Source organism: Sphingomonas gei, assembly GCF_004792685.1.
Classification (GTDB): Bacteria; Pseudomonadota; Alphaproteobacteria; order Sphingomonadales; family Sphingomonadaceae; genus Sphingomonas; species Sphingomonas gei.
In genome coordinates this window covers 340,223-444,366 of record NZ_SRXT01000005.1, presented here as the reverse complement: position 1 = coordinate 444,366, position 104,144 = coordinate 340,223, and the positions used below count along the sequence as shown (strand labels likewise).

The 104,144-nt window shown below is 66.4% G+C and carries 101 protein-coding genes, 3 tRNA genes and 3 pseudogenes (1 of these 107 cut by a window edge); 39 read left to right on the top strand and 68 right to left on the bottom strand.

Features of this window, described 5'->3' with window-relative positions; translation table 11 throughout:
• From E5A73_RS14870 to E5A73_RS14860, 3 genes and pseudogenes are all read right to left on the bottom strand, one after another.
• Positions 1–926: pseudogene (locus tag E5A73_RS14870) on the bottom strand (proline-rich domain-containing protein); the annotation flags it as partial.
• A gap of 90 nt (positions 927–1,016) precedes the next feature.
• The gene (locus E5A73_RS14865; protein WP_135964605.1) at positions 1,017–1,403 is read right to left on the bottom strand and encodes a response regulator transcription factor; all 387 of its coding nucleotides are present in this window, start codon (positions 1,401–1,403) and stop codon (positions 1,017–1,019) included.
• Positions 1,403–1,774, bottom strand: a complete 372-nt coding sequence (locus E5A73_RS14860; RefSeq protein ID WP_135964604.1) for a response regulator transcription factor — start codon at positions 1,772–1,774, stop codon at positions 1,403–1,405. Before E5A73_RS14860 ends, E5A73_RS14865 begins: the two co-directional genes overlap by 1 nt.
• A gap of 171 nt (positions 1,775–1,945) precedes the next feature.
• Between E5A73_RS14860 and E5A73_RS14855 the strand changes: the two genes are divergently transcribed.
• On the top strand, positions 1,946–4,498 hold the full coding sequence (locus E5A73_RS14855) for an ATP-binding protein (RefSeq protein WP_168355943.1): 2,553 nt from the start codon (positions 1,946–1,948) through the stop codon (positions 4,496–4,498).
• Positions 4,499–4,558: 60 nt separating this feature from the next.
• Here the strand turns inward: E5A73_RS14855 and E5A73_RS14850 are convergent, their stop codons facing one another.
• Complete coding sequence (locus tag E5A73_RS14850; protein WP_135964602.1) at positions 4,559–4,927, bottom strand: cupin domain-containing protein; 369 nt, start codon at positions 4,925–4,927, stop codon at positions 4,559–4,561.
• A gap of 165 nt (positions 4,928–5,092) precedes the next feature.
• Complete coding sequence (locus tag E5A73_RS14845; RefSeq protein WP_135964601.1) at positions 5,093–6,196, bottom strand: aldo/keto reductase; 1,104 nt, start codon at positions 6,194–6,196, stop codon at positions 5,093–5,095.
• 80 nt (positions 6,197–6,276) lie between these two features.
• Between E5A73_RS14845 and E5A73_RS14840 the strand changes: the two genes are divergently transcribed.
• Positions 6,277–6,888 (top strand): TetR/AcrR family transcriptional regulator, encoded by a 612-nt coding sequence (locus tag E5A73_RS14840; protein WP_206366504.1) that lies wholly within the window; start codon positions 6,277–6,279, stop codon positions 6,886–6,888.
• A 15-nt stretch (positions 6,889–6,903) separates the two neighbouring features.
• On the opposite strand, the gene E5A73_RS14835 is transcribed toward E5A73_RS14840, so the two are convergent.
• Positions 6,904–8,475, bottom strand: a complete 1,572-nt coding sequence (locus E5A73_RS14835; protein WP_240700206.1) for a DNA methyltransferase — start codon at positions 8,473–8,475, stop codon at positions 6,904–6,906.
• 209 nt (positions 8,476–8,684) lie between these two features.
• Positions 8,685–9,845, bottom strand: coding sequence for an HNH endonuclease (locus tag E5A73_RS14830; protein ID WP_240700205.1), 1,161 nt, complete (start codon positions 9,843–9,845; stop codon positions 8,685–8,687).
• Positions 9,846–10,026: 181 nt separating this feature from the next.
• Between E5A73_RS14830 and uvrA the strand changes: the two genes are divergently transcribed.
• Complete coding sequence (uvrA, locus tag E5A73_RS14825) at positions 10,027–12,957, top strand: excinuclease ABC subunit UvrA (protein ID WP_135964599.1); 2,931 nt, start codon at positions 10,027–10,029, stop codon at positions 12,955–12,957.
• Positions 12,954–13,970, top strand: a complete 1,017-nt coding sequence (locus E5A73_RS14820) for a HEPN domain-containing protein (protein WP_135964598.1) — start codon at positions 12,954–12,956, stop codon at positions 13,968–13,970. Before uvrA ends, E5A73_RS14820 begins: the two co-directional genes overlap by 4 nt.
• A 47-nt stretch (positions 13,971–14,017) precedes the next feature.
• Here the strand turns inward: E5A73_RS14820 and E5A73_RS14815 are convergent, their stop codons facing one another.
• Positions 14,018–14,626, bottom strand: coding sequence for a BRCT domain-containing protein (locus E5A73_RS14815; protein ID WP_135964597.1), 609 nt, complete (start codon positions 14,624–14,626; stop codon positions 14,018–14,020).
• A 118-nt stretch (positions 14,627–14,744) separates the two neighbouring features.
• Positions 14,745–14,936: a hypothetical protein gene (locus E5A73_RS14810; RefSeq protein WP_135964596.1), complete on the bottom strand. Its 192-nt coding sequence runs from the start codon at positions 14,934–14,936 to the stop codon at positions 14,745–14,747.
• A 119-nt stretch (positions 14,937–15,055) separates the two neighbouring features.
• On the opposite strand from E5A73_RS14810, the gene relB reads away from it, so the two are divergent.
• The 6 genes from relB (at position 15,056) to E5A73_RS21430 (ending at position 18,120) form a co-directional block, all read left to right on the top strand.
• A complete protein-coding gene (gene relB, locus E5A73_RS14805) occupies positions 15,056–15,235 on the top strand; it encodes a type II toxin-antitoxin system RelB family antitoxin (protein WP_135964595.1) in 180 nt (59 codons plus the stop codon).
• Positions 15,232–15,504: a type II toxin-antitoxin system RelE/ParE family toxin gene (locus tag E5A73_RS14800; protein WP_135964594.1), complete on the top strand. Its 273-nt coding sequence runs from the start codon at positions 15,232–15,234 to the stop codon at positions 15,502–15,504. The genes relB and E5A73_RS14800 overlap by 4 nt, the downstream gene beginning before the upstream one ends.
• A gap of 96 nt (positions 15,505–15,600) precedes the next feature.
• Positions 15,601–16,002, top strand: a complete 402-nt coding sequence (locus tag E5A73_RS14795) for a DUF3597 domain-containing protein (RefSeq protein ID WP_135964593.1) — start codon at positions 15,601–15,603, stop codon at positions 16,000–16,002.
• A 324-nt stretch (positions 16,003–16,326) separates the two neighbouring features.
• Complete coding sequence (locus E5A73_RS14790; protein WP_135964592.1) at positions 16,327–17,430, top strand: hypothetical protein; 1,104 nt, start codon at positions 16,327–16,329, stop codon at positions 17,428–17,430.
• A 187-nt stretch (positions 17,431–17,617) separates the two neighbouring features.
• Positions 17,618–17,770 carry a hypothetical protein gene (locus tag E5A73_RS21435; RefSeq protein ID WP_168355942.1) on the top strand — a complete coding sequence of 51 codons (153 nt, stop codon included), beginning with the start codon at positions 17,618–17,620 and terminating at the stop codon, positions 17,768–17,770.
• 188 nt (positions 17,771–17,958) lie between these two features.
• Positions 17,959–18,120 (top strand): hypothetical protein, encoded by a 162-nt coding sequence (locus E5A73_RS21430; protein ID WP_168355941.1) that lies wholly within the window; start codon positions 17,959–17,961, stop codon positions 18,118–18,120.
• Here the strand turns inward: E5A73_RS21430 and E5A73_RS14785 are convergent.
• The 3 genes from E5A73_RS14785 to cpdR all read right to left on the bottom strand — a co-directional run bounded on the left by E5A73_RS14785 (position 18,107) and on the right by cpdR (position 19,612).
• Positions 18,107–19,042 carry a methyltransferase gene (locus E5A73_RS14785; protein ID WP_240700204.1) on the bottom strand — a complete coding sequence of 312 codons (936 nt, stop codon included), beginning with the start codon at positions 19,040–19,042 and terminating at the stop codon, positions 18,107–18,109. The genes E5A73_RS21430 and E5A73_RS14785 overlap by 14 nt on opposite strands.
• A 60-nt stretch (positions 19,043–19,102) precedes the next feature.
• Positions 19,103–19,177, bottom strand: a tRNA-Val gene (locus tag E5A73_RS14780).
• 60 nt (positions 19,178–19,237) lie between these two features.
• Positions 19,238–19,612 carry a cell cycle two-component system response regulator CpdR gene (gene cpdR, locus E5A73_RS14775; RefSeq protein WP_135964590.1) on the bottom strand — a complete coding sequence of 125 codons (375 nt, stop codon included), beginning with the start codon at positions 19,610–19,612 and terminating at the stop codon, positions 19,238–19,240.
• 121 nt (positions 19,613–19,733) lie between these two features.
• On the opposite strand from cpdR, the gene E5A73_RS14770 reads away from it, so the two are divergent.
• Positions 19,734–20,570: an N-formylglutamate amidohydrolase gene (locus tag E5A73_RS14770; RefSeq protein ID WP_135964642.1), complete on the top strand. Its 837-nt coding sequence runs from the start codon at positions 19,734–19,736 to the stop codon at positions 20,568–20,570.
• Positions 20,571–20,788: 218 nt separating this feature from the next.
• On the opposite strand, the gene E5A73_RS14765 is transcribed toward E5A73_RS14770, so the two are convergent.
• The 13 genes from E5A73_RS14765 to E5A73_RS14705 all read right to left on the bottom strand — a co-directional run bounded on the left by E5A73_RS14765 (position 20,789) and on the right by E5A73_RS14705 (position 34,613).
• Positions 20,789–21,475 carry a response regulator transcription factor gene (locus E5A73_RS14765; RefSeq protein ID WP_135964589.1) on the bottom strand — a complete coding sequence of 229 codons (687 nt, stop codon included), beginning with the start codon at positions 21,473–21,475 and terminating at the stop codon, positions 20,789–20,791.
• Entirely contained in the window at positions 21,472–24,147 is a 2,676-nt protein-coding gene (locus E5A73_RS14760; RefSeq protein WP_240700203.1) for a sensor histidine kinase, read from the bottom strand. Before E5A73_RS14760 ends, E5A73_RS14765 begins: the two co-directional genes overlap by 4 nt.
• Entirely contained in the window at positions 24,144–24,740 is a 597-nt protein-coding gene (gene kdpC, locus E5A73_RS14755) for a potassium-transporting ATPase subunit KdpC (protein ID WP_135964588.1), read from the bottom strand. Before kdpC ends, E5A73_RS14760 begins: the two co-directional genes overlap by 4 nt.
• A gap of 10 nt (positions 24,741–24,750) precedes the next feature.
• Complete coding sequence (gene kdpB / locus E5A73_RS14750; RefSeq protein WP_206366503.1) at positions 24,751–26,766, bottom strand: potassium-transporting ATPase subunit KdpB; 2,016 nt, start codon at positions 26,764–26,766, stop codon at positions 24,751–24,753.
• Between the two features lie 11 nt (positions 26,767–26,777).
• A complete protein-coding gene (gene kdpA, locus E5A73_RS14745; RefSeq protein WP_135964587.1) occupies positions 26,778–28,481 on the bottom strand; it encodes a potassium-transporting ATPase subunit KdpA in 1,704 nt (567 codons plus the stop codon).
• Between the two features lie 10 nt (positions 28,482–28,491).
• Complete coding sequence (locus E5A73_RS14740) at positions 28,492–28,581, bottom strand: potassium-transporting ATPase subunit F (RefSeq protein ID WP_135964586.1); 90 nt, start codon at positions 28,579–28,581, stop codon at positions 28,492–28,494.
• 106 nt (positions 28,582–28,687) lie between these two features.
• Positions 28,688–28,972 carry a hypothetical protein gene (locus E5A73_RS14735; protein WP_135964585.1) on the bottom strand — a complete coding sequence of 95 codons (285 nt, stop codon included), beginning with the start codon at positions 28,970–28,972 and terminating at the stop codon, positions 28,688–28,690.
• Positions 28,973–29,084: 112 nt separating this feature from the next.
• Positions 29,085–30,239: a YybH family protein gene (locus E5A73_RS14730; protein WP_135964584.1), complete on the bottom strand. Its 1,155-nt coding sequence runs from the start codon at positions 30,237–30,239 to the stop codon at positions 29,085–29,087.
• On the bottom strand, positions 30,158–31,000 hold the full coding sequence (locus E5A73_RS14725; RefSeq protein WP_135964583.1) for an alpha/beta hydrolase: 843 nt from the start codon (positions 30,998–31,000) through the stop codon (positions 30,158–30,160). The genes E5A73_RS14730 and E5A73_RS14725 overlap by 82 nt, the downstream gene beginning before the upstream one ends.
• Before the next feature lie 97 nt (positions 31,001–31,097).
• Entirely contained in the window at positions 31,098–31,838 is a 741-nt protein-coding gene (locus E5A73_RS14720) for a LytR/AlgR family response regulator transcription factor (RefSeq protein ID WP_135964582.1), read from the bottom strand.
• Entirely contained in the window at positions 31,835–32,890 is a 1,056-nt protein-coding gene (locus E5A73_RS14715) for a sensor histidine kinase (protein ID WP_135964581.1), read from the bottom strand. The genes E5A73_RS14720 and E5A73_RS14715 overlap by 4 nt, the downstream gene beginning before the upstream one ends.
• Positions 32,891–32,959: 69 nt before the next feature.
• Positions 32,960–33,035, bottom strand: a tRNA-Ala gene (locus tag E5A73_RS14710).
• 180 nt (positions 33,036–33,215) lie between these two features.
• Entirely contained in the window at positions 33,216–34,613 is a 1,398-nt protein-coding gene (locus E5A73_RS14705) for a UDP-N-acetylmuramate--L-alanine ligase (protein ID WP_135964580.1), read from the bottom strand.
• 78 nt (positions 34,614–34,691) lie between these two features.
• Here E5A73_RS14705 and E5A73_RS14700 point away from each other — a divergent pair, with 78 nt between their 5' ends.
• Positions 34,692–35,510 (top strand): LD-carboxypeptidase, encoded by an 819-nt coding sequence (locus E5A73_RS14700; protein ID WP_135964579.1) that lies wholly within the window; start codon positions 34,692–34,694, stop codon positions 35,508–35,510.
• Positions 35,511–35,769: 259 nt separating this feature from the next.
• Here E5A73_RS14700 and E5A73_RS14695 read toward each other — a convergent pair.
• Positions 35,770–36,798 (bottom strand): annotated as a pseudogene (locus E5A73_RS14695) (glycoside hydrolase family 43 protein); the annotation flags it as partial.
• Positions 36,799–36,957: 159 nt separating this feature from the next.
• Here E5A73_RS14695 and thrS point away from each other — a divergent pair.
• The gene (thrS, locus tag E5A73_RS14690) at positions 36,958–38,955 is read left to right on the top strand and encodes a threonine--tRNA ligase (RefSeq protein ID WP_206366509.1); all 1,998 of its coding nucleotides are present in this window, start codon (positions 36,958–36,960) and stop codon (positions 38,953–38,955) included.
• 145 nt (positions 38,956–39,100) lie between these two features.
• Here the strand turns inward: thrS and E5A73_RS14685 are convergent, their stop codons facing one another.
• The gene (locus E5A73_RS14685; protein ID WP_135964576.1) at positions 39,101–39,916 is read right to left on the bottom strand and encodes a TorF family putative porin; all 816 of its coding nucleotides are present in this window, start codon (positions 39,914–39,916) and stop codon (positions 39,101–39,103) included.
• A 323-nt stretch (positions 39,917–40,239) separates the two neighbouring features.
• Between E5A73_RS14685 and infC the strand changes: the two genes are divergently transcribed.
• Both infC and E5A73_RS14675 read left to right on the top strand, forming a co-directional pair.
• On the top strand, positions 40,240–40,773 hold the full coding sequence (gene infC / locus E5A73_RS14680; RefSeq protein WP_135964575.1) for a translation initiation factor IF-3: 534 nt from the start codon (positions 40,240–40,242) through the stop codon (positions 40,771–40,773).
• The gene (locus tag E5A73_RS14675) at positions 40,770–41,639 is read left to right on the top strand and encodes a glycoside hydrolase family 16 protein (RefSeq protein ID WP_240700202.1); all 870 of its coding nucleotides are present in this window, start codon (positions 40,770–40,772) and stop codon (positions 41,637–41,639) included. The genes infC and E5A73_RS14675 overlap by 4 nt, the downstream gene beginning before the upstream one ends.
• A 15-nt stretch (positions 41,640–41,654) precedes the next feature.
• On the opposite strand, the gene E5A73_RS14670 is transcribed toward E5A73_RS14675, so the two are convergent.
• On the bottom strand, positions 41,655–42,560 hold the full coding sequence (locus tag E5A73_RS14670; protein WP_168355940.1) for an AraC family transcriptional regulator: 906 nt from the start codon (positions 42,558–42,560) through the stop codon (positions 41,655–41,657).
• Positions 42,561–42,669: 109 nt separating this feature from the next.
• On the opposite strand from E5A73_RS14670, the gene E5A73_RS14665 reads away from it, so the two are divergent.
• Positions 42,670–43,335 (top strand): hypothetical protein, encoded by a 666-nt coding sequence (locus E5A73_RS14665; protein ID WP_135964573.1) that lies wholly within the window; start codon positions 42,670–42,672, stop codon positions 43,333–43,335.
• Positions 43,336–43,340: 5 nt separating this feature from the next.
• Here the strand turns inward: E5A73_RS14665 and E5A73_RS14660 are convergent, their stop codons facing one another.
• From E5A73_RS14660 to E5A73_RS14635, 6 genes are all read right to left on the bottom strand, one after another.
• Positions 43,341–43,724: a VOC family protein gene (locus E5A73_RS14660; RefSeq protein WP_135964572.1), complete on the bottom strand. Its 384-nt coding sequence runs from the start codon at positions 43,722–43,724 to the stop codon at positions 43,341–43,343.
• 15 nt (positions 43,725–43,739) lie between these two features.
• Positions 43,740–46,487: a [protein-PII] uridylyltransferase gene (locus tag E5A73_RS14655; RefSeq protein ID WP_135964571.1), complete on the bottom strand. Its 2,748-nt coding sequence runs from the start codon at positions 46,485–46,487 to the stop codon at positions 43,740–43,742.
• A gap of 170 nt (positions 46,488–46,657) precedes the next feature.
• Entirely contained in the window at positions 46,658–47,467 is an 810-nt protein-coding gene (locus E5A73_RS14650; protein WP_420822580.1) for a ferredoxin--NADP reductase, read from the bottom strand.
• A 230-nt stretch (positions 47,468–47,697) separates the two neighbouring features.
• The gene (grpE, locus tag E5A73_RS14645; RefSeq protein ID WP_240700201.1) at positions 47,698–48,264 is read right to left on the bottom strand and encodes a nucleotide exchange factor GrpE; all 567 of its coding nucleotides are present in this window, start codon (positions 48,262–48,264) and stop codon (positions 47,698–47,700) included.
• 13 nt (positions 48,265–48,277) lie between these two features.
• Positions 48,278–49,321 carry a heat-inducible transcriptional repressor HrcA gene (gene hrcA / locus E5A73_RS14640; protein ID WP_135964569.1) on the bottom strand — a complete coding sequence of 348 codons (1,044 nt, stop codon included), beginning with the start codon at positions 49,319–49,321 and terminating at the stop codon, positions 48,278–48,280.
• A 167-nt stretch (positions 49,322–49,488) separates the two neighbouring features.
• A complete protein-coding gene (locus E5A73_RS14635; protein ID WP_240700200.1) occupies positions 49,489–49,959 on the bottom strand; it encodes a DUF6438 domain-containing protein in 471 nt (156 codons plus the stop codon).
• 115 nt (positions 49,960–50,074) lie between these two features.
• Here E5A73_RS14635 and rph point away from each other — a divergent pair, with 115 nt between their 5' ends.
• Positions 50,075–50,785: a ribonuclease PH gene (gene rph / locus E5A73_RS14630; protein ID WP_135964567.1), complete on the top strand. Its 711-nt coding sequence runs from the start codon at positions 50,075–50,077 to the stop codon at positions 50,783–50,785.
• A complete protein-coding gene (gene rdgB, locus E5A73_RS14625; protein ID WP_135964566.1) occupies positions 50,782–51,411 on the top strand; it encodes an RdgB/HAM1 family non-canonical purine NTP pyrophosphatase in 630 nt (209 codons plus the stop codon). Before rph ends, rdgB begins: the two co-directional genes overlap by 4 nt.
• A 142-nt stretch (positions 51,412–51,553) precedes the next feature.
• Here rdgB and E5A73_RS14620 read toward each other — a convergent pair whose 3' ends face one another.
• From E5A73_RS14620 to E5A73_RS14610, 3 genes are all read right to left on the bottom strand, one after another.
• Positions 51,554–54,268, bottom strand: a complete 2,715-nt coding sequence (locus E5A73_RS14620) for an exo-rhamnogalacturonan lyase family protein (RefSeq protein ID WP_135964565.1) — start codon at positions 54,266–54,268, stop codon at positions 51,554–51,556.
• Between the two features lie 12 nt (positions 54,269–54,280).
• Positions 54,281–54,958: a DUF6250 domain-containing protein gene (locus E5A73_RS14615; protein ID WP_135964564.1), complete on the bottom strand. Its 678-nt coding sequence runs from the start codon at positions 54,956–54,958 to the stop codon at positions 54,281–54,283.
• 93 nt (positions 54,959–55,051) lie between these two features.
• Positions 55,052–56,170 carry a YihY/virulence factor BrkB family protein gene (locus tag E5A73_RS14610; RefSeq protein WP_240700199.1) on the bottom strand — a complete coding sequence of 373 codons (1,119 nt, stop codon included), beginning with the start codon at positions 56,168–56,170 and terminating at the stop codon, positions 55,052–55,054.
• Between the two features lie 276 nt (positions 56,171–56,446).
• Between E5A73_RS14610 and E5A73_RS14605 the strand changes: the two genes are divergently transcribed.
• A complete protein-coding gene (locus E5A73_RS14605) occupies positions 56,447–57,052 on the top strand; it encodes an outer membrane protein (protein WP_135964562.1) in 606 nt (201 codons plus the stop codon).
• Between the two features lie 164 nt (positions 57,053–57,216).
• Here E5A73_RS14605 and E5A73_RS14600 read toward each other — a convergent pair.
• Positions 57,217–57,303, bottom strand: a tRNA-Tyr gene (locus tag E5A73_RS14600).
• 120 nt (positions 57,304–57,423) lie between these two features.
• Between E5A73_RS14600 and E5A73_RS14595 the strand changes: the two genes are divergently transcribed.
• Together E5A73_RS14595 and rlmB are read left to right on the top strand one after the other, a co-directional pair.
• On the top strand, positions 57,424–59,037 hold the full coding sequence (locus tag E5A73_RS14595) for a M20/M25/M40 family metallo-hydrolase (RefSeq protein ID WP_135964561.1): 1,614 nt from the start codon (positions 57,424–57,426) through the stop codon (positions 59,035–59,037).
• Positions 59,037–59,789 carry a 23S rRNA (guanosine(2251)-2'-O)-methyltransferase RlmB gene (gene rlmB, locus E5A73_RS14590; RefSeq protein WP_135964560.1) on the top strand — a complete coding sequence of 251 codons (753 nt, stop codon included), beginning with the start codon at positions 59,037–59,039 and terminating at the stop codon, positions 59,787–59,789. The genes E5A73_RS14595 and rlmB overlap by 1 nt, the downstream gene beginning before the upstream one ends.
• 147 nt (positions 59,790–59,936) lie before the next feature.
• Here the strand turns inward: rlmB and E5A73_RS14585 are convergent, their stop codons facing one another.
• The gene (locus E5A73_RS14585) at positions 59,937–60,254 is read right to left on the bottom strand and encodes a 2Fe-2S iron-sulfur cluster-binding protein (RefSeq protein ID WP_135964559.1); all 318 of its coding nucleotides are present in this window, start codon (positions 60,252–60,254) and stop codon (positions 59,937–59,939) included.
• 63 nt (positions 60,255–60,317) lie between these two features.
• On the opposite strand from E5A73_RS14585, the gene E5A73_RS14580 reads away from it, so the two are divergent.
• The gene (locus E5A73_RS14580) at positions 60,318–60,941 is read left to right on the top strand and encodes a DNA-3-methyladenine glycosylase family protein (protein WP_135964558.1); all 624 of its coding nucleotides are present in this window, start codon (positions 60,318–60,320) and stop codon (positions 60,939–60,941) included.
• A gap of 34 nt (positions 60,942–60,975) precedes the next feature.
• On the opposite strand, the gene E5A73_RS14575 is transcribed toward E5A73_RS14580, so the two are convergent.
• A complete protein-coding gene (locus tag E5A73_RS14575) occupies positions 60,976–61,353 on the bottom strand; it encodes a hypothetical protein (RefSeq protein ID WP_135964557.1) in 378 nt (125 codons plus the stop codon).
• 116 nt (positions 61,354–61,469) lie between these two features.
• Complete coding sequence (locus E5A73_RS14570) at positions 61,470–62,363, bottom strand: ROK family protein (RefSeq protein WP_206366502.1); 894 nt, start codon at positions 62,361–62,363, stop codon at positions 61,470–61,472.
• Between the two features lie 399 nt (positions 62,364–62,762).
• Between E5A73_RS14570 and E5A73_RS21795 the strand changes: the two genes are divergently transcribed.
• Entirely contained in the window at positions 62,763–62,975 is a 213-nt protein-coding gene (locus E5A73_RS21795) for an aldo/keto reductase (protein ID WP_240700198.1), read from the top strand.
• Positions 62,976–62,984: 9 nt separating this feature from the next.
• On the opposite strand, the gene E5A73_RS14560 is transcribed toward E5A73_RS21795, so the two are convergent.
• The 4 genes from E5A73_RS14560 to E5A73_RS14545 form a co-directional block, all read right to left on the bottom strand.
• Positions 62,985–64,220, bottom strand: a complete 1,236-nt coding sequence (locus tag E5A73_RS14560) for a cytochrome P450 (RefSeq protein WP_135964556.1) — start codon at positions 64,218–64,220, stop codon at positions 62,985–62,987.
• A complete protein-coding gene (locus E5A73_RS14555) occupies positions 64,217–65,836 on the bottom strand; it encodes a Dyp-type peroxidase (protein ID WP_135964555.1) in 1,620 nt (539 codons plus the stop codon). Before E5A73_RS14555 ends, E5A73_RS14560 begins: the two co-directional genes overlap by 4 nt.
• Positions 65,818–67,443: a hypothetical protein gene (locus E5A73_RS14550; protein WP_135964554.1), complete on the bottom strand. Its 1,626-nt coding sequence runs from the start codon at positions 67,441–67,443 to the stop codon at positions 65,818–65,820. The genes E5A73_RS14555 and E5A73_RS14550 overlap by 19 nt, the downstream gene beginning before the upstream one ends.
• Before the next feature lie 281 nt (positions 67,444–67,724).
• Complete coding sequence (locus E5A73_RS14545; protein ID WP_240700197.1) at positions 67,725–68,513, bottom strand: ZIP family metal transporter; 789 nt, start codon at positions 68,511–68,513, stop codon at positions 67,725–67,727.
• 430 nt (positions 68,514–68,943) lie between these two features.
• Here E5A73_RS14545 and E5A73_RS14540 point away from each other — a divergent pair, with 430 nt between their 5' ends.
• Positions 68,944–70,491 carry an MFS transporter gene (locus E5A73_RS14540; protein WP_240700196.1) on the top strand — a complete coding sequence of 516 codons (1,548 nt, stop codon included), beginning with the start codon at positions 68,944–68,946 and terminating at the stop codon, positions 70,489–70,491.
• Positions 70,488–71,495: a serine hydrolase domain-containing protein gene (locus tag E5A73_RS14535; protein WP_135964553.1), complete on the top strand. Its 1,008-nt coding sequence runs from the start codon at positions 70,488–70,490 to the stop codon at positions 71,493–71,495. Before E5A73_RS14540 ends, E5A73_RS14535 begins: the two co-directional genes overlap by 4 nt.
• On the opposite strand, the gene dacB is transcribed toward E5A73_RS14535, so the two are convergent.
• Positions 71,492–72,925, bottom strand: coding sequence for a D-alanyl-D-alanine carboxypeptidase/D-alanyl-D-alanine endopeptidase (gene dacB, locus E5A73_RS14530; protein ID WP_135964552.1), 1,434 nt, complete (start codon positions 72,923–72,925; stop codon positions 71,492–71,494). The two genes, E5A73_RS14535 and dacB, sit on opposite strands and share 4 nt — an antisense overlap.
• A 113-nt stretch (positions 72,926–73,038) precedes the next feature.
• On the opposite strand from dacB, the gene E5A73_RS14525 reads away from it, so the two are divergent.
• A complete protein-coding gene (locus E5A73_RS14525; protein WP_135964551.1) occupies positions 73,039–74,637 on the top strand; it encodes a class I SAM-dependent methyltransferase in 1,599 nt (532 codons plus the stop codon).
• Here the strand turns inward: E5A73_RS14525 and E5A73_RS14520 are convergent.
• The 4 genes from E5A73_RS14520 to dgcN form a co-directional block, all read right to left on the bottom strand.
• Entirely contained in the window at positions 74,634–75,878 is a 1,245-nt protein-coding gene (locus tag E5A73_RS14520) for a dicarboxylate/amino acid:cation symporter (protein WP_135964550.1), read from the bottom strand. The two genes, E5A73_RS14525 and E5A73_RS14520, sit on opposite strands and share 4 nt — an antisense overlap.
• A gap of 163 nt (positions 75,879–76,041) precedes the next feature.
• Positions 76,042–77,601, bottom strand: coding sequence for an N-acyl-D-amino-acid deacylase family protein (locus tag E5A73_RS14515; RefSeq protein WP_135964549.1), 1,560 nt, complete (start codon positions 77,599–77,601; stop codon positions 76,042–76,044).
• Entirely contained in the window at positions 77,598–78,587 is a 990-nt protein-coding gene (dgcA, locus tag E5A73_RS14510; protein ID WP_135964548.1) for an N-acetyl-D-Glu racemase DgcA, read from the bottom strand. The genes E5A73_RS14515 and dgcA overlap by 4 nt, the downstream gene beginning before the upstream one ends.
• Positions 78,545–79,579, bottom strand: a complete 1,035-nt coding sequence (gene dgcN, locus E5A73_RS14505; protein ID WP_206366501.1) for an N-acetyltransferase DgcN — start codon at positions 79,577–79,579, stop codon at positions 78,545–78,547. Before dgcN ends, dgcA begins: the two co-directional genes overlap by 43 nt.
• A gap of 73 nt (positions 79,580–79,652) precedes the next feature.
• Between dgcN and E5A73_RS22025 the strand changes: the two genes are divergently transcribed.
• Positions 79,653–80,315: an I78 family peptidase inhibitor gene (locus E5A73_RS22025; RefSeq protein WP_135964546.1), complete on the top strand. Its 663-nt coding sequence runs from the start codon at positions 79,653–79,655 to the stop codon at positions 80,313–80,315.
• Positions 80,316–80,382: 67 nt separating this feature from the next.
• On the opposite strand, the gene E5A73_RS14495 is transcribed toward E5A73_RS22025, so the two are convergent.
• Entirely contained in the window at positions 80,383–81,267 is an 885-nt protein-coding gene (locus E5A73_RS14495) for a LysR family transcriptional regulator (protein WP_135964545.1), read from the bottom strand.
• Positions 81,268–81,473: 206 nt separating this feature from the next.
• Here E5A73_RS14495 and E5A73_RS14490 point away from each other — a divergent pair, with 206 nt between their 5' ends.
• The 5 genes and pseudogenes from E5A73_RS14490 (at position 81,474) to E5A73_RS21785 (ending at position 85,094) form a co-directional block, all read left to right on the top strand.
• Entirely contained in the window at positions 81,474–82,244 is a 771-nt protein-coding gene (locus E5A73_RS14490; RefSeq protein WP_168355938.1) for a S8 family peptidase, read from the top strand.
• Between the two features lie 46 nt (positions 82,245–82,290).
• Complete coding sequence (locus E5A73_RS14485; RefSeq protein WP_135964543.1) at positions 82,291–83,061, top strand: 3-keto-disaccharide hydrolase; 771 nt, start codon at positions 82,291–82,293, stop codon at positions 83,059–83,061.
• Between the two features lie 62 nt (positions 83,062–83,123).
• Positions 83,124–83,549 (top strand): thiol-disulfide oxidoreductase DCC family protein, encoded by a 426-nt coding sequence (locus E5A73_RS14480; protein WP_135964542.1) that lies wholly within the window; start codon positions 83,124–83,126, stop codon positions 83,547–83,549.
• A gap of 19 nt (positions 83,550–83,568) precedes the next feature.
• Positions 83,569–83,928: pseudogene (locus tag E5A73_RS21790) on the top strand (saccharopine dehydrogenase NADP-binding domain-containing protein); the annotation flags it as partial.
• Positions 83,929–84,359: 431 nt separating this feature from the next.
• Complete coding sequence (locus E5A73_RS21785) at positions 84,360–85,094, top strand: DUF4166 domain-containing protein (RefSeq protein WP_338112869.1); 735 nt, start codon at positions 84,360–84,362, stop codon at positions 85,092–85,094.
• Positions 85,095–85,106: 12 nt separating this feature from the next.
• Here the strand turns inward: E5A73_RS21785 and E5A73_RS14470 are convergent, their stop codons facing one another.
• From E5A73_RS14470 to E5A73_RS14460, 3 genes are all read right to left on the bottom strand, one after another.
• Positions 85,107–85,970, bottom strand: coding sequence for a phytanoyl-CoA dioxygenase family protein (locus E5A73_RS14470; RefSeq protein WP_168355937.1), 864 nt, complete (start codon positions 85,968–85,970; stop codon positions 85,107–85,109).
• An 88-nt stretch (positions 85,971–86,058) separates the two neighbouring features.
• Entirely contained in the window at positions 86,059–86,466 is a 408-nt protein-coding gene (locus E5A73_RS14465) for a low affinity iron permease family protein (protein WP_135964540.1), read from the bottom strand.
• A 992-nt stretch (positions 86,467–87,458) separates the two neighbouring features.
• Entirely contained in the window at positions 87,459–87,884 is a 426-nt protein-coding gene (locus tag E5A73_RS14460) for a cupin domain-containing protein (RefSeq protein WP_135964539.1), read from the bottom strand.
• Positions 87,885–88,003: 119 nt separating this feature from the next.
• Here E5A73_RS14460 and E5A73_RS14455 point away from each other — a divergent pair, with 119 nt between their 5' ends.
• The 3 genes from E5A73_RS14455 to E5A73_RS14445 all read left to right on the top strand — a co-directional run bounded on the left by E5A73_RS14455 (position 88,004) and on the right by E5A73_RS14445 (position 90,270).
• Positions 88,004–88,348, top strand: coding sequence for a glycine zipper 2TM domain-containing protein (locus E5A73_RS14455; RefSeq protein ID WP_135964538.1), 345 nt, complete (start codon positions 88,004–88,006; stop codon positions 88,346–88,348).
• Positions 88,349–88,401: 53 nt separating this feature from the next.
• Positions 88,402–89,610 (top strand): glycosyltransferase, encoded by a 1,209-nt coding sequence (locus tag E5A73_RS14450; protein WP_135964537.1) that lies wholly within the window; start codon positions 88,402–88,404, stop codon positions 89,608–89,610.
• An 87-nt stretch (positions 89,611–89,697) separates the two neighbouring features.
• Entirely contained in the window at positions 89,698–90,270 is a 573-nt protein-coding gene (locus tag E5A73_RS14445) for a hypothetical protein (protein WP_206366499.1), read from the top strand.
• 353 nt (positions 90,271–90,623) lie between these two features.
• Here the strand turns inward: E5A73_RS14445 and E5A73_RS14435 are convergent, their stop codons facing one another.
• From E5A73_RS14435 to E5A73_RS14420, 5 genes are all read right to left on the bottom strand, one after another.
• Positions 90,624–91,085: a hypothetical protein gene (locus tag E5A73_RS14435; protein ID WP_135964536.1), complete on the bottom strand. Its 462-nt coding sequence runs from the start codon at positions 91,083–91,085 to the stop codon at positions 90,624–90,626.
• A 21-nt stretch (positions 91,086–91,106) separates the two neighbouring features.
• Positions 91,107–91,499 carry a DUF3089 domain-containing protein gene (locus E5A73_RS14430; protein ID WP_240700194.1) on the bottom strand — a complete coding sequence of 131 codons (393 nt, stop codon included), beginning with the start codon at positions 91,497–91,499 and terminating at the stop codon, positions 91,107–91,109.
• Entirely contained in the window at positions 91,499–91,747 is a 249-nt protein-coding gene (locus tag E5A73_RS21780; protein WP_240700193.1) for a hypothetical protein, read from the bottom strand. Before E5A73_RS21780 ends, E5A73_RS14430 begins: the two co-directional genes overlap by 1 nt.
• 130 nt (positions 91,748–91,877) lie before the next feature.
• The gene (locus E5A73_RS14425) at positions 91,878–92,660 is read right to left on the bottom strand and encodes a SapC family protein (RefSeq protein WP_135964534.1); all 783 of its coding nucleotides are present in this window, start codon (positions 92,658–92,660) and stop codon (positions 91,878–91,880) included.
• Positions 92,661–92,711: 51 nt separating this feature from the next.
• A complete protein-coding gene (locus E5A73_RS14420; protein ID WP_135964533.1) occupies positions 92,712–94,157 on the bottom strand; it encodes an FAD-binding oxidoreductase in 1,446 nt (481 codons plus the stop codon).
• 74 nt (positions 94,158–94,231) lie between these two features.
• Here E5A73_RS14420 and E5A73_RS14415 point away from each other — a divergent pair, with 74 nt between their 5' ends.
• The 4 genes from E5A73_RS14415 (at position 94,232) to E5A73_RS14400 (ending at position 97,028) form a co-directional block, all read left to right on the top strand.
• Positions 94,232–94,690: a hypothetical protein gene (locus tag E5A73_RS14415; protein ID WP_135964532.1), complete on the top strand. Its 459-nt coding sequence runs from the start codon at positions 94,232–94,234 to the stop codon at positions 94,688–94,690.
• 92 nt (positions 94,691–94,782) lie between these two features.
• Positions 94,783–96,246: a DEAD/DEAH box helicase gene (locus tag E5A73_RS14410; RefSeq protein WP_135964531.1), complete on the top strand. Its 1,464-nt coding sequence runs from the start codon at positions 94,783–94,785 to the stop codon at positions 96,244–96,246.
• Positions 96,243–96,437, top strand: a complete 195-nt coding sequence (locus E5A73_RS14405) for a DUF1289 domain-containing protein (protein WP_135964530.1) — start codon at positions 96,243–96,245, stop codon at positions 96,435–96,437. The genes E5A73_RS14410 and E5A73_RS14405 overlap by 4 nt, the downstream gene beginning before the upstream one ends.
• Before the next feature lie 162 nt (positions 96,438–96,599).
• Positions 96,600–97,028 (top strand): NIPSNAP family protein, encoded by a 429-nt coding sequence (locus E5A73_RS14400; protein ID WP_135964529.1) that lies wholly within the window; start codon positions 96,600–96,602, stop codon positions 97,026–97,028.
• Between the two features lie 129 nt (positions 97,029–97,157).
• Here the strand turns inward: E5A73_RS14400 and E5A73_RS21420 are convergent, their stop codons facing one another.
• From E5A73_RS21420 to E5A73_RS14360, 9 genes are all read right to left on the bottom strand, one after another.
• Positions 97,158–97,313 (bottom strand): hypothetical protein, encoded by a 156-nt coding sequence (locus E5A73_RS21420; RefSeq protein WP_168355935.1) that lies wholly within the window; start codon positions 97,311–97,313, stop codon positions 97,158–97,160.
• Positions 97,314–97,466: 153 nt separating this feature from the next.
• Entirely contained in the window at positions 97,467–97,664 is a 198-nt protein-coding gene (locus tag E5A73_RS21775; protein WP_240700192.1) for a hypothetical protein, read from the bottom strand.
• A 184-nt stretch (positions 97,665–97,848) separates the two neighbouring features.
• Positions 97,849–98,475: a glutathione S-transferase family protein gene (locus E5A73_RS14390; RefSeq protein WP_135964528.1), complete on the bottom strand. Its 627-nt coding sequence runs from the start codon at positions 98,473–98,475 to the stop codon at positions 97,849–97,851.
• Positions 98,476–98,525: 50 nt separating this feature from the next.
• Positions 98,526–99,386, bottom strand: coding sequence for a dienelactone hydrolase family protein (locus E5A73_RS14385; protein ID WP_135964527.1), 861 nt, complete (start codon positions 99,384–99,386; stop codon positions 98,526–98,528).
• 56 nt (positions 99,387–99,442) lie between these two features.
• Positions 99,443–100,126 (bottom strand): DUF1013 domain-containing protein, encoded by a 684-nt coding sequence (locus E5A73_RS14380; RefSeq protein WP_135964526.1) that lies wholly within the window; start codon positions 100,124–100,126, stop codon positions 99,443–99,445.
• Positions 100,127–100,242: 116 nt separating this feature from the next.
• A complete protein-coding gene (locus E5A73_RS14375) occupies positions 100,243–101,265 on the bottom strand; it encodes a glycosyltransferase family 4 protein (protein ID WP_135964632.1) in 1,023 nt (340 codons plus the stop codon).
• A gap of 23 nt (positions 101,266–101,288) precedes the next feature.
• Entirely contained in the window at positions 101,289–102,164 is an 876-nt protein-coding gene (locus E5A73_RS14370; RefSeq protein ID WP_135964525.1) for a UDP-2,3-diacylglucosamine diphosphatase, read from the bottom strand.
• A gap of 70 nt (positions 102,165–102,234) precedes the next feature.
• Positions 102,235–102,852 (bottom strand): glutathione S-transferase family protein, encoded by a 618-nt coding sequence (locus E5A73_RS14365; RefSeq protein WP_135964524.1) that lies wholly within the window; start codon positions 102,850–102,852, stop codon positions 102,235–102,237.
• Between the two features lie 109 nt (positions 102,853–102,961).
• Positions 102,962–104,144, bottom strand: the 3' portion of a protein-coding gene (locus E5A73_RS14360; RefSeq protein WP_240700191.1) for a flotillin family protein. Its footprint extends 473 nt past the window's final position; only the last 1,183 of its 1,656 coding nucleotides appear in the window; its start codon lies beyond the right edge, outside the window; its stop codon occupies positions 102,962–102,964.

Here is a 104,144-nt window from a genome sequence, read left to right as displayed (position 1 = left end):
GGTCGCCAGCCGCCGCGCCACGGCCGCGATCCCGGCTGTCCGGCATCGGGCTGGCGCGGACGGCCCGGCTGCGCGCCCGGCGGCCGGCCATGTTGTCCCGGCTGGTGCGGCCGATCGGTTCCGGGCCGCCCGTTCGGACCATCGGGCCGGCCTGGCCGCCCGATCCCCGGTCCGTGCCCGTCGCCGGGCCGGTGGAAGCGCCCCGGCGGCGGCCCCTGGAAGCCGCCTTCGCGCCAGCGGCGGAACTGCTCGGCCAGCGCCTGGCGGCGCAGCCGTTCGGCAGTCAGCCGGTGGCGCCAGCCGGCGTCGCGCACCGAATCGCGGTGATGGCCCCAGCCGGGATGGCGCTGCCAGCCAAAGTCCCACAGCGCCACGCTGCCCCAGATGATCGGACCGGTGTCGATCCACGCCTGGCTGTCGACTTCGCGGCGCTGGCTCTGCAGCATCGCGCGCAGCAGCGCCCGTCCGCGCGCATAGAGTTCGGCGCCTTCGCCGAGATGCGCGGCGCCGGCTTCGCGCGGCAGCGCGCCGCCGTCGGGGCCATAGACCACCGCCACGGTCTCGCCCTCGAAGCCGAAGCTCATTCCCGGGCGCACCGCGAGGAACGGCCCCCGGTCTTCGGGGGAGAAATAATAGCTCTGGATGCCGTCCTGGGTTTCCTCGACGACGATGCGCTGCCCGTCCTGCAACTCCCAGGCCCAGGGCTCGGCGCCGTCAAAGGCAAAGGCATAATCGGGCGGCGCGTCGCCGATCGCTTCCCACAGCGAGTCCGCGCGGTCGATGAACGCGTAGAGGTCGGGGCTTTCCATGTCGCTATACGCCGGCGGGGGTGCCGGCTCGTAGCCGCCGTCATACGGCATCATGCAGGCCGAAAGCGCCAGCGCGCCGCTTATCGTGCCCAGCCGCGCCGCAACTGCCCAGTTCATCCCTGCCTCCCGGTTGTTTTGTTTCGGCGCCAGCATCTGTCCGGGGCACTGAACAAAGCATGACTGTCGCGTGCAACCAATTGAAAGCTATTATTCGGCCCGGCGGAACATGTTGTTCTTGAGCACCTGCTCGACCCGGCGGACCAGTTCCTCGGGCTCGAACGGCTTGACCAGATAGTCGTTGGCGCCAGCCCCCATCGCCTCGTCGATATTGTCCTCGCCGCCCTTGGCCGTCAGCATCAGTACCGGCGTGAGGTACAGCCCCGGCAGCCGGCGCAGCGCAGTGAGGATATCGACGCCGTTCATTCCCGGCAGCCCGCGATCGAGGATGACGAGGTCGGGCTTCTTGAACGCGATCGTCTCGAACGCGAGCGTACCGTGATTGATCACGCCGACGATATGCCCGGCGGCCGTGAGGACTTGCTGGACCAGTTCGCCGACCAGCTCGTCGTCCTCGACATAGATGATGCGTGCCATCAGCGTTTCGCCGCGAGCAATTCTTCGACGCGGAAGACGAGCTCGTCCGGATCGAAGGGCTTCTTCATATAGTCGTTGGCGCCGGCGAAGCGCGCCAGCTCCTCGTCGCGCTCGCTGCGCCTTCCGGTCAGCATCATCACCGGCAGGTTGGCATATTCGGTCGTCTTGCGCAGCTCCTGGACCAGCAGCACGCCCGAAATCCCGGGCATGTTGCAGTCGAGGATGACCAGATCGGGGCGTCGCGCCTTGATGATCTTGAGCGCATCGTCGCCGTTGCTGACCAGCCCGGCGCCGTGTCCCGCCGCGATCAGCGCGTCGCGCGCCATCTCGCCCACCAGTTCGTCGTCGTCCGCGATGATGATCCGCGCCATTCCGTCCCTCGATGCTCGCGCGCGCCGCGGCGCCACAGTCGGGGGATAACGCGCAGGAACCCGGCGAAGTCGCAACTCAGGACAAATCGCGAGGGCGCCGGTCATCACCGCGGCCCGAAAGTTAGGGATTGCATTCTATAGGTAAGGTTGGGAGTTTCAGGAAACGCGATGATGACGGATACCAATCCCCGCCGATCGCGGACGATGATCGTGGCGGTGTTCCTGCTGCTGATCTGCTGTACCGGTTCGGGCGTCTGGCTCGCCTGGCAGAAGCAGAATGCCGAAAATTGGGTTCGCCATACCTTCGAACTCGGCGACCGGCTGTCGAAGGTCCGTATCCTCATCCTGCGCGCCGAATCGGCGCGCCGCGGCTTTCTGCTCACCGGCGAGGCCGAGGATCGCGCGATCTTCGTCGAAGTGCGCGGCAAACTCCCGCAGGAAGTCGACGCGCTGCGCCGCGGCACGTCCGACAATCCGAACCAGGGCATTCGCGTCGCGCGGCTGGCGGCGCTCGTCGGCGAACGGCTGGCCCGCAGCGAGCGCTCGATGTGGCTGCACGGCATCGACCGCGACGTCGAGGCGCTCGAGCTTCTGCGCGGGACCACCGCGCGCGAGATTCGCGGACGGCTGCTGCAGGTCATCGGCGAGATCGAGGCCGAGGAGGAGCGCCTGCTCGCCCAGCGTCTCCGCCGCGCCAATGCCTATCAGAAGCCTGTCCAGATCGCATTCGTGGGCAGCGCCTTCCTCGTCCTCCTGCTCGCCTTGCTCGTGCTGCGCGACCGCCGCGCGCGGATGCTGGCGCTGCATGCCGCCAACGACCGGCTCGAGCAGGACATGGCCCGCCGCGAGATCGCCGAAGCCCAGCTCGCCTTGCTCGCGCAGAATGCCACCGACGCCGTGTTCCGGATCGGCCTCGACGGCATCATCACTTATGCCTCGCCGTCGACCGAGCCGGTGCTCGGCGCCCAGCCCGAGCTCGCCGTCGGCGCCTCGATGGCGACGCTCGTCCATGACGAGGACCGCGCCGCGCTGTTCGATTTCTATTCTCGGCTCGTCCGCGGCGAGATCGAGCGCGGCGTCATCGCCAATCGCATCCGCAAGCGCGCCACGCCCGATGTGGATACCTGGATCGAAGCCAATTGCGGCCTCGTCCGCGATCCCGAAACGGGCGCGCCGGTCGAAGTCATCGCCTCGCTGCGCGACGTCACCCAGCGCAAGCAGCTCGAGCAGGAGCTCGAATCCGCGCTGGCCCGCGCCGAGGCCGCCGCCAGCGCCAAGTCGAGCTTCCTCGCCAATATGAGCCACGAGATCCGCACTCCGATGAACGGCGTGCTCGGTTTCGCCGATCTCCTGCTCCACAGCGATCTCACGCCGCAGCAGGAGCGCCACGCCCAGTTGATCGTCGATTCGGGCAAGGCGATGATGCGCCTGCTCAACGACATTCTCGACATTTCGAAGATCGAGGCGGGGCAGATGCAGATCGCCCCCGAACGCGTCGATTTCCGCCACGCGCTGCGCAACTGCGTCAAATTGATCGAGCCCGCCGCCGCCCAAAAGGGCCTGCGCGTGTGGTTCGACGTCGAGCCCGAGCTGCCGATGTTCGTGCTGATCGACGGGCTGCGGCTGCGCCAGATCGTGCTCAACCTGCTCGGCAACGCCGTCAAGTTCACCGAGGCCGGCAGCGTCTCGATCGAGGCGCGCCGCGGCTGGCACGATCGCCGCGCCAATATCGAGATCACCGTCGCCGACACCGGCATCGGCATCCCCGAGGACCGCCAGGCGGCGATCTTCGAGCAGTTCGTCCAGGCCGAGCAGTCGACCGCACGCCGCTTCGGCGGCACCGGGCTCGGCCTCGCGATCAGCAGCCAGCTCGCCACCTTGATGGGCGGCTCGCTCACCTTGACCAGCGAACCGGGCGTCGGCACGCGCTTCACCCTGCGCGTGCCGCTGCGCCTCGCCGACGCGGCCGATGCGCATGCCGCGCCGGTCGAATCGCGCGAGGAACAGCCCGAACGCCACCTCCGCGTCCTCCTTGCCGAGGACCACGACGTCAATCAGGCGCTGATGGAAGCGATGCTCGCGCAATTGGGCCATGCCAGCGTCACCGTGCCCGACGGCGCGCAGGCGCTCGAAGCCGCCACCCTTGCGCGGCGCACCGGCGTTCCGTTCGATCTGGTGCTGATGGACATGCAGATGCCGGTGATGGACGGCCTCGAAGCCACCCGCGCGATCCGCGCCGCCGGGCTCGGCCCCGAGACGCTGCCGATCCTCGCGCTCACCGCCAATGCCTATGCCGACGATGTCGCGGCATGCATCGTCGCGGGGATGCAGGCGCACATCGCCAAGCCGGTCCAACTCGCCGATCTGTCGAAGATCATGCGCCGCTGGACGCGCCCGGCATCGGCCCTGCCAGCGCCCGAAGCCGTGCCCGCGCCGACTCCCAAACTCGCCATCTCCCCCGCGCTGCGCGCCCGCTACGATGCGCGCAAGGCCGGACTGCTCGCCTGCGCAGAGAGCATCGCCGCGGCAGAGCGCTTCGACGACGAATCGATCGCCGAACTGCGCGGCCTGCTCCACAAACTCGCCGGCTCTGCCGGCATGTTCAAGGAAGCCGCGCTGGGCAGCCGCGCCGCCGACCTCGAAGACGCGCTGGAGACCTGCCCGCCCGAATCGCGTCGCGGCCATGTCCGCGAGGCGATCGAGGCGCTCGCCCAGCCAGCCTGAATCCGTTCCCCGGCACAGGCCGGGGAACGGGCGGCTCCACCGCGCTGGATCAGGCCCGGCTTATTCCTCGGCCGCTTCCATGTCCGCCTTGGTCTTGTGCGCCACGCCCGGATCCTCGGCCGGCGGCGCATAGATCGAGAACAGCTTCAGCGGCTCTTCGCCCTTGTTGATGATGTTGTGCTTGGCGCCCTTGGGGATGACGATCACGCGATTGGCGACCACCTTGGTGCGGCTGCCGTCGACCACCGCCTGGCCCTCGCCCGAGACGAAGAAGGTCACCTGATCGGCGGGATGCGTCTCCTCGCCGATATCGTCGCCCGGCTCGATGTGCATCATCACGATCTGCACCTTCTTGTCGAGATAGACTTCCTTCTGGAAGAACTTGTTCTTCGTCGCGGCTTCGATCAGGTCTTTGTTGAAGACGGCCATTGCGGTTGCTCCCTATGGTTCGCAGCGCTCAACCGGCGCGGGGCGCGGGGGTTCCGGATTGGATGCGCACAAACGGCGTGCCACCCCTTTGGCATCGCTCCGTTTTTTTCCAGGCGCTCCCGCCGGCCGCGCGCGCCTCGGCGCGGCAGGTGCGCATCTCGCCCTCTACCGCGCCCGCACTGCGCTCCCGCCGAACACGATCTGCTGCCGGGCGGCATCGCTGAACAGGCCATAGAGGAACGGCGTCGGCGGAACGCTCGCCGCTGCCAGCGTCGCGAGATGCTCGGCCGGAATCGCCAGATCGGTCGCGGCAATATTGTCGTGCACCTGGCGCACCCGGCTCACCCCCATCAGCGCGGTATCGACTCCCGGCTGCGCCAGCACCCAGGCCAGCGCCACCCGCGCCGGACTCTCGCCCATCGCCTCGGCCACGCCGCGCAGCGCCTCGACGATTTCCCAATTGCGCTCGGTAAACAGCGAATCGCCAAACGGATTGGCACCATCCAGTCTTTTGTCACCCTCGGCCCGCGCCTCGCCGTTGCCCGCATCGCTCGGCAGCCCGCCGGCGCGCGGCGCCCCGGCCTCGACCGTCGCACGGTCATATTTGCCGGTCAGCAGGCCATAAGCCAGCGGACTCCACGGCATGATCCCGATCCCCATGTCCTGCGCCAGCGGGACATGCTCGATCTCGATATCGCGGCTGACCAGCGAATAGAAATATTGCAGCGCGATCGGCCCGGGCAGCCCGCGCACCGCCGCCAGCGTCGCGATCCGCGCGACATACCAGGCCGGCGCGTTCGAGATTCCCCAATAACGAATCTTGCCGGCGCGGACGAGGCTGGCCATCGTCTCGAGCAACTCCTCGGCCGGCGTCACCGAATCCCACACATGCACCCAATAGAGATCGACATAATCGGTTCCCATCCGGCGCAGCGACCCTTCCAGCGCGGCACGGACATGCTTGGCGCCGTTGCCGCCGGCATGCGGCCCCTGCCCCGCCGCGAAGCCCGATTTGGTCGCCAGCACCAGGCTGTCACGCAAACCCCGCTCGGCGATGATCGCGCCCAGCATCTCCTCGCCGCGCCCGCTGGCATAGACGTCGGCGGTGTCGACCAGATTGCCGCCGGCCTCGACATAGGCGTCGAACACCGCCGCCGCCTCGGCCCGCTCCATTCCCCAGCGCGCCATGCCAAAGGTCATCGTCCCCAACGCCAGCGGGCTGACCGCGAGCCCCGAGCGACCCAAAGTGCGATAATCGGTAAGCGCCATGCTACAACTTCCATAGTGATCGTTAGCAAACCCCTTGCCGCCCATTGCCGCGCGCAGTCAACCATTATATAGCGATCGCTATGAAACTAGCCGAAGCCCCCGCGCGCCGCACCGGCCGGCCCTTGTCGTTCGATCGCGACGCCGCGCTCGATGCGGCGATGCGGCTGTTCTGGCAGTATGGCTATGAAGCGACTTCGGTCGCCGAACTGACTCAGGCGATGCGCATCACCCCGCCGAGCCTCTACACGGCGTTCGGCGACAAAGGCGGCCTGTTCCGCGCGGCGGTCGACCGCTATCTCCAGGGCGGCAAGGCCGTCCCCGAGATCATCGACAGCGCCCCCACCGCACGCGACGCTGCCGCCAATCTGCTCCGCGCCGCCGCATTGGGCGACACCGGCGACGACACCCCCGCGGGCTGCCTGCTCGCCAGTTCCCTGGTCATCGCCTCTCCCGCCGCCGCCGATATCCGCGAGGAGCTCGCCACGATCCGCCGCGACATCGAAGCGCGGCTGCGATTGCGGATCGAATCCGACGTCGCCACCGGCGCACTCCCGCCGGCCACCGACGCGGACGCGCTCGCCGGCCACGTCCTCGCCGTGATCCAGGGCATGTCGACGCTCGCCAAGGACGGCGCGGGGCGGGACAAATTGCTGCGGATCGTGGACATGGCGATGGCCTGCTGGCCGGCGTAGCGTCGGCTTGCGCCGCTACAACAGGCTCCCCTGCGCCCCGGCCTGGTGCGAGGTGCGCATCTCGACTCGCGATGCTTTCTTCACCGGACTGATCAGCGGCGGCAGGTTCGGCTTCCGGCCCATGAACAATTCGGCCAGCGTCACGAATTGGAGCGCCGGGAACCGGCCGAACTCGGTCTCGATCACCGGCTGCGACGCCGCCTCGTCGCGCATGCCCTTGGTCGGCATACCCTTGAGCACGAACAGGCCGAAGCGATGCCGGTCGCGCTCCATCACTCGGCCGAGGTCGCGCACCATGTTGGGATTGACGTTCCCTCCGGCCTTGACGCTGATCACTCCGGTCTCGATCCGCCCCTTGGCGGCGAGATAATTGAACCAGCCATCGACCCCCTTGTCGCCGCCCTTCTTCTCGCGCGGATAGCCGCCGACCTGCCACGACACCCATTGCTGGAACTGATGCGGATCCTCCTCCGCCAGCCGCTCGGCGCTCGCCAGATCCTTGGGCACGCCGATCGTCTCGAACTGGATGCCGGGATAGCCATGCCGCATCCGGTCTTCGATCATGCCGATCGCGATATGGGTTACGTCGATCCCGATCCATCGGCGCCCGAGCTTTTGCGCGGCATCGACTGCGGTGCCGCAGCCGCAAAACGGGTCGAGCACCACATCGCCGGGGTTGGACGAAGCCGCGATGATCCGCTCGAGCAAGGCGCGGGGCTTTTGGGTGGGGTAGCCGAGCCTTTCCTGGGCATTTGCCGACAATGGCGGGATATCGGTCCACAGCGATTGCAAGCGAGCACCCTGACTTTCGTCCTCGTACATTTTGAGGCGGAGAGCGCCGCCTACCTTCGTCGGAAAGTGCAGTCGGTCTTCCTGATCATAGCGTTTCATGCGCTCGATGTTGCACGACCATCCGTTGGGGTGGGGCTGATAGGTCACCCCGTTCCGCGCAGCGTAGGGATAATGGAGATTGGGGCGGATGCTCGGATTTCGCAGCGTCACCGACTGCCAGCGTCGTCCGTCGGAGTCCGACTGCGTATAGACCTTGTCCGCCCTCTCAGCCGGCATCCGGGTGTAGAGCTGATTCCAGACGAAGCCTTTCGTCTTCGAGTAGAAGTAGATCGTGTCGGTGACGTCGCCATAGCCGCGCGAGACGTTGCCGTGCGCGAAGGTGCGCTTCCAGATAATCTCGTTCCGGTAATTGTCCGCGCCGAACACGGCATCCAGCACCAGCTTGAGAGCGTGGCTCGCGGTCGAGTCGCAGTGGAGATAGAGCGAGCCGGTCGGCTTGAGTACGCGGTGCAGTTCGACCAGCCGCACCGCCATCATCGCCAGATACGCCATCCGTGGCGAGTCGCCGAGCGCGTCGTGCATCGCGCGCGCCATCACTTGCAGCGAGCGGTTGGTGCCGCAATCGATGTCCAGCAACGCGCTCTTCGATGCCTCGCCCCAGGTCCAGCTATCGTCAAAGGCTTGGATGCTGGCATCGGCACTCTCGCCTTTCGCCGGCTTGAAAACCAAGTTGTAGCTGGTTTCGGAGTTGAACGGCGGATCCAGATAGACGAGATCGACGCTCTCATCGCGCACATGCGCGCGAAGAACATCAAGATTGTCGCCGTAATATAATCTGTTGCCCAACCAGCGCCCCCTCGCCAAGGGGAAAACTGCTAAAGGGAGGGCAGCTGTGTTCTAGATGGACACGCATCCGTTTTCGAACGGAACACGATCTGTTGCATCCAGAACGGAGTATCGACTGAAATGTCGATCGTCGACCGGCGCGCCGATTTATGCGCGATCTAGCCGTGAAAGCATGATGATCTATGCCAGTTCAGATAACGCGGGTGCGGCCGATGCGCCGCCGCTTTGGGCAACCGCGCCTTGCGATCCGGAAAGATAAGGCGCTCGACACTTTCGAGGTCGTTGATCTTCCGCGACAGCAGAATGTCGCCGGCGTCGCTCAGCGAAATCAGCCCGCGATCGAACATCCAGTGGATCGTGCCGGATAGCGCGATGCCGTTGTCGACGGCATCCGGACCACCTGCATCCACGCTCATGATATGGGCGGCCTCCGTCTCGGCCCTCCCTCCCCCATTGAGCAGCTTCATGCCGGTCAGCGCACAGCGCGAGCCGTATGCCTCGAGCACGCGCTTGCGGAATTGGCGGTCACGCACCGTCCGATTGACGAGCATCGTCGTGCGATCGATCGGACCTTGCCAAGGGGTGACGTCCTCCGCCACCCGGGGCGCGAGAGTCATTTCCTCGCTCGCGTCGGTTCGCGGCAACAACGCTTCCTCCTTCACCAGGCCAAACTCCAGGATCCGGTCGAGGTCGGCGCGTGAAAGCGTGCGGACGGGTTGCACGGCGCGATCGTCGTCCAGTCGGCCGTCGATCGTCATCAGGCCGCGCTCGACGATCGCGCCGTCGAGTTCGAACGGCACGGGACGGCCGAATTCCAGATACGTGCCGCGGGCGATCCGCGCGAGGAACGCCCCGTCGCGATCCGGGTCGGAATCGATCCGCTCCACCCGTGCAGCCGCATGATAGTCCCCGCCGGGCGCTGGTCCCGACGCCTGATAGACGATCCACTGGTCGGTCATGCGTGTGGCGCTCTGCAACCACCGCTCCTGAAAACGATAGCAGAGTTCCGGCAATTCGCCGGATTCCGGATGCGGCGCGAGCTGGAAGACTCCGTTGACGGGGGTAACCACCTCCTGCTGCGGCATGGCGCCGAGCCAGCGATATGTGCCTCGTTCCAGGAATTCGATCAGGCCTCCATCGCGAAGCTGTTGCAGCTCGCGCCCCAAAGTCTGAGTCGGCGTGAGACCCGATGTCCGCGTTTCGGCTTCGATCGTGCCGAGTTGCGACGCGATGAACGCCTTGCGGGTGAACACGGGCGAACCGGTTCTGGCGATGTGACGCTGGATCGCTTTCCTCACCGCTTCACTCCAGATCGGCATGCCTCAGCCCCCCCCAGTTTCGGGATCGATACCGCGGGATCAGTTCGGCCGAAAGCGTCTCCCGCCTGCCGAAGGTCTCGGGCAGATCTGATTTATGCAACGCGCCAGACTTGAGATAGCGCACCCGCCCGCCCATCTCTCAGGGCTAGTGATTCCAGCGGAACGGATATAGAACACCCCCATGTCCCTTACCCACATCTCCGTCCGCGGCGCGCGCGAGCACAATCTCAAGAACGTCGATATCGACATCCCCCGCGACACGCTCACCGTGATCACCGGCCTGTCGGGCAGCGGCAAGTCGAGCCTCGCCTTCGACACCATCTATGCCGAGGGCCAGCGCCGTTACGTCGAGTCGCTGTCGGCCTATGCGCGCCAGTTCCTCGAGCTGATGCAGAAGCCCGATGTCGATCATATCGAAGGGCTCAGCCCGGCGATCTCGATCGAGCAGAAGACCACCAGCCGCAATCCGCGCTCGACGGTCGCGACGGTCACCGAGATCTACGATTATATGCGCCTGCTCTGGGCGCGCGTCGGCATTCCGTACAGCCCGGCCACCGGCCTGCCGATCGCCGCGCAGACCGTCAGCCAGATGGTCGACCGCGTCCTCGCGCTCCCCGAGAGCAGCCGCCTGCTCCTCCTCGCCCCCGTCGTCCGCGGCCGCAAGGGCGAGTATCGCAAGGAGCTCGCCGAGTGGCAGAAGGCCGGCTTCCAGCGCGTCCGCATCGACGGCGAGACCTATCTGATCGAGGACGCGCCCGCGCTGGACAAGAAGTACAAGCACGACATCGAGGTGGTGGTCGATCGCCTGGTGGCAGGCGGCGACATCGCCACGCGGCTGGCCGAGAGTTTCGAGACTGCGCTCAAGCTCGCCGAGGGGCTGGCCTATGTCGACCTGGTCGACGCCGTCGCCCCCGGCCGCGAGAACGACACCCAGGACGCCGGCGCGATGAAGAATGCCGGCATCCCCGCCAATCGCATCGTCTTCTCCGAGAAGTTCGCCTGCCCGGTCAGCGGCTTCACCATCGCCGAGATCGAGCCGCGGCTATTCTCGTTCAACGCCCCGCAAGGTGCCTGCCCGGCGTGCGACGGCCTTGGCGAGAAGCTCGAATTCGACGAGGATCTCGTCGTCCCCAATCACGATCTGACGATCAAGAAGGGCGCGATCGTCCCCTGGGCCAAGTCCAACCCGCCCTCGCCTTATTACATGCAGGTGCTCGGCAGCCTCGCGCGCGAACTCGGCTTCAGCATCGACGCGCCCTGGGCCGAGCTCCCGCCCGAGATCCATTACGCCATCCTCCACGGCACCCGCGGCAAGCCGGTCACGCTCACCTTCGTCGACGGCCGCAAGAGCTACGACGTCAAGAAGCCGTTCGAAGGCGTGATCGGCAACCTCAACCGCCGCATGCTCCAGACCGAATCCGCCTGGATGCGCGAGGAGCTCAGCAAGTACCAGGCTTCGCACCCCTGCGAGGTCTGCGAAGGCGCCCGCCTCAAGCCCGAAGCGCTCGCGGTCAAGATCGGATCACGCGACATCTCCAGCGTCACCCGCCTGTCGGTGGTCGACGCGCTCGCTTTCTTCGCCACCCTCCCCGACCAGCTCACCCCGCAGAGCAAGGAGATCGCCCGCGCGATCCTCAAGGAGATCGACGAGCGGCTCGGCTTCCTCAACAATGTCGGGCTCGATTATCTCAACCTGAACCGCACCAGCGGCACCCTCTCCGGCGGCGAATCGCAGCGCATCCGCCTCGCCTCGCAGATCGGCAGCGGCCTCTCCGGCGTGCTCTACGTCCTCGACGAGCCGAGCATCGGCCTCCACCAGCGCGACAACGACATGCTCCTCAAGACGCTGCGCCGGCTGCGCGATCTCGGCAACACCGTGATCGTCGTCGAGCATGACGAGGACGCGATCCGCACCGCCGACTACGTCATCGACATGGGCCCCGGCGCCGGCGTCCATGGCGGCGCGATCGTCGCGCACGGCAGCCTGGAGGACGTCCTCGCCAACGAGGACAGCATCACCGCCGACTATCTCACCGGCCGCCGCGAAGTCCCGTTGCCGGCCAAGCGCCGCAAGGGCAACGGCAAGAAGCTGACGGTGCACAACGCCACCGCCAACAATCTCACCGGCGTCACCGCCAGCATCCCGCTGGGCACCTTCACTTGCATCACCGGCGTCTCGGGCTCGGGCAAGTCGAGCTTCACGATCGACACGCTCTACGCCGCCGCCGCGCGCCAGCTCAACGGCGCGCGCATCCTGGCGGGCAAGCACGACAGGATCACCGGGCTCGAATATCTCGACAAGGTGATCGACATCGACCAGTCGCCGATCGGCCGCACCCCGCGCAGCAACCCCGCCACCTATACCGGCGCCTTCACTCAGATCCGCGACTGGTTCGCCGGCCTGCCCGAGAGCCAGGCGCGCGGCTACAAGCCCGGCCGCTTCAGCTTCAACGTCAAGGGCGGCCGCTGCGAGGCGTGCACCGGCGACGGGCTGCTCAAGATCGAGATGCACTTCCTCCCCGACGTCTACGTCACCTGCGACGTCTGCCACGGCCAGCGCTACAACCGCGAAACCCTGGAAGTGAAGTTCAAGGGCCGCAGCATCGCCGACGTGCTCGACATGACCGTCGAGGACGCGTTCGAGTTCTTCAAGGCGGTCCCGCCGATCCGCGACAAGATGGCGATGCTCGCCGAAGTCGGGCTCGGCTATGTCAAGGTCGGCCAGCAGGCGACGACGCTCAGCGGCGGCGAGGCGCAGCGCGTCAAGCTCGCCAAGGAACTCGCCCGCCGCGCCACCGGCCAGACGCTCTATATTCTCGATGAACCTACCACCGGCCTCCATTTCGAGGACGTCCGCAAACTCCTCGAAGTCCTCCACGCGCTGGTCGAGCAGGGCAACACCGTGGTGGTGATCGAGCATAATCTCGACGTCATCAAGACCGCCGACTGGATCCTCGACCTGGGGCCGGAGGGCGGCGTCAAGGGCGGCGAGATCGTCGCGCAGGGCACGCCGGAAGTGGTGGCGAAGGAGCCGCGGAGTTTTACCGGGCGGTATCTGGCGCCGCTGCTGGAGCGGGGGAAGGGCGCGAAACAAGCGGTGGCGGCGGAGTGAGGGCTGCTGATGCCTCTTTCTCCGTTCAGTTTTGGCGTCACCATTTTCTGAACGTAGATTGGCTGCATCAACTTGAAGACGCAGCTAGTCACGACCTTAACGGTCGTGAAATTTTAGTAAGAGAATATTTACCCGAAAGCTTTCTCGATAAGGTTTCAATCACCGTTAGGCCAATTACCGATGAAGAGTCACGCCTTAATGGACGCTCCCTTGCGTCCAAAACCCATCGCGCCGTAGAATTTAGTTTGTTTGGTTATGACATAGGACGGCTAAAAGATATCTATGATTCCATGGATGAAAATTATCCTCTCACTTTCCATGAGTTTTCTGGATACACTATTACATCTGAACTAGAACGATTTTGTCACATCGTACTGTTTCTTGCCAGCGTTTGCTACGCATCGGCCGTGCATTACGACCTACCTATTTGCCGGTTTAATGATGATGATTTCGGAACTAGCTCATTCGAGATTTTAAGCATCCACCGGACTCCGGACGCTTTTGACTTTCTCTCTGCGCCAATCACCTCTCCGGTTAACTTAGATACCATTCTTCTTTGGAGCAAAAAGTGCTCCGGTATTTGGTCAGGATCTGCAAGGACCCGTGTAGAGAAAGCAATGAGCTTTTTCTCTCACACGACATCACCCTCATCCGGAGGCAACGATGTCACTCGTCTGATTTGGGCTACCGCAGCTCTTGAAGCGCTAGTTTGCGACAATAATAATAGTATTTCCAATCAATTAAAGAAGAGATTGCCACTTCTTTCTAGTGAAATAAAATTCACAAATTTGAATAAGCAAATTCGAAATGCCTACGGATTTAGATCTCGCTTACTTCACGGAGATTTACCAGTTCCTAATGCATTTTTAGATGGTTCGGACAGTTCGTTTGAGTCTGATGAGGTTTGGATACATGGCCACTTTCTACAAATCTTGCTGATTTCTTGTCTATGGACTGCCGTCATACATGATGCCATCGATTTTGACTTCAATGAACAACTGAGGCTAGGCTAACCTGTGGGGTGTTAGGTCTGTCCGGCGGTTCTAAGCCGCGCTCCGAGTCACAGGTGCCGCGCCCAATGCTCTTCCGCCACAATCGAAATGGGCAAACCGACGTCTCGCCACTCGCATGCCTGTAAGATCTTGTTGCCGAACGACGAATGCTTCCACGATGATGTGGCATAGGCGCCGATTACCAGCACGTTCGTGCTCTTCCGCAGCCCACCGCAGCTTCCACCACGCGCCTCGACGGCCTGCTCGCAATATTTGCGCTGGCCGTAGTTGAAGGTGCCGGTGAAACAGTAGCTTGTACCCGTGAACGTCAGCACTGGCGCGGGGTCGCACAGCGGCAACCCAGTCGGCTTCAGGACTTCACCTAGTTCAAAATCGCGGTTTGCAAAGCGATTGAGCGTGTCGAGCAGCTCACTGCATTCCTCCGCATCGGCTACACCGTCGCGAAGGATCGCATTAACGCGATCATACAGGGTCCTCACGACCGGCTGGTCGCTGATGTCTACATTGGCTGCCAGCCACTTTTGCAGGAACTCGACTTCGGTTTGGTTAAGTTGCCCGTCGGCCGCAACCCCACGAGCGATGCCAATCAGTTCATCGATCTGACGAGAGGTAATTCGGTCTCCGCCTAGCTTGTTATGCAGTGCCTCATTGGACATCTTAGGCCCTCCCCAACTTGTATGCTGCTACCAATTTCGAGTTACATCAATACAGACCCCTCCATGTCCCCGGCAAAAGCGCTGTCGCACGAGAACGGTCGAGAGCAGCTATCACCCCTCACCCATGATACTCCCGATACAGCGCCCGCAGCGTCGCCTCGGCCTGTTTCAGCCCGAGCAAAGGCGAGAACATCCGGTTGACGTTGTCGGGCGGCACGATCACGTGCCAGCCGCACGCGCGGCAGCGTATGTCCGCGTGCTGGCGCTTGCTCTTGAAGTCGAGGATGACGCGCACGGTGGTATCGGCCATCCGCATCCGAGAGCATAAAGCGAACGATTCCCGAAGCCTCTGCCCCCGGTCATCCCCGGGATTCACAGCCTCCGCGCCCATCCCTTCCCGCAGTCACCCTCCCGCGCTATATTCCACGCATGACCAAGCTCTCGCCCATCGAGTCGGAATTCGCGACGACCGAAGAGGCCGAAGCCTATGATGCATGGTTCCGCGCGAAGGTAGAGGCGCGCATGGCGTCCAAGGCGCCCGGCATCCCGCATGACGAAGTCATGGCCCGGATGCAGGCCATTATCGATCGCCGCGCAGACGGCGGATGATCCCGCCGGTCTGGCACCCCGGGGCGCTGGAGGATCTCGAGGCGATCGTCGACTTCATCGAAGTGCGTAATCCGCTTGCTGCCCGCACGATCGGCGAGGCAATTCGCCGCACCGCCGATCGCCTGCCGGAACATCCCTATATGTATCGTCGCGGCCGCGTGCCAGGCACCCGCGAAGCGCTCGTCCATCCGAACTACATCCTGGTGTACCGCGTCACGGAGATCATCGAAGTGATCGCCGTCCTCCACGCCCGCCAGCAATACCCCTGACCACACCACCGCTCGCCGCACGCCCGCACCCTCCCCGCCGCTCGCGCGTTCTCCTGCCACGCCCGCGCATCCCGCGCCCGTACAGGAGCAGTCCCCATGAGCATCTTCGGCAGCATCAAGGACGCCATTTTCGGCCACAAGGCCGCCGCCAAGCCCGCCGCGCCCGCGCAGGCCGCCCCCCAGGCACCCCAGACCCCGGCAATGCCGCAGATGCAGCAATCCGCCGCCCCCGCCGGCCCGGTCGATGTCGAGAACGTGCTGATGGTGTTCGAGACCGAGCGCGGCACCTCGGACCTCAACTGGCGCACCTCGATCGTCGACCTGATGAAGCTGGTCGGTCTCGATTCGAGTCTCGACAACCGCAAGGCGCTCGCCACCGAGCTCGGCTATACCGGCGCTACCGACGGCTCGGCCGAAATGAACATCTGGCTGCACAAGGCAGTGATGCGCGAGCTCGAAAAGAGCGGCGGCACAGTCCCGGCCAGCCTCAAGGACTGAGACCCGGCTCGCACGCCTTAAAGAAGAAGCGGTTCACGCAAAGGCGCGAAGGCGCCAAGGGCCCGCCGCCAGCCCGCAGCGCCGCGTCAGCGGCAGATAATCGGCACGATCGGCTATCTGCCGCGCCGCGGCGCTTTCCCGGCCCTCTTCGCGTCCTCGCGTCTTCGCGTGAACAATCCTTCTTCAACCCCTCATAGCTGCGCATACGCGTCAGATTGACACCTCCCAAAACAAGAACAAACCGCGAACTTTTCGCTTTCCTACAACCCCCGTTCCGGCATATCTGGCGAGTCCTCCGAGTCGAAACCGCATGAGGACACGCCCATGAACGCCCAGACCGCGATCCTGCCCGCCGACGATACCGACGACATCGGCTTCGAAGCCCCCCGCCCCATCGATTACGCCGCGTTCCACGGCTTCAGCCCCGGCGGCGCGGCGCGCTACGAGGGCTGGACGCCCGACAAGCAGCGAACCTTCCTCGAGGCGCTGTCCGAGGGCCACACCGTCGTCCAGGCTGCGGCGATCGTCGGGCTCTCCAAGCAATCGGCCTATGCGCTGCGCCAGAGCCCGCGCGGGCAGAGCTTCGCGCTCGGCTGGCAGGCGGCGGTGCTGCTCGCGCGCAATGCGCTGGCCGACGAGTTGATGGAGCGCGCGTTCAAGGGGACGCGCGAAACCCTCACCCGCAACGACGGCAGCATCGTCACCCGCCACCGCCACGACAATCGCCTCGCGATGGCGATGCTCAACCGCCTCGACCGGATGGCGAGCCAGGCCGAGCCCGCCGCCGCCGCGGCGCGGCTGATCGCCACCGACTTCGCCCAATATCTCGAGCTGATCGGCCGCGACGCGGGGCCGGCGCGCGCCGGCGTCTTCCTCGGCGCCCGCGTCGAGCCCGCCGGCAACGACGATCTCGCGCCGATCCGCGCGCTCGCCCGCGCCGACAAATGGCTGCGCACCCACACCGACATCGCCGAGCCGGTCGTCACCGCCGATCTCGACCCCGCCGAGCGCGCCACCTGGAACGGCGAGCAATGGAACCGCGCCGAGGCCGCCGGGCTGGTCAAGCTCGCCCCCGAAAACCCCGTTTCGAGTCAAGCGAGTCAACCGCCGATCACCGACCGCAGTCTCCCGGTATGGTGGGACGAGATCGCCGACGAATGGCGCACCTGCTTTCCGCCGCCCGAGGATTTCGACCGCGAGGAGGACGGCGAATATGGCGATGGCGACTATGCTCGCGCGCTGAGCCGCGACGAGGAGGCCGCGCTGGTGGCGGTCGACGACAGGGTGATCGCGCGGCAGCGCCGGGTCGAATGGGCCAGACGCGACGCCTGGCTCGCCGCGCTCGCGCAGGAAGCCGCCGCTCTCGACGCCGAGGACGCGGCCGAGTCGGCGGCGCCGGATCCCGATATTCCGGCGCCCGACTTGTAAGATCCGGTGCTTCTTCCCATAATAGGGAAAGCGCCCGCCGCATCGCGGCTGTTCCGATGGAACTCCGGCGCCCTTCGTTCCTTGTCCGAGCGTACGAACGTGCATCGCCCTTCACCGGCGCGTGCGTCGTGCAACCGGCCGGCATTTGCCGCGCGGGACGATCTTCAGAACCCCAATTGGAATCAGAATGAACTTTTTCACGCATATCGAAGATACCCAGATCACCCGCGGCGCGCGCACTGCGTTCGACGCCTTCGTACCCGTTCACCGCCGCCTCTTCCCGATCGAGCCGTGCCCGCGCGAAATCGCCCGCGCCGCCGTTCGCGAAGTGCTCGGCTGAGCTGCTCCGGGGCGCGGCTGCTGCCGTGCCCTGCTTGGCTTTTCGCGCGCCCCAGGTGGCGCGCGCGATTGGCAAAATCCGCGGCGTCATGCTATGCCGCGACTCACCACCGGCACGCTGTTTCGTAAGCGCCGGGTGGCTGAGAGACAGGACCCGTGCTCCCGCTTACTGATGTTCAGGAGCTTGCAATGGACCTAGATTATTTGAATCGGCGCCATGCCGACGAAGTCGCCCGCGCGGCCGCCGCGGCGAGTGCGCCGGCCCGGATCGCCCACCAGAAACTGGCGCGGAGCTATGCCGCCCGCATCGCCGCCAAGATGCGCGTCGCCACCCCGGCTAGCGCTTCGTGAAGATCGCCGCGACCAGCGCGATGCGGTCGACTTCGGCATAAGCCGGCTGGTCGAGCTCCTCCCCGAAGATGTCGGGGTCGAGCTCGCGGTAGCGCAGATCGCATCCCTCCGCGTGCGCGAGCGCTGCCAGCGCCGCGCCGAGCGGATCCTCGCCGCGGACGATCGCGCTGCCGGTATAGAGGATGAGCCTACCGCCGGATGCCAGCCGCCGCGCTGCCATGGCGGCCATGTCGACCGACACCTGCCCGCCGAGCATCCCGCCGCCGTCGCGGTAGGTCCGGGCGCCATGGTCGATGATATAGGGCGGATTGGCCAGCGCCAGGTCGATCGGCTCGGCGATCGCATCGAGCGTGGGGCTTTCGACGGCGCGAACCGGGACACCCGCCGCCGCCGCGTTGATTGCCGCCAGCCGCAGCGCCGCCGGGTTGACGTCGGTCATCCACACCCCCGCGCCAGGGCACAGCTTCGCCGCGACCAGTGCGCCCACGCCGGAGCCGGTGCCGATATCGACGATGACGGCCCCCGGCGGGGTCGGCGCGCCGCCGAGTTCGGCTTCGATCAAATCGGCGAACCGGTAGCTGTCCGGCCCGAAGAACACCGAATCCGCCGCGTCGGTCGGATATGCCGAATGCAAATAGAGCGCGTCCTTGAGCCGCGACACCCGGAACCGGCTGCGATACATCCCGTCCGCCGTCGCCGCCAAAGCGCCCCCGGCCTCGAGCAACCCGAGCAGTTCGGCGTCGACCAGCGACGCCGCGAACGGCAGGCTCCAGCCCAGCACGTCCTCCAGATCCCGCGCCGCGCCGCGGTCCGGGCGGGCAAGTACGCGAGCATGCGTCGCCGGCGTCGGCGTGACGAAACGATAGTCTCGTCGCCGCAACGCTTCGACAAGCTGGACCAGCGCTGCATCGGTTCGGGTCATCATATCTCCAGGCACAAAAAAGCCCGCGGAGCCAAAGGGCTCAACGCGGGCTTCCTTTGATGGTGGGCGTGGCAAGGATTGAACTTGCGACCCCTGCGATGTCAACACAGTGCTCTACCACTGAGCTACACGCCCCCAAGGAGGGCGCGCTTTAGCGAGGCTTTCGGCCCCGCGCAAGCGCCTCCGACCGCTAAATCAATTGAACCCCGCATTCTCCGACTGGAACATGCGATCTACCTCGAGCACGAGGTCGCGCAAGTGGAACGGCTTGGAGAGCACCCGTGCCTGCGGAACCTGCTTTTCGGCCTTGAGCGTCACCGCCGCGAAACCGGTGATGAACATCACTCGCATCTCCGGCGCCATCTCGCTGGCCCGCTGGGCGAGTTCGATCCCATCCATCTCGGGCATGACGATATCGGTGAGGAGCAGGTCGAATCGTTCGGCCTCGAGCAAGGGAATCGCCTCGGTCCCACGATCCACTGCGCTGACCGCATAGCCCGAGCGTTCGAGCGCGCGGGTGAGGTATTCCCGCATCACGCGGTCATCCTCGGCCAGCAGAATCCGGATCATCACTACCCCAACCAATCTAAGGCGCCATTCTATGCGCAAAGCCTTTAAAAATTTCCAGCAAGTTTACTACTGGCGATTGCTGACAAGGCGTGCCGTGCCTAGGCAGGGACCAGTGACGAGCATGTCCTCCTTTGTACGCAACGGCCCGCTCGAGCCGGCCACGCCGGTCGTGCTGTCGGTGCCGCATGCAGGGCGCGACTACCCACTGGCGCTCCGCTCGGCACTGCGCGTCCCGCTGGCCGCGCTCAAAGGGCTCGAAGATCGCTATGCCGACGTGCTCGGGCTCGACGCCCGCCGGGCGGAAACCTTGTTCGTGGCGCAGCGCGCCCGTGCCTGGATCGATCTGAACCGCGCCGAGCACGAGCGCGATCCGCGGCTCGACGATGGTGCGGCGAGCATCGGCCACCCGCAATCCGCCAAGCTGCGCAGCGGGCTCGGGCTGGTCCCGCGCCGTGTCGGGAATTCGGGAGACATCTGGCAGCGTCGCCTGTCCTCCGACGAGGTTCAGTTGCGAATCGAAGCCGATCACCGCCCCTATCATGCCGGGATCGCCGCAGCGCTCGCCTCGGCCCGGGCGCGGTTCGGCGTGGCGGTGCTGATCGACGTCCATTCAATGCCTTCGCTGGGGCCGCCGGAAAGCGCGCCCCGCCTCGTGCTCGGCGACCGCTTCGGCAAGTCGGCGGCGGCGCGATTCACCGGCAGGATCGAAGGCGTGGCGCGAGCGCATGGAGTCGCTACTGCGGCGAACGCGCCTTATTCGGGGGGCCATATCCTTGAGCGCCACGGCGACCCAAGGCGCGGCATCCACGCGATTCAGCTCGAATTCGATCGCGGGCTCTATCTCGACGCGGCGCTGGACGGCCCGGGGGAAGGGCTGCCTGCCACAACTCGGCTGCTCCGAGCGATCATCGACGCGGTTACTGACGAAGCCCTGCCCAGCGCGCTCGCCGCCGAATAAAAAACCACCTCGTGCGCGAGGCACGAGGTGGCCAAGGTTCAGGGAGGAGACACGCCCGAAGGCGTGTCACACGGCGTCGTGAAAGGGGGGACACGATGCCGTACCAAGCAATATAGTTGAGCAGCCAAAGAGTTCAAGGCCGTGCGAGGAACCGTGCCTGACCGACGTGCAACCGATCGCGCGCTCAGATAAGTGGGCATGAAATAGCCGCTAGCGGGTCAAGCGCCCATCAGACGATAGCCGACGCCGGGCTCGTTGCGGATCAGCGAGGTTGTGGGGTCTCCTCCCTCGAGTTTTCTACGCACACCCCGCGCAGCGACGCGGAGATACTCCACATCGCGCTCGTGTCCGGGACCCCAGACGCCGCGGAGCAACTGGACGTGCGTCACCACCCGACCCGGATGCTTGGCGAGTTCGGCGAGAAAGCCGAACTCTTTCGGGGTCAGGTGAACCTCCTCACCGTCCCTGCGGACCAACCGGGCCGCGAGGTCGATTTCGATTTCGCCGAGCCGAACCACCGGCGCCGCGGCCTCTACCGACAGACGGTGCCGCAGCGCGGTTCGCACCCGCGCCAGCACCTCCTCGGTGTCGAAGGGCTTGGTGACGTAATCGTCGGCGCCAAGATCGAGCGCAGTCACCTTCTCCTCGGTGGCGTCGCGTGCCGAAACCACGATCACTGTGGCACCCGCGGCCTTGATCAGAGGTACGAGTTCCAGCCCGTCGCGGTCGGGGAGGCCCAGATCGAGCAACACTGCCTCTGGCTTGTCGATCTGCACGGCGGTGAGCGCCTCGCGCGCGTTGCCCGCCTCGCTGACGCGGTAGCCGGCGCGCGTCAGGCTGGCGCCGAGCAAACGACGGATCGCGGGCTCGTCGTCGACCACCAATATCATCGCTCGCTGGCTCATTCGCTCGGCATGCTCTTTGTGAGATGCGCTTCGGGAATGTGAAGCGTGAAGCAGGCACCCGAACGATCGCTGCGGTTCGCAGCGCTGACCGTGAGGCCCATCGCCTCGGCAAAGCCCTTGACGATCGCGAGGCCCAGCCCCGTGCCGCCCTTGCGGTCGGATCCCTCGATCCGCGCGAACGTCTCGAAGATCCGGACTTCCTCTCCGGGCGGCAGGCCGGGACCATCGTCGAGCACGCTCAACGTCAGCGCACCGGGCTGGCGCCGAGCCGCGACGGTGATCGGCGAGCCCGTATCGCCATATTTGGCGGCGTTCTCGAGCAAGTTGATCAGACAGTGATGGAAGAGCTGCGGATCGACCGTGACGAAGGGCAATTCGGGCGAGATATCGAGCTGGATGGCATGCCCCTCGAGCGTGCGCCGCAAATCGTGCACCGCCGATGCGACGGCGTCGGCGAGGTCCACCGGCTCGATCGACTGGCGCAGCGCGCCCGACTCGATGCGGACCATGTCGAGCAGGTTTGCGACGAACCGGTGCAGCCGTTCGGCCTCGCCGCGCGCCGCGGTGAGCTGCCCGGCCTGCTCGTCGGAGGCGGGACGCATCTCGGCGAGCATGCCTAGAATCGTCGTCAGCGGCGTGCGCAGGTCATGGCTTACCGAGGAGAGCAAGGCCGCGCGCAGCCGGTCGCGCTCCTTGAGCTGGGTCACTGTCGCCATCTCGGCCTCGAACGCGATCCGTTCGAGTGCGAGCGAGGCCTGATCCAGCAGGCTCAGCAGCAGCGGCAGCTGATCCGAGCGGATCCGCGATGCGTCCGAACGCGCCAGCCCCATCACCCCGAGCACCCGACCGCCCGCCGCTAATGGGTGGAACAGCCATTCCGACGCGGTCAATGTATCCGACCCCCGCCCGGCAGGCGTGTTGTGATCGAACGCCCAGCGCGCCGCAGCCTGTTCGATTGCCTCCAGCCGGTCCTCGGGAGGGACGGCGGCGATGAGCGCAAGTTCGCCATGCACGGGCAGTAGCAACACCGCATTGGCATCGATCAACCGGCCGACTTCTGCACAGAGAAGCTGGCCGAGTTCGTCGCGCTTGCTCACCGCGGTCAGCTGGCGGGCGAAGCCCGCGAGCGAGCTGTTCTGCGCGGCGCTGCGCTGGGCGAGCATCGCCTGATCGCGCACCCGCGCGGCGAGCTGGCTGCTGACCACCGCGACTGCGAGCAGCACCAGGACGGTCAGGATGTTCTGTGGATCCTGGATCGTGAACGTGCGCGTCGGCGGGATGAAGAAGAAGTTATAGGCGAGCGACGAGACCAGCCCGGTGACCACCCCCGTCCGCACGCCGTAGCGAGTCGCCGCGACCATCACCGGCAAAAGATAGAGCAGCCCGATATTAGTGATGTTGCCCGCCGCGAGGATGCTCGCGCCGAGTAGCGTCACCAGCAGCACGAGCCCGAATGCGACGAGATAGCCTGCAGGCTTTCCCCATCCGCTTCCCTTCCGTCGCGGCGTACGGTCGCCCACGGCCGGCACGCTCTCGGCCATCGGCAGCACATGCACGGCAATCCCCGGCGTCTCGCGCACCAGCCGATCGACCACCGAACCGTGGCGCAGTTCGAACCAGCGCGAGCGCATCGACTTGCCGACGATCAGCTGCGTTGCCCGCGCCTCGGTGGTGAAACGCTTGAGGCCTTCGAGCACCGATACTGCCGGCACCGAGGCAACCTGCCCGCCGAGCTGGGTAGCCAGATGCAGCGTCGCGGCGAGCCGCGCATTCTCGGCATCGTTGAAGCGGCTGGTGCGCGGCGTCTCAATGTAGACCGCGGTCCAGGGCGCACGCAACGCATCGGCAATTCGCTTGGCCGCGCGCACCAGCTCGACGGCCCCGGGAAGCTCGCTCACCGCGACCACCAGCCGCTCGCCCCCCGCCCAGGTACCGGCGAGCGCGTGCGCGCGGAGGTAATCGAGCATCTGCGCATCGACTGCCTGTGCCGCACGCCGCAGTGCGAGTTCGCGTAGTGCCGACAGGTTCGATTTGGAGAAGAAATGCCCGAGCGCACGGCTCGCTTCCTCGGGCACATAGACCTTGCCTTCCTTGAGCCGCTCGATCAGCTCGTCGGGCGGGATATCGACGACTTCGATCTCGGCGCTTTCGAGCAGGCGATCCGGCAGCGTCTCACGCACCCGCACCTTGGTGAACGAGGCGACGACGTCGTTCAGGCTCTCGAGGTGCTGGATGTTGACGGTGGAATAGACGTCTATCCCCGCCGCGAGCAGCTCCTCGACATCCTGGTAGCGTTTGTCGTGCCGGCTTTCCGGCGCGTTGGTGTGCGCAAGTTCGTCGACCAGCACCAGCTGGGGACGGCGCGCGAGAATGGCGTCGACGTCGAGTTCGCCGAGCGTCCGCCCCTGATAAGGGATCTGCCGTCGCGGCACGATCTCATGGCCGTGCACCAGCGCCTCGGTCTCGGCGCGGCCGTGAGTCTCGACGATGCCGATCACGACGTCGACGCCTGCGCGTTTCCGCGCCGCGCCTTCGTTGAGCATCTCATAGGTCTTGCCGACGCCGGGGGCAGCGCCGAGGAAGACCTTCATACGGCCGAGGCCCTCCTGCGCGGCGGCGCGCAGAAGGGCTTCGGGGTCGGGACGGCCGTCCTTTGGATCAGGTTCGTTCACTCGGGGGCTTTTGCGCCTACCGGCGCCAGCCTGTCGAGCGCGCGATTGAGCGCGAGCACGTTGACGCGTGGCTCGCCGAGAAAGCCGAGCAGCGGCTTTTCGACTTGCTGCCGCACGAGCGCGTCCACCTGCCCGCGCGGCAGCCGACGGGCGCCTGCGACGCGCCTTACCTGCGAAAAAGCCGCCTCGGGGCTGATATGGGGGTCGAGCCCCGAGGCGGAGGCAGTCACCAGATCGGCGGGGACCGATGCTTCTGGTGTGTCGCGATTCGCGATGAGGTCAGCCTTGATGCGATCGGCGAGCGTCTGGCTGGTCGGGCCGAGATTCGATCCGGCCGAAGCGGTGGCGTCGTAGCCGCTGCCGGCTGCCGAAGGGCGGCCGTGAAAGTAGCGCGGCGCCGAAAAGCCCTGCCCGAGCAGCTCCGAGCCGATCACTTGGCCGTTCTCGCGGATCAGGCTGCCATTGGCCTGGGCCGGGAACGCGACTTGTCCGATTCCGGTGAGCAGCGCCGGATAAGCAAGCCCGAGCAGGGCCGCGAACAGGATTGTCAGGACGATCGCAGGGCGAAACGCAGTGGTGAAGTCCTTGAGCATGTTTCTTTCCTCAGGCGAGGTGGAGGCCGGCAACGACGAGGTCGATCGCCTTGATCCCGATGAACGGCGCGATCAGCCCGCCAAGGCCGTAGATTGCGAGATTGCGCGCGAGCAGCGGCCCCGCGGCCATCGGCTTGTAGGTCACGCCCCGCAGCGCGAGCGGCACCAGGCACGGGATGATCAGCGCATTGAAGATGATCGCCGAGAGGATCGCCGATTGCGGCGATGCCAGCCCCATCACGTTGAGCACGCCGAGCCCCGGATAGAGCGCGACGAACATCGCCGGGATGATCGCGAAATACTTCGCCACGTCATTGGCGACCGAGAAGGTGGTCAGCGCGCCGCGCGTCATCAGCAACTGCTTGCCGAGGCCGACCACTTCGATGAGCTTGGTCGGATCGCTGTCGAGATCGACCATGTTGCCCGCTTCGCGCGCGGCCTGCGTCCCTGTGTTCATTGCGACGCCGACATCGGCCTGGGCGAGCGCGGGGGCATCGTTGGTGCCGTCGCCGCACATCGCGACCAGCTTGCCGCCCTGCTGCTCCTTGCGGATCAGCGCGAGCTTGTCCTCGGGTGTCGCCTCGGCGAGGAAATCGTCGACGCCGGCTTCGGCGGCGATCGCGGCGGCGGTGAGCGGGTTGTCGCCGGTGATCATCACCGTGCGGATGCCCATCCGGCGCAGTTCGGCGAAGCGCTCGCGCACCCCCGCCTTGACCACGTCCTTGAGTGCCACGATGCCGAGCAGCCGCCCGTCCTGCGCCACCGCGAGCGGCGTCTGGCCGGAGCGGGCGACTTCGTCGGTGATCCGGCGCAGCTCGGTCGCCGCGGCGGTTTCGCCCGCGCCGGGATTGGCGCGGAGCACGGCATCGACCGCGCCCTTCTGGATCAGGCTGTCGCCGGTGCGCACGCCGGAGAGGCGAGTCTGCGCGGTAAACGGGATGATCTCGGCTCCGTCGGGCAATGCCTCGCGCGACTGGCCGTACCGACTGTGGCTCAGCGCGACGATCGAGCGGCCCTCCGGAGTCTCGTCGGCAAAGCTGGCGAGCAATGCCGCGCTTGCAAGCGTATCGATCGGAACTCCCGCGAGCGGGCGAAACTCGCTAGCCGCGCGGTCGCCGATCGTGATGGTCCCGGTCTTGTCGAGCAGGAGCACGTCGACATCGCCCGCCGCCTCGACCGCGCGGCCCGATTTGGCGAGCACGTTGAAACGCACCAGCCGGTCCATTCCCGCGATGCCGATCGCCGAGAGCAAGGCGGCGATCGTCGTCGGGATCAGGGTGATCAGCAGCGCGGCGAGGATCGCCACCGGAATGCTCCCCCCGGCATAGCTTGCGAAGCTGGGGATCGTCGCGACGGCGATCAGGAAGATGATCGTCAGCCCGACCAGCAGGATCGTCAGCGCGATCTCGTTGGGAGTCTTCTGGCGCTCAGCCCCTTCTACCAACGCGATCATCCGGTCGAGAAAGCCCTGACCGGGCTCCTGCGTCACGCGGACCTTGATCTGGTCGGAGATCACGCGGGTGCCGGCAGTGACCGCCGAACGGTCGCCGCCCGCCTCGCGGATCACCGGTGCGCTCTCGCCGGTGATCGCGGCTTCGTTTACCGATGCGACGCCTTCGATCACTTCGCCGTCGGCAGGGATCAGGTCGCCGGTCTCGACCAGTACGATCTGTCCCTTCTGGAGCTGCGAGGCGGGCACGGTCTTGCCGTCCGGCAGCTTTGCGGTCAGCTCGGATTTCGCGGCGCGCAGCGATGCCGCCTGGGCACGCCCCCTGCCCTCCGCCAGGGCCTCGGCGAAGGTGCCGAACAGCACCGTCAGCCACAGCCAGACGATCAGCTGGAGCTGGAACGGTATCGACAGCGCCTCGCCGCCGATCGCGAGCAGCACGGTGAGCAGGAGCGCCACCACCGCAGTGGTGAACAGCACCGGGTTCTTCACCAGCGCGGCCGGGCTGAGCTTCCTGAAGGCATCGCCGATCGCCGGACCGACGAGCTTTGCCGAGAACATCGAAGTTGGAGTCGTCATGGGAATTGCCTTCAGAAGAGCTGGCCGTGGATCATCGCGAGATGATCGGCGACGGGTCCGAGCGCGAGGCTGGGGAGGAAGGTCAGCCCGCCGACGATCAGGATGATCCCGACGAGCAGCCCGATCCACAGCGCGCCGGTGGTCGGGAAAGAGCCGGCGGTGGCGGGCGTGTATTTCTTCGCCGCGAGACTGCCTGCGATGGCGAGCACCGGCACGATCACGAAGAAGCGCCCGATCCACATCGCAACGCCGAGCAGGCCATTGTAAAAGGGCGTCCCCGCGGTCAGCCCGGCAAAGGCGGAGCCATTGTTCGCAGTCGCCGAGCTGAATGCGTAGAGGATCTCGGAAAAACCGTGCGGGCCCTTGTTGAGCGGCCCGGCCAGCCCCTGCGGCAGCACCGTCGCGAGCGCGGTGAAGCCGAGGATGCACAAGGGCAGCACCGCGATCGCCAGCACCGCGAGCTTGACTTCGCGGCCCTCGATCTTCTTGCCGACATATTCGGGGGTACGGCCCACCATCAGCCCCGCGACGAACACCGCGAGCAATGCATAGAGCAGAAAACCGTAGATTCCGGCACCAACGCCGCCGACGACGATCTCGCCGAGCTGCATGTTGAACAGCGGGATCATCCCGCCGAGCGCCGTGAAGCTGTCGTGCATCGCATTGACTGCACCGCACGAAGCCGCAGTGGTGACCACCGAGAAGAGCGCGCTCGCGGCCACGCCGAAGCGGACTTCCTTGCCCTCCAGATTACCCCCGGCGGTGCCGAGCTGGTGGATCAACGGGTTGCCCGCGGCCTCCTGCCAATACGTCACGCCGACGCCGGCAAGGAACAGGATCATCATCGCGGCGAGAATCGCCCAGCCCTGGCGCGGATTGCCCACTGCCTTGCCGAAGGTCCAGGTCAGCCCGACGCCGATCACGAAGATCGACAGCATCTGGACGAGATTGGTCAGTGCGCTCGGATTCTCGAACGGATGCGCGCTGTTGGCGTTGAAGAAGCCGCCACCATTGGTGCCGAGCATCTTGATCGCCTCTTGCGAAGCGACCGGGCCCAGCGCGATCGTCTGCTTGGCGCCTTCGAGCGTGGTCGCATCGATCGAGCCGAGGAAGGTCTGCGGCACGCCGCTCGCGATCAGATAGAGCGCGTAGACAAGGCAGATCGGGACCAGCAAATAGAGCGTCACTCGCGTCATATCGGCCCAGAAATTGCCGACCGTCCCCGTCTCGCGCCGCGCGAAACCCCGGAACAGCGCGAAGGCGACGGCGATGCCCGTCGCGGCGCTGAGGAAATTATGAATCGTCAGCCCGAGCATCTGACTGAGGTGCGAAAGCGCGACTTCGCCCGAATACCATTGCCAGTTGGTGTTGGTGGTGAAGCTGATCGCGACGTTCATCGCCCCGTCCGCGCCGAGCCCGGCAAGCCCGCGCGGGTTCATCGGCAACACGCCCTGGAGCCGCAGCACTGCATAAGTGAACAGCAGCAATGCGAGCTGGAACAGCAGCATGTGGATTGCGTAGCGCCGCCAGCCCATCTCGGCGGCGGGGTCGACCCCGCCGAGCCGGTAAAAACCGCGCTCGATCGGGCCCAGCACCACGTGCAGCGGGGTGCGCCGCCCTTCGTAAAGCGCAAACAGCCACAATCCCATCGGCTTGGCGAGTCCGACGAGAATGGCGACGAAGACGAGTATCAGTGTCCAGCCCTGGAGAGTCATTGCGCAGCTTTCAGAAGCGCTCGGGCCGGACGAGCACGGCCACGAGATAGAAGAGCAGGCCCACCGCAGTGAGCCCGGCGAGCGCGAGGGTGAGCGTCATGGCCGCCTCCTCACGCGTTGTCGCAGAGGCGGACAAAGGCGAACGTCAGCAGGGCGAGCCCCGCCAGTACCGCCAGCCAGATGAGATCGTTCACGATGGTTTCCTGTCATGGAGTGAAAGTCAGGTGATGGCCGGGCACCGGGATCAGGCGGAACAGCGCCGGTCCTTCGAAGACGAAGGCCAGCCCTAGCCCGAGCGCGGCGACGGCGAGCGCCGCAAAGGCGATCTCCAGCGGTCCGGGGCCGTGCGTTGCTGCCTGGTTGAGTGAGCGGTGCAGCCACCAGAATGCCGTCGCGCACAGGCCGAGCAGCAGGGCACCGAGCCCGCGGCAGGCGCATTCCGCTCCCCACCAGCGCTCCCCTTGCTCCAGATGGCGCAGAAACGGTTGCACCTCACTTGCTCCCACAATCGATGTCGAGGAGCGATGTGGTGCGGATCGGGATTAAGCTTCCACGGGGAAGTCGGCCGATCGAATAAAGAAGCCGTAAAGCCGGCGGCGCCGCTCACCGATAGTCGTGCGTGCCGATCTGGCGAAGCAGCTCGAGCGATCCGTCAGTCCGACGGCGCCAAAGGCGCAGTCCGCCGCCTTTGACCACGCCCGACGCGCCGGCCGATCGCCACGCGACGCGGAACTTCGGATATTCGAGCACATAGGATCCAAAATCCTCGAAACCGACATTCCATACGCGCACCGAGTCGAACGTCGCGCCGCGACCGCCATTGGTGTAGGCGATGAAATAGGGCCGGATTTCGCCGATCCCGGTCTTGTTGGTGTCCGCGAACGGCATGATCACCGCATCATCGGCATAATCCGCGATCTTCGCCTCGGCGTCATAGGTGCGCACCGCAATGGCGTTGCGATCGTTCCGTGCCTGGAGCGTCCGCGCCAATCGAAGATCCGCGACCGACCGGCGGCGCGCGGGCGCATCTCCCTGCGGTAGCGCGACGAAGAATGCCGCAGGATCCGCCAGAGGACGGAAATAGCCCCATGCATCTGCCTTGAGCCGCAGACTACCGTCCGGCTCCATCGCCCAGACATTGAGGTATTTTCCCCGCTCCTCTTCGGTCGTGCCGTTCGGAAGCGCCCATGTAACGGTGAAGGTGCCGCTCTCGACCGCGACATTGCCCAGGTCGAGCACTTCGCTCGGCACGGGTACATAGCCCGTCACGCGGCGCCGCTCGCGCATCGCCCGGTGATAGGCTGCGATCTGCGCGGTTCCGTATAATGCCGGTTGATATTCGGGCGTGCTCATCGCGTCGGGGCGATACAGATGCGCGCGCGCATCCGGATCGTTGGCGAGCATCGCCTGGCGCAGCATCCCATGCGCCGCCGTCACGCGATCGCGCAATTCGGCGGGCGGCCCGAACAGCAAGTGGCGCGCGAAGAAGGGCAGGACGTCGGTGTAGACGCGTCCCCCACTGCCCCAATGCCGGTCGCGAAAGCCGCCGCCATGTTCCTCCGCCTCGTGCGGCACGCCGAACTCGACGAGGCGGTTCGAGAATGCCTGGGCGCCATAGATATGATCGGTGACAATGTCCTGCCGCCCCCAGTCGAACTTTAGGGCCCGTAGCGACTTCAGATTGTCGGCATAGGCCGGTAGCAATTCGGTGAGCGCGAAGTCTCGCTGGAACCGCGCGGTGACTGCGCTGTCCACCACGGTCCGCCCATCCACCCGCCCCGCCGGCGGATCGAAATAGAGCGGCGGACGATTCGGATTGGGCGAAAAGGCCTGATAGATCGACGTGAATATCCACGAGAAGCCGTCGCTCCCCAGATCGTCGATCGACGTCGCGCGCGCGAGCAGCTCGAAATCGGCCGGCTGTGCGTCGGCTGGATGCCCGGTCCGCTCGCCACCGGCTGCATGCCATAGACCGCGCCGAACAGCTCAGGGTGCCGCATCCCGAAGCGGATCGCGCCATAGCCGCCCGGACCGTCCCCCACGATGCCACGCGAATTGCGGCTGACCAGCGTGCGGTAGGTCGCGTCGACATGGGGCACCAGTTCGCGCACCATGAAGTCTTCCCAATTCCCGGTAGCCGATGAGTTGACGTACCAGGAGCTGCCCGCCGGGGTCGCGAAATCCGCGGTCACGACGATCACGTCGCCAATCACGTTCTTGCGGATCGCTTCATCCAGCAGCTGCCTCGCGGCGTAGGTGGCAAAGGGCTCGCGGTGATCCTCGAAGAAATAGTTCAGGAAATAGAGCACCGGAAAGCGCCGCCCGGTTTCCGAATAACGCGGCGGCAGATAGGCTGTCACATTGCGCACGGGCGAGATGCCGATCCTGCTGTCGGCAAAGCTGGTCGACTGAAGCTGACTGGTGACCAGCCGGCCCTGTGGCTGCGCCAAGCCCGGTGGAGCGGCGAACAGCGCCAGCAGAAAGCAAACACTAGCGCTCAGTTTGCGTAGCGCAGTCATAGCACCCCTCCTCTTCCGGTACGGCAACACACGGCTTGGGCGGGGGTCGCAGACAACGCACTTTCGCCGAGCGGGACGCCCGACCCGGCAGACGGGATCAGCGTCGCAGATAGGCGTCGATCGCCTGGCGGTAGCGTCGGCTCAACCGAAGCTCGGTGCCGCAGGCGAGTCGCACCACGCCGTCCCCGTGCGCGCCGGGCCGTATCTCGGTCACCCGCTCGAGGCGAACGATCGCCGAGCGATGGATGCGCGCGAACGCCTCGTTCGGGAGCGTGGCTTCAAGCGAGGCCATCGAATCGTTGAGCAGCAACGTTCGCCCATTCGAATGCACTTCCGCATAGTCGCCCGCAGCGGCGATCCAGTCGATTTCATCGAGCCGGACCAGCCGCAAGCTGCCGTGCGACCGCGCCACCAGCTTCGGCGCGTGGCCGAGTTCGCTCAGCATCGAACGCAGCCGATCGCCACGCTCGCCGTGCATCTCCAGTTGCCGGCGCACGCGTTCGAGTACTCGGCCAAATCGCAGGTCGTCGAACGGCTTGAGAAGATAGTCGAGCGCCTGCGCCTCGAACGCGCGTACCGCATAGGCATCGAACGCCGTCACGAACACGATCAGCGGCATCGCATCCTCGCCAACGGCTTCGACCACTTCGAACCCGCTCATCTCCGGCATCTGCACGTCGAGAAACACCAGGTCGGGGCGCAGCGCCCTGATCGCCTCGACCGCGGCGGCACCGTGCCCCGCCTCCGCGACTATTTCGAAATCACCATTCGCCTCCAGTGGCGCGCGCACTGCGCGGCGGGCGAGGGGCTCATCGTCGACGATCAGCGTTCGAATCATCGCGGCACCAGGATCGTCACGCGGAAGCCGGCATCGGGCGCGGTGTCGATCTCGAGTGATTGCCGCCCGCCGTAAAGCTGGCGAAGCCGTTGGCGGCTATTGCCCAGCCCGACTCCCTCGATCACCGCGTCCACGCCCTTGCCGTCGTCTGCGACGATGATCCGCACCGCATCGCCCAGCAGGTCCACCTCTATGGTGAGTGTCCCCCCTTGGACGCGCGGCGCGATGCCGTGGCGCACGGCGTTCTCGACGAGCGGCTGGAGCAGCAATGCCGGCACTTCGGTCGGGAGCGTCTCGGGAGCGACACGGCGCATGATGCGGAGCCGATCGCCAAGCCTTGCCTCTTCTATCGCGAGATAGGCATCGGTGAATGCCAGCTCGTCGATGAGCGTGCTCTGTTGCGCGCGACGATCGTCGATCGACAGCCGCAGCAAATCGCCCAGTCGCGCGATCAGCCGCTGCGCCGCGACCGGATCATCGGGCACCAGCGCCGAGATCGCATTCAGGGTGTTGAACAGGAAGTGCGGTTGCAGCTGGGCGCGCAGCGCCGCGGTCTCCGCTTCGGCGAGCCGGGTCTGGAGCAGCGCGGCGGCGACTTCCCGGTCGCGAAGCTCGCGATAGGCGCGTGCCCCGAGCACGATGCCGACGATGATCGCGTAGATCATCAGATGAACGTGAATGCTGCTCGTCAGCTTGAGCAGCAGAAGATCGGTGCTCCACGGCGCCCACGGCTTCCGGCCGTAGATCATCGCGTTCAAGGACGCATAGAGTGCCGCGTGAAGGACCGCGATGCACAGGCCTGCCGCCAGGTGGATCGCTGCAAGCACCGCCAGCCGCTGTTCGCTGGCGAAACGACGCGCAGCTGCCACCACTGCCGGCGTCAGCACCGCCCAGGCCGAATACCATACGATTCCGTTACCGAACGCAGTGCGCCAGGCCAGCGGGGTTCCGGCAGTGAGGCCGGCGACATAGGCCTGCCCCGACGTGACTAGCGCCACCGTGAGCCAGATGGCCCAGACAGCAGCGAAACGGAGAAGAGTTTGCCTGGTCATGACGATCGCGCGATCATGCCCGGCCGCGGCGATGGTGAACAGACGAGTTAGTCTTAAGCAGGATGGCGGTGGTGGAGCTGAGGGGAATCGAACCCCTGACCTCTGCAGTGCGATTGCAGCGCTCTCCCATCTGAGCTACAGCCCCGCCGCCGGCCCCGGCAGACCGGGAGGCGCATCCATTAGCGAGCCGTAATCGGCGATGCAACTGGGTTGAGACAGGTGCTCGGGGCATGCTCCGCGGTCTGTGGATCTGATGAAATTCAGGAGTGAGCCCGCCCACTGGCACACCCGCTTGGGCGTCCAGCCTGTTCGGCATCATGCCAAGCTAGCGCGACATTATGTCCACCATGCCTTGCGCGAGCAGGCTCAACGTATCGTCGCGCGCGCCCATGACGACGATGCGGTCGCCCGGGCGGGCCTGCGCGACCAGATGCGCGGCCGCGGCCTCGCGGTCCGGGATGTGCAGCGCGCGCCTGCCGGTGGCGGCGATATCGGCGATGATGTCGGCGCTGGTCACGTCGCGCGTGACGGTGCCGCCCTGATAGACCGGGTCGGGGAGGACGAGCAGGTCGTCCGGCGCGAGCTTCGACGCGAACATCGACACAAGCTCGCTGCGCATCACCTTGAGCGGGCCATAGCCGTGCGGCTGGAACAACAGCAGCAGCCGGCCGGGAAAGGCGTGGAGCGTATCGAGCGTGGCGGCGATCTTGTCGGGGTTGTGCCCGAAATCGTCGATGACCGCGACGCCGCCCGTCTCGCCGACCAGCTCGAACCGGCGTTTGAGCCCCGTGAACCCGGCGATCGCCTCGACCGCTGCTTCGAGCGGCACCCCAGCCGCCTGCACTGCGCCGAGCGCCGCGAGCGCGTTCGAGACGTTGTGCCGCCCCGGCACCTGCAGCGTCACGCGGACCGGCACCGCGCCCTGCGCGTGCAGATCGAAGGCGACACCAAAGGGCTGCTGCTCGACGTTGCGTGCAACCAGATCGGCTTGGCCTTCGATGGCAAAACTGGTCAGCCGGCCCGCCGGCAGAGTCATCGCCAGCGCAGCGCCGTCGCCATTGTCGAGATTGACCACCGCCGTGCCTGCCTTGGCGATGAAGGCACCGAACAGGTCGATCAGCTGCGCCATCGGCATGTGATCGAGGCTGACATTGTTGAGCACCGCGATCCCCGGCCGATACAGCGCTATCGAGCCGTCGCTCTCGTCGACTTCGCTGACATAGGCGTCGCCGGCGCCGACCAGCGCACTGGCGAACGGCGCTTGCGGAGAGACGAAGTTCTTCATCACGGCGCCGTTCATCACCGTCGGGTCGCGCCCGCAGGCGTGGAGGATCCAGCCGATCATGCCGGTCACGGTCGACTTGCCACTCGTTCCCGCCACGCCGATCGACAAGGATGCGGCGTTGAACAGCCGGGCGTTCAGTTCGGCGCGGGTCATCCGTTCGTTACCGAGTTCGGCGGCCACGATCATGTCGGGCACGCTCGCCTCGATCGCGGCGGAGGCGACGACGATCTGGTCGGACGATACGATCCCGTTGCCATCCTGCGCGAACAAGGCGACGCCGCGGCGCTTCAGGTCGTCAAACTTCGCCGGGAGCCGCCCCGCGTCGAGGCTGCGGTCCGATCCGGAGACGGTCGCGCCTTGCCCCGCGAGGATCATAGCGAGCGGCATCATCCCGCTGCCGCCGATACCGACGAAGAAGTAAGGTTTGCGGTGGTCCATAAGGCCGGGCTATCGGCAATTTACTCCGGGGGAGCAAGGCGCGACACGCCCTCCCCTTCGGTTCGAGGATGGATTTGCATGCGCATCGGAGTGGTAGCCCCCGCACGACCCGTCAGCCGCGAAGGCTCGCTGCGCATGGCGGCGTTCATGGCGCTCACTTATCCCGAGCACGACATCGTATTTCACCCGCAATGCTATCTAGAGGAAGGCCATTTCGCCGGCTCCGATGCCGTGCGCGCGGCGGCGTTCCTCGAATTCGCCAACGATCCCGGCTTCGATGCGATCTGGTTCGCGCGCGGCGGCTATGGCTCGAACCGCATCCTCGACACGGTGATGCCGCAGCTGGGGCCCGCGGCGGCGCGCAAGACCTATATGGGGTTCTCGGACATGGGTTTCCTGCTCGGCGCGCTCTACGCGCGGCGGATCGGGCGTTCGGTCCATGCCTCGATGGCGAGCAGCGTGGGCAAGAACGATACCGGCGAGGCGGCGGGCTGGGCGCTCGGCTGGCTGATCGACAAGGACCGCCGCGCGCTCGAGCCGAGCCTGGCCGACGGGCGCCCAGCCGCCGCTTTCAACCTCGCCATCCTCACTACGATGATCGGCACGCCGTGGCTGCCCGACCTCACCGATCATGTGCTGATGATCGAGGAAGTCGACGAGCCGCTGTACCGGATCGATCGGATGCTGTTCCAGATGGCGCACGCCACCCAGCTCAGGGGAATCGCCGGGGTGCGGCTCGGCGCGGTGAGCGCAGTGGTCGACAACGGCAACGACTTTGGCGAGACGATCGAGCAGATCATTACGCGCTGGTGCCGCGACATGAAGGTGCCGTATCTGGGCCGGGCAGAGATCGGCCATGTCGAACTGAACCGCGTGGTGCCGTTCGGACTCGCGTAGGGCCCTCGAAGGTCACACCAGGGTCACACTATCGGCATGTCCCGCCAGACGTCGTATCCTTCAATATGTCAAAGAGCTGCGGACTTGGCCGACTGAGGAGCAAGCAGACGAAATCCTACATTGCAAGCGCCCTTGGCGGCCGACGGAGCCCTTAGCCGTCATCCCCGCGAAGGCCGGGACCCAGGGTCACGAGCGATGCCCTGCTTGGCTCCGGGTCCGGCTTTCACCGGATGATGCAAATACCAGTCGCAACCTATCGCAGCGACCCGTTTCCCACCGGTACCCCGAAGTCCGGCGTTCCGTCCGCGCGATACTGCACCCGCTGCACCCGCGCATGCCGGTTCGGATCGAACAGCGGATCGCCCTTGATCTCGCGATAGTCGCGCCCGTGATAGACCAGCAGGTCGCGGCCCTGCTCGTCGACGACGAAGCTGTTATGCCCGGGCCCGAACACCTTGTTCACCTCCGACGTCGCGAACACCGGCACCGGCGATTTGGTCCACGACGCCGGGTTCATGATGTCGGCATCCGCATCGGCAGTGAGCATTCCCAGGCAATAGCGCGCGTCGGTGGCGCTCGCCGAATAGGTCAGGAACAGCTTGCCGTTCCGCGCCAACAGCGCCGGCCCCTCGGCGACCTTGAACCCGAGCACTTCCCAATCGAGCGTCGGCACCGTCAGCCGCGCGGGCGGCGCGGCGAGCGTCGTCGGAGTTTTCAGCGGCGCGAGATAGAGGTTGCTGTTGGTCTCGATCCCCGGCTCTTTCTGCGCCCAGCAGATGTAGCGCGTGCCCTTGTGCTCGAAGATCGTGCTGTCGAGCGTGAAGCTGTCCCAAGGGGTCTCGAACTGGCCGAGCAGCGACCAGTCGGCGGTGAGCGGGTTCGCGCCCTTGCCCTGCAGCACATAGGTGCGGATGTGGAACTTGTCGTCGCCGTTTCCCGCGGCGAAATAGAAGTGCCACTTGCCGTCGAAATGATGAATTTCGGGCGCCCAGATATAGCCGGCCATCTTCCCGCTGGCGGGGCGGCGCCAGATTACCCTCTCCGGCGCGTCCTTGAGTCCCGCGACCGTCCGCGCGCGGCGCAGCACGATGCGGTCATATTCGGGGACCGAGCCAGTGAAATAGAACCAGCCGTCATGGCGCGAAACCTGAGGGTCGGCGCGCTGGAGCACGAGAGGGTTGACGATCTGCGCCGCTTTGGCCTCGGCCGCACGCGGCATCGCGACACCGATCGTCAGGGCAGCGCCGCCGGCGATCAGGTCGCGCCGATTGATGATGTGGTTCGACATGCTGTTCCTCATCCCTCCATGCGCGTCGCGCTGGCCAATCCTCGGACTATTCGCCTGAACTGGCTCTTGATACGCGCCTTGCCTATATCGCGCCAGCACAGGCATAAGCGCCGCTCTTCCATGCCGACAGGCCAACAGAAAGTTCAATCCGTGTCCGAGATGTTCCGTATCACGCTGCCCGACGGTTCCGTCCGTGAGGTAGCCCCGGGGACTACCCCGGCGGACATCGCCGCGGCGATCGGCCCGGGGCTCGCCAAGGCCGCGCTCGCCGCGCGGGTCGACGGCGAGTTGCGCGACATCGGCCGCCCGTTCGAGGGCGATTCGCAGCTCGCGCTCGTCACTTCGCGCGACGAAAAGGACGCGCTCGAGCTGGCGCGCCACGATTATGCGCACATCCTGGCGGAAGCGGTCCAGCATCTCTTCCCCGACACGCAGATCACGTTCGGCCCGTCGACCGATGACGGCTTCTATTACGATTTCGCGCCCAAGGACCGCCCCTTCACCGAGGAGGATCTGCCCGCGATCGAAGCCGAGATGCGCCGAATCATCGCCAAGGACGAGCCGCTGATCCGCGAAGTCTGGAGCCGTGCCGACCTGATCGCACGCTGGCAGCGCGAAGGCGAGACCTTCAAGGCCGAATGGGCGCAGGAGCTTCCCGAAGGCGAAGAGCTGACCGTGTACCGCGCCGGCAAGGGCGAAGACGCGTGGCTCGACATGTGTCGCGGGCCGCATCTCGCCTCGACCGGCAAGGTCGATCCCAACGCGTTCAAGCTGACGCGCGTGTCGGGCGCCTATTGGCGCGGCGACCAGAAGAACGCGATGCTGAGCCGCATCTACGGCACCGGCTGGCTCAACAAGAAGCAGCTCGACGAGCATCTGATGCGGCTCGAAGAGGCGGCCAAGCGCGACCATCGCAAGCTCGGCCAGGAAATGGACCTGTTCCACTTGCAGGCCGAGGCGCACGGCTCGGTGTTCTGGCACCCGCACGGCTTCACCATCTGGCGCGCGCTCGAGGCCTATATGCGCCGCGCGATCGACGCCGCCGGCTATCGCGAGGTCAAGACCCCGCAGGTGATCGACGCGCGCCAATGGGAGCAGTCGGGCCATTGGGGCAAATATCGCGAGAACATGTTCGTCATCCCCGACGAAGTCCCCAATGTCGAGGACGAGGGCCCGATCGTATCGGACGACGCGCAGTGGATGGCGCTCAAGCCGATGAACTGCCCGGCACACGTGCTGATCTTCCGCCAGGGAATCAAATCGTATCGCGACTTGCCGCTGCGCCTCTACGAAAATGGCTGCTGCCATCGCAACGAGCCCCACGGCGCGCTGCACGGGCTGATGCGCGTCCGCCAGTTCACTCAGGACGACGCGCACATCTTCTGCCGCGAGGACCAGATCGTCGACGAAGTCCGCGCCTTTTGCGCGCTCGCCGACCGCATCTATCGCGATTTCGGCTTCACTTATGCGATCAAGCTGGCGCTGCGCCCCGACAATCGCTTCGGCACCGAAGAGATGTGGGACAAGGCCGAGAACGAGCTGCGCGACGCCGTGGTGCGCGCCGGCCTCGCCACCGAGGAATATGGCTGGGAAGAGCTGCCTGGCGAGGGTGCCTTCTATGCGCCCAAGCTCGAATGGCATCTGACCGACGCGATCGGCCGGACCTGGCAGGTCGGCACGATCCAGTCGGACCGCGTACTGCCCGAGCGGCTCGACGCAAGCTATGTCGGCGAGGATGGCGAGCGTCACCGCCCGGTGATGCTCCACCGCGCGATCTTCGGCAGCTATGAGCGCTTCATCGGCATCCTGATCGAGCATTTCGCCGGAAAGCTGCCCCTGTGGCTCGCCCCGACCCAGGCAGTCGTCGCGACGATCGTGTCGGACGCCGACGATTATGCCCAGCAAGTCGCAAAGAAGCTCGCCGCGGCGGGGATCCGAGTGGAGACCGACCTGCGCAACGAGAAGATCAACTACAAGGTCCGCGAGCATTCGGTGGCGAAGGTCCCGAACCTGCTCGTCGTCGGCAAGCGCGAGGCCGACGAAGGCACCGTCGCGTTGCGCGTGCTCGGCAGCCAGGGACAACAGATGCTGTCGCTGGATGAGGTTGTTGCCAAGCTGGTGACCGAGGCGACGGCCCCGGATCTCCGGTCAACGTAGTTCCCCTCCCTGCAGGGGGGGTTAGGGGTGGGTAGAAAAGGTCGGGCTCGATGCCCGGCCTTTTCTTTATTCCAGGCGGCTCGATGGGCTCACCTTCGGCTCGCACCCACCCCCGGCCCCTCCCTTGCAGGGAGGGGAGATCAGTCTAGAACGCCGCGCTCACCGAAAACACCACTTGGCTGCCGGCGATGCTCGACCCATCCTTGGTCGACGAGAAGTTCGGCAGCAGATATGCCGACTCCGCCTCGCTGATATCGGTATCGGTATAGGCCACGCCCAGCGTCAGCGGCGTGCCGGCGATCGCCAGGTCCGCCCCGAGCAGCCAGTCCCAATATTCGCCGGTCGGCGCCAGGCTGGTGCCGTTGGGCCCGAGCCCCGGATTGCCTTCCGAGCGGCCGATATGCGCCTTGAGCGTCACCGGCGTGCCCTTCACGCCCGCGGCGAAATCGCCCCACAGATAGAGATTGTCCTCCGACTGACCATTGCTCTGCGGCGTCGCCGAGAAATTGCCGAGCGCTTCCTGCTTGGGCGCATAGGCCACTCCGGCGAGCGCGGTCAGCGGACCGATCGTCCCGCTCAGCTTGACATAAGGCTCGGCGAAGTCGGTGTTCGCGAAGCCGCCCGGATACATGTACCAGGTCAGGCCCACGTCGAGCGTACCGCCGCCGCCTACGGGCAATTTGAACCCGCCATAGAGGTCGAGCTCCATGTTGGCGCCGCCGAAGGTGCCCCAGCCGGCGAGGTTCGACGCCCAGGTGCCGGCATAGAGGCCGCTTTCGTGACTGACGGTGAGGCCGCCCTGGATCGCCATTTCCTCATCGGTCTGCGAAACGCCGCGAAAGCGATAGTCGGAAACCAGCGCGACGCTGCCCGATACGGTGACGGGCTTGGGCGGTTCTTCCTGCGCCAAAGCAGGCGTGGCCGAGCCGAGCAGAAGCGCGAAAGCGAGACGTGTTTTCATGTGGGACTCCCCCGGTGGTTGGGTGGTGGTCCCCTGCGGGCCGAAGCGGGCCTGCCTCTTAGCGGGCAGGCTCCGGTGCAGCGCGCTATGAGCTATCCGAAGAAATGCGGCCCGTGTGTAAGGAAGTATTGCTGCAGATATCGGCGCCCGCTTGCGCAAATCCCCCCGCGCCCCGATATCAATACTGTGGCCGCCCGGCATCGGCGCGCCACAAATCGGCGGTTCGCGCGTTCTTCCCCTGTTCGGATTGGCGTCCGCGCGCTATCCTGCCGCACCAATTCGTGTGATCAACCACTACAGGAGCAGTCCTTATACGTCCTCCCATGTCCCGGCGCCCCTTGGCACCTCCGCCGATGAACGGCCCGCGCTTCAATGAATTCATTCAGTCGCCCAAGGTGCGGGTGATCGACCACGAGGGTGAGAATCTCGGCGTGATGTTCACGCGCGAGGCGATGGAGCAGGCCCAGTCGGTCGGGCTCGACCTTGTAGAAGTGTCGCCCAACGCCGATCCCCCCGTCGCCAAGTTCCTCGACGTCGGCAAATATAAATACGAGGCCCAGAAAAAGGCCAACATCGCGCGCAAGTCGCAGAAGACGCAGGAGATCAAGGAGATCAAGATGCGTCCGAACATCGACGATCATGATTATGATACGAAGATGAAGGCGATCCACAAGTTCCTCGGCGAGGGCGACAAGGTCAAGATCACCTTGCGCTTCCGCGGCCGCGAGCTTTCGCATGGCCAGCTCGGCATGATCCTGCTCAAGCGCGTGCAGGACGACACGGCGGAAATCGCCAAGATCGAGAGCTATCCGCGCATGGAAGGCCGTCAGATGCTGATGGTGATCTCGCCCAAGTGATTCGCTGGCGAGGGCTGCCGCTCGCGGCCCTCGCCGCCCTGCTGCCGGTCGCGACTTCCGCGCAGACCGTCCATTCCCCGCCGATCACCGCCGGAACCGACGAGAAGCTCGCGCTTCCTGCCGGCTACAAGCAGGTCTGGGCCGACGAGTTCGATCGCCCCGGCCTGCCCGATCCGAAGAAATGGGCGTACGACACCAGCCGCAACAAAGCGGGCTGGTACAATGAAGAGCGCCAATATTATGCCGCCAGGCGGCCCGAGAATGCCCGCGTCGAAAACGGCCGGCTGATCCTCACCGCGCGCAAGGAGCGGCTTTCGGACAAGCCCGATTTCGGCGGGCAGGACTTTGCCTCGGGCAAGCTCGTCACCAGCGGCCTCGCCCAATGGAAATACGGCTTCGTCGAAGTGCGCGCCAAGCTGCCCTGCGGCCGCGGCATCTGGCCGGCGATCTGGATGCTCGCGTCGGACGGCCGCGCCGGCTGGCCGGCGATGGGCGAGATCGACATCATGGAACATGTCGGCTGGGACCCGGGCCGCGTCCACGGCACCGTGCACACGGGGGCGTACAACCACGTCGCCCAGACCCAGAAGGGGTCGAACGTGATGGTCCCCGACGCCTGCACCGCGTTCCACAATTACCAGCTCGACTGGAACGCGGACCGCATCCTGATCGGCGTCGACGGCCACGCGCATATGCGCTTCGACAACGACCATGAGCGCGACTCCGCGACCTGGCCCTTCGCCAGCCCGCAATATCTGATCCTCAACGTCGCGGTCGGCGGCTGGGGCGGGCAGAAGGGGATCGACGATTCGGCGTTTCCGGCGGCGATGGAAGTGGATTACGTGCGAGTCTGGCAGAAACGCTAGTTCGGCCCGCGGCGCTCATGCATCCGCACCGAGAGTCACACACTGGCGGCGATAGAGCGTCGGAGAAGCCCCCACCTCCCTCCTGAATGCCGTGTTGAACAGGCTGATCGTGCCGAATCCGCACATGAACGCAATCTCGGTCACGCTCAATTCGGTCGAGCGCAGCAGCCGCTTCGCCCGTTTCAGGCGCTGGACCTGGATATAGCGCGTCGCGCTGACTCCGAAGGCTTGCTGGAATGCTTCGGAAAAGCGCGAGTGGGACAAGCCCGCGAGGCGATATAGCTCCTCGGCTTCGATGCGATCGCCCAGCCGCCGGTTGATATGCGCCACGACCGAAGCGAAGCGATGCGCCTTCGCAATCCGCCCCGACACGCCCAACGCGTCGCACTGTTCCGCGAAGAGCCGCGCCACGATCGACAATATGTGGGTGATCAGCCCGCGGCTTGCGATCTGCCAGTTGCGCACTCGCGGATCGGCGGTGGCGTGCAATAGCCGAAGGAGCGATCGCAGCTGCGGATCGGCAGGGAGTTTATTGCAGCCGAACTCGGCGGCATGGAGAAAGGGCTGTATCCACTGCGAACACTCCTCCGGATCGCCGAACAGCGATGCGCCGAAATAGGTGACCAAGGCGCCCTCATTGTGCGCACGCGGAATGATCGGCTGGTGGATATCGTTGGCGTTGACGATGAAGACGTCGCCCGGCGCGATTGGAATCTCGGCATCCTGGATCATGTACGAGCCGTGATCCTCGGGAATATAGGCGATCTCATATTCCGGATGGCAATGCAGATAGCCGAACGCCGGCGACAGCGGCGCGACATGGCTCGTGCGCAGCGGAAAATGCGGATCATGAAAGGGAATGCGCGCCCGGAATGGGTCCACCCGCGCTCCACTGCCCTGCTGGCGTCGTGGCTCAGCCATGGTTTTCATGACCGCAAGATCGACCGGAAAATAGTGAAAGCCAACCGGAAAGCGGCGGATAGCGCGCCACCGCGCCGCTGCGGTAGCCCGCGGGGCAAAGGAGATGCTCATGCGGAAATTCACGAACGGCGCCCGGTCGGTGTGCAGCCTGGCTATTCTGCTGGCTGCGACATCGGCACCTGCACAGAGCGTTCGGGCACAGCAGCGCGACGGAGCACCGGTCGCGCTCGCCCTCGATCACCTCGAGCTGGTAAATCGCACCGCTACCGCCGCCAATGGCGAGATTCGACTGGACGCCGCGCCCGATACGGGGCTGGCGTGGATCGCTGGCATCACGCGCACCGAGGGCTGCCTTTCGCTGGACGTGCGCGGATCGAACGAATTCGGCCGCAGCTTCGTGGGCATCGCCTTCCGCGGCGTGGACAAGGACACCTATGATGTCGTCTATGTGCGGCCGTTCCGGTTCGGCTCGAAAGACCCCATCCAGGCAGCCCATGGGCTGCAATATATGTCGATGCCGGACCATCCCTGGCCTGTGCTGCGCGAGCGCTCGCCCGGCGTCTATGAGAGCGCGATTGGTTCGGCGCCCGATCCGGACCATTGGGTGCGTCTGACGGTTCGCTTTCGCAGCGGTCGGATGCAGGCGTTCGTCAATGACGCCGCGACGCCGCGGCTCGATCTGCCCCTGCTGAGCCAGGGGACCGGCGGCCGCGCCGCGCTGTGGGTCGGCAACAATTCCAGCGGCGCCTTCCGCAACCTGCGCGACTGCAGCTGACGCCGTCACCCCGCCGGCGGCTCCCACAATTCGATCGGATTGCCCTCGGGATCGTGGATCCGCGCGAACCTCCCCGTCTCGGGCGTGTCCCATTCGTCCTTGGTGGTGATTTCGATGCCCAGTGCGTTGAGCTGCTCGAGCAGCCCGTCGAGATCGCGAACGCGGAAGTTGAGCATGACCTGCTTGTCCGCGGCGAAATAGTCGGTCGTCGCGGCGAACGGCGAGAACACCACCGGGCCCGGCTCGGGATACCAGAACCAGTCGCTCGATTCGCCGTTCTCGTCCTTGCCGCATCCGCCGCCGACTCCGAGCGTCTCGCGATACCAGGTACTAAGCCCCTCCGGGTCCTGCGCGCGAAAGAAGTACCCGCCCAATCCAATCACCGGCATGCATGTCCCCCTTTGTCAGGCAGCCTGGGCGATGTCCTGCCCCGACGCCGCTTCGAGCAGGCGCCGCTCGATCGATTTGAGCCTTGCCCCGCCTTCAATCTTATCACCGATCAGGTCGGTCAGGTAGAACGTATCCACCGCGCGCGCGCCATAAGTGGCGACGTGCGCCGAGTGGATCGTCACCTTCGACTGGAACAAGGCGAAGGCGAGGTGGCAGAGCAAGGCTGGCCGGTCGCGCGCATTGACTTCGATCACGGTGAACCGGTTCGACGCCTTGTTGTCGATCAGCACATTGGGCTCGATCGCGAAGGCGTCGGCCCGCGGACGCGAGAGCGGCCGGGTCTTGAGCCGCTCCTGCAGCTTGGAGCGATTGGCGAGCGAATCGGTGATGCTCGCCTTGATCCGGTTGAGCCGCGCCTCCTCGTCGAACGGCCGGCCGAGCGGGTCCTGGACGAGGAAATTGTCGAGCGCCATGCCGTCGCGCGTCGTGTGGATGCGCGCATCGATGATGTTGCCCCCGGCGACATGGATCGCCCCCGCGATGCGGTAGAACAGCCCGGGATGGTCCGAGGCATAGACAGTCACGAGGGTAGCGCCGCGGTCGGGATAGACCTGCGCCTCGATCGACAGCTGCGAAGCGCCCGCGGCCTCGATCTGGCGGGCATTGCGTTCGAGCACGTCGAGCGGCTCGGCGATCCAATAGGGCTCGTTCAGCCGCTTCTTGAGCACTGCCATGCGTTCGTCGCCCCAGCCCAGCAAGGCGGCGAGCTCTTCCTGCTTGGTGACGACACGCTCGCTGCGCCCCTTCTGCTTGTGGCCGAGCCGCAGCACCTCCTCGGCAGAGTCGAACAAATTGGTGAGCAGCTGGCGCTTCCAGCTGTTCCACACGCCCGGGCCGACCGCGCGGATGTCGACGATCGTCAGGATCAGCAGCATCCGCAGCCGCTCGGGGCTCTGCACATGCGCCGCGAAATCGAGGATCGTCTTGAAGTCGCTGAGGTCGCGCTTGAACGCGGTTGCCGACATCAGCAGATGCCAGCGCACCAGCCACGCCACCGTCTCGGTCTCGGCGGGGCTCAGCCCCAGCCGCGGACAGAGCCGCTCGGCGACTTCGGCGCCGAGGATCGAATGATCGCCGCCGCGGCCCTTGGCGATGTCGTGGAGCAGGATCGCGACGAACATCGCACGGCGCTGCGCGATCTGCGCGAAGATGCCGCTGGCGAGTGGATGATCTTCCTTGAGCTCGCCTTTCTCGATCTGGTTGAGCAGGCCGATCGCGCGGATCGAATGCTCGTCGACGGTATAGTGGTGATACATGTCGAACTGCATCTGCGCGACGACGCGGCCGAAATCGGGCACGAAGCGGCCGAACACCCCCGCCTCGTTCATCCAGCGCAGCACCATCTCGGGCGTCCGCGGCGACGTCAGCACGTCGAGAAACAGCGCGTTGGCGCGGGGATCGTCGCGCACCTCGTCGACCAGCCGGGCGTCGCGCGCGGCGGCGCGCATCGCGGTGGGGTGGATTTCGAGGCCATGCAGATCGGCAAGCTGGAAGATCTCGACCAACCGTACCGGATCCTCGCGAAAGAAGGTGTCGCGCGGGATCGCCAGGCGGCTGCGTTCGAGCATGAAGCCGTGGAGCTTGCGCGGGCTCCTGAACAGCCGCGGGAAGCCGAAGCGGCTGCCGCGCGCCGCGAACTTCTCGTCGAGATGCGCGAGGAACACGCCGGTGAGGTCGCCGACCACCTTCGCCTGGAGGAAGTAGAAGTGCATGAAGCGCTCGACCTTCGACTTGCCCGGCCGGTCGGCATAGCGCATCCGGCTGGCGATCTCGGGCTGGACGTCGAAGGTCAGCCGGTCCTCGGCGCGGCCGGTGAGCAGATGGAGCTGGCAGCGCACCGCCCAGAGGAAGTTCTCGGCGCGGCGGAACTGGCGATATTCATGCGCGGTGAGCAGCCCTGCCTCGACCAGTTCGGCGGGCTCGCGGACATTATACGCGTATTTGCCGATCCAGAAGAGCGCGTGAAGATCGCGCAATCCGCCTTTGCCTTCCTTGACGTTGGGCTCGACGACATAGCGGCTGTCGCCCATCCTTTTGTGCCGGGCGTCGCGTTCGGCAAGCTTCTGGGCGATGAAATCGCGTGCGGTATCGGCCTGGACCTCGGCCTTGAAGCGCGCGGCGGCCTCGTCATAGAGCGCGATGTCGCCCCACACGTAGCGCGCCTCGAGCAGCGCGGTGCGCACGGTTATGTCCGCCTTGGCCTGGCGCACCATCTCGTCGAGCGAGCGCGACGAATGGCCGACCTTCAGCTGCATGTCCCACAGCGAATAGAGCGTGGATTCGATGACCTGCTCGCACCAGCCGGTGACCTTCCAGGGCGTGAGAAACCCGATGTCGATATCGGAATGCGGCGCCATCTCGCCGCGGCCATAGCCGCCGACCGCGATCAGCGTCAGCCGTTCGCCGGCGCTGGGATTGTGGTTGGGGTGGAGCCGCTGGGTGGTGAAATCCCACAGCAGGCGCAACAATTGATCGATCAGGAAGGCGCCCGCCGCCGCCATTTCGTGTCCGCGCGAAGGATGCTCGGCGAGCCGCCGCGCGATCTCGCTTTGCCCGGCATCGAGTGCCGCCTTCAGCTCGGCAGTGGCGGCGCGGCGAAGCGCGGTTCCGTCGGGCGCCTCGATCGCGGCAAGACGTTCGGCGACAGCCCGCCGGTCGATCAACGCGCGGCGGTTGGGGACGGAATCGAAACGCGAGGACATGAGGGGGAGATAGGGGAGCCGGAGCGCGCGCGCTACCGCCTGTTGCCAAAGCACACCCTTCCCGTTCGCCCTGAGCTTGTCGAAGGGCCGTTCTTCTTCGCTCGAACATTAAAAGAACGGTGCTTCGACAAGCTCAGCACGAACGGATCGAGTATTGCCTCTTTGACAGGTCAGCCCACGAAAGCGCGCTCGACCACGAACGTCCCCGGCTTGGCGTTCGAGCCTTCGTCGAAGCCGTGGCGTTCGAGCATCGTCGAGAAGTCCTTGATCATCTCCGCACTACCACACAGCATCACGCGATCGGTTTCCGGGTTGAGCGCGCGCTCGCCGGAGACCGGCGGGTGGAACAGCCAGCCCTCCTCGATCAGCTGGCCGATCCGCCCGGTGGTGCGGAAAGGCTCGCGCGTTACCGTCGGGATGTAGTGGAATTGTAGAAGTGCCTGATCGGCGACCAGCGGGTCGCCGGCGAGCTGCGCGGTCAGCTCGTCATGATAAGCGAGGTCGCTCACCCGGCGCGTGCTGTGGACGATCACGATCTGGCCGAACGCATCATAGATGTCGGGATCGCGCGCGATGCTGAGGAACGGCGCGAGCCCGGTCCCGGTCGAGAGCATGAACAGCCGCTTGCCCGGGAGCAAGGCGTCGGACACCAAGGTGCCGGTCGGCTTCTTGCCGAGATAGACCTGATCGCCCTGACGGATCGTCTGCAGCCGCGACGTCAGCGGGCCGTCGGGCACTTTGATCGACAGGAATTCGAGCTCGTCGGACCAGGTCGGGCTGGCGATCGAATAGGCCCGCATCAGCGGCTTGCCCTCGCCTTCGAGCCCCAGCATCACGAACTCGCCCGAGCGGAAGCGGAAGCTCGCCGGGCGCTCGATCGCGAAGCTGAACAGATGCTCGTTCCAATGCCGCACCCAACGCACGTCGCAGGTCTGGAAGGCGGCATGCTCGGGAAGCAGCTGCGGCGGGCGGGCGTGCATGTTCATTCGTCGGTCCTGGTTGGATAGCTTGAAGCGGCACTCAGGCCCCAAATGGCGGAATGTGGCCGGCGGCGTACCGTGCGTCGCGCCTTATCAGCGTCTCGGCAATTCGTCGGGCAAGGATTTCTTGACTGCGCGCATAGCGCCTATCGCCAGATGCGAATGATTAGCAATAGGCAATTGCGCCCACCTTAATCCCGCACCCGCGGGAATAAGGTGGGGGTCGCCGGTCAGTCCGGCTTCTTCGCCACGCCGACCAACGCCGGGCGAAGCAGCCGATCCTTGATCATATACCCCGTCTGGATCTCCTGGACGACGCTGCCCGGCTCGGCATCCATGGTGGGGATTTCCAGCATCGCCTGGTGGCGATTGGGATCGAGCGCCTCGCCGACCGCGACGATCTTCGAAATGCCGTGGCGCGCGAACACCGAATCGATCTCGCGTCCGGTCGCTTCGAGACCGATCACCAGCCCCTTCAGTTTCTCGTCGTCGCGCAGATCGGCGGGGATCGCCGCCAGTGCGCGACTGAGATTGTCCGCGACCGACAGGATGTCGCGCGCGAAGTTGGTCGCGGCATAGGCACGCGCATCCTGCGCTTCCTTTTCGAAACGGCGGCGGACATTCTGGGTCTCGGCCTGGGCATAGAGCACCGCGGCCTTCGCCTCGGCGACCTGCGCTTCGAGCTCGGCAGTGCGGTCATGCTCGGCCACTTCGGGGGCGGCTTCGGCGGTTTCCTCGCGAAGGCTGGTCTCCGCCTCGGTCGAGTCCGCGGTCATCTTCTCATTCTCGTTCGACATGATTCCCTATTCGTCACGCTAATAATCGGGCCAATGTGGCCGCCGTGAAATCCACCATGGGTACGACTCGCGCATAGTTCAACCGCGTTGGGCCGATCACGCCCACCACGCCGACCACCCGCCCGTCGAGCGAACGCACCGGCTTGGCGATCACCGACGAGCCGGACAACGCAAAGAGCTTGTTCTCCGATCCAATGAAAATGCGCGCCGCCTCGCCTTCGCGGGCACTGTCGAGCAGCCGAGCGATCTCTTCCTTGCCCTCGAGCTCGTCGAGCAATTGCCGGACCCGATCGAGATCCTCGGTCGCGGCGGTGTCGATCAGCCGCGCCTGACCGCGCACGATCAGCACCGGCCGGCGACCGCCATCCTCGCTCCATACCGCCAGCCCGCGCTCGACCAGCGTGGCGGCGGCGCTGTCGAGCGCGGCGCGCTGATCGCTGAGATCGCGCTCGATCCGCGCCCGCGCCTCGGCGAGCGTCAGTCCGGTCAGCATCGCGCTCATGTAATTCGCCGCCTGCTGGAGCGACCCCGGATCGATCCCGCCGGGTATCTCGACCACGCGGTTCTCGACCGAGCCATCCTCGCCCACCAAGATCGCGAGCGCGCGATCGTGGCTGAGCGGCACGAAGCCGAACTGGCGCAGGATCGGCTCGGCCTTGGGGACGAGCACCAGCCCGGCGCATGCCGACAGGCCGGAGAGCGCCGCGGTGGTGCTGGCCAGCGCCTCCTCGACCGGGCCGGTCTGCCCGGCGCGCGCCTCGATCGCCGCGCGCTCCTCGGCGGAGGGGGCGCTCGCCTGCATCATCCCGTCAACGAACAGCCGCAGCCCGGTGTCGGTCGGCATGCGCCCGGCGCTGGTGTGCGGCGCGGCGAGCAGCCCGACTTCCTCGAGGTCCTGCATCACATTGCGGATCGAGGCCGGCGAGAGATTGAGCGTCGAGATTTTGGAGATCGTCCGCGAACCCACCGGTGCGCCATTGTCGAGATACGATTCGACAACGATCCGGAACACGTCGCGCGCGCGGTCGGTGAGTTCGTGGATCGGGGGGATGGTCATGCGCTCCTATGTAGCGAAGGTGACGAGGCGCTCAACCGCGCTCAATCCTCCCTTGCGCAGCGGGGGAGGTGGCGCCGGGGGCGACGGAGGGGGCGTGGCCGCAAACATAGCGCTCGCGGAGAGCCCCCCTCCGTCACCTCCCCCGCTTCGCGGGGGAGGATTTTAGCCTAAGGCCGCGGCCCGATCATCGGCTCGATCGGCAGCAACTCGACCGCGCCGCCCAGCGCCTCGGCGAGCGCAGGATTGTCGCGGCGGCAGCCGAGGTAGAAATACAACCCCTGGCTGTCGCCGATCGCCCGCGTCCAGCGCACGTCCACGCTCGGCATGTCAGTCGGCGCGTTCGCGCAATTGGGCTCGCCATGCGCATAGCGGACTTCGCCGCTCGCTGGGCGATAGGGCGCCAGCTTCGACGCGAACGCATCATATTGCGCGCGGCTCAGCGTGAAGCTGCGCTCGCCGGTCACCGCCGTGAAGCGTTTGCCGTCGAAAACGCCGGTGCCGTCGGGGCGCACCGTCACTGCATAGACCGGGCAGCGGCCGAAGCAGGGGCCGGTCTCGTAGCGGATCGAATCGGCTTCGATCGGCACCGGCCCTGCCGGCACCCGGCTCTCCGGAACGCACCCGGCCAGCGCCAACATCATCACACTCAAACCCACAACCTGTTTCATAACGCCCCTTCGGGTCACGCGCCGACACTGGCGCGTTCGCTGTCCACCGTCTACTGGCGCGTCCGACTTTGCAGGAGAATGAACGATGCGCCCATCCGGCCGCGCCCCCGACGAGATGCGCACGATCAGCATCGAGCCCAATTTCACCCGCCACGCCGAAGGATCGGTGCTGATCGGCTTTGGCGACACGCGCGTATTGGTCACCGCGAGCATCGAGGAGCGGATCCCGCCCTGGCTGCGCGGCAAAGGCGAAGGCTGGGTCACCGCCGAATACGGCATGCTGCCGCGCGCCACCCACACGCGCAGCCAGCGCGAAGCGGCCAAGGGCAAGCAATCGGGCCGCACCCAGGAAATCCAGCGGCTGATCGGCCGCTCGCTGCGCGCGGTCACCGATCTCAAATTGCTCGGCGAGCGCCAGATCACGCTAGACTGCGACGTGATCCAGGCCGATGGCGGCACCCGCACCGCGGCGATCTCGGGCGCCTGGGTGGCGCTGCGCATCGCCACCAACAAATTGCTCGAGGCCGGCCAGCTCGAAAAGGATCCGATCCTGACTCAGGTCGCGGCAGTGAGCTGCGGCATCTATCAGGGCAATCCGGTGCTCGATCTCGACTATGACGAAGACTCGGCCGCCGATGCCGACGCCAATTTCGTCCTGCTCGCCGACGGCAAGATCGCCGAAGCGCAGGCAACCGCGGAGGGCGCGACTTATGACGAGGAAGGCCTGCTCCGCCTGCTCCGCCTCGCCCGGATCGGCTGCAACCAGATCTTCGCCGCGCAGTTGAAGGCACTATGAGCGGAGAAGGCGACACCCCCCAGGCGATCCGCAAGCTGCAGCCCGGCAAGCTGGTGATCGCCAGCCATAACCCGGGCAAGGTGCGCGAGATCAAGGCACTGCTCGGTCCGTACGGGATCGAGCCGATCTCGGCCGCCGAGCTCGACTTGCCCGAGCCCGAGGAAACCGGGGTGACCTTCGTCGCCAATGCCGAATTGAAGGCACTACAGGCGGCGGACCTGTCGGGCTTCCCCGCGCTCGCCGACGACAGCGGGCTGTGCGTCGAGGCGCTGAACGGCGATCCCGGCATCTTCTCGGCACGCTGGGCAGGCGAGTCCAAGGACTTCGCCGTCGCGATGCAGCGCGTCGAGGACAAGCTCGCAGCACTTCCGCCCGAGACGGGCCGCGGCGCGCATTTCGTCTGCGCGCTCGCGCTGGCCTGGCCCGACGGGCATGTCGAATGGTTCGAAGGCCGCGCCGACGGCGTATTGGTATGGCCGCCGCGCGGCGATCGCGGCTTCGGCTATGATCCGATGTTCGTGCCGCACGGCCACGACGTCACCTATGGCGAGATGGAGCCCGAGGCCAAGCACGCGATGAGCCACCGCGCCGATGCGTTCCGGCAATTGGTGGCCGCGGTTTTCTGATGATGCGATCCTCCCTCGCGCAGCGGGGGAAGGTGGCAGCGAAGCTGACGGAGGGGGCGCCCCCGCAGGCGACGCGCTCGTGGAGAGGCCCCCTCCGTCGCCTTCGGCGCCACCTTCCCCGCTTCGCGGGGGAAGATTGAAATTACGGCCGATACCCCGGCGGCTGCTCGGGGTTCGCCTGGTCGGCCCGCGGCGCACGTTCCGGGATCGGCACAATATCCAGCGCCTCGGGCACCAGCGCCAGCGTCTGGATCGCGGCCAGTCCCCATTGCGCTGCGCCGTTGGTCGACACGCCTGGCCATTCGACGATCCCGCCGGGCAGCTTTACCCGCGGATCGCCTTTGACCATCCGCTGCCCCGCCTCGCCCGAATAGAATTCCTCCGCCGCGCGACGTGCGAGTGCCGCGTCGCCGGTCGCCTTCGCCACATAGGCAGTGAGCCGCGAATGCCCCTGTTTGAGGTTGCGCCCGCCATAAGGCCGCTTGAACTGCGCCGCCCATTCGTCGCGCGGCGCATTGTACCAGCGGCAATAATCGAGCCATGCCTGGCGGAAGCGCGGCATTTCGATCAGCTGGATCAGCTCGGCCTGGATCTCCACCGCGCCGAAAACGGCATTGAGGTGCGAGACGCCGATCGCGTCGCGGATCAGGAAGCGCCCGCTTGCGAGGTCATACGGCGCGCCGCCGGTCAGCCAGCCGTTCGGCATGCGGCCGATGCTGTCCATCCCCGCCGCGATCCGGTCGCGCCAGCGCGTGTCCCCGGTCCGCTCCCACTCGGTGAGCCACGCGCCCGCGCACACCGCCCAAGTGGTGCCGAACGACATCTGGATCACGCCCTCGGGCAATTGCTCCTTCGGCGCTCCGGTCTTGCGCCCGATCTCGACCCCGGCCAGCGTCTGCTCGGAAGTGGACAGCGCGCGCATCAGATCGCCGACGCGCTCGTCCGCGGTGAGATAATAGAAGATGCGCCGATAGGCGGCGTTGCTGACTCGCGGCTGTTTCGAGCTGTCGCTCCAATGCTGGACGCCGTGGCGGGTGCCGAGCCCGGCGAAGCGGCCGAGATGATAGACGTCGACTTCGCCGGTATGCCGGGTCATCGCCTCGGCGAGCCGCCAGCTCTTCGCATCGCCCGAGCGAAGCGCCGCGTACCACAGCCAGAGATCGGTCGAGAGTTCGCTATTGTCCCAGGCGAAGCCACCGATGTCGTACTTCCACTGGTGCCGGTCGCCGTCATAGCTGTGCATCACATCGCCATGATCCCAGAAGCCGTACCAGCTGCGCCGATCGACTTCGCCCGCGTAGAAATCGACGAGATTGGCGAGCTGGTCCTCGATCAGCGCGCGCTGGGGAGTCGAGCGATCGGGCAGCCCCCAATCGCCGAACACCCCGGCGGCATGGAGATGCGCGGGCTCGGCCATCAATTGCGGCGGAGTCGCGGCTGCGCGGGCGAGCGCCTGGAGCCGCGGCGTTTCGGGCGTCGCGTCGAACGCCCAGAGCATCAGTTCGCTGGTGCGCGCGATGCCTTTCGGATCGTCCCAGCCCGGCTCGTAATCCTCATAGGTGATGTCGAGCCCCTCGTTCTGGGCGTCGTACCCCTCCATCCCCATCGTGCCGTGATAGGGCCGCATGTCCATCGGCTTCGCATCGGGCGACCACAACCACGCGGTCAGTCTGGCGGTGTCCGCGGCAGCACCCCGGATATCGATCCGGGTCGGATGGCGTTGCCAGAAATAGCGCGCGGCGATCCCTGCCCCGCCCTGCGGCGAGCCGACATAGCCAAAGCCGGGCGCGCGGCGGCCCTCGTCCGCATCGATCCAGCCATGGCCCTCGCCGGTGCGTTTGGTCAGCGTGAAGCCATTGGCCGAGAGCTGCGACAGGCTGAAATCGCCCCATGCCGGGATGCGCTCGAGCAATTTGCCTACCGGATCGCGCATCTCCGCCAGCGGGACCGCACGGCCGGCGATCTGCGCGTCGCGCACTGCCTTGCCGGGATCGCGACGCAGCCCGGTGAGCGGGCGCACGGCTTCGGCGAACATCGCATCGTCGGCAGTGGCGAAGCGGATATGCCGGTCGTGCAGCGGCCCGCGCATCGGCACGTCGGTGGCGATGCCCAGCGCCGAGATATGGTCGTTCGCCTCTAGGTCGAGAACGAAGCTGTGCACCACGCGCAGCGCGTCCGATCCGGCATAGGCATAAAGCCGCACCACGAACGGCAGCACCGATCGCCCGCCGCCCACATGACGCCCTTCCAGCCGCACCACGGCGCGGACCGGCCCCTTCTGCTCGATCACGGCGCGCTCGATCGTGCCGGTCAGCGCTACACGCTCGCCCTCGGGCGAGCCCGCGCGCAACGCGCCCAGCAAGCGGGCATTGGCAAGCAAGGTCCGTTCACTGCGTTTGGCCGAGCGGACCGCCGCCGGACCGCTCTTCGCGATCTCCCATTCGAGCCCGCCCGTGCGGATCAGGATCGCATCCGCGGTTTCGCGCACCGACACCGGCGCCGCAGGCGATGCCGGGCGACCCGTGGCGACGGTCAGCTTGTCACCGGCCGTACCCGGCGATACCGCATGCGCGGTCCATTTGATCGAGCCGTCGGGCCAATATGCCGTCGGCCAGCTCTGCGAGGGAACCGGCTCACCGCTCGCGCCGCACACCGTCAGCGGCTGCCCCTTGGCGAGCGTCCCGCGCGCCCAGGCGACACCGAAGGTCTGGCCGTTGTGCGATTCGGGCGTGGCGCCGTCGATCCAGCGAATCGGCGCCTCGACCTTCCGCTGCCGCCGCGACTGCGCCAGTGCCGGGCCCGTGCCGGCTGCCGACAGGATCGTCCCCTGCAGCATCGTGCGTCGCGTCAGGCGCATGCCTCTCTCCCCCTATGGTTTTCCGATGCGCAGATTGCGGATGCGCAAATGGCTCTTGGTCGTGCGCAGTGCGAACCAGCCGCTTTTGTAAGGCTGGGCGTCGTCGAGCGCGAAGATCCGTTGGCCATCGCGCTCGACGGCGATGTGGCGGCCGTCTGCGATCAGACGGACATGCGTCCAGCGATTGGCGATGAGCAGGGTCTCCGCCCCCTTCAGATCGTGCCCGGGGAGCAGCGGCCGGTTGCCCGGCTCGCCGACATAACGGCGAAAGCGCGTCGTGGTGTTCCGATTGCCGCCGATCCCGACATAATAGGTTTTCAAGTCGTCATAATCGGCAAACGCGCCCGACCGCTTCTTAGCGAACACCGAGCCGCCCCGCGCCCGCGGATCGCGCGCCATCCAGAAGGCATTGAGGTCGCTGACCTGGTCGCTGGCTCCGCCCTCGGCCACCGCCAGCGCATCGAATTCGATCGCAACCGGGCCGCGAAGCGCGTGCGTGTACCAGAGCGACAGCCCCGCGGGGGTTTGCACGTCGATCATGTCGCCGAAGATGACCAATGCCGCCTGCTCGGCTTCGATCCGCCAGTCGGTTGCGGCGGGCGAGGTCGCCGGCGGTGCGCTATTCGTGCAGCTCGCGGCGCCGAGGCATAGAGCGAGCGCAGCGAGCCCGAAGCTGGAACACTGGCGCATGCACGCTCCCCTCGATCTGCAAGTCGAATAGCAGCGCCGCGTGCGAATGAAAACAGACTAGCGATATATGATATATAAGCTCATATTGTGGGATTATATACGACGGCGCATCCAGGTGATGCCAGCCGCTGCTGCTACCAGCGCTAACCCAAGCCCGGACCGCCCCTCGCGGCGCAACATCGTCAGGCCCAGCGTTGCCATTCCCGACGTGATCCAGCCGACCTTGGGCAGCCCAGCGCCGCGGGCGGCGCGCGCCGCCACACGCGCGGCGATGAAGCTCTGATCTCCGGGCGATTCGGTTGCGTTGGCCGAAAGCGGCATTGCCCTCGCCGCGGGAGCGACGGCCTCGGGCGACCGGATATCTGCAGGAGGTTCGGTTTCGCACTTGGACTGGCGCTCGAGTTCGGAGTTGAGCTCGCCGCCGAAGAGCAGTGCGTAGCTCGACAAATACAGCCAGGTGAGCAAGGCGATCACTGCCCCGAGCGAGCCATAGGTGGCGTTGAAATGGGCGATATGGGCAACATAGGCGCCGAAGCCGAGCGTGAGCCCGAGCCACAGCAGCCCGGCGAGGATCGAACCCGGCGTGATCCACCGCCAGCGTGCGCCGGTGCGGGACGGTGCGAACCGGAACAGCGCCGCCGCCCCCGCCGCGCCCGCCAGCGTGAGCAGCACATAGCTGAGGATCGTGCCGAGAATCAGAAGCGCGTCATTGGCATAGGGCAGTAACGTGCCGACCGCTGCCAGCGCCGCGACTGCGAGCGCGGCGAGCATCGCGGCAAGCGCCCCCGCCGCAGTGATCGCAAGCGCGATCAGGTTGAGCCGCACGAAGCCGCGCTTCTCGTCTTCGTCATAGGCGATGTTAAGTGCCGAGACGAGCGCGCCGGCGCCGTTGCGCGCGCCGAACAGGGCGAGCGCGACGGCGAGGAGCACGCCGAACCCCTTGCCCCCGTCCGATCCCTCGACGACGGTCATCAGTTGCTCGCCGACGCTCGTCGCGACATCGGCCGGCATCACCGCAGTGAGCGCACGCATGTGCCTGACCACGGTGTCGGGCTCGGCGAAGATCCCATAACTCAGCACGATCGCGCTCAACAGCGGAACCAGCGCCAGGAAACCGTAAAAAGCGACCCCGGCCGCAGCAAGGCCGATATTGTCGCTGGCGGATTCCTTGACCGTGCGCAGCGCGACAGCGCGCCATGCCGCCCACGACATTTGCCACGGGCTGTCTGCGACCCTGTCCGTCCGGTTCATCGCTGCCACCTGTTTTTCGCCCGCGACTCAAGCGTTTGGCACGCTACCGCGTTCCGGCCCGCCGCTATTGGCGCCCGTGTCACATTAATGTCACGGTCGCGTCGGCAAATCCGTGCGGATCGCATTGCAGTGCAACAAAATGCGGCGCTCGTCTCTTCTGCACGGACCGATGCCGAGTGCCCAGAGTATCCGGGCGGCATCGGGCGTAACAAACAGCGTCACGAGGTTTTCCTAAAAATGCGTATTCTCATCACCGCCGCGGCGCTCGCCGCGGCTCTCCCGACTGTCGCTTTCGCGCAGGACACTGCCTCAGACGCGAACGTCGCTGCCGGTGAAGCGCCCGATGGCTCGCCCGGCTTCGGCATCGAGCCGTATTTCGGCATCATGGGCGGCTACGAGCAGTTCGACGATTCGCACCCGGTGGCGGGCATCCCCGCAGCGCCCGGCGGCCGCGATTTCGACGGCGGGATCGTCCAGGGCGTCGTCGGCGTCAACGTGCCGCTCGGCCCGGTGTTCGTCGGCGTCGAAGGCAATGCCACCAAGGGCATCAAAGGCGCGATCGACTGGGAATATGGCGTCGCCGGACGCGCGGGCTTCCGCATCGGCGACAGCGGCCTGATCTACGGCAAGGCCGGCTACCAGTGGGTCAATTTCGACGCGCTCGGCAATGACAGCCGCGACTTCCACGACATCACCGCCGGCCTCGGCGTCGAAGTCGGACCGAAGGACATCGGTCTCGGCGGCATCACCAGCCGTTCGGGCATCCGCTTCCGCCTCGAGATGAACAGCTTCGGCGACTTCAACAGCTTCCAGCCGGTCGCGGGCATCATCGCCCACTTCTGATGAGATACGGCGCGGTCGGCACTCGCCGGCCGCGTCCCTCGTTTTACGATCCTATCGAGCGGCGCGAACGCGCCATGGCCAGGCAAGCAGCCGGCCGCCAGCTCCGCCACTCAGCGTCGAGCGCCGAACATCCTAATCTAGGGAACTGCCGCGATTTGCGGCGATGGTGGACAGGGCTGGATTCGAACCAGCGTACGGGAAACCCGGGCAGATTTACAGTCTGCTGCCTTTAACCACTCGGCCACCTGTCCATGGTGCCGCCAGAAGCGAGGGCGGTCCAATGCCGAAGCGACCCCCGCGTGTCAACGCCTTGCGCGCAGGCCCGCCGCCGCATAGCGTCGCGTGCATCCCTCCAGTCTCGCAGGAGCCTCATGCGCAACGCCGCCGCACTTGCCGCTATCATCCTTCTCGCCGCACCGCTCGGTGCCCAATCGGTCGACCGTGCCGAAACCGGGCGGATCCTCGATGAAGGCATTAATCGTTCGCAAGTGATGCTGACCGTGCAGCATCTGACCGACCATATCGGCCCGCGCCTGACCAATTCGCCCGGCATGCGCGCCGCCGAGGACTGGACTGCGTCCCGGTTCCGCGACTGGGGACTGAAGAACGTCCACAAGGAGGGCTTCGATTTCGGCCGCGGCTGGTGGATCGAGCGGTCGAGCGCGCGCATGATCAGCCCGCGCCCGATCGCGCTCACCGCGATCCCGATCGCCTGGACGCCGGCGACACCGGGCAAGATCAGCGCGCCGGCGATCGTCGCGCCGATGAGCGAGGAGCGCCATTTCGCGCGCTATCGCGGCCAGCTCGCCGGCAAGATCGTATTGGTCACTTTGCCCAATGACGGCTCCGAGCCAGGCGACCCGGCGTTCCGCCGCTATAGCGGCGACGATCTCGCCAAGCTCGACGTCTACGACCCGCCCAAATACGATCCCGAGGCGAGCGACCGGCGGATGAAGCGGCTCGATTATTCGAGCAAGCTCGACGCTTTCCTCAAGGCCGAGGGCGCGGTCGCTTATGCGACGATGTCGCCGCGCGACGGCAAACTGGTCGGCGGTACCGGCTATCTGTTCGGCGTAGGCGAGAGCCAGCAAGTTCCCGGGGTAGAGATCGCCGCCGAGGATTATCGCCGCCTCGCACGGCTCGCCAAGCAGGGCCCGGCGCCGGTGGTCGAGCTCGAGAACCTCGTCCATTTCGTCGACACCGACACCAAGGCCTACAACATCCTCGCCGACATTCCCGGCAGCGATCCTTCGGGCGCCTATGTGATGGCCGGCGCGCATCTCGACAGCTGGTTCGCCGGCGACGGTGCGGTCGACAATGGCGCCGGCGTCGCGATGGTGATGGAAGCCGCGCGCATCCTCCAGGCGATGGGGGTCAAGCCCAAGCGCACGATCCGCTTCGCGCTCTGGGCGGGCGAGGAGCAGGGCCTGCTCGGCTCGATGGCCTATGTCGAGCAGCATATCGCCACCCGCGCACGCAAGCCGGGCAGCCCCGCGACCGGGCTCGCGCGCTTCTATGGCTGGGCCAATCGCTGGCCGATCACGCGTCAGCCCGGCTACGGCCAGCTTGCCGCTTATTTCAATCTCGACAACGGCTCGGGCAAGGTCCGCGGCATCTATGCCGAGAACAACGGCGCCGTGGTGCCGATCTTCCGCGACTGGTTCGCGCCGTTCAATGCAATGGGCGCGAGCACCGTAGCGATCCGCACCACCGGCGGCACCGATCACGTCTTTTTCTCGGCAGTAGGCATACCGGCGTTCCAGTTCATCCAGGACCCGCTCGACTATGGCAGCCGGCTGCACCATAGCAGCATCGACACCTTCGATCACATCAAGGCCGCCGACATGCGCCAGGGTGCGGTGATCCTCGCGAACTTCCTGCTCAACGCCGCCAATGCCGACAAGCCCTTGCCGCGCATGCCCTTCCCCACCGAGCCGAACGTCACCGATCCGTTCGCTTACCCCAATCCGGATGATCTCGACTGATGGCACGCAAAGGACACCGCCCGAGCAAGGCACCAACGTCGCGGCCGCGCTTTTATGGGCGGCACGCGGTATTGGCGGCGCTCGCCAACCCCGAGCGGACGGTTCGCAAAATCTGGGGGACGCGCGAGGCGCTGGCGGAGCTCGACATTCCCTCGACGATCCCGATCACCTTTGCCGATGCCGCCGATCTCGGCCGGCTCGTCCCCGGCGATGCGCCGCACCAGGGCCTCGTTGCCGAAGTCGACCCGCTCGAGGAAATCTGGCTGGGAGACCTGCTTGCCCAGGGCAAGGAAGAGGGCGACCAGCGGCCGCTGGTGGTGCTCGATCAGGTTACCGATCCGCACAATGTCGGCGCGGTGTTGCGTTCGGCTGCAGCGTTCGACGCGCTTGGCATCGTCACCCAGGACCGCCACGCCCCGCCCGAATCGGGCGCGCTCGCGCGGGCGGCGTCGGGCACGCTCGAGACGGTGCCGTGGGTCCGCGTAGTCAACCTCGCCCGCGCGCTCGAGGAAATCGCCGAAGCGGGCTTCTGGCGAGTCGGCCTCACCGGCCACGCCGAGGGCACGCTCGGCGAAGTGATGGGCCAGGGCCGCATCGCCCTGGTGCTCGGCGCCGAAGGCGAAGGCATGCGCCAGAACACCGAATCGCATTGCGACCAGCTCGCCCGGCTGCCGATCTCGGACAAGGTCGAGAGCCTCAACGTGTCGAACGCGGCGGCGGTAGCACTCTATGCGATTGCAGCGCGGGGGTAAGCGAGTGCGCCTCGTCGCCTAGCGAAGCTAGGTGAGGGTTTCCCGCTATCGATAGGGCGCCCCCTCACCCAGCTCCGACTAGGGCCCGCTGAAGAAGCGGGCCCTAGTCTGCGCGACCCTCTCCCGACGGGAGAGGGGACAAAGGGCTCAATCCTCAGCAGCGATCGTAACGCGCAGCCCGTCCAGCGCGTTGGTGAACTGCATCTGGCACGACAGCCGAGAGCGCGCGTCGCGGTCCGGCGAGCTGTCGAGCAGATCATTCTCGTCTTCGCTCATCGGCGGCAGTTTGGCCGCAAATTCCGGATCGACATGGACGTGGCAGGTCGCACAACTGCAGCAGCCGCCGCAAATCGCGAGCAATTCGTCGAAGCCGTTGTCGCGGATCACTTCCATCACGCTGAGGCCCGCATCGCCCATGACTTCGCGTTCTTCCCCTTCCCTGGTGACGACGATAAGCTTGGGCATGCAATTCTCCTTGGTCGGCCTTTCCCATGCCGCCGAAGCCCCCTCGATTCAAGGATAGCGGCCATGGGCCTTAGCGAAACCGAGTTGAAAGCGTCGATCGACGCGCTCGTCAGGATCGAGCCCGCCTTCGCCGTAGCGCTGGCCCGCGCCGGCTATCCGGCGCCGCGGCTGCGCGACCGGGGATACGAGACGTTGCTGCGCACGATCATTGGCCAGCAAGTGAGCGTCGCGGCCGCACAATCGATCTGGAACAAGCTCGCGGCGGCATTGGGCGACCTCACCGATCCCGGCACGGTCGCGCGCGCATCGGACGAGACCCTGCGCGGCGCCGGCCTCTCGCGCCAGAAAGTCAGCTATGCCCGCAGCCTCGCCGAAGAAGTGACCAGCGGCCGGCTCGATCTTGCCCATCTGCCGGCGGACGACGAGGAAGCGATCGCCGCGCTCACCCATATCAAGGGCATCGGCCGCTGGTCGGCCGAGATCTATCTGCTGTTCGCCGAGGGCCGTCCCGACATCTGGCCGGCAGGCGACCTGGCGGTGCAGATCGAGATCGGCCGCATCCTCGGCCATGCCGAGCGGCCGTCGGAGAAGATGCTGCGGGAATGGTCGCTGCCGTGGCGCCCCTATCGCGGTGCGGCGGCGATCTTCGCCTGGCACCATTACAAGATCGACATGGATGTGATCTGAGCAGTCCGGGGCCGGGAACCGGCTTGGCCAGCCCTCAGGCCACAGGCGCGCGCTCCGCCCTGACGAAGAGCGCGCCCGAAGCGAGCCACGACAGCGCGAAAAATCCGTTCAAAGCGAAAAGCCCCGCTGCTCCCTGCGGCTCCAGCGCGGCAACCGGTCCCGTCGCCACGATGGCGCCGAGCATGAGCTGAATCGCGGCGACGCTGAACATGGTCCGGGCGAGGCCGCGAGGGCTGGATTGGGCGGCAAAGGCACCCACCGCGGCGACGACGACCAGCATGAAAAAGCTCAGATTGACCGGATTGTCCTCATCTCCCGCGATGCCGACTGCGAGATTCATCCAACCGATCACAAGCGCGTTGAAAAGCGCCAGCGCGGCGCCCGCCCGGTAGCTCCAGTTTCCACTGGCCATCGATCCGTCTCCTCCAGATGGCGACTGCCTACAGGCATGAAATGCAGGCGAGATGCGGAAAGCGTGAGGATCTCGTGAGGAAGATCAACCCGCGACCCTGACACCCTCGGCCGCTTTCAGCCGTTGCGCGCGTCCATGCCCACCGCCAATGCACCGAGCGGACCGGCCATCGCCCCGAGCCCTGGCGGGCCCAGGCGGCGATCGAGTTCGCCAGCATAGCCCGCAAGCGAACCATAGCCGCCCAGACTCTCGGCCAGCCGCGCGCGCAATCGCGGAAACAGATGCCCGCGCGCCGCGATCACGCCGCCGCCGATCGCGATCCTTTCGGGCGCCGCGACGGTGACGAGGTTGTGGAGCAGCCCGCCCAGATCGTGGACGAACAGATCCCATTCTGGCCCGTCCACCGGCAGTTCGCGGCCCGGACGACCGAAACGCTCGGCAAGCGCGGGTCCCGAAATCAGCCCCTCGACGCAATCGCCATGGAAGCGGCACCAGCCGGGATAGCTGTCCCCCGCCGCGCGCGGCACGCGCATATGCCCTGCCTCGCCATGCGCCACGCCCTGCACCGGGCGGCCGCCGGCGATCAACCCGACGCCGACGCCCGTGCCGATCGTCAGATAGGCGTGCGTCGCCAGACCCTGCGCCGCACCCCAGCGCGCCTCGGCGAGTGCGGCGCCGTTGACGTCGGTCTGGAAGCCGATCGGCCTGGCGTAGCGCCGCTCAAGTCGGCGGACGAGGTCGGTCCCGCTCCAGCCCGGCTTGGTGGTGGCGGTGATCGCGCCATAATCCGGTGCACCGGTGTCAAGCTGGAGCGGGCCGAAGCTGGCAACGCCGATCGCGTCGAAGCTCCAGCCGTCGAGCACGGCCTCGATTTCGGCAAGGGTCGTCGCCGGATCGGTGGTCGCGATCGTCCGCTGTTCGCGTATGTCGGCCGGGCCGGTCCCCAGCAAGGCGATGCATTTGGTGCCACCGAGTTCGAGCCCGGCGATCAAGTTTGGCGTGACAGGCATCCCGCCCCGCTAGCCTAGCCGGCCGCGGGGGAAAAGCCGTGATAAAAGGAGGCCGCCGCGAACGGCGGCCAGTCTGCGCACAGCGAAGCGGCCGCTCCCCCCTTTTCCCACCGTCGTCAGAACGGCCGCTGAGCCCGATTGCCACTTGCCGCCCGGCTCGTAGCGCGTGACGGCGGCACTCTCGAACTCGAAAATGGCTGCGCTGCTTCGCCTCGGTGCGGTTGATCACGTCGAGAGGCTCATCCAGTCCGAAGGCGTCGGGCTGATGGAGCCCGCTCGCCGGCGCTTTCTGTCGGGCAAATGCACGCGAGGGCGAGGGCGAGGGCGAAGGCCGGCGCGCCGATTTCGACTTCCCGTCGGTCGACAGGGCCCACGGCTATGCCGTGATCGACGTGCTGCGTGAATTGGCTGCTCGACCAGCCGGCCGTGTCGAGCATGATCGTCGGCGCCAAGCTGCCCGACCAGCTCGCCGACAATCTAGGCGCGGTCGATGTGGTGTTTACCGCCGATGAGCTGGCGCGGCTGGATGAAGCGAGCAAGCTGGCGCCCGAATATCCCGGCTGGATGCTCGAGCGCCAAGGCGGCTATCCAGCGCCCCCGCCACGGCGTTAACCTGCGACATTACCCGTAGGTCACCACCAGCCGCTCCGCGAACGGACCGTTCTTGCTCAGCCTGCCCGCTTTCCCCGCCGCGCGGCGCAGGTTCGGTTGCTTGAGCAGCGGCTTGAGCATCAGATGCAGCGTTGCCGCGTTGATGTGCCGGCCGAAGCATTCGTGCAGCCCGAAGCCGAAATGCATGTAGTCGCTCGCCGGCCGGTTCGGATCGAACACTCTCGGATTGGCGACGCGGCGCGGATCCATCATCGCCGAGGCGAAGGCGGCGAGCACTTGCGCGCCCGCGGGAATGGTCGCTGCGTGCGACGTGCCTGTCCCCAGCGTCCAGTCGGTCAGCGCCACCCGTGGCAGTCCGGGGGCGAGCGGATCGAAACGCATCGCCTCGAGCACGTAACGGCGCAGGCGCTCGTCGTCATCGGCGCGCGCCGCCGCCCGCGCTTCGGCGAGCGCTTCGGGCCGCCGGAGCAATTGCTCCATCGCCTGCGGTACCACCATCGGCGGCTGGGGTGGCCCGCCGACGATGAACCCCATCAGCGACGTGCGGATGAAATCGTCGGTATAGGCGGCATCGCCCTGCGCCTGCAGCGCCAGGCAGCGCGACAATATGTCGTCCTTGCCCGGCTCGATCCGCCGCCGCGCGATCTCGTTCTGGATGTGCAGCCGCAGCGCGGGCGCGATCTCGTCGACTTCCTTGCGCAAGGCGGGATCGTTGCCCTGATCGACGAACTGGAATTCGAACAGCCGCGTCCCCCACACGCGCAGGTCGCCGCCCGGCGGATCGGGCACCCCCAGATAATCGCCGAGCATCGTGAAGGTCACGCGCCGCACCAGGGTGTCGACCACGTCGATGCGCCCGCCCGCGCCGGCGACGATCGCCTCGCCCAGCGCCTCGGTGCGCACCGCGAGCACCGGCAAATCCTCGGGCCGCACCACCTTGCGCATCGCGTCGGTATCGTGGCGATATTGGTCGGTGTCGGCCATGCCGAGGAAGAAGGGCTGACCGCCCATGATCACGTCGAGATGCGGCTTGTAGATCACCCCGAACGCCGGATCGGTGGCGAACACCTCGCGGACATCGTCGTAGCGCGACGTGAGGTAATTGTTGCCCAGCTTCATCACCGGCTTCCAGCGCCGCAAAAACGTGAAGAAGCTCGGCATCAGCGCCATCACCAGCCGCTGGATCAGCGCCTTGAACCCGGTCGGCCCCGGCCGGAGCACGTCGCTTGAGGTCAGCGCGCTCATAGCGAAGCCAGATAGCGAATGGCGGGCATGCTCGGCAGGAAGAAATATTCGCCGCCCGCCATCTGGACGAAGGTGTCGACTTCGATGATCCGCCGCAGCGGCTTTTCGGGGATGGTCAGCATCCCCTTCGGCCCGAGCAAGGGATCGACTTCGTCATAGAGGAAGGCGAAGTTCGGATTGAGCATCCAGGTCTGCTGGACGAACTCGAACTGGCGCGTGATGTCGGTGTTGAGGCAGATGAACAGCAGTCCGCGCTCCTTGCCGTCGTCGACGCGCTTGTCGAGAATGTCGGGGCCGTATTTGCGGCCGCGGCGCAGGATGCGGTGGTTGTTCGCCGCATCGAGCAACGTCTGCTTGTCGCTCGGCTTCGGCGCCAGCCCGTCACGCGGATTGCCGCGGCGGACATGGCTGCCGAGCGGACAGCCATGTCCGAGCTTGTCGCGATCGTAGAACAGGAAGTCATTGTCGGGCTGGTCGTATTTGTCGACCGGGAGCACACCGGTCTTGCTGTTCGGGCACAGCAGATTGCCGTCAAGGTCGCGCCCGATCACGCGGCTGGCGATCCAGTCGGCGGTGATATGCCCCGAATGCTCGGGGTCGCGCCGGTTGATCCGCGCCGAGGCGGCGTCCATCGAATTCCAGAAGGCGGCAACGTCCTGCTTGAGCTCGCGTACCACCATATAGCTGCCGTCGAGCCCGAGATCGAGAAAGCCCTCGCCGCGCGGATGCGGGAGCAGTCCGGCCTTTGCGCCGGCCTCGGAAGTGGCGACCACCGGCCCGAGCGCGATTTCGTGATGCCCGTTCTCGTGCCCCATCAGCACTTCGCCGAGCGGCACGCCGTTCCAATAATCCTTGGGATAGTCGCTGCCGTCCCGCACCGTGACCACCTTGGATTCGAACGGTGCCGGCTGCGACACGCCGTCGGCAAAGCCGAAATGCTCGCGCGCGATTCCGCGCGGGTCGGGGCGCAGATCGAGCGGCAGCCCGTGGACGATCTTGACCTGGTGCGGCGCCAGCGCGTCGCCCACCGTCCGGCACCAGGCCTCGGCGGTCTCCTCGTCCTTCTCGTAGAGCAGCAGTAGCGCATGCACGGTGATCGGCGTCTTCACTTGCGTCTCGACCACCTTTTCGAGATCGTCGAAGGCATGCGCATCGGCCATGCCGCACCACTTGTCGTCTGTCGGGGTGTTGCCGCTCCATTTGGGGCCGCCGGGAATCACCGTCGACAGCCATTCGTCCTCGCGCCGGTCGCCCAATCGGCGCAGCCGGTCTTCCTGGAACATGCCTTCCTTGAACGGCCGGTCGAACGACGCCAGCGTGCTCGCGTCGAGCCCCATCTTGCGCATCCCTTCCCAAGTCAGGCCGATCCCCGCGGCGCGGGCGTCCTTGCCGTCGGCGTCGGTGATCGGCGCCACGTCCTGCACAGCCTTGAGCCATGCCCCGCCATCCTTTTTCTGCACCCCGTCCCAGGCGAATTCGAGGAACAAGGCGCGCCCGGTCGGCAGCGAAACGAAGCCGCTGACCACCATGCCCTGGGTCAGCGTGTCGTGCGGCGGGGCGAGCTTCCAGCTCGGCGGGCCCTTTTGCGGTGCGGCGCTCACAGGTCGTTGATCCACAAAGCGGCATCCTTGTCCGAGAGTGTTCGCTTGCGCAGCCCGATCGCTATTCGGAAATTCCGCTCTATCTGTTCGGCGGTGAGGTCTTTGTACGCCGAATACCAGAAGCGGCTGACGGTCATCGAATGCCGCGCCCATTCCTTGAACTGGCGGCCATGGCTGGCGCCGTCCTTGACCAGGAAGCGAGTCGGCGGGAAGCCCACCCCGCAACACCAGGCCAGCGTCAGCCCGGCGTGTGCCTTCTCGATGAAATCGTCGAGATAGCTCTCCCAGGTCTGGTCGAAGTTCGAGAAGAACATCAGCCGCGACTTGTTGTTGACCATCGCCCAATGCGCGAAATGGATTGTCCGCATCGAGCCGAGATAGCCGCTCCGCGCCTGGATCCGCAGCACCAGCCCGAGCAGGCGATGCCCTGCGCGGATCAGGATCATGCGCAGGATGCCGGGCTTGATCAGCACCAGCGAGCCCATGTGGTTTTGTGGAATCCAGTCCTCGCGCCGCGCCATCTCGCGCAGCATGACGGGATCGACCGGCGGTGCGTCCTGCGACGCATCGCGCCGCTCGATCACGCGCAGCCACAGCACGATGCCGGCGATGACCACCGGTGCGCCGGCCAGCCCCCACAGCAGCCAGGTCACCATCCCGTGCCACGCCGCGTCGAAATTGCGCGCAGTGGCCAGCATCGACAGCGGCGTGCCGATCGCCACCGCGACCACCAGATAGCCCGCCACGAACAGCAGCAGCGGGACCAGCTGGCTGAAGAAGAATTTGAGGAAGCTGAACTTGGTCGCGATCTCGGTTCCCGGCAGCGCCACACCGATGCGCTTGAGCAGCATCGCGATGCCGATGAACACCACCACCAGCAGGATCAGATAGCGTTCCCACGGCATCGCCAAGCTGAGGAATAGCCCCGGGATCGACAGCACGAACACCGCCGCGACGATGAAGCTGATCAGCCGCACCCAGTCGCCGATATTCTCGGCAAGCGGGATACGCGTCGGCGGTGGCTGATCGAGCCAGGCGAAATCGGGGTGCACTGCGGCGCGCAATTTGGCGTGGATCTGCCGCGGCGTGAGCACGCGATAGGGGTTGGGGCCCTCGTGATTGGCGCAGCGCAATTCGACTCGCGTCGCCTCGAACAATTTGTGCTCGGCGAGGATGCGGTCGCGCGTCATCCCACGATTGCCGTGATGGAACACCGTCGGAGTGAGCGAACGCCGCTCGAGATACGGCGCGATCGGCGCGCGCGCATCAGGCGCCGCAATCGAGTCGAACAGCGGCCCGTCATTGTCGAGCGGCCGCTTGCAGCAGCGCAGCATCGACCGCAGTTCGGGCCCGATCGCCGATTCGAGCTGTCCCCAGAAAGGCCCCGGCGCGCCGTCGAAATTGGCTTCGATCACGAACAGCGGATCATAGTCGAAGCCGGGATAGACGCTGAGCGACATGAAGTGCACTGCCGGCACCCGCGTCAGGAAGTCGGCGAAAGGTCCGGTGCCGCCCGAAGGGTCGGCACTTCGCTTCTCGCGCAACTTGTCGAGCAACGACGACAAATGATCATAGCTCTCGGGCTTTACCTCGAGCGCCACGGACAAGGTGGTTTGCCGCATGCATCTCCCCCAACATCATCGCGACCGCCGCCCCCGGCAGTTTCGCGAGTCGTGGCGAATGTCCCACAGTCATTCGTCCAAAGATAGGACATATCCGACTTGCGCGACGTCGATTTGCTCGCGCTCAGCTTGGCTTAATTTCATCTAGCCTTGCGGCCATTTGGCGGATCCGCGTAAGTTGTTGGAACGGATTGTCAAAATTACACCCGTCGCGCGGTGAAGCGAAGAAACATTATGAAACTTTTACTTGTCCATGGAGCGCACGGTTCCCGCGCAACGCGTCAGCCGAAGGTGGTGTCGAGGAACATCATCGCGGCGAGCCCGATCATCAGCCCGGTGGTGACCTTGCCGCCGCCGTTGATCCTGGCATGCGCGTCGGGGATGATGTCGGACGCGACGACATAGATCATCGCTCCAGCGGCGAGGCCCAGGCCCCAGGGGAGAAAGGCTTGCGCGACGGTGACGATGCTCACGCCGATCAGCCCGGCGACCGGCTCGACCAGCCCCGAAGCCGCGGCGATCAGCGCCGCGCGGCCGCGCGAATAGCCGATCGAGCTCAGGGCGACGCCCACGGCGAGCCCTTCGGGGATATTCTGCAGCCCGATGCCCAGAGCCGTCACCCGCCCGGCATCGAAGTCGCCGCCGCCGAAGCTCACCCCCACTGCCATGCCTTCGGGGAAATTGTGCAGCGTCACTGCGGCGACGAACAGCCAGATCCGCCGCACCGAAGCCGAGGCGGCGGCGATTCCCGGCGGCCCCAGCCCGAGCTTGTCGAGCGGCGGCACCCAGTCGTTCAATTTGGCGATGGCGAAGGCGCCGAGCAGGACCGCGGCGACGACGGTGATCGACGCGCCAGCCTGGCTCGCACCCTGGTGCCGCGCCACTTCGATCGCCGGAAGGATCAGCGAGAAGAAGCTCGCGGCTAGCATCACCCCCGCGGCGAATCCAAGCAGGAGATTCTGCTGCTGATCGCTCGGCTGGCGCATGACGAGCACGGGGATCGCGCCGAGCCCGGTCGCCATTCCGGCGGCCAGGCTGCCCAACGCGCCTGCGATGATGATCTCGTTCACGGCTTTAGCACCACCCGGCGATCTCCCTGCCCGCGCCCGTCTCGTTCGGGAAGCGTATCAGCAATCGATCGACGTACCACCAGGGTTCCGCGCGAAGCGCCCGGGCATAGAAAAGGGCCGCGGCAGGATTCCCGCCGCGACCCTTCACCTCCCCCCGGAGCAGCTCGCAATTTGGCTTTGCCGAGGCGGTGAAACTGCAGCGCTCGGAACCGCGACATTAAGGAACAGCGATCTTCCCGCGCATCATAGTTTCTGTTCGCGCGATCATAACCGCGGCGCATGTTCGCCGGAGATAGCGCCCTGGTTGCAACACCTTCGCCATTGACTGGCGGACCATGCCGGGCGAGCGTGCCGCAAGCGGTTCGGGGATCTGGCATGGCGCAACATCGGCTGCACTATCGATCGGCTGCGCCTTTTGGCTGATCCGGCGGTGGCTAGCGCAAGCGACATTCCCCGCGGCTTTCCGCGCATGGCGCTCTACGTGCTGCTCGGCTTCTCGGCGGGGCTGCCCTTCTACATGTTCTCGACCGTGCTCAGCGTGCGGCTGGCCGAACATGGCGTCGCGCTCGCGATCATCGGCTTCTTCGCCTGGGTGCAATTGCTCCCCACCTTCAAGTTCCTCTGGGCGCCGTTGCTCGACAAATACGACGTTCCCGGCTTCGCACGCTTCTTCGGCAAGCGCCGCGGCTGGATCATGCTGTCGCAGCTCGGGATCTTTACGTCGATGCTCGCGATGGCGCTGTTCCCGAGCGATACGAGTCTGCCGCTGACGGCGTTGTTCGCGGTGCTGCTGGCCTTCTGGACGACGACGCTCGAAGTCGCCGCCGACGCATGGCGGATCGAGCTGGCGCCGACCCCGGAGGAACAGGGCCCGGTCGCCGCGTCGAATCTCTGGGGCTATCGCAGCGCGATGGTCGCCGCGGGAAGCGGCGCGTTGCTGTTCGCCGATGCTGCGGGCAGCCTCGCGCCGATGCTGCGCAGCATCGGAGTCGCGCCGAGCTGGCAATCCTCCTATCTGCTGATCGCCGCGGGCGCGTTCGTACCGCTGCCGATCCTCGCCTTGCTCCCGCGTCAGCCGGGCTGCGATGGCGGGCGCGTGGCGTCGCTGGCGACCGGGCTGGTCGCGGCGGCAGCAATCCTGCTGGTGCTGGCAGTGGCGACGGCAGGCATCGGCTGGCTGATCCTCGGCGCCGCGGCGGGGGCCGGGATCAGCTCCAAGACCAACGTCACCCCAGCCGTGCTCGTCATCTGCATGCTGCCCTTCCTCGTCATGGCCGCGCTGACCCCGCGCATCCGCCGATTGGCGCCCGACGCTCCGGCACGCGCCTCGGCGGCGATCGGGCCCTATCTCGATTTCTTCTGGCGCTATGGCTTCTACGCGATCGTGCTGATGGGGTTCGTCGCGGTGTATCGGATGGGCGACGTGCTCGCGCTCAACCTGTCCAAGCCAATGATCCTCGATCTCGGCTATACCAAGAGCGAGATCGGCCGCGCCGACGGGGTGGTGGCGCTCGCATCGAGCATCTTCGGGGTCGGGCTCGGCGGCTGGATGGTGACGCGCTGGCGCTGGGGGGTGACGCTCACGATCGGCGCGATCTTCGCCGCGATCGGCAATTTCGGCTTCGTCTGGCTGTCGCATCAGCCGCACGACGAATGGCTGCTCTACGTCGCCACCGCCGCCGACCAGTTCGGCAACGGCATGGCAGGCGCGGTGTTTGTGGTCTACCTCTCGATGCTGGTGAACCCGCGCTATCCGGGTGCGCAATATGCCTTTCTCTCGGGCTTCGCCTTCCTGCTCCCGCGGCTGCTGTCGGGCACCGCCGGACAAGTCGTCGAGTGGCTCGACGGCGTGGGGCTGAAGGGGTTCGACGTGTTCTTCCTGGCGTCCGGAGTGATCAGTCTCGCGGCACTGCTGTTCCTTCCCGTTCTCGCCGGGGTGAAGCCCCGCGCCGACGACCGCGAGCCGCTACCCGCATGATCGACGTCGCCTTCGCACCCGCCGCCGCGGCCGTCGCCGACCACCGCATCCCCGGCGCCGCGCTCGGCATCGTCGCCGCCGACGGCCGGCGCTGGGTCCGTCACGCCGGCAACGCGGCGCTCGTTCCTGAACCCGAGGACCTGACCGAGGAGCATTGGTTCGATCTCGCCTCGGTCTCCAAGGTGATCGCCACTACCACGATGATCCTGCGCCTCGCCGATTGGGGCAAGCTTGACCTCGACGCCCCGCTGACCACCGCGATCCCCGACCTGCGCCAATACGACCTCGCCAACGCCGCCGAGCGAAAGCTCACCTTCCGCGATTGCCTGGCGCACCGGACCTTCCTGCCCGCGGTCGAACCGATCTACACCTATGGCGACGACCCGGCGCGCCTGCGCGCCTTCATCCTCCAGCGCGAATGGCGCCACGGCCCGCCGGTCTATTCGGACATCAACTTTATCCTGCTGGGCATCGCCATCGAGCGAGTCACCGGCCAGCCGCTCGGCGCGTGGGATTTGGGCGAAGGCCTGAGCTTCGGCCCGCCCCCCGGCCCCGCGGTCGCCACCGAATGCTGCAATTGGCGCGGCCGCGTACTCAAGGGCGAGGTCCATGACGAGAATTGCGCCGCGATGGGCGGCCAGACCGGCCATGCCGGGCTGTTCGGCACCGTCGCCGGGGTGCTTGGCTTCGCGCAGGGCCTGCTCGACGGCAGCTGCGCGTCGCCTGCGATACTCGAGGCGATCCGCACCCCCCAATTCGAACATCGCACCTGCGGCTGGGAGCGCAAATTTGCCGGATGGTCGGGCGGCCAGGCCTGCTCGAACGAGACGATCGGCCATACCGGCTTCACCGGCACCGGGCTGTGGGTCGATTTCGACCGCGGCCTCGCCTGGACCCTGCTCACCAACCGAGTCCATCCGACGCGGCATCGCGACAGCGGAATCTTCCAGCTTCGTCCCGAAACCGGGGATGCAGTGATCGCGGCGTGGGACCGGGTTAGCTAGTTCGCCTCGGCCACCAGCACCAGCGCCGCATCGAGAAACCGCGTCGCGCTGGCATCGGCGGGAACGTCGTTGGCGAAGGCCGAGAAGGTCAGCGTCTTGCCGCTCTTTGCGATCAGATAGCCCGACAGCGCATTGGTCGCATTCAGCGTCCCCGTCTTGGCGAAAAGCTTGCCCTCCAGCGTGGTCCCCTTGAAGCGCCGCGCCAGCGTCCCGTCGACGCCACCGATCGGCAGCGACGCGCGCCACGCTTCGCCCCAGGGCTGGCCGGCGATCCAGCGCAGCATCTTGGCCGCGCCGCGCGGCGCCACCCGGTTGTAGCTCGACATGCCCGATCCGTCGGACAAGTCCCACGCGGTGCGCGGCACTCCCGCGGCATCGAGCATCGCACGCACCTCCGCAACACCGTCGGCGATCGAGCCGCCGCCCTGGCGGAGCCCCACCCGCCGCAGCAGCAATTCGGCGTGGAGGTTCTGACTGACCTTGTTGATCGTGACCATGTCTTCCGCGAGGGGCGGAGGCGTCAATCTCGCGAGCGCTTCCTGCGCCGGAGCGCGGGCGGCAGGGGCGCCCTTGCGCACGTCGGGATCATCAGCGGGAGTCAGCGCACGGTGCCGCGCCGAGACCTGGCCCGACACTTTCACGCCGCGCGCCGCGAGCAGCTCCTTGAACCGCCACGCGGCATAATGCGCCGGATCGTCGATCCCCACGCGCAGCGGCTCAGGCTTGGCATCCACGCCGATCGTGCCGGTGACTCGCAGCACCAGTCCGTTGATGTCGCGTTCGTAGCCGAGCTTGTTCTCGGCACCCGCAACGCTCACCGCGCGATTGTCCACCCGATAATATGCCAGCGGCAAGACGACCTTCGGCGGCGCGCCGACCGCGCCCGGCGTCACTTCGACCACCAGTTCGTTATCGTCGAGCGTCAGCGCAGAAATCCCGGTACCCGAACGGCTGGGAATGTTGTTCCAGCTCATCCCCGGACTCCAGCGCTGATCGGGAAACGCACTGTCGTCGCCGATCACATTGCGCACCCGCCTGGTCTTCGCCGCCACGACGTCGGCCAGTTCGGCGAGGCAATCCGCCTTGCAGTCCCCCGCGCTCGACAGCCGCGCATCGCCATGCCCCTCGAGGATCACGTCGCCGCCTTCGATCCGCACCGCCGCGCCGCCCGAGCGGTCCGGCTGGTCGAGCCCCGCGAGCGAAGCATAGGCCGCGGCAGTCGTGAACATCTTGGTATTGGACGCCGGGAGGAAGCGCCCCTCGGGATTGACTGCGACAACCTCCTTGCCGTCCGCATCGGCCACCACGAGGCCGAACCGCGTGCCGGTCGCCGCCGCGGCGAACCCCGCCTCGACCCGCTGCTGGAGGTCCTGGGCCAGCGCGGGACTGGCGGCGAAGAGAGCAAGCGGGAGCAGCAGCGATCGTTTCATCCCCGAAGCCTATCGCCAAACCGCGCCGGGGCAACCGTCACCCGGTCGACAGGGCATAACCGCAAGGCATCGCCCTCGTCTTGAGCGGGGAAGTCGCCTAGGATAGTCGCCCGATGCGCGCCGCCCCCGAGCCCTTTCTCCTCGCCCAGCAACTCGCGCGCGCCGGCCGCCTCGCCGAAGCGCGCGCCGCTTACGCGCGCAGCGTGGACGCTCATCCCGATTTCCTCCCCGGCTATCTCGCGCTGAGTGGCCTCGCCGCGCACCAGGGGGATGACACCACCGCGCTCGCCGTGCTCCGCGCCGCGCTCGCTCGCGCCGACGGCAATGCCGCGGCCCGCCACGCAGTCCGCCGGCCGCTCGCCGAATTGCTCGCGGCGCTCCGCCCGGCGCGGTTCGACGCAGCGCTAGAAGCCGATCTCCTGACCTGCCTCACCGACGACCAGCTCGATCCGCAGCCACTGGCGCGCGTCACCGCGGCGCTGCTGCTCCACACGCAGCCCGCAAGCAATCACCCGCTCTGGCGCGCTTTCCTCACGCGCTGCATCAACACCCATCCCGCCATGGAAGCATGCCTCGTCGCACTGCGAAACAGCTTGCTCCTCTCGGGCGACGCGAGCGCGCCGCTGCTGCCGCTGCTCGCACTCCAGGCTTTCGCCGGTCAATATGTCTGGGCCGCGCCCGCGATAGCCGCCGAGGGCGCACTGGCGGCGCTCGTGCACCCGCCCACAGAACTGCCCGGAGACCCCGCCTGGCAGCCGCTCGCGGATCGCGTTCGGGAACTGGCGGCCGAGCGCGAACTGGCCCCGCGCATCGCCAGCTTCGCGCCCGACGCCGACGATCTCTCCGGCCAGATCCGCCGCCAATATGAAGAACATCCCTATCCGCGCTGGCAGGCACCCCCGGCATCGCGCCGCACCGACTTGCGGCAAATCCTCGAACGCCTGCCCGGGATCGATCGCGCCGCGCTGCCGCAGCCGCCGCTCCGGCTGCTCGTCGCGGGTTGCGGCACCGGCTACGAAGCGCTCGACCTCGCGCGGATGGATTCCAGCCTGTCGGTCACCGCGATCGATCTCAGCCGCGCCAGCTTGGCTTTCGCCCGGCGCAAGGCCGACGCGCTCGGCATCGCCAATATCCGCTTCGTGCGTGGCGACATCCTCGCGCTTGCGGCGCTGGGCGAGCGTTTCCACATCGCCACCAGCACCGGCGTGCTTCATCATATGGCCGATCCCGAAGCCGGCCTTGCGAGCATCGCGGGCGTATTGCCCCCGGGAGGCGTGATCCGCCTCGCCCTCTACAGCCACCGCGCCCGCGCACCCGTCCGCGCTGCACACGCCCTGATCGCCGAGCGCGGCTGGCAGGCCGATGCCGACGGGATCCACGCCTTTCGCGCGCACATCCTCGCTTTACCCGCCGGCGATCCGCTCGCGGTGCTGCGCGACAGCGACGATTTCTACAGCCTCAGCGGCTGTCGCGATCTCGCTTTCCACGTCCAGGAGCGACACTATCGTTTTCCGGAGATCGGTGCGCTGGTCGCGGGCGCCGGACTTCGGCTCGTGGGTTTCGATCCCTTGCCCGAGGCGATGGCACGGTTCGGGGAAAAGCACGGGCAGCACGCCGACCCGCTCGATCCCGCGCTCTGGGATGCAGTGGAAGCCGAGCACCCGTTCCTGTTCGCCCGGATGATCCCGTTCTGGTGCCAGAAACCCGCTTAGGCTTCGGCCCTTGCCCGATACACCGCTTCGTCGAGTTCGCCTTCCCAGCGCGCCACGGTCGTCGCGACGACCAGGTTCGCACTCGCGCTTGGCACCGTGCGGGTCATGTCGAGCAGCCGGTCGAACGGCAGCACGAACCCGACCACCAACGCGGTCTGCTCGGGCGGCACGCCCACCGCCGAAAGCACTGCCGCCAGCATGAACAGCGACGCCGAGGGCACCGGCGCGGTCCCGAGTGCCGCGAGCGCGCCGGTCAGCAGCACCATGGCATAGACTTGCGGGCCGAGCGGCGTGCCGAAGGCCTGCAGCGCGAACATGCTGAGCAGCCCGACATACATCGCCGTGCCGTCCTTGCCGATGCTCGCGCCGAGGGGCAGGACGGTCGAGAAGACCGGACGTGCCACGCCTAGATTCTTCTCCGCCACGCGCATCGCCACCGGCAGCGTCGCCGAGCTCGAGGCAGTCGAAAAGGCGACGACCAAAGCGTCGACGATCCCGCGAAAGAACGGCAGCACCGGCAGCCTGGCGAGAAGCCGCAGGATCAGGCTGTGGACGATGACGATCTGGATCAGCGAGCCCAGCACCACCGCCAGCGCCAGCCAGCCGACATTGACGAACACCGCCGTCCCGTTCGCCGCCACGGCGTTGGCGATCAGCGCGAACACGCCGAACGGCGTCGCCTCCATGACGATTCCGACGACCTTCAGCAGCACCGCCGATATGGATTGCAGCAGCGCCGCGAACGGTTTGCCCGGCTCCCCCGCCACCACCGTCCCCACGCCGACCAGGATCGCGACGAAGATCAAGGCGAGCATGTCGCCCTTGGCCAGCGCCTCGACGATGTTGAGCGGGACGATGCCGATCAGCTGCTGATACGGCGTCACCGGATCGCCCAGCGCATGCGGCGCCGCAGTGCCGAGCGCCGCGCCGACCCCGGGCTGCACCAGGGTCGCGACCAGCATCCCAACCGACACCGCGATTGCCGTGGTCAGCGCGAACAGCCCCACCGTTCGCCCGCCCAGCCCGCCCAGCCGTCGTGGGTCGGCCAGCGCCGTGATCCCCGCGGCGATCGTCACCAGCACGATCGGCGCTACCAGCATCCGGATCGCGCGGACGAACAGATCGCCCATGAACTGCACGTACGGCGTACCCTGCGGCCAGACGAGCGCGAAGAGCAGCCCCAGCGCCAGCGCGCCGAGCACGCGCTTCCACAAAGCGATGGCGAACCAGCGGGTCAGCATGAAGCGCTGCCCCCACGCCCTTCCCCGTCACCCCCGCGAAAGCGGGGGCCCATCTCCGGCATGCGCCTCGAACGCAACGACTGTTGCATCGCCTGGACAGAATAGGAGATGGGCCCCCGCTTTCGCGGGGGTGACGGCTGGTGGGACGGGCGCTTCGAGGTCATCAGCGACAGGTCCCAGCGGTCGGCTTGTGCGGCAGCGCCCGCCCCCCGGCCTTGCCGGTCAGCGCGCCACTGTCGACCGCCACCACGCCGTTGACCACCACCGTCCGCACACCCTGCGCGGCCAGCGTCGGCCGCTCATAGGTCGCCCGCGCGGCATAGGTCGCCGGATCGAACACCACCACGTCCGCGAACGCGCCCGCACGCAAATGCCCGCGCCCGCTTAGCCCGAACGTGTCGGCAGTCAGCGCCGAACTCCGTTCGATGAATTGCCGCACCGTGATCACCCGCTCGGCGCGGGTGTATTTCGCATATTTGCGCGCGAAGCTGCCATAGATTCGCGGGTGCCCGCCCGAGGCGTCCGACCCGGTCATCACCCAGGGTTGCTGCATGAATTTGGCGATGTCGGCCTCGCTCTGGTTGAACGAAACCACCCCGGGATCGGCGATACGGATCACCGTGATCGCCGCATTTACCGGGTCCTGCCCGACTTCCTTTGCGACATCCGCCAGCGTCCGGTTAAGATATTTGCCCTCGACGATCAGCAATTTGTCCGCGCCGCCGCGCTTGCGCAGATTCTCGTTGATCCCGCTGCGCAGGTTGCGCGCCAGTGCCGGATTGTCGAAGCGCTTGAGCAGGGCCGTCCGCCCGCCATCCTGCGCCCAGAGCGGCATCAGCGACGCGACGAGGCTCGTGCCGCTCGCCGACCACGGATATTGATCCGCGGTCACGTTCTGCCCCACACGCCGCGCCGCCTCAATCTTGGCGATGATCGCGGGCGCCTGACCCTGCACGTCGACGCCGAGCGCCTTGATGTGGCTGATATGCGCGGGCAGCTCGCCCCGCTTGCCGATCGCGATCGCCTCGTCGATCGCCGCGGCGAGGCCGACGGTATAGCTGGATTCATCACGGATATGGCTGTCATAGACGCCGCCCCGGAGCCCCGCCTCGCGCGCCAGCGCGACGACCTCGCCGGTCTTGGCGAAGCTCTGCGGCGCGTAGAACAGCCCGGTCGACAGTCCCAATGCGCCTTCGCACATCGCCTTCGCCACCAGCGTCTTCATCTGCGCCAGCTCGGCATCGCTCGGCACGCGATCGGCCTCGCCGACCACCTTCTCGCGCACCGCGCCGAAGCCGACATAGGCGGCATAATTGATCCCCACCGGCTTCGGCGCCGCGCTGCCCAGCACCTTGGCGACATCCGGCGTGCCGCCGCCGTCGTTGCCGATGAACGCCGTGGTTACCCCCTGCAGCAAGAAGGCGGGCACCAGCCGCTTCGCTGCGTCGTCCGAGGTCAGCTCGCCGCCCATATGCGTGTGCGGATCGATGAAGCCCGGCGCGACGATCATGCCCTTGGCGTCGATCGTGCGTGCCGCGACGACGTCGGCATGCCGGCTCACCGAGACGATCCGATCGCCGGTGATCGCCACATCGCCAACGAACGGTTCGGCCGAGCCTGTGTAGATCGTGCCGCCGCGGATCAGCAGGTCTACCTTGCGCGGGGCGGGCGATGCCGCCCCCAGCGACAGAGTCGCGATCCCGAGCAGCAGCGCGACCTTCATATCGTTCCCCAAAATCCCGGTTGCGGCGGTACCAGCCAGCCGGCTTCGTCGCGCACGCCGCCCCGCCGATCCTCCCTGAGCCAGATCGGCCCGTCAAGGTCGACGAAATCGCTCATCCGCGCGATGTGCAAAGCCGGCGCGATCGACAGCGACGAACTCACCATACACCCAGTCATAAGCCCCAGCCCGCGCGCCCGCGCCGCCTGGGCAAGCGCGAGCGCCTCGGTCAGCCCGCCCGATTTGTCGAGCTTGACATTCACCATTTGATAGCGCCGCGCGATCACGTCCAGGTCCGCGGCGACATGCACCGATTCATCCGCGCAGATCGGCACGTCGGGACTGAAACCCTCCAGCCATGCGTCGGCCTCGGCCGGCACCGGCTGCTCGAGCAAATCGACCCGCAGCGTCACCAGCACCGCTTGCATCGCGCGCACGAGCTGCTGGTCCCAGCTCTCATTGGGATCGACGATCAGCTTCGCATTGGGGGCGGCACCCCGCACCGCGCGGATCTGCGCGTCGGGGATCGTCGCGTCGACCTTGACCTTGATCAGCGGCGCATCGGCGATCCTGCTCGCCGCCACTGCCATCGCCATTGGCGTGTCGATCCCGATCGTCAGCGCACTGACCAGCCGTTCGGGCTCGGGGGCGCCGATCTTGGCGGCGACGCTGCGCCCGTCCAGCCGCGCCTCGAGGTCCCACGAGGCGCAATCGAGCGCGTTGCGCGCCGCGCCCGGGGGCAGCAACGCCTGCAATTGCGCCCGGTCCGCGCCGCGCTCGACGTCGTCGCGAACCCGCTCGATCGCCGCGAGCGCGCTTTCGATGCTTTCGCCATAACGGGCATAGGGCACGCCCTCGCCGCGCCCGACCAGCCCACCCTGCTCCAGCTCGACCGTGACCACCTCCGCCTGCGTCTTGACGCCGCGGGAGATCCGGAAGGGCTGGCTCAGTGCGAAGCTATCGTGCCGCGCGCGGAGGGTGCGGGACATAGCAATTCGTCGAGGATCGCCTCGACTCCGAAGGCGATCGGATCGGTGCAGGGCAGGCCGTGCCGGTCTTCCAGCCGCGCGCACAATGCCCGCGCCTCGGCGGCGTCCATCGTCGAAGTGTTGAGACAGATGCCGACCGCACGCACATCGGGGCTGGTCAGCCGCGCGACGAGCAGGTTCATCTCGAGGCACGCGCCGAGATCGGGCAGCGCCCGGCCGGGAATGCCGCGCATGTGGAGCCGGTTGGGATCGTGGCACATCACCAGCGCCTCGGCCTGCGCGCCGTGGAGCAGCCCGGTCGATACCCCGGCGAAGCTCGGGTGGAACAGCGAGCCCTGGCCTTCGATCAGGTCCCAGCCGTCATCGTCGCGCGCGGGGGCGAGCTGCTCGATACCGCCCGAGATGAAGTCGGCGACCACCGCGTCGATCGGCACGCCGCCGCCCGCGATCAATATCCCGGTCTGCCCGGTCGCACGGAAATCGGCAGTCACGCCGCGCGCCTGCATGCCGCGGGTGAGCGCCAGCGTCGCGTACATCTTGCCGACCGAGCAATCGGTGCCGACGGTGAGCAGCCGATGCCCGGCGCGCTTGTTGCCGTTGCCGACCTTGAGGTCCGCTGGCGGGTCGCGCACGTCGAACAATTGAAGCCCCTTGTCCTTCGCCAGCGCCGCCAGCCGCGGCTGGTCGCGCAGCCGCTGGTGGAGCCCCGAGGCGACGTTCATCCCCGCCTCGAGCGCCGCCGCAGCGTCGTCGACCAGGTCGCCACCCAAGGTCCCGCCCGAATTGGCGATGCCGAGCACCAGAGTCCTGGCCCCCGCCGCGGCGCCCTCGGCGATCGTCATCCGCGGCATGTCGAGCGTCAGCGGGCAATCGTCGTAGCGAAACTCGCCGACGCAATCCTGGGGGCGGAACGCCGCCAGCCCGCGCGAAGTCTTGATGCCGACGGCGTCGGTGCTGTGGCCGAGATAGAGCAGAAAGGGAGCAGGGATCATCACCCCCCATCCGTAAGCCGCGGGCCGAAAAGTCTGCGCATAACGTCTGGACCGCGCGGCATAGCCCGTTGTTATGGCAGGACGGGGCGATGCGTATCGCGCTGTGGCCCGTTGGCAATTCCGCCAGTGGGGCTGCGGGGTAACGCCATCGCGCAGCGCGGCGCGGTCAACTTCGCGCGGAGCCACGCTGTGTCGCGCTTCGCGGGGCGGCAGGCGACCGTTCCGACGTTCCGCAGTGCGGGGCATGGAAGGTCACACCAAAGTCGCACCATTTTCGCGGAGTGCCTGCGATGTAAAGAGCGCGCAGCGAGGCCACGCCTCAGGCAAGCAGAGCAAATCCTACATTGCGCTGGATGACCGAGATCGGGTGGGAACCAGTCATTCACCACCTCGGTGTAAAATCGCCCCCATGTCGAAATCTTTGCCCAGTCGCCTCGGTCTGACAGTCGTTGCGGTAAGTGGGGCGGTTACCCTGCTTGGCGGATGCCAAACTGCTGGCGAGCGGATGATGGCGCGGGCAGCGCGACAAGATACCTGCGGTGCGAAACGCTTGCAGGTTTTCGTCGGGCGTAAGGCCGATCAGACTACCCGCGAAGCAATTCAACGTGACATGTCCGACGCGCGTAGGCTCCGGTGGATAGCGCCGGGGGATGAAATACTGGCCGATCTAAACACAGGGCGGACCAGCATCTTGCTGAACGACGTTGGCGTGATCAAAAGTGTGGGTTGCTACTAAGCGGAAGGTCCCCAATTGGGGCGCCAGCGGTCATCCCTACACCCGACGCCCGTTCCACGGACGCGTGCTACGCCACGTCGATCACGCCCCGCAGCGCCTTGAGAAAATCGGTGGCGAGCGCCGTCAGCGGGCGGTTGTGCAGGTACATCGCATGCACCCCGAAGGTGATCGACGGCTTGAGCGGGCGCATCGCGAGGCCAGGGGCAAGCGAGGCCTGCGCAGTGAAGCTGTCGACCACGGTCATCCCTACGCCCTGCTGGACGAGCGCCGCGGCGATGTAGAAAGTCCGCGCGAGGATCACGTCGTCGAGCACGACACCTTGGCGCTGGACTTCCTGGGTGAACAATTGCCCCATCGGCCCGCTGGTCGCCAAGCTGATGAAGCGGTGCCCTTCGAGGCAGCGCATGTCGCAGCGCGGCGGCGCGTCGGGCATGTCCTGCTCGCGGTAGAACACCACCAGCTCGCCTTCGCCGAGCGGCTTGTGGTCGATCGGCGCCGCGGGCGGGACTTCATAAGCGATCGCAATGTCGGTCTCGCGCTCGAACAGCTTCCGCAGCAGATCGTCGTGATGGACGGTCTGCAGGTCGAACTTGACGTTCTCGCGCGTCCTGAGGAACTGCGCCACCGCGGTCGGCAGCGCCTGCAGCGCAAGGCTCGGCAGCGCCGATACGCGCAGCATGCCCCCCGCCCCGCGGCGCAGATTCTTGCCCGCCTCGCGCAGCGCATACACCCGGTCCTGGATCTCCGAGACTTCGGTGAACAGGGTATGCGCATCGTCGGTCGGCACCAGCCGGCCGTTGGTGCGCTGGAACAATTGGAAGCCGAGCAGGCTCTCGGCATGCCGCAGCATCTTCGACACCGACGGCTGCGACACGTTGAGCGCGCGCGCCGCTCCGCTGACCGAGCCGTTCACATAGACCGCGTGGAAAATCTCGATATGCCGCAGGTTCATGGCGGCGGAGACTATCGCCATTTGCGAAAAGGGAAAGCACCGCGATCAGGGTGCTGCGGATGGCCGCGCGGGGCAAGCGCCACCGTTGCGCCCAATTCTCCACAAATCATTAAGCATACCCCCCGCACATCACCGCAATCCCGCCTTAAACCTCGGTAGAGTAGCAAGGACGAAGTGAATCGCTTTGGCCGGGGGGTCGGGGTTTCGTGAAAACGCTGTTGCTGTCATTCCTTGCGCTGCTCGAAGCAGCCGCGCCCGTCGCCGCGCCGCCCGTCCTGGCGCCGCCGAGCCCGGTGCGGATCGAACGCCCGCGCGTCGCGATCATCGACAGCGGCGTCGCCAGGACCGCCGAGCTCGCCGCCCTGGTCTCCGCCGAATACGACATGGCCTCGGATCCCGGCCGCGCCGAATTCCAGCCCCGCTACGATCACGGCACGATGGTGGCGACGATCCTCGCCCGCGCCGTGCACGGCCAGGTCGACATCATCTCGTTCCGGATCGACGACCCCGCCGGCTGCCCCGCCGACGCCAATCCGCCGTGCCAGCCCTCCGCGGCGCCGGTCGCCCGCGCGATCCGCCGCGCCACCGATCTCGGCGTCGACGCGATCAACATCTCGCTCTCGCTCGATCCCGACCCGTCGATCACCGCCGCGATCGCCGATGCCGCCGCGCGCGGCATCCGCGTCGTGCTCGCCGCCGGCAACAATGGCTATGACCATCCCGGCAACCTCGGCCCCGCGCGCGCCGCCTTCCCCAACGCGGTGCTGGTCGGCGCGATCGATTCGAACGGCAAGCCGTGGAGCGGCACCAATCGCCCCGACGCCGCGCCCGAAGGTTACAATTATACCTGGCAGCTCGGCGTGAAGGTCCCCACCGCCGCGATCGACGGCCGCGCGGTCACCGGCACGGGCACTTCGTTCGCCGCCCCGCTGGAGACCGCACGCTTCCTCGCCAGCCGGACGACTGCGGCGAATTAGCAATCGGCCGGTTGCGGAGGCGGGCGGCGAAGGGCAGACTGCCGCCATGAAACTTTACCTTCTCCCGATCCTCGCGCTGCTCGGCGCCGCCCCCGCGCCCGCCCCCGAGGCCAAATGGCAGCGCATCTTCGACGGCAAGAGCCTCGCCGGCTGGACCCCCAAGATCACCGGCCGCGCACTGGGTGAAGACCCGCTGCACATGTTCATCGTGCAGAACGGCGCGATCCGCGTCTCGCACGCGCATTACACCAAATTCGAAGGCGAGTTCGGGCATCTCTTCTGGAAGACCCCGCTCAAGGCCTATCGCATCCGCTTCGACTATCGGCTGTTCGGCGAACCGCTGCCGGGGATCCAGGTCTGGCAGAACAGCAATTCCGGCCTGATGTTCCATGCCCAGGCACCGGCGACGATGCGCCGCGACCAGGATTTCCCGGTGAGTCTGGAATTCCAGCTGCTCGGCGTGCCGCGGCCGACGCGGGAGCCAACGGGCAATGTCTGCACCCCCGGCACCAGTATCGAGATCCAGGGCAAGCGCGACCCGCGCCACTGCATCCTGTCGACCTCGCCGCTGCTCCCGGTCGGCCGCTGGACCAAAGCCGAAGTCGAAGTGCTGCCCAACGGCCAGATCACCCATTTCATCGACGGCAAACCCGTGCTGCGTTATGCCGCGGTGGAGCTCGATCCCGCGGACAAGGACGCCCAGCCGCTGATCGCCGCGGCCGGCGGCAACCTCCAGCTCCGCCAGGGCTATATCGCGCTGCAGAGCGAGGGCCATCAGATCGAGTTCCGCAATATCGAGCTGCAGCGGCTGGATTGAGCCGCAGGGAGCTGCGGATTGCCGCCAGGGAGCATTCGCCTGGGGACCACGGAGAAGGCAACGTGCGGAAAGAGGATCGACCCGCCCCGCGAACCAGCGGCCCGATCATTCTCTTCGACGCCGAATGCGTGCTCTGCTCCACCAATGCCCGCTTCGTGCTGACCCACGATCATGCCGGCCGCTTCCGCCTGGCGTCCATGCAAGGCGCGGTCGGCGCGGCGCTTTACCGCCGCCACGGGATGGACCCGGGCAATCCGAGCAGCATGCTCGTCGTCGAAGAAGACCGGGTGCGTCAGGATAGCGATGCCGTGCTGAGCATCTACGAGGGTCTCGGTTTTCCCTGGCGCCTGCTCGGCATCCTGCGCGTCGTGCCGGCTGTCCTTCGCGATCCCGTTTACCGATGGGTGGCGCGAAACCGCTATCGCCTGTTCGGCAAGCGGGAGACCTGTTGGGTGGCGCCGCCGGAATATAGGGACAGGCTGCTGTGAGCGACGCGAGACGGGGCACGTGAAAATCCTGATCCTCGGCGGCTATGGCGTTTTCGGCGGACGCCTTGCGGAGCTGCTCTCGGATCTGCAGGTCGAGCTTTTGATCTGCGGTCGCGACTTCGCCCGTGCCCAGGCTTTCTGCACGCGATACGGCGGGCAGGCGGGGGTGCGCCCGGTCGCGCTCGACCGCGCCGATATCGTCGCGGGGCTGAATGCGCAGAAGCCCGATCTCGTAGTCGATGCTTCCGGGCCGTTCCAGGATTATGGCGCCGATCGCTACCGCGTCCTTTCGGCGTGTATCGATGCGGGGGTCGATTATCTCGATTTCGCCGATGCCGCCGATTTCGTGTTCGGCGTTCCGCAATTCGACGCGCGGGCGAAGGCGGCGGGGGTGTTCGTGCTCTCCGGTGTCAGCAGCTTTCCCGTGCTCACCGCAGCCGTGCTGCGCGAGATGGCCAGGACGATGGACATCATTTCCGTCGAAGGCGGCATCGCGCCTTCGCCTTACGCCGGGATTGGCCTCAACGTCATGCGCGCAGTGGTCGGCTATGCCGGCGCTCCGGTAAAGCTGCGGCGGCATGGAAGGGAGTCGCATGGCATCGGGCTGGCGGAAAGCCTGCGCACGACCATCGCCGTGCCCGGCCGGCTGCCGCTCCGGAACATCCGTTTCTCGCTGGTCGATGTGCCGGACCTGCAGGTGATTCCACCAGAGCATTCCATGATGACCGACATCTGGATGGGAGCCGGGCCAGTCCCGGAAATCCTGCATCGGATGCTCAATCTGCTGGCGATGGCCCCTACATCCCGTCGATGGCGGTTGCGGCAATCATCCGCAAGCAATTGGCGGGTAGCCGCCCGGATGCTGGTGCCCGATCGGGCGTGCGTGCTCTGGAACTCGCCGACTATGAGAGGATGTTCGAGGGCCGGAGCATCCATACCGGATTTCGCCAGCAAGAGGCGGATGCCCCACTGTACCGCAAGATCCTGGGATCGGCCTTTTCCACCCTGCCGCCCCGCCTACAGGAATTGCACGGAAGTTCCGCGGCGCGCGAATGGACCGGGTTCGCGGAGGTGCGACGTGGCCGTGGTCCCGCAGCCGTGCTTGTCGCGGCGCTTGTCGGCTTCCCGAGATCCGCAACACAGGTGCCGGTCACGGTGACCTTCTCGCCGGAGGGCGAAGCCGAACGCTGGGTCCGCAATTTCGGCGGCAAGCGCTTCTCTTCGCTGCAGTCGGCCGGCACCGGCAGGAATGAACATCTTCTGGTCGAGAAATTCGGGCCGGCGACGTTCGCGCTGGCCTTGATCGCGGAGAGCGGTCGGCTGACGCTGATTCCGAGACGCTGGTCTTTCCTGGGAATCCCCATGCCGAAATTCCTCCTGCCTGCCGGCTCGAGCTTCGAGACCGAGCGGGAGGGGCTATTCTGCTTCGACGTGGAGATTTCCACGCCTTTGATCGGGCGTATCGTGGCATATCGGGGAACGCTGCGTTGCTCCGGCCGCGCCAACGACCCCTTGGAGAGTGTTGGCGGCGCCGGACGGCCCTGATCGGCCCGTCGCTCAGACGTAATGCGGCTCGCCGCGCGTGTGCAGTTCCTCGTAATGGACCAAGGCCGGTTCCGGCCCCAGCGGCACCGGCTGCCCGTCGCGGAACGCCCATTCGCCGCGGTCGCAATCCTCGGCGCGGACATAGCCGTTGATGTAGAGCCGCCGCTGGTGGTCCGCGCGGTTGGTGCCCGATCCGTGCACCAGATAGGGGTTCCACAAAGCCAGGTCGCCGGGCTCGAGCACCAGGTCGATAGCGTCCTCCGCCGAAAGCCCCGCGGCGAGCAACACATCGTCGGCCATCGCGTTGCCGAGCACTTCGGACGCGGTGTCGAGGTCGATATCGCCTGCCAGATGCGTGCGCGGGAGGAAGCGCATGCACCCCGATCGCGGGGTATGCGAGTCGATCGCCAGCCCGGTCTGGACGTACGAAGTGCCGAGATTGCGATAATGGGCGTCGGGCTTGCGGAAGCGCGAATCCTGGTGCCAGGCGAAGTCGCCGATCCCGCCCGGTGCCTTCCAGTGCAATTGGTTGATGATCTGCTTGATGTCGCCGCCGATCAGCGGATCGAGCATCGCCACGAAGCGCGGGTCGCGCCGTACGCGCTCGAGCAAAGGCTGGTGATAAGACGGCCATTGCACCATCCGCACCAGCGGGGCGCCGTCCGGCCCCGGCACGACATTGTAGAACAGATTGCCATGGCGGAAGCTGCGGCCATGCGCGACGCCCTCGGCGTGGATCTGGTCGATCGCCGCGCCGATCTCGGCCACTTCGGCGGGAACGAAGAAGCCTCGCAGCACGGCATAGCCATCGCGCCGGAACTTGGCGACACTGTCGCCGGCATCGCCGCTCGGCGAGCCAGGCTGTTCGAAACCCACGCTTTCCTCCACGTCCGGACGCGGCGATCCTGGCCCGGCGATGCGCTCGGCGGCAAGACGCTTGCGCGCCGTGCCCGATGCCTTGCGGCTATAGCGCGGCGCGCCGCTTGAGCAGCCGGCCGATGCCCAGATGCTCGGGGGCTTCGCGCCCGCATTCGCGCTCGAGCTTGTCGCGGATCGCGATCAGTTCCTTCTCGCCGAGATGCTCGATCCCGATGAACTCGTTGCGGCCCTTGTCGAGCGCGCGGATCAGCTCGTCGAGCTTGGCCTGGATCGCCGCGGCGTCGCGATTCTGCGCATTCTGGATCAGAAACACCATCAGGAAGGTGACGATCGTCGTGCCGGTGTTGATCACCAGCTGCCAGGTGTCGGACCAGCCGAACAGCGGACCGCTGATCGCCCAGCCGATGATGATGAGGAAGGCGAAGACGAACGCCGCCGGCCTCCCCGCCCAAGCCGCGACTGCCTGTGCGAACCGCTCGAATATATCGCTCATATCTGTCTCCCGATGGGCGCCTTCGCATCCCTCGCCCGAGAGGGGTTACGCAACGTGTCAGTGGAATCCGCCCGAGTCGAAGCAAATCAGTTCCCCTGCGAACGCAGGGCCCCAGAGTCCAGCACGCACCGCTTGTGACCCTGGACCCCTGCTTTCGCAGGGGAACGGTGCCCGAATGAGGCGACTTTGATCTCCGCCAAGTTTGACCGGAGCTGGATGAGAGAGTGCGGCTGCATAGCTGACATCGGGGCGGAATGTCGGAACGGCCGGCGCCCCCTGGGCCAGAAATGCAAAAGGGGACCGGCATTGCTGCCAGTCCCCATGTCACCGGACTTCGGCTGCCGATCCCGAAGGACCGCGCTGCCTGGTTTCGGCGGCATGCTCCGCTCGCGCCGGCAAGGGCATGCGAGCTTCGCGTCGGTCACCAGGGCCGGTCGATCCGCTCGTCTCCGGAGAAACGAGCATGCTTCCGGCCTTCGGTGGCCCGCTTCATGACTTCGCCCGAAGGCGGAGCCATGGAGCCTTGCTGGATACGATTTCCCGAGCGATCCATCGGCTTCGGCTTTCGCTTGCGCGACAGTCTTGGCCCTGGCGTCTCTCTTCGGGCCGATCCCTCGGTCGATCTGCCGCTTGCGCGGGCCCATCGGCTTCGGTCTCGTCCATCAGGCAGATCCGTCGCTTCCGCTCGCGCTTGCGCGCTGGCTTCGGCATCGGGTTCGCCCGGCTCCGGCGTCTTCCGGTATCGCCGCGATGCTTGCGCACCGCCTTGATTCCGTGACTGCCGATGCTCTCGCATCCCCGTCTCGATCCAGCATGGTTTCCCGGAGGCACCTGCGCTCGATCGAGCCGTGTAAGTAGTTGGTTTTGCTCGGTTTCCCGTTGCCGAACCGTCTTCCTTACAAGACGAATGCTGTCACCGATCGCGAGTCGCGCAAAGTGCGAAATGCCCGCCGGAGGCTGTGGATAACGTGAATAACGGGGACAGAATGGCTTTAGCCGAGGTCCGGCGTCCAGTCTGGCGCGGCGAGCTCGAAGCCGGCAAAGTCGAAGCCGGGGACTACCACGCAGCTGACCAGCGCCCAGCCCGAGGGCGCCTCGGCCGATTGCCAGCGATTCGCCGGCACGCGCCACTGGGGCACATAGCCGCGGGTCACGTCGCCGCCAAGCGCGATCGTGCGGATCGCGCCATCCTCCTGCTCGACGCGCAGCTCGAGCGGCGATCCGGCATGCCACAACCACAATTCCTCGGCATCGACGCGGTGCCAATGCGATCTTTGCCCTTGCTCTAGCAGGAAATGGATCGCAGTGCCCGCCGAGCGGCCGGCTTCGGCAGACGCCCGCCACGTCTCGCGATACCAGCCGCCCTCGGGATGGGGAGCGAGCCCCAGCGTCTCGATGATCGTTCGTGGTGCGTTCATGTCACTTACCCCAACGTCAGATGAGCAACACGTAGTTTCAGGTTCATGAAACCCCGCGGCGCCGCAGGACGTTCCGCTAACGGTTTCTGCAAGTACAATCGATCTATGGGAGTGAATATATGCGTAAGTTGATCCTGGCGCTCAGCGCCGTCGCCGTGGCGATCCCCGCCGCAGTTGCCCTTCCGGCCCCCAAGGCTGAGGCAAAATCGTACGAATACAGCATGGATAGCCAGCGCCGTCGGAGCAGCTACAAGGAATGGCGTGGCCGTGACGGTCGCCGCTATTGCCGCAAGTCCAACGGTACCACCGGCCTGGTCGTCGGCGGCGTTGCCGGTGCATTGGTCGGCCGTTCGATCGACACCCGCGGTGAGCGCACCACCGGCACTTTGCTCGGTGCCGCTGCGGGCGCGCTCGCCGGCCGTGAGGTCGAGCGCAACACCGGCAGCCGCCGTCACTGCCGCTAAGGTCTGAAGATCGCACGCGGAGCATTAACCCTGGCGCGCTATATGCGCCGGATATGCTCCGCGTGCTGGTCCTTTCGACGCTGTTCCCCGACGTAACGCGTCCCAATTTCGGCATATTCGTCGAGCGCCAGACGCTCGCGCTCGCCGAGCGACCCGATCTCGAGGTTCGCGTCGTCGCCCCGATCGGTCTCCCGCCCCCGCCCCTTGATCGCCTGCCGCGCTATCGCGCCCTGGCCGCGACCCCCAAATTCGAAGCGTGGAAGGGCCTGCAGGTCCATCGCCCCCGCTTCCGCGCCTGGCCCGCCACCGGGGGCCGTTTTCACGCCCGCGCCATCGCCGCAGCAATCGGCCCGCTCCTTGCGGAAATCCGTCGCGACTTTCCCTTCGACGTGATCGATGCGGAGTTCTTCTTCCCCGACGGCGTCGCCGCCGTCGAACTCGGCCGCCGCCTGGACCTGCCGGTCTCGATCAAGGCGCGCGGATCGGACGTGCACTATTGGGCTCGCCAGCCCGCCACCGCCCCGCAGATCCGCGCCGCAGCGCACGCTGCCGACGGTCTCCTCTCGGTCTCCGAAGCCATGCGCGACGACATGACCGCGCTCGGGCTGCCCGGCGCGCGCACCGAGTGCATCGTCACCGGCGTGGACTTCATGCGCTTCGCCTCGGGCGATCGGGCGGACGCCAAGGCCGCGCTGGGCGTCGACGGCCCGCTGATCCTCTCGGTCGGCGCGCTGATTCCGCTCAAGGGCCACCAGATCGTCATCGAGGCGATCGCCGGCATGCCCGACGCCCAGCTTTGGATTGCGGGCGAAGGCCCTTTTCGGCCCCAATTGGAGGCGCAGATCGCCCGGCTCGGCCTCGCCGCGCGGGTGCACCTGCTCGGATCCGTTCCGCACGCCGACCTCCCTCGCCTTCTCACCGCCGCCGACGCGATGGCCCTGGCATCCGAGCGCGAAGGACTCGCCAATGCCTGGCTCGAGGCGCTTGCAAGCGGCACGCCGGTGGTGATCCCCGACGTCGGCGGCGCGCGGCAGGTGGTGCGCAGCGACGCCAGCGGGCGCATCGTTCCCCGCACGCCCGATGCCTTCGCTACCGCGCTGGCAGCCGTGCTCGCTTCCCCGCCCGATCCGGCGGCGGTCCGTGCCTCGATCGCGCCGTTCACCTGGGCGGCCAATAGCGAGCGGCTGCACGGCTTTCTCGGACGCCTGGTATCCGAACGTCGTCGGGCTGCGGCGCTTGGCGCGGGAAACACGCGTCATTGACGCCTTGGCAACACTCCGCTGCGATCCTGCGTTGACACGACAGGCGTTGATCCGTGACACTGGTGTTACGACACGCGGAGGATGATGATGGCAGGCAAGAAGAAGAAGGTCGACAAGTCGGCAACCAGCAATAGCTCGTTCCTCCCCAAGAGCATCGCCGGAGTGAAGCTTCCCAAGGCGATCCGGGGCAAACTAACCGACCTCGCCAAGCACCCGGTCGTCGCGGACATCATCGCCGCCGGGCTGGTCGCCATCGCCGCGAAGCTCAAGAATGAGCCCAAGGTGCAGAAGGGTGCCGCCAACGTGGCCGACACGGCCAAGGAGGCGGCCGAAAGCGTGGCGCAAGCCGCTGCAGACGTAGCGACTGCGATCGCCAAGCCCGTCGTCAAGCGTGCCCGCAAGGCGCCGGCCGCGGCACCGAAATCCGCCGCCGAGACGGCTGCGAAGCCGGTCGTTCGTCGCGCGCGCAAGCCTGCGGCTGCTGCTCCGGCCTCCGCTGCGGCGCCTCGCGCACGCAAGGCGCCGGCCGCTGCCGCCGAGCCCGCACCCAAGCCGCCGGCACGCCGAACCCGCAAGACTGCCGAGAGCGGCACTACCAAAGCGCGCACCGCGCGCCGGCCCGCACCCAAAAAGCCCTCGCCTCCCAAGACGCCCGAATAATCCCCCGCCAGCGCCGCGCCCGGGAGAATATCAAAAAGGGGGAACGTGCGCAGGATCGTCGTGAGCTGGAACTCCATGGCCTGCGCACGCGCTCGAACGGCTGACCTTCTTCTCGGACGCGGTGTTCGCGATCACGATCACGCTGCTGATCTGGCGCCGCTTTGCACGATCGCGGCGATGCCGTTCTTCACACACTGTCTTCGGAATATGATTGCCACCGCGTGCCGGTGCCGTCACCAGCCGATCGCGTGTGCCTGTTCGTCCCGATACTCGGCCAACCGGCGCTCGCGACCATCTTTCTCTCGCGTCTCTTGCTGCAGCGGAGTGCCGGCCGCGGCTGACTCTCTTCGCGCTCAGCGCCGTCTTGCTGCCCAAGCGCGCGCCTGACTGTCCGCAAGCGCGACGAGATCGCCTTGCGCGACATTCATGTCGATCAGGTGCAGACCCCAATTCCTGAGGATCTGCGTTCCTGCGACGACATCCCCCGCGATCCGATCGGTGCGTGGGTCGGCGGGATCGGCGTTGACCGTCACCGCCAGATAATTGAACCCGTCCTTGCGCACGCATTCGATCGAGATCAGCCCTGGCGTGCGCACGAACGGCGTCGTCACCGGCGCGCCGTCCCGGGTCCAGGGCGGAGTCTCGCCTTCGCCGAGCATTCCGCCCGCCGCGGCCAGATAAGGCTGGCTCACTGCATTTCCGCCGCCGAGCGCCGCGGGGTTGGTGCATCCAGCCTCGACTCCAGGACGGTCACCTTTGCCGAAACGGCTGTTGGACGGCGGCGGCGAGTCGGCACGGAAGCTGGCAAAGGTCACGCGCAACCGCTTTGCGCGGCGCTACGGCACAGCGGAATGCTGCTGTAGAGCGCGCCGACATCCTTGCCCTCGGGAACCGGAACGCTGCTGCCGATCAGCATCCGAGATCATCCGGTCCGCCGCGGGCTTGCCTTCGATCTCGCGTTTGAGCAGCTGCGTGAGGATCATCGATCCTTGGCTGTGCCCGATCAGCACGACGCCGCGGCCCTTATTGTCGTGCGCCAGATAGTCGTCCCAGGCCGCCTTGACGTCGCGATAGGCGAGGTCGCGGTCGATCGCCGGCGTCGCCCCGCCGATCATCGAACGCAGCGCAGTCAGCGTCACCTGCCGGTACATAGGCGCGAACAGCCGGCACTTCGCACCGAACCGCGCCGCCTGGAGCTGCACCACGCGCCGCTCTTCCGGCCCCGGCATCAGATCGCTGTTGCCGCCGGGATCATTCGAAATCGTTGGATAGACATAGAAGCAGTCGAACCTGGGCGTCTCGCCGCAGCGAAGCGTTCGATCGTGCGCGTGCCGTCCGCCGCAATCACCGTGGCGTCGAGATTTTGCGTGCACGCTTCATGGTGGACGGGCCGGCAAAGCCAATTGGCGGGCCGCCGATAGTCGGGGTCCTGCGCCTGCGCCGAAAGCGCGAACGACAGGGCGAACAGCGACAGCATCGGCAACCTCCCCCAAGATTGCCGCCATTGTTAGCGGCCCGCGCGGTTCCGTCCAGCGCAGACCGTTACAAACGCGAACGGCCGCCGGAGCGAAGCATCTGCCTCGCCCCGGCGGCCGTTACGACGCGCGTCAGAGAGTCGGGCTGACCAGCTGCGGCTGCGGCATCTTGCCGAGGCGGACCTGGCGGCCGAAGATGTCGCGCATCAGCGCGAGCGAGAAGAGATGCGCGTAGATCAGCGGCAGCATGCCGTTCTGGACGATTTTCCGAAGCTGGTCGCCGCGCAGCTCGTTGAGCTTGTTCTCGTCGATCATCATGAAGCCGCGATAGATGAAGGGCTGCTCGTTGCCCTCCTGCTGGATCGTGACTTCGCCGTCGATCAGGATGTCGAGCTCCTTAAGGTCCTTCATGAACATCGCAGTGCGCGCGCCGGCCTGTTCGAACTGCTCGTTGAACTGGAGGATGTTCTTGGTGGTCTCGGTCGGCTCGCCATTCTCGAAGAGCTTGTCGCCGTCCTCGAACGCGCCGATCGTGTCCGACGACGGATCGAAGCAGAGCGACAGCTCGTCAGCGTCGGGACGCAGCCGGGCAAGCAGATAGGGATAGCGGCGGATATAGGCCGGAACGTAGAAGTTCGGCTCGAGCAGCGTACCTTCGTCGTCGAAGAAGGTGTTCACGCCTTCGTTGAGCCCCATCAGCGCGAGCGGAACGGGATCGTCGCCCACCGAGAACACGATCGGCAGGAAGCGCTGAACCAGCGGGAATTCCTCGACCGTGACCGGCACCGCGTGCTGCTTGGCCAGGAACGGCGCCTTGTCGCGGACGCGGATGCGGAAATCAGCATGGGCCTGGCTCGAAAGCGGCTCGAGCTGGCTGTAGAACAAGGGTAGCGACTGCTGTGGCGCGCTGGCCATCCGAAACTCTCCTGCGAATGATTGCTGAAATCGTGAAATTCGGGCGAAGGTCTATGGTCTAGCGGCGTCGGGCGCAAGCGTGACCAGTTTGCCCGGATTGAGAATATTGTGCGGATCGAGCGCAGCCTTGATCGCGCGCAGCGCCGTCATTCGCGACGGCGCGCTCAATCGCGCGAGTTCATCGCGCTTCATCTGGCCGATCCCGTGCTCGGCCGAGATCGATCCGCCCGCCGCGACGACCATGTCATGGACATGGCGCGAGATCCGCGGACCGTCTTCGGCATACCAGGCCTGCGGGTCGACACCCCTGGGCGCGCGGACGTGGAAATGGACGTTTCCGTCACCGAGATGGCCGTACGCCACGGCTTCGGTTCCCGGAAACCGCGCCTCGACCTCGGCGCCGCCTTCGACCATGAAGCGCGGCATGTCCTCGACCGGGACCGAGATGTCGTGCTGAAGCGCTGGGCCACCCGCGCGCTCTGCCTCCGAGATCGAATGGCGGATGCGCCAGAAATCCTCGGCCTGCGCTTCGCTCGCCGCAATAACCGCGTCCCCGGCGAGCCCCGCCAACGCCGGCGCGAGCAGCCGCTCGAGCAACGCGGCAGGTGCCTCGGCCGCCGGATCGGTCGTTACCGCCTCGATCAGCACGTGCCAGTCATGCGCAGTCGCGAGCGGACGCCGCGTGCCGGGCACGTGGCGCAGCACGAGTTCCAGCGTCTTTTCAGGCAGGATCTCGAAGCTTTCGACCGCATTGGTGCCACCCTCGAGCATGCGCAGCAGGTCGAGCGCCTTGGCCGGGCTTTCGACGCCGACCCACGCCACTGCCCGCGCCGCTATTCCGGGGACCAGCCGCAGAGTCGCCGCGGTGACGATGCCCAGCGTCCCCTCGGCGCCGATCAGCAACTGGTTGAGGTCGTATCCGCGATTGTCCTTCTTGAGCGCGGCGATCCCGTTGTGAATCGAACCGTCCGGAAGCACCGCCTCGACTCCCGCAACCAGGCTGCGCATCGTCCCGAAGCGGAGCACCTGCGTACCCCCGGCATTGGTCGAGACCAGCCCGCCGATCGTCGCGCTGCCGCGCGCGCCCAGGTCCATCGGGAAGCGCCGGCCCGCATCCTCCGCCGCCGCGCGGAGATCGGCCAGGATCACCCCCCCTTCGGCAACGGCGAGGTTGCTGACCGGGGAGAGCGCACGGATCCGGTTCATACGGCGCAGCGACACCAACAGCGCCGAGCCATCGGCGGGCGGCGTGGCGCCGCCGACCATCCCGGTATTCCCACCCTGCGGCACCAGCGGCACCCCCGCCTCCGCCGCCAGCCCGACGATCGCCGCCACTTCCTCGGTCGATCCCGGCGACAGCAGCGCCGGCGCTTCCCCGTGACAGCGGCCGCGCCAGTCGCTCAGCCACGGCGCGATCGCCTCCGCGTCGGTGGTCGCGGCCTTGGGACCGAAGCGTTGCAGGACGGTCTCGACAAGCTGGTTTTGTACTGGTGTCATGGCCGCGCCCGGTTAGCACGGCGCGCGATAGTTCATCCACTGTTCAAAACTAAGCCTTAATAGCCTCGCCAGACATGCTGAACCCGCTGATTGCCGCCTCCGGTCTCCTGCTGTTGCTCGCTGCCCCGGCCTCGCCGCCGGAGCCGCTCGACTGGGACGTGACCACGCACCTGCTTCAGACGCAGCGCGCCACCATCCATGTCCCGCGCATCACAGTCCGCACCACCACGATCATCCTGCGCACGCCGCGCCCGATCGCCCTGGTCGAGAAGAAGGCCGACGATTGCGTCAAGATGGAAGACCTTGCCGGCTTCTCGGTCAATCGCTTCGACAGCGTCGATCTGGTGCTCAGGAACGGCGCGCTGCTCCGCGCCAAATTGGGCAATGATTGTCCGGCGCTCGGTTTCTACGGGGGCTTTTACGTCAAGGCGAACAAGGACAGGAAGATGTGCGCCAAACGCGACACGATCCGCTCGCGATCGGGCCGCCAGTGCGCCGTGCAGTCCTTCGCATCGCTGGTCCCAGCGCGCTGAAGGCGTCTCCCGGCTTGACATCTCGGCCCAAATCCGCAAGCGCGTGAAGGCTTTGGCGGCATGGGTAACCATGCCCTTTTCCGGAAAATTACATGAGCTTTGCCGATCTCGGCCTTTCTGACGACCTGCTGCGTGCAGTGACCGATTCGGGTTACACCGAGCCGACTCCGATCCAGCGCCAGGCGATTCCCTCCGTGCTGATGGGCAAGGACCTGATCGGCATCGCCCAGACGGGGACGGGCAAGACCGCCGCCTTCGTGCTGCCGATGATCGACATCCTCGGCGAAGGGCGCACCCGCGCGCTGATGCCGCGCAGCCTGATCCTCGAGCCGACGCGCGAACTCGCCGCGCAGGTCGCCGAGAATTTCGACAAATATGGCGTCAACCACAAGCTCTCGATGGCGCTGCTCATCGGCGGCGTGCAGATGGGCGACCAGGTCAAGGCGCTCGAAAAGGGCGTCGACGTCCTCATCGCCACCCCGGGCCGGCTGATGGACCTGTTCGGCCGCGGCAAGATCCTGCTCACCGGTTGCAGCCTGCTCGTCATCGACGAGGCCGACCGGATGCTCGACATGGGGTTCATCCCCGATATCGAAGAGATCTGCACCAAGCTGCCCAAGACCCGCCAGACCCTGCTCTTCTCGGCGACGATGCCGCCGGTGATCAAGAAGCTCGCCGACAAGTTCCTCACCGATCCCAAGCGCGTCGAAGTCGCGCGCCCGGCGACGGCGAACGTCAACATCAGGCAGTGGGTCGTCAACGTCGCCGCAGCCAAGAAGCGCGACGTGCTGCGCGAGCTGCTCCGCGCCGAGGACGTGACCACTGCGATCATCTTCTGCAACCGCAAGACCACCGTCCGCGACCTCAACAAGAGCCTGCAGAAGAGCGGCTTCCGCTCGACCGAGATTCATGGCGACATGGAACAGTCGCAGCGCATCGCCGAGCTCGACCGGTTCAAGGCCGGGACGGTCAACATCCTCGTCGCCTCCGACGTCGCCGCGCGCGGGCTCGACATCAAGGGCGTCAGCCACGTCTTCAATTTCGACGCGCCCTGGCATCCCGACGATTATGTCCATCGCATCGGCCGCACCGGCCGCGCGGGCGCGACCGGCATCGCTTATACCCTGGTGACGCCCGAAGACGCCGAGAACATCGCCGAGATCGAAAAGCTCACCGGGATGAAGATCGAGCGCATGAAGCCGGCCGGCGGCGAAGCGGTGCGCGAGGAAGCGCCGGCGGAAGAGCGCAAGCCCGCGGCCCGGCGGCGCGGTGGGCGCAAGGTCGAAGCGGCACCTGCCCGCACGCCCGAGCCCGTGGAAGCCGAAGTCGAAGTCGAAACGGCACCCGTGCCCGAGGCCCGCCCGGCGCGCGAACCCGCGCCACAGCGCGAGGCGACACCCCGCCGCGAACGCGAAGAACGCAGCGGCCGTGGCCGCGGACGCGACGAGCGCCCGAACCGCGAACCGCGCCGCGATGCGCAATCGTCGCAGGACGGCCCCGACGACGGCTGGAACGGCCCTGTCCCGGACTTCCTGAAGTACACGCTGGGCGCGTGACCGCGGCGCCGGGCGCCGGATCGACTCCGATCCCGTCGCCGTGCACCAATATCTGCCGGATCGACGTCGCCAGCGGCTGGTGCATCGGCTGTGGTCGCACGCTCGACGAGATCGTCCGCTGGGGCAGCACCGACGACGCGGATCGCGCTATGGTGATGGCGCAATTGCCGGAGCGTAGGAAGAAGCTCTAAGCCCCTCCGGAATGGAAGCGGCATTAGAGTCGAGCCCAGCTGCTTTCGCAGGGGAACAAGATATCAGCCCAAATGAAACTTTCGTAGCCGTCGGGTTATCCGGCTGGCGGAAAGGCCGGACGGCGTGCGATCGTGCGAGCCCACCGCTTCTGGAGTCCTCCCATGCGCCCTGCCTTGTTCGCGTTTGCCCTTGCCACGGTCGCAACCCCGGCGCTCGCGCAGCAAGCGGCGCCCGCGCCGCAAGCCCCGGTGTACGAGTTGCGGATCTATTACCCCGCGCCCGGCAAGCTCGCCGCGCTCAACGCCCGGTTTCGCGATCACACGCTCAAGCTGTTCGAGAAGCACGGCATGCGCAACGTGGCGTATTGGAACGAGCAGCCGACCAAGGAGGCGCCCGAGGGACGGCTGATCTATGTGCTCGCTTTTCCCAGCCGCGAGGCAAGGGACGCGGATTGGCAGGCCTTCGGCGCGGATCCCGAGTGGCGCGCAGTGGTCGCCGCGTCGGAGGCCGGCGGCAAGCTGGTGACCAAGGTCGACAGCGTGTTCATGACGATGACGGACTATTCGCCGCGCCTCGCGCCATCGCGCTGAGGAGCGATGGTCTCGACCGTGTCGCTAGCTGCACCCTCTCTGCGGCCGCTTTCCGCGAGGAGGATGGCGCCTAATGGGCGGTTTCGAGACGGGCAGCTTTCGGCAGACGAAGCCCCGAGCGGCGGCTGATCACGTAGGATCGTTTGCTACCTTTGCCTTGTCCCGGGCTACGCTGCGTCGAGAAAACTCAACGAGGAAAGGCTTGGCGCGTTCTTTACCGCCCTCGCGGAATGCTGCCTGGGCTTCGTTTAGAAGCTGCTGGTCAGTTAGTTCGGCGTTGCTCATCTCGGCCCTCCGAAAGGCGATATTGACCCGATTAAGCGCAACGCTTGGCCGCGTCCAGCGACGGCTTTCAGGCCTACAACCGTTGGGCTTAGCGGCTACCTTTGGCCGGTAGCTGCCGTTGGATCCTGGTGTGCGAAAGCCTCCCCCCACCGTTCACCGATAGCGCAGCGTCTTCTCGAATCCCTCATTCGCCTTGGTCATCTTGGCCAGGCTCCTGAGGTGACTTCGAACATGCCGCACGAACCGCGTATCGTCATAAATGCCCGTCGCCGGATAGTCGTCCTGGCCGATCAGTTCCTTGAACCGCTTGGCGAGCGCCGCCTGATCGTTCGTGCAATCCGCGGCTTTCAACGCGCGGCACATCCATTCCTCGGGGGGGCCTGGTTATACTCGTCTTGCGCCGCATAGCCGCGCCCGTCCGCCGCCGCCTGATCGAGCCGCGAAGCCTCGAACCGGCGCTCGAGCCATCTCCGAACCAGTTCTCCGTCCCACGCTTTCGAAGGACTTGTCATCGCTCTCTCCCCACCGGGGCCCGTCAAGCCGGCGCGTTCTCCGCTATCAGCGCGTCGTCCTTCGCCGCGGCGCGCGCATAGGCTTCGCGCCCGGTCAGCCGCTCGAAATAGGCGGTGAACGCATCGCGCTTGGGCAGCGTGCCGAACAGCGTGCCCCAGCCTACCGCCGAGCCGACATAGACGTCGGCGGCAGTGAAGCGATCGCCGGCGATATAGGGATGCGCCGAAACCGCCGCCTCGAGCACGTCGACCGTGGCCGCGAAACTGCCATAGCCGAACATCCGCGCCTGTTCGGGCGCGGGATCGAACTTGGCGACATTGTTGGTTACTGCCTGCTCGACCGGTCCTGCCGCGAAGAACAGCCAGCGATAATAGTCCGCCCGTTCCTCAGGGCGCGGCGCAAGGCCCGCCTCGGGAAACGCCTCGGCCAGATAGGCGCAGATCGCCGCGCCTTCGGTCACGACCTTGCCCTCATGGACGATCGCGGGGACCTTCCCCATCGGGTTGATCGCCAGATAGCCGGCGCTCTTCATACGGCTCGCATAATCGACGAGCTCGGTACGATAGTCGGCACCGGTCTCTTCGAGCATCCAGCGGGTGATGCGCCCGCGCGACTGCGGATTGGTATAGAAAACAAGATCGTTCGACATGGCCGTTCTCCCGATTCGACGAGAACGTTACGTGAACGACACGATCGGCGTCAAGCCAGCGCGGTATCCAGCAAGGCGAGCAGCCGTCCCCAGGCGCGATCGGCCTGCGCCGGATCATAGACCTTGCTGTCGGGCGGGCACCAGCCGTGCATCGTGCCCTGATAGACTTCGATCTCGGCGGGCAGTTTCGCCGCGGCGAAGGCCGCGCGCAAGTTGTCCTTGTCGCCCGGCGCACGGGCATCGTCGTTCGCGGCGATCGCGATGAGGTAGCGCGCCTTCATTTGCGGAATGCGCGCGAGCATGTCGTCGGCCGCAAGCCCGCCGCCATGGAAGGTCGCACCCGCGCGCACCCGCCCCGGCGATCCCGCCGCGGTGAGCATCACCATCGGCCCGCCCATGCAATAGCCGGTGCTGCCTATTCCGCGCTTGCGGTCGACCTCTGCCTGCCTGTCGATCCACGCGACGAACGCTCCGGCGTCCCGAGACGTCGCGTCCGGGGTGAGCAGCTTGCGCCAGGGGCCGACCTTCTCGCCGAGCGCCTGATCGAAGCCCTGCCCGGGGGTTACGAACGGCGCCCTGGTCGAGCGGTAGAATTGGTTGACGGTGAGCACTGCATAGCCCGACTGGGCAAGCCGATCGGCCATCTGGCGAAAGGCGGGACGCAGCCCCATGATGTCGGGCCACACCAGCACGGCGGGATGCTTGCCGCCGGCGGGCGCGACGAAATAGGCGTCGGCGACCCCGTCCGGCGTCTTGATCGTGACGTCGCGGCCCTTGATCGCCAGCGCATTGGCAGGGACCGGCAGCAGCAGCCCGATGCCCGCCACCGCGGCGGCCGCACCAAAGCCGCGGCGAGTCATCGCGTCGCCGAGAAAGCGTTCATTGTCGGCGGCAGTCAGATCGTCACACATGCGGCATCTCCCTTGCGCAACCCGGCGAGTCGCGCAGCGAAGTTACACGCGCGGCATCACTGACGGAACAGCGTCTCGGCGGTGTGCACGACCGGGCCGGTCGTCTCCTCGGCGCCCTCGCCTGCCTCGGCGGCATGCGCCGCGGCGGTGCGCTCGGCGCGGAGCTGCTCGAGCAGCGCCTCGCGATCGCCTTCGAGACGGGTGTCGGTCGGCGCCTCGATTCCGGCGGCCTTCGCGGCCTTGGCGACCAGCGCATCGAGCTCGCGCTGCGAGGCGAGGCCCAACGTCACCGGGTCCTTCGGGGTGATGTTGGCGATGTTCCAGTGGCTGCGATCGCGGATCGCGGCGATGGTGGTGCGGGTGGTGCCGATCAGCTTGCCGATCGCGCCGTCCGAAATCTCGGGATGGTGGCGCAGGATCCAGGCAATGCCGTCGGGCTTGTCCTGGCGCTTGGAGACCGGCGTGTAGCGCGGCCCCTTGGTGCGGCGGATCTGCTCGGGGCCCTTGAGCATCTTGAGCACATAGTTCGGGTCGGCCTGGCCCTTGTCGATCTCTTCCTGAGTCAATTCGTGCGCGCGGACCGGATCGCGGCCGGTGAGCTTGGTCGTCGCGGTATCATCGGCGATCGCCTGGATCTCCAGGATGTGGAGGCCGCAGAACTCGGCGATCTGCTCGAACGAGAGCGAACTATTGTCGACCAGCCAGGAAGCGGTCGCATGCGGCATCAGCGGCTGGGCCACTTTTTCGTCTCCAGAAACAATAAGGGCCGCCCATCACGGGCGGCCGGGCTATGGTTCGGGCTTAATGCGGGAACGCCGCGAGAGCAAGGTTGCAAATCGGCGGGCCGACGCGGCGATCAGGCGGCTTCCTCGTGATCGTTCATCGGCCAGAGCGCGGCGAGGAACTGGCGCGCGCTCGCTTCCCAGGTGAAACTGCGGCCATAAGCGACGCACGCAGCGCGGTCCCTGGTCAGCGCTGCGCCGATCGCGAGGGTGAGATCCGCGTCCATCGCCCCCGTCTCGGGCGTGAGCACGTCGATCGGGCCGGTGACCGGATAGCCCGCGACCGGCACCCCGCAGGCGAGCGCCTCGATCATCACCAGCCCGAACGTGTCGGTCTTGCTCGGAAACACGAACACATCGGCGGCGGCATACGCCGAGGCCAGCGCGGCGTCGAACATCGGGCCGAGGAACTTCGCCTCGGGAAAGCGCGCTTGCAGCGCCGATCGCGCCGGGCCGTCGCCCACCACCACCTTGGTACCCGGGTGCGTGGTCTTGAGGAACGCCTCGAGATTCTTCTCGACCGCGACGCGCCCGACATAGAGCTGCACCGGGCGCTCGAGGTCGGCCATTGCCGGATGCGGCGCGATGCCCGGATGGAAATTGGCGAGGTCGACCCCCCTGCCCCAATGCTTCACATGGCTGAGGCCGTGCGCGATCAGCGACTCGCGGATCGACGGGGTCGAGGCGAGGATCGCCTGGCTCGGCGCATGGAACCAGCGGATATAGCGCCAGATCCACTCGGCGGGCACGCCCGAGCGCGCCGAGACATAATCGGGGAATTGGGTGTGGTACGCCGTGGTGAACGGCATATGGTTGCGCAGGCACCAGCGCCGCGCCGCGACGCACAGCGGTCCTTCGGTCGCAAGGTGGATCGCGTTGGGGCGGAACGCCTCGAGCATCGCGCCGACGCTGCCGGTGCTGGCGAGCGCGAGGCGGATCTCGGGATAGGTCGGGCACGGCAGCGAATAGAAACGGTCGGGCGAGATCACTTCGACGCGGTGCCCCTGCGCCTCGAGCACCCGGCGAACCGACTGGAGCGTGCGGACGACGCCGTTGACCTGGGGTTCCCAGGCATCGGTTATGATTGCGATGCGCACCTCGTCGACTCCCGTCGCCGCCGTCACGCCGCCTCTAGTCTGGCCCCGGATTCGGGCGCATCGCGCGCCGCTATCTCGTCGGCCCAATGGAGTATTTCCATGGTACCGTCGTAGTGTTCGACGAGCGCGGTGCAACCCTCCACCCAATCGCCGTCGTTGTAATATTCCACGCCCTGGATCGTGCGCATCTCGGCTTTGTGGATATGCCCGGCGATCACGCCGTGGATTCCGCGATGCGCCGCCTCGTGCGCCACGATCTCCTCGAACTTCGAAATGAACGAGACTGCGTTCTTGACCTTCTGCTTGGCATATTTGCTCAGCGACCAATATGGCAGGTTGAACAGCCGGCGGACGCTGTTGAGCCAGCGGTTGAGCGCCATCATCCCCTCATAGGCGGCGTCACCGAGATGCGCGAGCCAGCGGTGCGACATGGTGATCGCGTCGAATTCGTCGCCGTGGAGGACGAGCAGGCGGCGGCCGTCGGCGGTCTCGTGGATCGCCTGGCGGAGAATCTCGACGCCGCCGAAATGCAGCCCGGAGAATTGGCGGAACATCTCGTCGTGATTGCCGGGGATATAGACGATTCGCGTGCCGCGCTTGGCGCGCTTGAGCACGCGCCAGACGATGTCGTTGTGCGTCGCCGGCCAATAGAGCCGCTTCTTCATCGCCCAGCCGTCGATCATGTCGCCGACCAGATACATCGTCTCGCTGTCGACGTGATCGAGGAAGTCGATCAGCATCTCGGCATTGCAGCCGCGCGTGCCGAGATGGACGTCGGAAATCCACACCGTGCGGTACTGCCGGCGCCCGCCGATCGTCCGCTCGGGAATCGCCGGCTGGAGGGCATGGAAGTCGCTGAACTGCGCTGTGTCGAACGGAAGCCTGGTGATCGTCGCCATGATCGTTCCCCCGCGGAAGCTTGTCCTGCGAAGCCCTATGCCCGGCGAATGTTACAATCCGAATCGCTGGTCAGGCGGTGATCGGAATATGCTTGGGATCCGCCGCGACGCGCGCCAGCCATGTGCGGACGTTCGGATAGGGCTGCAGATCGAACCCGCCCTCCCCGGCCACGTGGGTATAGGCATAGAGCACGATATCGGCGAGCGTGACGCGGTCGAGTACCAGGAAGTCGCTCCGCGCGAGATGCGCGTCCATCAACGCAAGCGCCGCTTCACCCGCCGCGATCTTGCCGGGCAATTGCGCGCGTTGCAGATCGGTTAGGTTCGCTTCGCCCACCAGCGTCCGCCAGAAGCGCACCGTCGCGATGTTGGGCTCGTGATTATATTGCTCCCAGAACAGCCAGCGCAGCATGTCGGCGCGCGCGAAGCGGGCCGCCGGGATCAGGTCGCTGCCGTCGGCGACATAGAATGCCGCGGCATTGCTCTCGGGCAGAAAATCGTCGCCGAGTTGGAGAACCGGGATGCGGCCATTGGCGTTGACCTCGCTCAGGAATTGCGCGGTGCGCGTCTCGCCTTTCAGAATGTCGTACTCCCGCCGTTCGAGCGGCAGTCCGACATGCGCCGCGGTGAGGCGGATCTTGTAGCAATTCCCCGACAGCGCGTACTCGTGCAGCACGAACGGACCCATGATGCTCCCCTTATTGGTGCAGCGCCTTTCCGCGCTCCAGAGCCCTCGCGTCAAACAAATAGCCCCACGCGCAGGATAAGGCGGGCTTATCACAACCCGATCGTGAAGGTTATTCCGCCGCCTTCACCGGCGGCTCCGCCGGCGCCGACTCCGCGACCGCGCTGGCGACGAGCGAGTCGAACGAGCTGCCGTCGAAGCCGAGCTCCTTCATCAATCCGTCGATCACCGGCGCCTGCGCGCGGTAGCGCAAAGCCGCCGACACCGCCGAATTGGCAAGGTTGCGCTCGCCATCGCCGTCATTCGCCACGCCGACCGACGCGCTCCCGCGGCCGGTGAGCCCTTCGACCTGGACGATCTTGATCGAATCGATCGCCTCGAGCGGCTTCGAAGCCTCACGGATCACTTCGGGCAGCACCTTGAGCAATGCCATCTTGGTCTGCAGCGAGACCTGGTCCGACGACAATATGTTCGCCGCTTCGTTAACCGCGCGCTGCCCTGCCGCCTCGACTTCGAAGCGGACGCGATCGGCCTCCGCGCGTAGCTTGGCGGATTCGGCCTCGCCCTCCGCGCCCAGCCGCGCGGCCTCGGCGCGGTCGGCCGCGGCAGCCTTCTCCGCCTCGGCCTGCACCTTGATCCCGATCGCCGCGCGCTCGGCTTCGCGCGAGGCATCGATCAGCTCGATCCGCTTCTGGCGCTCGGCGACCTCGGCCTCGCGCGCCGTGCCGACGCGTTCCTCGGCGACCACGGCCTCGGCGCGCGCCTCATCGGCCTTGGCGCGCGCCTGGCTTTCCTCGCGGCTCTTGTTCTGGACTGCGATCTGCTGCTCCTGCCGCGCCAGCTCGAGCGCCTGGGTCTGCGCGATCTTGGCCTCCTGCACGGCGCGATCGGCTTCGATCTGCTGGGCGTCGACCAGCTTCTTCGACTCGATCTTGGCCTGGTCGGCTTCCTGCTGGCGGAGCGACTGCTCGCGCGCGACTTCGGCACCCTGCGCGGCGCGGCGCATCTCGATCTCGCGCTCCTGCTCGAGCCGGGCGAACTCGGTGTCGCGGCCGATCAGGAAAGACTGGCGCTCGGCTTCGAGATTCTTGGTCTCGATCTGGACGCGGGTGTCCTGCTCGATGTCGTTGCGTGCTTTCTTGCGCAGCTGGATCTGCTCGGTGAGCTTGGTCAGGCCCTCGGCGTCGAACGCGTTGTTGGCGTTGAAATGCTCGATCGAGGTCTGGTCGAGCCCGGTCAGCGACACCGACTCGAGTTCGAGCCCGTTCATCGCGAGATCCACCGACGAGACCTGC

Coding starts and splice junctions, on each gene's coding strand:
- E5A73_RS14370 (WP_135964525.1), bottom strand. CDS start 102,164: ATGGCGACGATCACCAGGCTTCCGTTCGACACAGCGCAGTTCAGCGAC.
- E5A73_RS14610 (WP_240700199.1), bottom strand. CDS start 56,170: ATGTCGTGGGCGGCATGGCGCGCTGTCGCGCTGCGCACGGTCAAGGAA.
- E5A73_RS21430 (WP_168355941.1), top strand. CDS start 17,959: ATGGACCTAGATTATTTGAATCGGCGCCATGCCGACGAAGTCGCCCGC.
- E5A73_RS14595 (WP_135964561.1), top strand. CDS start 57,424: ATGCGCAACGCCGCCGCACTTGCCGCTATCATCCTTCTCGCCGCACCG.
- dacB (WP_135964552.1), bottom strand. CDS start 72,925: ATGAAACGATCGCTGCTGCTCCCGCTTGCTCTCTTCGCCGCCAGTCCC.
- E5A73_RS14705 (WP_135964580.1), bottom strand. CDS start 34,613: ATGGACCACCGCAAACCTTACTTCTTCGTCGGTATCGGCGGCAGCGGG.
- E5A73_RS14765 (WP_135964589.1), bottom strand. CDS start 21,475: ATGAGCCAGCGAGCGATGATATTGGTGGTCGACGACGAGCCCGCGATC.
- E5A73_RS14605 (WP_135964562.1), top strand. CDS start 56,447: ATGCGTATTCTCATCACCGCCGCGGCGCTCGCCGCGGCTCTCCCGACT.
- E5A73_RS14830 (WP_240700205.1), bottom strand. CDS start 9,845: ATGCCGATCTGGAGTGAAGCGGTGAGGAAAGCGATCCAGCGTCACATC.
- E5A73_RS14810 (WP_135964596.1), bottom strand. CDS start 14,936: ATGGCCGATACCACCGTGCGCGTCATCCTCGACTTCAAGAGCAAGCGC.
- E5A73_RS14790 (WP_135964592.1), top strand. CDS start 16,327: ATGAACGCCCAGACCGCGATCCTGCCCGCCGACGATACCGACGACATC.
- E5A73_RS14665 (WP_135964573.1), top strand. CDS start 42,670: ATGCGGAAATTCACGAACGGCGCCCGGTCGGTGTGCAGCCTGGCTATT.
- rdgB (WP_135964566.1), top strand. CDS start 50,782: ATGAGCGGAGAAGGCGACACCCCCCAGGCGATCCGCAAGCTGCAGCCC.
- E5A73_RS14425 (WP_135964534.1), bottom strand. CDS start 92,660: ATGGCCAGCGCGCCACAGCAGTCGCTACCCTTGTTCTACAGCCAGCTC.
- E5A73_RS14365 (WP_135964524.1), bottom strand. CDS start 102,852: ATGGGTCCGTTCGTGCTGCACGAGTACGCGCTGTCGGGGAATTGCTAC.
- E5A73_RS14385 (WP_135964527.1), bottom strand. CDS start 99,386: ATGTGTGACGATCTGACTGCCGCCGACAATGAACGCTTTCTCGGCGAC.
- E5A73_RS14770 (WP_135964642.1), top strand. CDS start 19,734: ATGTCCTCCTTTGTACGCAACGGCCCGCTCGAGCCGGCCACGCCGGTC.
- rlmB (WP_135964560.1), top strand. CDS start 59,037: ATGGCACGCAAAGGACACCGCCCGAGCAAGGCACCAACGTCGCGGCCG.
- E5A73_RS14720 (WP_135964582.1), bottom strand. CDS start 31,838: ATGATTCGAACGCTGATCGTCGACGATGAGCCCCTCGCCCGCCGCGCA.
- thrS (WP_206366509.1), top strand. CDS start 36,958: ATGTTCCGTATCACGCTGCCCGACGGTTCCGTCCGTGAGGTAGCCCCG.
- E5A73_RS14635 (WP_240700200.1), bottom strand. CDS start 49,959: ATGTTGGCGCTGGCCGGGTGCGTTCCGGAGAGCCGGGTGCCGGCAGGG.
- E5A73_RS14615 (WP_135964564.1), bottom strand. CDS start 54,958: ATGCGCCAGTGTTCCAGCTTCGGGCTCGCTGCGCTCGCTCTATGCCTC.
- E5A73_RS14415 (WP_135964532.1), top strand. CDS start 94,232: ATGCTGAACCCGCTGATTGCCGCCTCCGGTCTCCTGCTGTTGCTCGCT.
- E5A73_RS14515 (WP_135964549.1), bottom strand. CDS start 77,601: ATGAAGGTCGCGCTGCTGCTCGGGATCGCGACTCTGTCGCTGGGGGCG.
- E5A73_RS14840 (WP_206366504.1), top strand. CDS start 6,277: ATGAAACTAGCCGAAGCCCCCGCGCGCCGCACCGGCCGGCCCTTGTCG.
- E5A73_RS14785 (WP_240700204.1), bottom strand. CDS start 19,042: ATGACCCGAACCGATGCAGCGCTGGTCCAGCTTGTCGAAGCGTTGCGG.
- E5A73_RS14560 (WP_135964556.1), bottom strand. CDS start 64,220: ATGAGCGCGCTGACCTCAAGCGACGTGCTCCGGCCGGGGCCGACCGGG.
- E5A73_RS21420 (WP_168355935.1), bottom strand. CDS start 97,313: ATGAGCAACGCCGAACTAACTGACCAGCAGCTTCTAAACGAAGCCCAG.
- infC (WP_135964575.1), top strand. CDS start 40,240: ATGTCCCGGCGCCCCTTGGCACCTCCGCCGATGAACGGCCCGCGCTTC.
- E5A73_RS14660 (WP_135964572.1), bottom strand. CDS start 43,724: ATGCCGGTGATTGGATTGGGCGGGTACTTCTTTCGCGCGCAGGACCCG.
- E5A73_RS14495 (WP_135964545.1), bottom strand. CDS start 81,267: ATGAACCTGCGGCATATCGAGATTTTCCACGCGGTCTATGTGAACGGC.
- E5A73_RS22025 (WP_135964546.1), top strand. CDS start 79,653: ATGGCAGGACGGGGCGATGCGTATCGCGCTGTGGCCCGTTGGCAATTC.
- E5A73_RS14420 (WP_135964533.1), bottom strand. CDS start 94,157: ATGACACCAGTACAAAACCAGCTTGTCGAGACCGTCCTGCAACGCTTC.
- E5A73_RS14800 (WP_135964594.1), top strand. CDS start 15,232: ATGATCCCGCCGGTCTGGCACCCCGGGGCGCTGGAGGATCTCGAGGCG.
- grpE (WP_240700201.1), bottom strand. CDS start 48,264: ATGTCGAACGAGAATGAGAAGATGACCGCGGACTCGACCGAGGCGGAG.
- E5A73_RS14650 (WP_420822580.1), bottom strand. CDS start 47,467: ATGCACGCCCGCCCGCCGCAGCTGCTTCCCGAGCATGCCGCCTTCCAG.
- E5A73_RS14520 (WP_135964550.1), bottom strand. CDS start 75,878: ATGCTGACCCGCTGGTTCGCCATCGCTTTGTGGAAGCGCGTGCTCGGC.
- kdpC (WP_135964588.1), bottom strand. CDS start 24,740: ATGCTCAAGGACTTCACCACTGCGTTTCGCCCTGCGATCGTCCTGACA.
- uvrA (WP_135964599.1), top strand. CDS start 10,027: ATGTCCCTTACCCACATCTCCGTCCGCGGCGCGCGCGAGCACAATCTC.
- relB (WP_135964595.1), top strand. CDS start 15,056: ATGACCAAGCTCTCGCCCATCGAGTCGGAATTCGCGACGACCGAAGAG.
- E5A73_RS14525 (WP_135964551.1), top strand. CDS start 73,039: ATGCGCGCCGCCCCCGAGCCCTTTCTCCTCGCCCAGCAACTCGCGCGC.
- E5A73_RS14740 (WP_135964586.1), bottom strand. CDS start 28,581: ATGACGCTCACCCTCGCGCTCGCCGGGCTCACTGCGGTGGGCCTGCTC.
- E5A73_RS14725 (WP_135964583.1), bottom strand. CDS start 31,000: ATGACTGCGCTACGCAAACTGAGCGCTAGTGTTTGCTTTCTGCTGGCG.
- E5A73_RS14655 (WP_135964571.1), bottom strand. CDS start 46,487: ATGTCCTCGCGTTTCGATTCCGTCCCCAACCGCCGCGCGTTGATCGAC.
- E5A73_RS14460 (WP_135964539.1), bottom strand. CDS start 87,884: ATGAACGCACCACGAACGATCATCGAGACGCTGGGGCTCGCTCCCCAT.
- E5A73_RS21785 (WP_338112869.1), top strand. CDS start 84,360: ATGGCGGTTGCGGCAATCATCCGCAAGCAATTGGCGGGTAGCCGCCCG.
- E5A73_RS14575 (WP_135964557.1), bottom strand. CDS start 61,353: ATGGCCAGTGGAAACTGGAGCTACCGGGCGGGCGCCGCGCTGGCGCTT.
- E5A73_RS14580 (WP_135964558.1), top strand. CDS start 60,318: ATGGGCCTTAGCGAAACCGAGTTGAAAGCGTCGATCGACGCGCTCGTC.
- E5A73_RS14430 (WP_240700194.1), bottom strand. CDS start 91,499: ATGCCGGGGCCGGAAGAGCGGCGCGTGGTGCAGCTCCAGGCGGCGCGG.
- E5A73_RS14410 (WP_135964531.1), top strand. CDS start 94,783: ATGAGCTTTGCCGATCTCGGCCTTTCTGACGACCTGCTGCGTGCAGTG.
- E5A73_RS14685 (WP_135964576.1), bottom strand. CDS start 39,916: ATGAAAACACGTCTCGCTTTCGCGCTTCTGCTCGGCTCGGCCACGCCT.
- E5A73_RS14465 (WP_135964540.1), bottom strand. CDS start 86,466: ATGAGCGATATATTCGAGCGGTTCGCACAGGCAGTCGCGGCTTGGGCG.
- E5A73_RS14450 (WP_135964537.1), top strand. CDS start 88,402: ATGCTCCGCGTGCTGGTCCTTTCGACGCTGTTCCCCGACGTAACGCGT.
- E5A73_RS14815 (WP_135964597.1), bottom strand. CDS start 14,626: ATGTCCAATGAGGCACTGCATAACAAGCTAGGCGGAGACCGAATTACC.
- E5A73_RS14585 (WP_135964559.1), bottom strand. CDS start 60,254: ATGCCCAAGCTTATCGTCGTCACCAGGGAAGGGGAAGAACGCGAAGTC.
- E5A73_RS21435 (WP_168355942.1), top strand. CDS start 17,618: ATGAACTTTTTCACGCATATCGAAGATACCCAGATCACCCGCGGCGCG.
- E5A73_RS14670 (WP_168355940.1), bottom strand. CDS start 42,560: ATGGCTGAGCCACGACGCCAGCAGGGCAGTGGAGCGCGGGTGGACCCA.
- E5A73_RS14485 (WP_135964543.1), top strand. CDS start 82,291: ATGAAACTTTACCTTCTCCCGATCCTCGCGCTGCTCGGCGCCGCCCCC.
- kdpB (WP_206366503.1), bottom strand. CDS start 26,766: ATGACGACTCCAACTTCGATGTTCTCGGCAAAGCTCGTCGGTCCGGCG.
- E5A73_RS14390 (WP_135964528.1), bottom strand. CDS start 98,475: ATGTCGAACGATCTTGTTTTCTATACCAATCCGCAGTCGCGCGGGCGC.
- E5A73_RS21780 (WP_240700193.1), bottom strand. CDS start 91,747: ATGCTGTCGCTGTTCGCCCTGTCGTTCGCGCTTTCGGCGCAGGCGCAG.
- E5A73_RS14400 (WP_135964529.1), top strand. CDS start 96,600: ATGCGCCCTGCCTTGTTCGCGTTTGCCCTTGCCACGGTCGCAACCCCG.
- E5A73_RS14550 (WP_135964554.1), bottom strand. CDS start 67,443: ATGCGGCAAACCACCTTGTCCGTGGCGCTCGAGGTAAAGCCCGAGAGC.
- E5A73_RS14715 (WP_135964581.1), bottom strand. CDS start 32,890: ATGACCAGGCAAACTCTTCTCCGTTTCGCTGCTGTCTGGGCCATCTGG.
- E5A73_RS14570 (WP_206366502.1), bottom strand. CDS start 62,363: ATGCCTGTCACGCCAAACTTGATCGCCGGGCTCGAACTCGGTGGCACC.
- E5A73_RS14845 (WP_135964601.1), bottom strand. CDS start 6,196: ATGGCGCTTACCGATTATCGCACTTTGGGTCGCTCGGGGCTCGCGGTC.
- E5A73_RS14700 (WP_135964579.1), top strand. CDS start 34,692: ATGCGCATCGGAGTGGTAGCCCCCGCACGACCCGTCAGCCGCGAAGGC.
- E5A73_RS14620 (WP_135964565.1), bottom strand. CDS start 54,268: ATGCGCCTGACGCGACGCACGATGCTGCAGGGGACGATCCTGTCGGCA.
- E5A73_RS14865 (WP_135964605.1), bottom strand. CDS start 1,403: ATGGCACGCATCATCTATGTCGAGGACGACGAGCTGGTCGGCGAACTG.
- E5A73_RS14850 (WP_135964602.1), bottom strand. CDS start 4,927: ATGGCCGTCTTCAACAAAGACCTGATCGAAGCCGCGACGAAGAACAAG.
- E5A73_RS14860 (WP_135964604.1), bottom strand. CDS start 1,774: ATGGCGCGGATCATCATCGCGGACGACGACGAACTGGTGGGCGAGATG.
- cpdR (WP_135964590.1), bottom strand. CDS start 19,612: ATGATCCGGATTCTGCTGGCCGAGGATGACCGCGTGATGCGGGAATAC.
- E5A73_RS14795 (WP_135964593.1), top strand. CDS start 15,601: ATGAGCATCTTCGGCAGCATCAAGGACGCCATTTTCGGCCACAAGGCC.
- dgcN (WP_206366501.1), bottom strand. CDS start 79,579: ATGATCCCTGCTCCCTTTCTGCTCTATCTCGGCCACAGCACCGACGCC.
- E5A73_RS14535 (WP_135964553.1), top strand. CDS start 70,488: ATGATCGACGTCGCCTTCGCACCCGCCGCCGCGGCCGTCGCCGACCAC.
- dgcA (WP_135964548.1), bottom strand. CDS start 78,587: ATGTCCCGCACCCTCCGCGCGCGGCACGATAGCTTCGCACTGAGCCAG.
- E5A73_RS14855 (WP_168355943.1), top strand. CDS start 1,946: ATGACGGATACCAATCCCCGCCGATCGCGGACGATGATCGTGGCGGTG.
- kdpA (WP_135964587.1), bottom strand. CDS start 28,481: ATGACTCTCCAGGGCTGGACACTGATACTCGTCTTCGTCGCCATTCTC.
- rph (WP_135964567.1), top strand. CDS start 50,075: ATGCGCCCATCCGGCCGCGCCCCCGACGAGATGCGCACGATCAGCATC.
- E5A73_RS14445 (WP_206366499.1), top strand. CDS start 89,698: ATGGCAGGCAAGAAGAAGAAGGTCGACAAGTCGGCAACCAGCAATAGC.
- hrcA (WP_135964569.1), bottom strand. CDS start 49,321: ATGACCATCCCCCCGATCCACGAACTCACCGACCGCGCGCGCGACGTG.
- E5A73_RS14455 (WP_135964538.1), top strand. CDS start 88,004: ATGCGTAAGTTGATCCTGGCGCTCAGCGCCGTCGCCGTGGCGATCCCC.